Origin of the sequence: Synechococcus sp. A18-25c, assembly GCF_014280035.1 — a bacterium.
Taxonomy (GTDB): Bacteria; Cyanobacteriota; Cyanobacteriia; order PCC-6307; family Cyanobiaceae; genus Synechococcus_C.
In genome coordinates, this window is sequence record NZ_CP047957.1 from 169,241 (window position 1) to 280,945 (window position 111,705).

At 61.1% G+C, this 111,705-nt stretch carries 106 protein-coding genes, 1 tRNA gene, 1 other RNA gene and 1 riboswitch (2 of these 109 only partly in view); of the genes, 58 read left to right on the top strand and 50 right to left on the bottom strand.

Translation table 11 applies throughout. The annotated features are described in order from the left end of the window. The 5 genes from SynA1825c_RS00770 to SynA1825c_RS00790 all read left to right on the top strand — a co-directional run. Positions 1-85 carry the 3' end of a rod shape-determining protein MreD gene (locus tag SynA1825c_RS00770; protein WP_186469874.1) on the top strand. The gene continues 419 nt to the left of window position 1, outside the view, so 85 of the gene's 504 nt are visible here — the last part of the coding sequence; its start codon lies off the left edge, out of view; the stop codon is at positions 83-85. Next, positions 82-1,389: a sugar ABC transporter substrate-binding protein gene (locus SynA1825c_RS00775; protein WP_186469875.1), complete on the top strand. Its 1,308-nt coding sequence runs from the start codon at positions 82-84 to the stop codon at positions 1,387-1,389. The genes SynA1825c_RS00770 and SynA1825c_RS00775 overlap by 4 nt, the downstream gene beginning before the upstream one ends. A gap of 123 nt (positions 1,390-1,512) precedes the next feature. Continuing rightward, the gene (gene rpaB / locus SynA1825c_RS00780) at positions 1,513-2,319 is read left to right on the top strand and encodes a response regulator transcription factor RpaB (RefSeq protein ID WP_255477007.1); all 807 of its coding nucleotides are present in this window, start codon (positions 1,513-1,515) and stop codon (positions 2,317-2,319) included. 87 nt (positions 2,320-2,406) lie between these two features. Next, entirely contained in the window at positions 2,407-3,876 is a 1,470-nt protein-coding gene (lysS, locus tag SynA1825c_RS00785; RefSeq protein WP_186470924.1) for a lysine--tRNA ligase, read from the top strand. A 78-nt stretch (positions 3,877-3,954) separates the two neighbouring features. Next, a complete protein-coding gene (locus tag SynA1825c_RS00790; RefSeq protein WP_006042532.1) occupies positions 3,955-4,218 on the top strand; it encodes a hypothetical protein in 264 nt (87 codons plus the stop codon). A 9-nt stretch (positions 4,219-4,227) separates the two neighbouring features. On the opposite strand, the gene SynA1825c_RS00795 is transcribed toward SynA1825c_RS00790, so the two are convergent. From SynA1825c_RS00795 to egtB, 4 genes are read right to left on the bottom strand one after another with little or no spacing between them, the layout of a single operon-like run. After that, complete coding sequence (locus SynA1825c_RS00795; protein WP_186469876.1) at positions 4,228-4,713, bottom strand: hercynine metabolism protein; 486 nt, start codon at positions 4,711-4,713, stop codon at positions 4,228-4,230. After that, the gene (locus tag SynA1825c_RS00800; RefSeq protein ID WP_186469877.1) at positions 4,713-4,955 is read right to left on the bottom strand and encodes a hercynine metabolism small protein; all 243 of its coding nucleotides are present in this window, start codon (positions 4,953-4,955) and stop codon (positions 4,713-4,715) included. Before SynA1825c_RS00800 ends, SynA1825c_RS00795 begins: the two co-directional genes overlap by 1 nt. A gap of 25 nt (positions 4,956-4,980) precedes the next feature. Next, positions 4,981-5,952, bottom strand: a complete 972-nt coding sequence (gene egtD, locus SynA1825c_RS00805; RefSeq protein ID WP_255478419.1) for an L-histidine N(alpha)-methyltransferase — start codon at positions 5,950-5,952, stop codon at positions 4,981-4,983. Between the two features lie 9 nt (positions 5,953-5,961). Next, positions 5,962-7,179, bottom strand: coding sequence for an ergothioneine biosynthesis protein EgtB (egtB, locus tag SynA1825c_RS00810; RefSeq protein WP_186469878.1), 1,218 nt, complete (start codon positions 7,177-7,179; stop codon positions 5,962-5,964). Positions 7,180-7,272: 93 nt separating this feature from the next. Between egtB and SynA1825c_RS00815 the strand changes: the two genes are divergently transcribed. Beyond that, positions 7,273-9,342, top strand: a complete 2,070-nt coding sequence (locus SynA1825c_RS00815; RefSeq protein ID WP_255478477.1) for a protein kinase — start codon at positions 7,273-7,275, stop codon at positions 9,340-9,342. A gap of 9 nt (positions 9,343-9,351) precedes the next feature. On the opposite strand, the gene smpB is transcribed toward SynA1825c_RS00815, so the two are convergent. Then, on the bottom strand, positions 9,352-9,846 hold the full coding sequence (gene smpB / locus SynA1825c_RS00820; protein ID WP_186469880.1) for an SsrA-binding protein SmpB: 495 nt from the start codon (positions 9,844-9,846) through the stop codon (positions 9,352-9,354). Between the two features lie 65 nt (positions 9,847-9,911). On the opposite strand from smpB, the gene ruvB reads away from it, so the two are divergent. From ruvB to thiC, 6 genes are all read left to right on the top strand, one after another. Next, the gene (ruvB, locus tag SynA1825c_RS00825) at positions 9,912-10,994 is read left to right on the top strand and encodes a Holliday junction branch migration DNA helicase RuvB (RefSeq protein WP_186469881.1); all 1,083 of its coding nucleotides are present in this window, start codon (positions 9,912-9,914) and stop codon (positions 10,992-10,994) included. After that, entirely contained in the window at positions 10,991-11,785 is a 795-nt protein-coding gene (locus SynA1825c_RS00830; RefSeq protein WP_255478420.1) for a tetratricopeptide repeat protein, read from the top strand. The genes ruvB and SynA1825c_RS00830 overlap by 4 nt, the downstream gene beginning before the upstream one ends. Then, complete coding sequence (locus tag SynA1825c_RS00835) at positions 11,782-12,957, top strand: amidohydrolase (RefSeq protein WP_186469882.1); 1,176 nt, start codon at positions 11,782-11,784, stop codon at positions 12,955-12,957. The genes SynA1825c_RS00830 and SynA1825c_RS00835 overlap by 4 nt, the downstream gene beginning before the upstream one ends. After that, a complete protein-coding gene (locus SynA1825c_RS00840) occupies positions 12,954-13,184 on the top strand; it encodes a DUF3188 domain-containing protein (protein ID WP_186469883.1) in 231 nt (76 codons plus the stop codon). The genes SynA1825c_RS00835 and SynA1825c_RS00840 overlap by 4 nt, the downstream gene beginning before the upstream one ends. Positions 13,185-13,188: 4 nt before the next feature. After that, positions 13,189-13,815: a HEAT repeat domain-containing protein gene (locus SynA1825c_RS00845; protein ID WP_186469884.1), complete on the top strand. Its 627-nt coding sequence runs from the start codon at positions 13,189-13,191 to the stop codon at positions 13,813-13,815. Between the two features lie 32 nt (positions 13,816-13,847). After that, positions 13,848-13,956: riboswitch (TPP riboswitch) on the top strand. 46 nt (positions 13,957-14,002) lie between these two features. Continuing rightward, complete coding sequence (thiC, locus tag SynA1825c_RS00850; RefSeq protein WP_186469885.1) at positions 14,003-15,406, top strand: phosphomethylpyrimidine synthase ThiC; 1,404 nt, start codon at positions 14,003-14,005, stop codon at positions 15,404-15,406. A 10-nt stretch (positions 15,407-15,416) separates the two neighbouring features. On the opposite strand, the gene SynA1825c_RS00855 is transcribed toward thiC, so the two are convergent. From SynA1825c_RS00855 to acpP, 7 genes are all read right to left on the bottom strand, one after another. Continuing rightward, complete coding sequence (locus tag SynA1825c_RS00855) at positions 15,417-17,399, bottom strand: hypothetical protein (protein ID WP_186469886.1); 1,983 nt, start codon at positions 17,397-17,399, stop codon at positions 15,417-15,419. Between the two features lie 4 nt (positions 17,400-17,403). After that, entirely contained in the window at positions 17,404-18,345 is a 942-nt protein-coding gene (locus SynA1825c_RS00860) for a UDP-glucuronic acid decarboxylase family protein (RefSeq protein WP_186469887.1), read from the bottom strand. An 8-nt stretch (positions 18,346-18,353) separates the two neighbouring features. After that, positions 18,354-19,046: a glycosyltransferase family 2 protein gene (locus SynA1825c_RS00865; RefSeq protein WP_186469888.1), complete on the bottom strand. Its 693-nt coding sequence runs from the start codon at positions 19,044-19,046 to the stop codon at positions 18,354-18,356. Further along, positions 19,046-19,468 carry a GtrA family protein gene (locus SynA1825c_RS00870; protein ID WP_186469889.1) on the bottom strand — a complete coding sequence of 141 codons (423 nt, stop codon included), beginning with the start codon at positions 19,466-19,468 and terminating at the stop codon, positions 19,046-19,048. The genes SynA1825c_RS00865 and SynA1825c_RS00870 overlap by 1 nt, the downstream gene beginning before the upstream one ends. A 70-nt stretch (positions 19,469-19,538) precedes the next feature. Next, positions 19,539-21,548 (bottom strand): transketolase, encoded by a 2,010-nt coding sequence (gene tkt, locus SynA1825c_RS00875; protein WP_186469890.1) that lies wholly within the window; start codon positions 21,546-21,548, stop codon positions 19,539-19,541. 86 nt (positions 21,549-21,634) lie between these two features. Continuing rightward, a complete protein-coding gene (gene fabF / locus SynA1825c_RS00880; RefSeq protein ID WP_186469891.1) occupies positions 21,635-22,882 on the bottom strand; it encodes a beta-ketoacyl-ACP synthase II in 1,248 nt (415 codons plus the stop codon). 11 nt (positions 22,883-22,893) lie between these two features. Continuing rightward, a complete protein-coding gene (gene acpP, locus SynA1825c_RS00885; RefSeq protein WP_066910276.1) occupies positions 22,894-23,136 on the bottom strand; it encodes an acyl carrier protein in 243 nt (80 codons plus the stop codon). Between the two features lie 151 nt (positions 23,137-23,287). Here acpP and psaC point away from each other — a divergent pair, with 151 nt between their 5' ends. Both psaC and glmS read left to right on the top strand, forming a co-directional pair. Next, positions 23,288-23,533, top strand: coding sequence for a photosystem I iron-sulfur center protein PsaC (psaC, locus tag SynA1825c_RS00890; protein WP_006850103.1), 246 nt, complete (start codon positions 23,288-23,290; stop codon positions 23,531-23,533). Positions 23,534-23,598: 65 nt separating this feature from the next. After that, positions 23,599-25,503, top strand: a complete 1,905-nt coding sequence (gene glmS / locus SynA1825c_RS00895) for a glutamine--fructose-6-phosphate transaminase (isomerizing) (RefSeq protein ID WP_186469892.1) — start codon at positions 23,599-23,601, stop codon at positions 25,501-25,503. Here the strand turns inward: glmS and SynA1825c_RS00900 are convergent. Further along, positions 25,490-26,962: a mannose-1-phosphate guanylyltransferase/mannose-6-phosphate isomerase gene (locus SynA1825c_RS00900; protein ID WP_186469893.1), complete on the bottom strand. Its 1,473-nt coding sequence runs from the start codon at positions 26,960-26,962 to the stop codon at positions 25,490-25,492. The two genes, glmS and SynA1825c_RS00900, sit on opposite strands and share 14 nt — an antisense overlap. 66 nt (positions 26,963-27,028) lie before the next feature. Further along, the gene (gene rimM / locus SynA1825c_RS00905) at positions 27,029-27,556 is read right to left on the bottom strand and encodes a ribosome maturation factor RimM (RefSeq protein ID WP_186469894.1); all 528 of its coding nucleotides are present in this window, start codon (positions 27,554-27,556) and stop codon (positions 27,029-27,031) included. Between the two features lie 68 nt (positions 27,557-27,624). Here rimM and SynA1825c_RS00910 point away from each other — a divergent pair, with 68 nt between their 5' ends. Next, positions 27,625-27,807, top strand: coding sequence for an NAD(P)H dehydrogenase subunit NdhS (locus tag SynA1825c_RS00910; protein ID WP_186469895.1), 183 nt, complete (start codon positions 27,625-27,627; stop codon positions 27,805-27,807). 5 nt (positions 27,808-27,812) lie between these two features. Beyond that, a complete protein-coding gene (locus SynA1825c_RS00915; RefSeq protein WP_186469896.1) occupies positions 27,813-28,643 on the top strand; it encodes an ion transporter in 831 nt (276 codons plus the stop codon). On the opposite strand, the gene SynA1825c_RS00920 is transcribed toward SynA1825c_RS00915, so the two are convergent. Continuing rightward, complete coding sequence (locus tag SynA1825c_RS00920) at positions 28,625-29,326, bottom strand: ribonuclease III domain-containing protein (protein WP_186469897.1); 702 nt, start codon at positions 29,324-29,326, stop codon at positions 28,625-28,627. The genes SynA1825c_RS00915 and SynA1825c_RS00920 overlap by 19 nt on opposite strands. Before the next feature lie 98 nt (positions 29,327-29,424). Here SynA1825c_RS00920 and SynA1825c_RS00925 point away from each other — a divergent pair, with 98 nt between their 5' ends. Continuing rightward, the gene (locus SynA1825c_RS00925; RefSeq protein ID WP_186469898.1) at positions 29,425-32,109 is read left to right on the top strand and encodes a M10 family metallopeptidase C-terminal domain-containing protein; all 2,685 of its coding nucleotides are present in this window, start codon (positions 29,425-29,427) and stop codon (positions 32,107-32,109) included. Positions 32,110-32,195: 86 nt separating this feature from the next. Here the strand turns inward: SynA1825c_RS00925 and SynA1825c_RS00930 are convergent, their stop codons facing one another. Continuing rightward, positions 32,196-32,933, bottom strand: a complete 738-nt coding sequence (locus SynA1825c_RS00930) for a calcium-binding protein (protein ID WP_186469899.1) — start codon at positions 32,931-32,933, stop codon at positions 32,196-32,198. A gap of 272 nt (positions 32,934-33,205) precedes the next feature. Then, positions 33,206-33,591: RNase P RNA component class A (gene rnpB, locus SynA1825c_RS00935), an RNA gene on the bottom strand. Between the two features lie 23 nt (positions 33,592-33,614). On the opposite strand from rnpB, the gene SynA1825c_RS00940 reads away from it, so the two are divergent. The 3 genes from SynA1825c_RS00940 (at position 33,615) to SynA1825c_RS00950 (ending at position 34,633) form a co-directional block, all read left to right on the top strand. Then, a tRNA-Arg gene (locus tag SynA1825c_RS00940) sits at positions 33,615-33,688 on the top strand. A 95-nt stretch (positions 33,689-33,783) separates the two neighbouring features. Then, positions 33,784-34,140, top strand: a complete 357-nt coding sequence (locus SynA1825c_RS00945; RefSeq protein WP_186469900.1) for a hypothetical protein — start codon at positions 33,784-33,786, stop codon at positions 34,138-34,140. Between the two features lie 37 nt (positions 34,141-34,177). Beyond that, positions 34,178-34,633: a hypothetical protein gene (locus tag SynA1825c_RS00950; RefSeq protein WP_186469901.1), complete on the top strand. Its 456-nt coding sequence runs from the start codon at positions 34,178-34,180 to the stop codon at positions 34,631-34,633. Between the two features lie 78 nt (positions 34,634-34,711). On the opposite strand, the gene SynA1825c_RS00955 is transcribed toward SynA1825c_RS00950, so the two are convergent. Continuing rightward, on the bottom strand, positions 34,712-37,234 hold the full coding sequence (locus tag SynA1825c_RS00955) for a glycogen/starch/alpha-glucan phosphorylase (protein WP_186469902.1): 2,523 nt from the start codon (positions 37,232-37,234) through the stop codon (positions 34,712-34,714). Between the two features lie 260 nt (positions 37,235-37,494). Between SynA1825c_RS00955 and SynA1825c_RS00960 the strand changes: the two genes are divergently transcribed. Further along, positions 37,495-38,889 (top strand): cation:proton antiporter, encoded by a 1,395-nt coding sequence (locus tag SynA1825c_RS00960; protein ID WP_186469903.1) that lies wholly within the window; start codon positions 37,495-37,497, stop codon positions 38,887-38,889. Positions 38,890-38,892: 3 nt separating this feature from the next. Here the strand turns inward: SynA1825c_RS00960 and SynA1825c_RS00965 are convergent, their stop codons facing one another. Continuing rightward, on the bottom strand, positions 38,893-39,201 hold the full coding sequence (locus tag SynA1825c_RS00965; protein WP_186469904.1) for a hypothetical protein: 309 nt from the start codon (positions 39,199-39,201) through the stop codon (positions 38,893-38,895). Positions 39,202-39,274: 73 nt separating this feature from the next. Here SynA1825c_RS00965 and SynA1825c_RS00970 point away from each other — a divergent pair, with 73 nt between their 5' ends. Further along, complete coding sequence (locus SynA1825c_RS00970) at positions 39,275-40,204, top strand: alpha/beta fold hydrolase (protein ID WP_370523171.1); 930 nt, start codon at positions 39,275-39,277, stop codon at positions 40,202-40,204. A 36-nt stretch (positions 40,205-40,240) separates the two neighbouring features. Beyond that, a complete protein-coding gene (locus SynA1825c_RS00975; protein ID WP_186469906.1) occupies positions 40,241-41,098 on the top strand; it encodes a galactose mutarotase in 858 nt (285 codons plus the stop codon). Positions 41,099-41,105: 7 nt separating this feature from the next. Here SynA1825c_RS00975 and SynA1825c_RS00980 read toward each other — a convergent pair whose 3' ends face one another. Further along, a complete protein-coding gene (locus tag SynA1825c_RS00980; RefSeq protein ID WP_255478421.1) occupies positions 41,106-42,335 on the bottom strand; it encodes an FAD-binding oxidoreductase in 1,230 nt (409 codons plus the stop codon). Positions 42,336-42,349: 14 nt separating this feature from the next. Between SynA1825c_RS00980 and SynA1825c_RS00985 the strand changes: the two genes are divergently transcribed. Continuing rightward, positions 42,350-43,801 carry a four-carbon acid sugar kinase family protein gene (locus tag SynA1825c_RS00985; protein WP_186469907.1) on the top strand — a complete coding sequence of 484 codons (1,452 nt, stop codon included), beginning with the start codon at positions 42,350-42,352 and terminating at the stop codon, positions 43,799-43,801. 27 nt (positions 43,802-43,828) lie between these two features. Here SynA1825c_RS00985 and SynA1825c_RS00990 read toward each other — a convergent pair whose 3' ends face one another. Together SynA1825c_RS00990 and SynA1825c_RS00995 are read right to left on the bottom strand one after the other, a co-directional pair. Beyond that, positions 43,829-45,184, bottom strand: a complete 1,356-nt coding sequence (locus SynA1825c_RS00990; RefSeq protein ID WP_186469908.1) for a (Fe-S)-binding protein — start codon at positions 45,182-45,184, stop codon at positions 43,829-43,831. A 45-nt stretch (positions 45,185-45,229) separates the two neighbouring features. Next, positions 45,230-46,654 (bottom strand): NADP-dependent isocitrate dehydrogenase, encoded by a 1,425-nt coding sequence (locus tag SynA1825c_RS00995; protein WP_186469909.1) that lies wholly within the window; start codon positions 46,652-46,654, stop codon positions 45,230-45,232. Between the two features lie 88 nt (positions 46,655-46,742). On the opposite strand from SynA1825c_RS00995, the gene SynA1825c_RS01000 reads away from it, so the two are divergent. Then, the gene (locus SynA1825c_RS01000) at positions 46,743-47,681 is read left to right on the top strand and encodes a glycosyltransferase family 2 protein (protein WP_186469910.1); all 939 of its coding nucleotides are present in this window, start codon (positions 46,743-46,745) and stop codon (positions 47,679-47,681) included. Here SynA1825c_RS01000 and SynA1825c_RS01005 read toward each other — a convergent pair. Next, positions 47,669-48,922, bottom strand: a complete 1,254-nt coding sequence (locus SynA1825c_RS01005; protein ID WP_186469911.1) for a ChbG/HpnK family deacetylase — start codon at positions 48,920-48,922, stop codon at positions 47,669-47,671. The two genes, SynA1825c_RS01000 and SynA1825c_RS01005, sit on opposite strands and share 13 nt — an antisense overlap. Next, positions 48,913-49,668, bottom strand: a complete 756-nt coding sequence (locus SynA1825c_RS01010; RefSeq protein ID WP_186469912.1) for a 5'-methylthioadenosine/adenosylhomocysteine nucleosidase — start codon at positions 49,666-49,668, stop codon at positions 48,913-48,915. Before SynA1825c_RS01010 ends, SynA1825c_RS01005 begins: the two co-directional genes overlap by 10 nt. A gap of 77 nt (positions 49,669-49,745) precedes the next feature. On the opposite strand from SynA1825c_RS01010, the gene SynA1825c_RS01015 reads away from it, so the two are divergent. The 9 genes from SynA1825c_RS01015 to SynA1825c_RS01055 all read left to right on the top strand — a co-directional run bounded on the left by SynA1825c_RS01015 (position 49,746) and on the right by SynA1825c_RS01055 (position 60,644). Then, positions 49,746-50,195, top strand: a complete 450-nt coding sequence (locus SynA1825c_RS01015; RefSeq protein WP_186469913.1) for a hypothetical protein — start codon at positions 49,746-49,748, stop codon at positions 50,193-50,195. A 73-nt stretch (positions 50,196-50,268) separates the two neighbouring features. Beyond that, the gene (locus SynA1825c_RS01020) at positions 50,269-50,982 is read left to right on the top strand and encodes a heme oxygenase (biliverdin-producing) (RefSeq protein WP_186469914.1); all 714 of its coding nucleotides are present in this window, start codon (positions 50,269-50,271) and stop codon (positions 50,980-50,982) included. Beyond that, entirely contained in the window at positions 50,982-52,085 is a 1,104-nt protein-coding gene (locus tag SynA1825c_RS01025; RefSeq protein ID WP_186469915.1) for a glycosyltransferase, read from the top strand. The genes SynA1825c_RS01020 and SynA1825c_RS01025 overlap by 1 nt, the downstream gene beginning before the upstream one ends. An 80-nt stretch (positions 52,086-52,165) precedes the next feature. Beyond that, complete coding sequence (locus SynA1825c_RS01030; protein WP_186470928.1) at positions 52,166-53,983, top strand: ABC transporter ATP-binding protein; 1,818 nt, start codon at positions 52,166-52,168, stop codon at positions 53,981-53,983. Between the two features lie 6 nt (positions 53,984-53,989). Then, positions 53,990-56,200 carry a glycosyltransferase gene (locus tag SynA1825c_RS01035; RefSeq protein WP_186469916.1) on the top strand — a complete coding sequence of 737 codons (2,211 nt, stop codon included), beginning with the start codon at positions 53,990-53,992 and terminating at the stop codon, positions 56,198-56,200. Beyond that, positions 56,200-57,348: a glycosyltransferase gene (locus tag SynA1825c_RS01040; RefSeq protein WP_186469917.1), complete on the top strand. Its 1,149-nt coding sequence runs from the start codon at positions 56,200-56,202 to the stop codon at positions 57,346-57,348. Before SynA1825c_RS01035 ends, SynA1825c_RS01040 begins: the two co-directional genes overlap by 1 nt. Positions 57,349-57,751: 403 nt before the next feature. Then, positions 57,752-58,609 (top strand): glycosyltransferase, encoded by an 858-nt coding sequence (locus tag SynA1825c_RS01045; RefSeq protein ID WP_370593764.1) that lies wholly within the window; start codon positions 57,752-57,754, stop codon positions 58,607-58,609. Beyond that, the gene (locus SynA1825c_RS01050; protein WP_186469919.1) at positions 58,606-59,787 is read left to right on the top strand and encodes a glycosyltransferase; all 1,182 of its coding nucleotides are present in this window, start codon (positions 58,606-58,608) and stop codon (positions 59,785-59,787) included. Before SynA1825c_RS01045 ends, SynA1825c_RS01050 begins: the two co-directional genes overlap by 4 nt. Before the next feature lie 11 nt (positions 59,788-59,798). Then, positions 59,799-60,644, top strand: a complete 846-nt coding sequence (locus SynA1825c_RS01055; protein ID WP_186469920.1) for a sulfotransferase — start codon at positions 59,799-59,801, stop codon at positions 60,642-60,644. A gap of 14 nt (positions 60,645-60,658) precedes the next feature. Here the strand turns inward: SynA1825c_RS01055 and kdsA are convergent, their stop codons facing one another. After that, positions 60,659-61,510, bottom strand: coding sequence for a 3-deoxy-8-phosphooctulonate synthase (kdsA, locus tag SynA1825c_RS01060; protein WP_186469921.1), 852 nt, complete (start codon positions 61,508-61,510; stop codon positions 60,659-60,661). 76 nt (positions 61,511-61,586) lie between these two features. On the opposite strand from kdsA, the gene SynA1825c_RS01065 reads away from it, so the two are divergent. The 3 genes from SynA1825c_RS01065 to SynA1825c_RS01075 are packed head-to-tail and all read left to right on the top strand — an operon-like array spanning position 61,587 to position 64,619. Beyond that, positions 61,587-62,303 (top strand): hypothetical protein, encoded by a 717-nt coding sequence (locus SynA1825c_RS01065; protein WP_186469922.1) that lies wholly within the window; start codon positions 61,587-61,589, stop codon positions 62,301-62,303. Between the two features lie 5 nt (positions 62,304-62,308). Then, positions 62,309-63,151 carry a 3-deoxy-manno-octulosonate cytidylyltransferase gene (gene kdsB / locus SynA1825c_RS01070; protein WP_186469923.1) on the top strand — a complete coding sequence of 281 codons (843 nt, stop codon included), beginning with the start codon at positions 62,309-62,311 and terminating at the stop codon, positions 63,149-63,151. A gap of 7 nt (positions 63,152-63,158) precedes the next feature. Further along, positions 63,159-64,619 carry a hypothetical protein gene (locus SynA1825c_RS01075; protein WP_186469924.1) on the top strand — a complete coding sequence of 487 codons (1,461 nt, stop codon included), beginning with the start codon at positions 63,159-63,161 and terminating at the stop codon, positions 64,617-64,619. 24 nt (positions 64,620-64,643) lie between these two features. Here the strand turns inward: SynA1825c_RS01075 and SynA1825c_RS01080 are convergent, their stop codons facing one another. Further along, entirely contained in the window at positions 64,644-65,657 is a 1,014-nt protein-coding gene (locus SynA1825c_RS01080) for a glycosyltransferase family 2 protein (protein WP_255478423.1), read from the bottom strand. 79 nt (positions 65,658-65,736) lie between these two features. Between SynA1825c_RS01080 and SynA1825c_RS01085 the strand changes: the two genes are divergently transcribed. Then, a complete protein-coding gene (locus tag SynA1825c_RS01085; protein WP_186469925.1) occupies positions 65,737-66,984 on the top strand; it encodes a CCA tRNA nucleotidyltransferase in 1,248 nt (415 codons plus the stop codon). Positions 66,985-66,993: 9 nt separating this feature from the next. On the opposite strand, the gene SynA1825c_RS01090 is transcribed toward SynA1825c_RS01085, so the two are convergent. Both SynA1825c_RS01090 and SynA1825c_RS01095 read right to left on the bottom strand, forming a co-directional pair. Continuing rightward, entirely contained in the window at positions 66,994-67,557 is a 564-nt protein-coding gene (locus SynA1825c_RS01090) for an HAD family hydrolase (RefSeq protein ID WP_186469926.1), read from the bottom strand. A 17-nt stretch (positions 67,558-67,574) separates the two neighbouring features. Then, entirely contained in the window at positions 67,575-68,615 is a 1,041-nt protein-coding gene (locus SynA1825c_RS01095; protein ID WP_186469927.1) for an SIS domain-containing protein, read from the bottom strand. A 39-nt stretch (positions 68,616-68,654) separates the two neighbouring features. Between SynA1825c_RS01095 and SynA1825c_RS01100 the strand changes: the two genes are divergently transcribed. Both SynA1825c_RS01100 and SynA1825c_RS01105 read left to right on the top strand, forming a co-directional pair. Continuing rightward, entirely contained in the window at positions 68,655-69,869 is a 1,215-nt protein-coding gene (locus SynA1825c_RS01100) for an O-antigen ligase (RefSeq protein WP_255477013.1), read from the top strand. Then, entirely contained in the window at positions 69,866-72,262 is a 2,397-nt protein-coding gene (locus SynA1825c_RS01105; RefSeq protein WP_186469928.1) for a UvrD-helicase domain-containing protein, read from the top strand. The genes SynA1825c_RS01100 and SynA1825c_RS01105 overlap by 4 nt, the downstream gene beginning before the upstream one ends. A 24-nt stretch (positions 72,263-72,286) precedes the next feature. Here SynA1825c_RS01105 and selD read toward each other — a convergent pair whose 3' ends face one another. Beyond that, positions 72,287-74,416, bottom strand: coding sequence for a selenide, water dikinase SelD (gene selD, locus SynA1825c_RS01110; RefSeq protein ID WP_186469929.1), 2,130 nt, complete (start codon positions 74,414-74,416; stop codon positions 72,287-72,289). Next, positions 74,413-75,480 carry a UDP-glucose 4-epimerase GalE gene (galE, locus tag SynA1825c_RS01115; RefSeq protein WP_186469930.1) on the bottom strand — a complete coding sequence of 356 codons (1,068 nt, stop codon included), beginning with the start codon at positions 75,478-75,480 and terminating at the stop codon, positions 74,413-74,415. The genes selD and galE overlap by 4 nt, the downstream gene beginning before the upstream one ends. 75 nt (positions 75,481-75,555) lie before the next feature. Here galE and hisS point away from each other — a divergent pair, with 75 nt between their 5' ends. Genes hisS through SynA1825c_RS01130 form a run of 3 tightly spaced genes read left to right on the top strand, consistent with a single transcriptional unit; the run spans position 75,556 to position 79,400 of the window. After that, positions 75,556-76,881, top strand: a complete 1,326-nt coding sequence (hisS, locus tag SynA1825c_RS01120) for a histidine--tRNA ligase (protein WP_186469931.1) — start codon at positions 75,556-75,558, stop codon at positions 76,879-76,881. 36 nt (positions 76,882-76,917) lie between these two features. Then, positions 76,918-78,360 (top strand): nucleotide sugar dehydrogenase, encoded by a 1,443-nt coding sequence (locus tag SynA1825c_RS01125; protein WP_186469932.1) that lies wholly within the window; start codon positions 76,918-76,920, stop codon positions 78,358-78,360. Further along, complete coding sequence (locus SynA1825c_RS01130) at positions 78,357-79,400, top strand: NAD-dependent epimerase (RefSeq protein ID WP_186469933.1); 1,044 nt, start codon at positions 78,357-78,359, stop codon at positions 79,398-79,400. Before SynA1825c_RS01125 ends, SynA1825c_RS01130 begins: the two co-directional genes overlap by 4 nt. 110 nt (positions 79,401-79,510) lie before the next feature. Here SynA1825c_RS01130 and SynA1825c_RS01135 read toward each other — a convergent pair whose 3' ends face one another. The 6 genes from SynA1825c_RS01135 to SynA1825c_RS01160 form a co-directional block, all read right to left on the bottom strand. Then, positions 79,511-79,711 (bottom strand): photosystem II reaction center protein J, encoded by a 201-nt coding sequence (locus SynA1825c_RS01135; protein ID WP_010312227.1) that lies wholly within the window; start codon positions 79,709-79,711, stop codon positions 79,511-79,513. Positions 79,712-79,722: 11 nt separating this feature from the next. Then, positions 79,723-79,842: a photosystem II reaction center protein L gene (locus SynA1825c_RS01140; RefSeq protein WP_066904825.1), complete on the bottom strand. Its 120-nt coding sequence runs from the start codon at positions 79,840-79,842 to the stop codon at positions 79,723-79,725. A gap of 17 nt (positions 79,843-79,859) precedes the next feature. After that, entirely contained in the window at positions 79,860-79,997 is a 138-nt protein-coding gene (psbF, locus tag SynA1825c_RS01145; RefSeq protein WP_011932177.1) for a cytochrome b559 subunit beta, read from the bottom strand. An 8-nt stretch (positions 79,998-80,005) separates the two neighbouring features. After that, the gene (psbE, locus tag SynA1825c_RS01150) at positions 80,006-80,254 is read right to left on the bottom strand and encodes a cytochrome b559 subunit alpha (RefSeq protein ID WP_186469934.1); all 249 of its coding nucleotides are present in this window, start codon (positions 80,252-80,254) and stop codon (positions 80,006-80,008) included. 106 nt (positions 80,255-80,360) lie between these two features. Further along, positions 80,361-81,371: a photosynthesis system II assembly factor Ycf48 gene (locus tag SynA1825c_RS01155; protein ID WP_186469935.1), complete on the bottom strand. Its 1,011-nt coding sequence runs from the start codon at positions 81,369-81,371 to the stop codon at positions 80,361-80,363. Positions 81,372-81,412: 41 nt separating this feature from the next. After that, the gene (locus SynA1825c_RS01160) at positions 81,413-81,796 is read right to left on the bottom strand and encodes a rubredoxin (protein WP_186470931.1); all 384 of its coding nucleotides are present in this window, start codon (positions 81,794-81,796) and stop codon (positions 81,413-81,415) included. Positions 81,797-82,011: 215 nt separating this feature from the next. Here SynA1825c_RS01160 and SynA1825c_RS01165 point away from each other — a divergent pair, with 215 nt between their 5' ends. The 3 genes from SynA1825c_RS01165 to SynA1825c_RS01175 are packed head-to-tail and all read left to right on the top strand — an operon-like array spanning position 82,012 to position 83,696. After that, complete coding sequence (locus tag SynA1825c_RS01165) at positions 82,012-82,374, top strand: NAD(P)H-quinone oxidoreductase subunit 3 (protein WP_186469936.1); 363 nt, start codon at positions 82,012-82,014, stop codon at positions 82,372-82,374. A gap of 30 nt (positions 82,375-82,404) precedes the next feature. Further along, positions 82,405-83,151, top strand: coding sequence for an NADH-quinone oxidoreductase subunit NuoB (gene nuoB, locus SynA1825c_RS01170; protein ID WP_186470932.1), 747 nt, complete (start codon positions 82,405-82,407; stop codon positions 83,149-83,151). Next, entirely contained in the window at positions 83,148-83,696 is a 549-nt protein-coding gene (locus SynA1825c_RS01175) for an NAD(P)H-quinone oxidoreductase subunit J (RefSeq protein ID WP_186469937.1), read from the top strand. The genes nuoB and SynA1825c_RS01175 overlap by 4 nt, the downstream gene beginning before the upstream one ends. Before the next feature lie 44 nt (positions 83,697-83,740). Here the strand turns inward: SynA1825c_RS01175 and yvcK are convergent, their stop codons facing one another. Continuing rightward, the gene (gene yvcK, locus SynA1825c_RS01180) at positions 83,741-85,117 is read right to left on the bottom strand and encodes a gluconeogenesis factor YvcK family protein (protein ID WP_186470933.1); all 1,377 of its coding nucleotides are present in this window, start codon (positions 85,115-85,117) and stop codon (positions 83,741-83,743) included. A gap of 235 nt (positions 85,118-85,352) precedes the next feature. Between yvcK and SynA1825c_RS01185 the strand changes: the two genes are divergently transcribed. Both SynA1825c_RS01185 and SynA1825c_RS01190 read left to right on the top strand, forming a co-directional pair. Beyond that, the gene (locus SynA1825c_RS01185) at positions 85,353-86,096 is read left to right on the top strand and encodes an ABC transporter ATP-binding protein (RefSeq protein WP_186470934.1); all 744 of its coding nucleotides are present in this window, start codon (positions 85,353-85,355) and stop codon (positions 86,094-86,096) included. Between the two features lie 3 nt (positions 86,097-86,099). After that, positions 86,100-87,029: an MlaD family protein gene (locus tag SynA1825c_RS01190; RefSeq protein WP_186469938.1), complete on the top strand. Its 930-nt coding sequence runs from the start codon at positions 86,100-86,102 to the stop codon at positions 87,027-87,029. 10 nt (positions 87,030-87,039) lie between these two features. Here the strand turns inward: SynA1825c_RS01190 and SynA1825c_RS01195 are convergent, their stop codons facing one another. Beyond that, on the bottom strand, positions 87,040-89,217 hold the full coding sequence (locus SynA1825c_RS01195) for a magnesium chelatase subunit D family protein (protein WP_186469939.1): 2,178 nt from the start codon (positions 89,215-89,217) through the stop codon (positions 87,040-87,042). Positions 89,218-89,220: 3 nt separating this feature from the next. Between SynA1825c_RS01195 and folK the strand changes: the two genes are divergently transcribed. Next, on the top strand, positions 89,221-89,730 hold the full coding sequence (gene folK, locus SynA1825c_RS01200) for a 2-amino-4-hydroxy-6-hydroxymethyldihydropteridine diphosphokinase (protein ID WP_186469940.1): 510 nt from the start codon (positions 89,221-89,223) through the stop codon (positions 89,728-89,730). Between the two features lies 1 nt (position 89,731). Here the strand turns inward: folK and SynA1825c_RS01205 are convergent, their stop codons facing one another. Further along, positions 89,732-91,465: an ABC transporter ATP-binding protein gene (locus SynA1825c_RS01205; RefSeq protein ID WP_186469941.1), complete on the bottom strand. Its 1,734-nt coding sequence runs from the start codon at positions 91,463-91,465 to the stop codon at positions 89,732-89,734. A gap of 78 nt (positions 91,466-91,543) precedes the next feature. On the opposite strand from SynA1825c_RS01205, the gene SynA1825c_RS01210 reads away from it, so the two are divergent. Further along, complete coding sequence (locus SynA1825c_RS01210) at positions 91,544-92,104, top strand: NUDIX hydrolase (RefSeq protein ID WP_186470935.1); 561 nt, start codon at positions 91,544-91,546, stop codon at positions 92,102-92,104. A 14-nt stretch (positions 92,105-92,118) separates the two neighbouring features. Continuing rightward, positions 92,119-93,597, top strand: a complete 1,479-nt coding sequence (locus SynA1825c_RS01215; protein ID WP_186469942.1) for an FAD-binding domain-containing protein — start codon at positions 92,119-92,121, stop codon at positions 93,595-93,597. Positions 93,598-93,600: 3 nt separating this feature from the next. On the opposite strand, the gene SynA1825c_RS01220 is transcribed toward SynA1825c_RS01215, so the two are convergent. Together SynA1825c_RS01220 and SynA1825c_RS01225 are read right to left on the bottom strand one after the other, a co-directional pair. After that, entirely contained in the window at positions 93,601-94,824 is a 1,224-nt protein-coding gene (locus SynA1825c_RS01220) for a DegT/DnrJ/EryC1/StrS aminotransferase family protein (RefSeq protein WP_186469943.1), read from the bottom strand. A gap of 9 nt (positions 94,825-94,833) precedes the next feature. Then, positions 94,834-95,451 (bottom strand): thioredoxin family protein, encoded by a 618-nt coding sequence (locus SynA1825c_RS01225; protein ID WP_186469944.1) that lies wholly within the window; start codon positions 95,449-95,451, stop codon positions 94,834-94,836. 93 nt (positions 95,452-95,544) lie between these two features. Between SynA1825c_RS01225 and SynA1825c_RS01230 the strand changes: the two genes are divergently transcribed. Further along, positions 95,545-96,042: a hypothetical protein gene (locus SynA1825c_RS01230; protein WP_186470936.1), complete on the top strand. Its 498-nt coding sequence runs from the start codon at positions 95,545-95,547 to the stop codon at positions 96,040-96,042. Here SynA1825c_RS01230 and SynA1825c_RS01235 read toward each other — a convergent pair. Further along, positions 96,039-96,467 (bottom strand): hypothetical protein, encoded by a 429-nt coding sequence (locus tag SynA1825c_RS01235; RefSeq protein ID WP_186469945.1) that lies wholly within the window; start codon positions 96,465-96,467, stop codon positions 96,039-96,041. The two genes, SynA1825c_RS01230 and SynA1825c_RS01235, sit on opposite strands and share 4 nt — an antisense overlap. A gap of 6 nt (positions 96,468-96,473) precedes the next feature. After that, a complete protein-coding gene (locus SynA1825c_RS01240; protein ID WP_186469946.1) occupies positions 96,474-97,406 on the bottom strand; it encodes an FAD-binding domain-containing protein in 933 nt (310 codons plus the stop codon). Positions 97,407-97,526: 120 nt separating this feature from the next. On the opposite strand from SynA1825c_RS01240, the gene fabI reads away from it, so the two are divergent. From fabI to SynA1825c_RS01265, 5 genes are all read left to right on the top strand, one after another. Continuing rightward, complete coding sequence (fabI, locus tag SynA1825c_RS01245; protein WP_186470937.1) at positions 97,527-98,309, top strand: enoyl-ACP reductase FabI; 783 nt, start codon at positions 97,527-97,529, stop codon at positions 98,307-98,309. 776 nt (positions 98,310-99,085) lie between these two features. After that, positions 99,086-99,433 (top strand): hypothetical protein, encoded by a 348-nt coding sequence (locus SynA1825c_RS13570; RefSeq protein WP_255478424.1) that lies wholly within the window; start codon positions 99,086-99,088, stop codon positions 99,431-99,433. A 173-nt stretch (positions 99,434-99,606) separates the two neighbouring features. Beyond that, entirely contained in the window at positions 99,607-100,215 is a 609-nt protein-coding gene (hisB, locus tag SynA1825c_RS01255; protein ID WP_186469948.1) for an imidazoleglycerol-phosphate dehydratase HisB, read from the top strand. Between the two features lie 57 nt (positions 100,216-100,272). After that, positions 100,273-101,760 carry a carotenoid oxygenase family protein gene (locus SynA1825c_RS01260; protein WP_186469949.1) on the top strand — a complete coding sequence of 496 codons (1,488 nt, stop codon included), beginning with the start codon at positions 100,273-100,275 and terminating at the stop codon, positions 101,758-101,760. A 107-nt stretch (positions 101,761-101,867) separates the two neighbouring features. Then, entirely contained in the window at positions 101,868-102,572 is a 705-nt protein-coding gene (locus tag SynA1825c_RS01265; protein WP_186469950.1) for an SIMPL domain-containing protein, read from the top strand. A 36-nt stretch (positions 102,573-102,608) separates the two neighbouring features. Here SynA1825c_RS01265 and SynA1825c_RS01270 read toward each other — a convergent pair whose 3' ends face one another. From SynA1825c_RS01270 to SynA1825c_RS01295, 6 genes are all read right to left on the bottom strand, one after another. Beyond that, positions 102,609-104,147, bottom strand: coding sequence for a BCCT family transporter (locus SynA1825c_RS01270; RefSeq protein WP_186469951.1), 1,539 nt, complete (start codon positions 104,145-104,147; stop codon positions 102,609-102,611). 18 nt (positions 104,148-104,165) lie between these two features. Next, complete coding sequence (locus SynA1825c_RS01275; protein ID WP_186469952.1) at positions 104,166-105,356, bottom strand: FAD-dependent oxidoreductase; 1,191 nt, start codon at positions 105,354-105,356, stop codon at positions 104,166-104,168. Then, a complete protein-coding gene (locus tag SynA1825c_RS01280) occupies positions 105,353-106,408 on the bottom strand; it encodes a Glu/Leu/Phe/Val dehydrogenase dimerization domain-containing protein (protein ID WP_186469953.1) in 1,056 nt (351 codons plus the stop codon). The genes SynA1825c_RS01275 and SynA1825c_RS01280 overlap by 4 nt, the downstream gene beginning before the upstream one ends. After that, positions 106,408-107,445, bottom strand: a complete 1,038-nt coding sequence (locus SynA1825c_RS01285; protein WP_186470938.1) for an SAM-dependent methyltransferase — start codon at positions 107,443-107,445, stop codon at positions 106,408-106,410. Before SynA1825c_RS01285 ends, SynA1825c_RS01280 begins: the two co-directional genes overlap by 1 nt. Positions 107,446-107,518: 73 nt before the next feature. Continuing rightward, positions 107,519-108,106 carry an RdgB/HAM1 family non-canonical purine NTP pyrophosphatase gene (gene rdgB / locus SynA1825c_RS01290; protein ID WP_186469954.1) on the bottom strand — a complete coding sequence of 196 codons (588 nt, stop codon included), beginning with the start codon at positions 108,104-108,106 and terminating at the stop codon, positions 107,519-107,521. Positions 108,107-108,108: 2 nt separating this feature from the next. After that, the gene (locus SynA1825c_RS01295; RefSeq protein WP_186469955.1) at positions 108,109-109,572 is read right to left on the bottom strand and encodes a phosphoglucomutase/phosphomannomutase family protein; all 1,464 of its coding nucleotides are present in this window, start codon (positions 109,570-109,572) and stop codon (positions 108,109-108,111) included. Positions 109,573-109,625: 53 nt separating this feature from the next. Here SynA1825c_RS01295 and SynA1825c_RS01300 point away from each other — a divergent pair, with 53 nt between their 5' ends. Next, entirely contained in the window at positions 109,626-111,137 is a 1,512-nt protein-coding gene (locus SynA1825c_RS01300; RefSeq protein WP_186469956.1) for a TM0106 family RecB-like putative nuclease, read from the top strand. Here the strand turns inward: SynA1825c_RS01300 and SynA1825c_RS01305 are convergent. Next, positions 111,095-111,705, bottom strand: partial view of a folate-binding protein YgfZ gene (locus SynA1825c_RS01305; RefSeq protein ID WP_186469957.1) — the 3' portion only. The gene runs 247 nt beyond the window's last position; only the last 611 of its 858 coding nucleotides appear in the window; its start codon lies beyond the right edge, outside the window; the stop codon is at positions 111,095-111,097. The genes SynA1825c_RS01300 and SynA1825c_RS01305 overlap by 43 nt on opposite strands.

Below are 111,705 nucleotides of genomic sequence, written 5' to 3' on the forward strand. Positions count from 1 at the left end.
GGCGCAGTCGCTGATCACTGGACTGCTGGCCCCGATGGTCGGATCCTGGCAACTGCTCCTCTGGCGACGCCGGTCCCCTGCATGACTGAATTCAAACAACGGCGGTTGGTCCTGGTCGGTCTGGCGGTTGCAGGCCTGGCGACCATTGGCTGGGGCTGTCGTAGACCCGCAGCTCCGGAGAGCACGCTGCAGCTCTGGACTCTGGAGCTAGCGCCCAAATTCAACCCCTATATGACATCGGTGATTGAGGCCTGGGAGACCCGTTATCCAGATGTCCCGGTGCGTTGGACCGATCTCCTCTGGGGGACTGTGGAACGCAAGCTGCTGGCCGCGGTGTTTGCCCGCACGGCACCGGATCTGGTGAATCTGAATCCTCCTTTTGCTGCCAACTTGGCCAGCAAGGGAGGACTGACGGATCTCACCCCGCTGTTGCCCGATGGTGCCTCCGAGCGCTACTTGCCTTCGGTCTGGGATGCAGCTCGGGACCCAAAGGGCGGGCAGATTGCGATTCCCTGGTACCTCACGGTGCGTCTGAGCCTGGTGAACCGCGATCTGCTGCGCGGTGCTGGGCTCGAGCAGGCTCCTCAGCGCTGGGAGGACGTGCCCGCTTTTGCCAGACAAATCCGCGAACGCACCGGGCACTACGGAGTGTTTGTGACTGTGGTGCCGGATGACTCCGCCGAACTGCTGGAGTCGATGGTGCAGATGGGTGTGACCTTGCTCGATGACCGCCAGAGGGCTGCCTTCAATACCCCGGCCGGTCGCAAGGCTTTCGCCTTCTGGACCAATCTTTACCGGGAGGGTCTCTTGCCGCGGGAAGTGGTCAGCCAGGGACAGCGGCGGGCAGTCGAGCTGTTTCAGAGCGGTGAGCTGGCCTTGCTAGCCAGTGGTGCGAAGTTCCTGGGCAACATCCAGACCAATGCACCCGGGGTGGCAGCGGTCACCGAGCCACGACCGCCGCTCACCGGGACTGATGGAGTGGCCAATGTGGCTTTGATGACCCTAGTGGTCCCGCGGCAAAGCGACAACGCTGCGGATGCGGTGCTGTTTGCTCTCTTCCTCACCAATGGCGAGAACCAGGCCCGCTTCGCGCGCGAGGCGCTGGTACTGCCCTCGTCGACGCAGGCCCTGGCGGCGGTGAGGGCGGAGTTGGAGGCAGAGCGTCCCTCGGATCCAGGCGCTGCTCAGATTCGTGAGGCACGGTTGCTGTCTGCTGAAACCCTGGAGCGGGCACGGGTGCTTGTGCCGGCTACACCAGGTGTGAAGCGGCTTCAAAGCATCATTTACACCCAGCTGCAGCGGGCGATGCTGGGCCAGATCAGCAGTGATCAGGCCGTGCGTGAGGCTGAAGAGCAGTGGAATCGCTACGCACGCTCACGCTGGCCTTGAAAGACTCGGATTTGGCGAGATCTAATCCTTAAGAGAAGGCAAAGTCTGCGCTCCTTAGCCAATCAAAAGTCTCGATCTGCTCACCCCGAACGGTAGGGTTGCGACTCTTCAAGTAGGGAGCGCATGCCAGAAGGGCCATCACAAACCAGAGGTGATGGGCCGCTTCAGCTGGCTCCTGAGCCCCACAAAGCCACCGTGCTGGTGGTCGACGATGAGCCTGCAGTTCGTCGCGTTTTGGTGATGCGGCTCCAGTTAGCTGGTTACCGAGTGGTCTGTGCCGAAGATGGCGAGCAGGCCTTGGAAATGTTCCACAGCGAGTCACCGGACCTGGTGGTGCTCGATGTGATGCTGCCCAAGCTCGATGGCTTCGCTGTTTGCCGTCGCTTGCGCGCCGAGTCTTGTGTACCAATCATTTTCCTCTCCGCGCTGGAAGCCATTTCCGAGCGGGTGGCGGGACTTGATCTTGGGGCTGACGATTACCTTCCGAAACCCTTCAGCCCGAAGGAGCTGGAAGCGCGCATCGCCACCATTCTGCGCCGGGTGGGCCGCGGCTCTGCCACCGCCGAACCCAGGGAGCTGCCAACCGGTCAGGGCGTGGTGCGCGTCGGTGATCTGGTGGTGGACACCAACCGTCGACAGGTGACGCGTGGTAACGAACGCATCTCGCTCACCTACACAGAGTTCAGCCTTCTTGAGCTGTTGTTCCGCGAGCCCGGCCGTGTGGTGCCTCGTGCCGAAATCCTGGAACAACTCTGGGGTTACCCACCCCGCCGTGCCGCTGATCTGCGTGTGGTGGACGTGTATGTGGCCCGCTTGCGTGGCAAGTTAGAGCCCGACCCTCGCAACCCGGAGCTGATTCTCACCGTCCGTGGCATTGGTTATTCCTCTCAGCGCATGGGCGATGGTGCTCCTGCTGCTGCAGCTGGCTAGGCCTTTGCAGGGTGTGTTTGATTGTTGAGGGTCGCCTTCGGGTCCCATCGACCGGCAGAGTGGCGCCCGACTGCATCCCGCTCCCCTGTGTCTGAACTGCGTGAGACCCGCCTCGAGAAGGCGAATGCACTCAGAGATCAGGGCCGTGAGCCCTACGCCTTGCTGTTTGAGCCGACCCATCGGATGGCTGCGCTGCAGGCGAACCATGCTGATTTGCCCAAGGGTGAGGAGCGGGACTGCACTGTGGCGGTGGCCGGCCGGGTGATGACCCGTCGGGTTATGGGCAAGCTCGCCTTCTTCACTCTGGCGGATGAAACTGGCACGATTCAGCTGTTTCTCGAGAAAGCTGCCCTGGGGGAGGCTTTTGCCCAGATCACGTCCCTAGTGGATTCAGGGGATCTAATCGGGGTCCAGGGCATCCTGCGCCGCACCGACCGCGGTGAATTGTCGGTGAAGGTGAGTGAGTGGACGATGCTCACCAAGGCTTTGCAGCCTTTGCCAGACAAGTGGCATGGCCTGGCGGATGTGGAGAAGCGCTACCGCCAGCGTTACCTCGACCTGATCGTGACGCCCCAGTCCAGAGAGACCTTCAGGCGCCGGGCGAACACGGTGAGTGCCATTCGCCGCTGGTTGGATGACCGTGCGTTTCTGGAGATCGAGACTCCGGTGCTCCAGAGCCAGCCCGGTGGTGCCGATGCCCGTCCCTTCGAGACCCATCACAACGCTCTGGACCTGCCGCTGACGTTGCGGATTGCCACGGAGCTGCACCTCAAGCGTCTCGTGGTCGGTGGATTTGAACGGGTTTACGAGCTGGGGCGCATCTTCCGCAACGAGGGCGTCAGCACCCGCCATAACCCTGAATTCACCTCGGTGGAGATTTACCAGGCCTACAGCGATTACATCGGGATGATGGAGCTCACCGAGCAGATGGTGAGCTCGGTCTGTCAGGAGGTCTGCGGCACCACCACCCTCACCTATCAGGGAACCGAGATTGATCTGGCCCCGCCTTGGCGTCGCGCCACCATGCATGAGCTGGTGGAGGACGCCACCGGACTGGATTTCAACAGCTTTACTCGCCGTGATGACGCAGCGACCGCGATGCAGGCGAAAGGCCTGCATGCACCTGAGCTGGCTGATTCGGTGGGTCGATTGCTGAACGAAGCCTTTGAGCAGTCGGTGGAGTCGACGCTGATCCAGCCCACATTCGTGATCGATTACCCGGTGGAGATTTCACCCCTGGCGCGCCCGCATCGCAGCAAGCCTGGACTGGTCGAACGCTTTGAGCTGTTCATTGTGGGTCGTGAACATGCCAATGCGTTCAGTGAGCTCACCGATCCTGTGGATCAGCGCCAGCGCCTGGAAGCGCAGCAGGAGCGCAAGGCTGCCGGCGATCTCGAGGCCCAGGGTCTGGATGAAGATTTCGTCACGGCCTTAGAAGTGGGCATGCCGCCGACGGGCGGGCTTGGCATCGGCATTGATCGGCTGGTGATGCTGCTTACCGACAGTCCTTCGATCCGCGATGTGATCGCCTTCCCGCTGCTGCGGCCCGACGCTTAAAGCAGTCCTTCAAGCCGGAATTGGCCACCCTGAACCCTCAGGGTGGATAATGGTTCACAGTGGCATGGTCCCTTTCCCATGAGTGGTGAGCGCGTAGGTTTCCGCTTCAAGCACGCCGATGCGGTGGTCAAGCGCAATCCCCAGGGGCGCTCCCGCCGTGGCTGGGTGATGGAGCCGGTGGAGCAGACCACCAGCCGAGGCACCAAAATGCCCGCCTATCGCATCCGCTGGCGAGACAGTGAGCGTCCTGAGATCGTGTTGCAGCACATGCTGATTGCCGATCCTGACCCCACGCCTCCACCCGAAAATGTGAGTCTCGAGCCCCCTGCCCCCAAGGCTTGAGGGTCGCTTTCAGCTGAGGCCCTGACGGCGCCTCAGCTCCTCCAGCTCCTGGTGGGCCTCGAACAAGGCCCAGTCTTCATCCAGGCTGCGTTGTCCCGATTGTTGACTGGCCTGCTGGTTGAGGTCAGAGATCTGACGGTCGAGGTCCTTGAAGCTCTGTCCGAGCCGATCCAGCTCTGTCCAGAGAACTCTGCCTTGATTCATCAAGGTGCTGACGTGGTCTTTGGCCCGCTGCGCCAGGTCATCGGCACCGGCATCGCGGGCTTTGTCGCTGCGTGCACCCCAGGCCTGCACCTGTTCGGCAAGCGACAGCAACTGGCGACGTAGGTCCCGGGCTTGCAGCTGCATCTGATCGCGTCTTCGGCAGAGATCGCGTTGCCGGTCCTGCAGGTGCTGCTCCTGGAGCAGACGATCTTGATCGGGATTGGAACGCAGAAACGCGTCCAGGCGCTCTTCCAGATTGCGCTCCAGTTGATCCAGCCAGGTGGGGGCCATCAGTTGGTCTGGCCGGCCTGGTCCGGTGCTCGGGTGATTAATGGTGCTTCGATCTCCTCCTGGAGCGGCGTGATCGCTGCTTCGCGGGAACGCAGCATCAGCTGCGTCAGCCGCGCCACCGCCCCTTCCCCCATTTCGAGTTGGCCGATCCGCTCGAACGCTCCCATGTAAATCGCCTCCAGTTCGCTGATCAGCTGCTCACGCTGGGCCTTGATCGTCTGACGTCGTTCTTCAAGTCCCATGGCTGTGCTTCAGCGGCTCTAATGTTCAGTCTGCCGGTTCCAGCCAGTGCAGGGAGAGGTCGTCGGCCGGGTCGTGCCAGCGGCGACACCAGCGCCAACCTGCGGCTTCAGCCAGATCACAGGCCATCTCGGGTGAATACTTGACGCTGTATTCCGTCACCAGCGGTTCACCAGCGGCAAAGCGCCAGGAGCTGGAACCGATGGAGACGGTCTGTTCGCAGTCGCTCACCAGAACCATCTGCACGCGGCTGTGCGCCGCTTGCCATTGCGCCTGATAAGAGAATCGTTGGGGCTGAAAATCGGCGCTCAGGTCCCGGTTCAGGCGCTGCAGCAAATTGCGGGCGAAGGCGGCGGAGATGCCTGCCGCATCGTCGTAGGCGGCTTCCAGCCTTGTCTGCGATTTGGGCTGATCCAAACCGAGCAGCAGGGGGCCGCCATCCAGCAGCAGGCGGAAGCGCCGCAACAGCCGAACTGCTTCCTCCTGCGTGAAGTTGCCGAGGGAGCTGCCAGGGAAAAAGCCCAGACGTCGCTGCCCTTGCAGCAGCGGGTGGTCAGGCAGGACCTCCAGCCGGCTGTGATCGCAGCAGATGCCCAGCATCGGCACCCCGGGGTGCGCAGCTTGCAGTGCGGCTGTGGCCTGCTGGAGATGGGCTGCACTGATGTCGAGTGCCACATAGGCCGCGGGTTGCATCGCGTTCAGCAATGGCCCCACCTTGCGGGCGCTGCCGGCACCGAATTCAACGATCACGCCAGAGCCCATGGCGGTGGCGATCTCCTCGGCTGACTGCTCCAGGAGGGCAATTTCCGTGCGCGTGAGGCTGTATTCCGGTTGTTGGCAGATTTGATCGAACAGCTGCGAGCCCTCAGCGTCGTAGAGGAACCAGGCGGGGAGCTGTCGGGGTTCCCGTTCCAGGCCTTCTTTCACCAATCGCTGCATGTCCGCCGCGGGCGGATGCAGGTCGATCAAGGTTGGCCGTGTGGCGGTGGTAATTGTCATGGGGGGTGGTCATCGCGCCAGACGTAGACCTGCGGCCATCCACCGGCTCACTGGGGGGAAGAAGTTTCGGTAGGTGTCGCGGGCATGTCCAGGGGGGGTGAGCCGGCTGCTGCCACGCAGCACGAACTGGGAGGTCATGAATTTGCCGTTGTATTCGCCAACAGCCCCGGCCGCGGGATGAAACCCGGGATAGGGCCGATAGGGGCTGGCGGTCCATTGCCACAGCTGGCCATGGCTCTGGAGCAGGTTTTCTCCATGCTGAACCCTGGCGAATTCCCATTCTGCTTCGTTGGGTAACCGTGCCCCGGCCCAACGGGCAAAGGCATCAGCTTCGAACCAGCTGAGGTGACGCACTGGCCGGTGATCCTCTAGTGGGCGTCGGCTTCCCAGAGTGAATTCCCAGCGCCAGGGCCCCTCTCCATCGCGATCCCGCCGCCAGTAGCGGGGTGCTTGCCAGCCCCGGCGTTGGCACTCCGCCCACCCCTCGCTCATCCACAGGTCTGGGCGGCGGTAACCACCGTCGTCGATGAAGCGGCGATAGGCCCCGTTGCTCACCAGCCGATCGGCGATGGCAAAGGGGTCGAGCCAGGTGCGGTGGCGTGGTCCTTCGTTATCGAAATGGAAGCTATCCCCTTGGTGGCCCACCTCCACCAGCCCTCCCCGGCAGTGCAGCCAGGGACCATGGAGGTCGTCGGCGCAGGTCGGGCCGCTGTCAGGCAGATCCTCATCTTGCTCACACCAGTCGTCGCGATAGGCGGGCTCCAGGGGTTGCCGGCTGAAGCCATCGAGTAGATCCATCAGGAGCAACTCCTGATGCTGCTGCTCGTGCTGCAGTCCCAGCTCCACCAGCTCCCGCCAGGGGCCATCGGCGTGATGCACTAGCAGCGTCTCCAGGGCCTGGGTAACCCGTTGTCTCCAGGCCGCAACGTCGGCCATGGGTGGTCGGCTGAGGAGGCCTCGCTGCGGCCGCGGCTGGCGAGGACCGACCGTGTCGTAATAGGAATTGAACAGGTAGCTCCAGCGGGGATCTGCCGGTGTGTAATCCGGCTGATGGGGCTTCAACACGAAGGTTTCAAAAAACCAGGTGGTGTGGGCTAGGTGCCATTTAGGCGGGCTGGCATCGGCCATGCCCTGCAGATTGAGGTCCTCTGCGTCGAGCGGAGCGATCAAGGCTTCGCTGGCCTGACGCACCTCCAACAGTCGATCCAGGAGGGAGCCAGCGGCCATGGGATGGAGTCGTACCCGAGTGACCCTAGGGAGATCCTCAGCAAGTTCAGCGAGACACTGCACTTAGCATCAGCCAACTCTGCAGCCCCATTCGTGATCGGCACGTTGTTGGCTGAGCGGTATCGCCTGGATCGGTGTTGCTCCAACGATCCTGATCGATCGGATGCTGTGCTCTGGCGTGCTGCCGACCAGATGGCCGGGGATACGGCTGTGGCACTCAGGCAGTTGAAAACTGATGCGGCTCAGCAGCGATTTCGCCAGTTGTGGCCAGCGATCCAGTCGGTGCTGCATCCTCAGATTCCTCGCTTTGGAGGGCTGATTGAGTCCCACGACAGCTTCTGGCTGGTGCGCGAGTGGCAGGAGGGGTCGACCCTCCACCAGATCCAGGAGCAGCGGCTTCAGCGCCAGCTGGTGTTTGGTGCTGGTGAGGTGCTGCTCTTGATGCGTCAACTGCTCTCACCTCTGGCGGTGCTTCACGGCCATGCGCTGGTGCACGGCGACATCAATCCCCGCAATCTCCTGCGCCGCGATCATGACGGGTTGCCGGTGCTGCTCGATTTCGGACTGTTGCAGCGCTCTGGAGCCCAGCCCCTCGAGGGTGCCTCAGCGAGCTATGCCCCGCGAGCGCAAGGCCGGCGGGAACCGGCTGCGGCCTGGATGGATCTTCATGGGCTCGGGGTGACGGCGCTCACCTTGCTCACCGGGCGGCCGCCGGAGCAGTTATTGGATGCCGAAGGTCTCCACTGGAGCGCGCCCGCTGATCTTGAACTGGCCCCCCCCTACCGCCAAGTGCTGGAGCGTTTGCTGTCGGAGCAGCCGGACCAGCGCTTTGATGAAGCCTCTGAAGCCCTCCGCGCTCTCCAGGCGGTAACGATGCCTGAATCGACGGGGCCGCAGCCCCGCGCCGATCGCACCGTGGTGTTGGCCCCTGTGGTGGCGGCTGATCCCGACCCTGAATCCATCGCAGCCCACTCACCGGATCTGCCGACGTTCACGCCGCCAGCCAGGCAGGCCTCGCGCCGCCGCCCGCGGGCGGAGGAACGTCAACAGGCAGCGGAAGGACGCCTCTGGCCTGTGGTGGCTGCCTTGCTGATCTCGGCTGTGTTGGGGACGGCCATTGGTTGGTTTCTGCTCAGCAGGGGTAAATCACCGGCTGAGGCGCCTTCCACCGATCGTGATCTGATCGGTCGTGGGGCCACCAGCCTGCCCCCCGCTGAGGTGGATCAACGACAGCAGTTGCTCAGTCGTCTGCGGGCGTTGCAGGTGGATCGCAGTTGGTTCCTGCAACTGGTGGATGCCAGCCTGATGGCCCGTTTCCCCGAGCGTGGTGGTCGCCTGCCCAGTGATTCCCTCGACGATGCCCCACTTCGGCGGGTCTGGAATGACCTGGCCGATGAGTGGCTGGCTCGGGTGGAACGACTGCCGCCCGCCCTGCGCAGTCGCCTGGGTCAGCTCAAACCTGCCGACTGGCAAAGTCAGCGACAGGCCTTGGTCGATCAAGGGGTGAACGCCAGGGTGGTAGAGCAACTTGTGAGTGCTTCAGCCCAAGCGCTGTTGCCGGGTGCACCGGCAGGGGTCAAACCGCCGGAGCCTTACCGGCAGCTCTGGATTGCTGCGGCGTTGCGCAGCCTGGAGGACGTGCAGATTGAAACCGTGAAGGCCCGGCAGCTCACGCCCACGGTGCTCACCAGCCGGGTGCCTGCAGGTGGGGCACGATTGATTTCAATTGCGGTGCCGGCCGGGCGCCGTCTGGTGCTTGGCATCAATGGCACCCCACTGATGCAGATGACGGTCTTTGCAGCCGACGGTGCAGTGATGGCGGACCGTGGACCGCTTCGGGTGGTCACCCTTCCGGTCGAGGCGGGATCACCGGTGCAGGTGCTCGTCACCAACGACGGTGTGTCCTCGGGACTGCTGACGCTGTCTTGTCGTGCCGATCTGCCGGGATCTCAACCGTTACCGGAGGTGGACCTGGATCCGATTCCAGACCCGGCCACCGGCGTGCAGGGCCCTGTCGAGGCGCTTCCGGAACCGCCCGGTCCGAAGCCGGCGGGTGTGGAGGAGCCTCCGACTCAGTCCGATGCATCTGGCGAAGCTGTAGAGCCCAGTGCACCTCAGGCTCTGCCGGCACCGGCTGGCATCGCTTCACCGCCGCCGCCCTAAGCGCATCGCTTAATAACGGGCGATGGCGGCCCGGGTTTCTTTCTTAATCTGCTTGTCTTTTTCGGCGGCACGCTTGTCGTGCAGCTTGCGGCCTTTACCAAGGCCAATTGTCAGCTTGATCCAGGAGCCCTGCAGGTGCATGTTCAGCGGGATCAGCGTTAACCCCTTCTGATCCAGCTGACCGCGCAATTTGTCGATCTCCCGGCGATGCGCCAGCAGCCGCCGCACTCGGAGGGGGTCGTGGTTGTAGTAGCCGCTGGCGTGGGTGTGAGGGGAGATATGCACGTTGTGCAGTTGCAGCTGGCCGTTGCGGATCAGACAAAAGCCATCGCGCAGGTTGGCCTGACCGGCCCGGATCGACTTCACCTCGGTCCCCACCAGCTCAATGCCGGTTTCCAGGGTTTCGAGGATGTCGTATTGGTGCCTGGCCAGCCGGTTGTCCGCCAGTAGGCGATTGGCGGCAGCCCGCGCTGCTGCGTTCTTTTTGCCTCCACCCTTGGCCATGGACCGTTCGGCTCCTCAGCCGCTTGATTCCCCGACCCTATCCAGGGCTCGGTACCCTTCCAACCATGGCGATCGTTTCTTCCAACGCCGCAGCCCCACGCCCCCGGCCGGAACGGCCGACTAGCCGGGTCGTGGATGGTGCCCGGCAAGCCGGAGACGATCTGGATCCAACGGCGGCCCCTGGTCGCGATGACGGCCTCAGACCTCGCCGTTTGGACGACTACATCGGTCAGCGCGAGCTCAAGCAGGTGCTCGGTATCGCCGTGCAGGCGGCCCTCGGTCGTGGTGATGCGCTTGATCACGTGCTGCTCTACGGACCGCCGGGTCTCGGCAAAACCACCATGGCCATGGTGTTGGCCGAAGAATTGGGGGTGAACTGCCGCATCACCAGTGCTCCTGCTCTGGAGCGCCCCCGTGACATCGTTGGCTTGCTGGTGAATTTGCAGCCTCAGGAGCTGTTGTTCATCGATGAGATTCACCGGCTCAGTCGGGTGGCAGAAGAACTGCTCTATCCCGCGATGGAAGATCGGCGCTTGGATCTCACCGTGGGTAAGGGCAGCACCGCCCGAACCCGTGCCCTTGAGCTGCCACCTTTCACTCTGGTGGGAGCCACCACCCGGGCCGGTGCGCTCAGCTCGCCGCTGCGCGATCGCTTCGGTTTGATTCAGCGGTTGGAGTTCTACGGATTGGACGACCTGCAGGCAATTGTGGAGCGGGCTGCGGGACTGCTGGAGTTAGACCTCAGCCCTGAGGCCTGTGCTGAGATCGCCCGCCGCTGCCGGGGCACGCCGCGGATTGCCAATCGTTTGCTTCGGCGGGTGCGTGACGTGGCCTGTGTGCGTGAGTGCACCGGCTGCATCGATCGCGACCTGGTGGATGAGGCCCTCACACTGCACCGGGTGGATCAAAAGGGCCTGGATGCCAGTGATCGCAGGCTGCTCGAGCTGCTGATCCAGTCCCATGGCGGTGGCCCTGCAGGGTTAGACACCCTGGCGGCAGCCCTCGGAGAAGATCCCACCACGTTGGAATCCGTGGTGGAGCCCTATCTGCTTCAGCTCGGCTTTCTGCAGCGCACACCGCGCGGACGGGTGGTGACGGACGCGGGGCGATGTCATCTTGGCTGGTCGGATCAGGAGGCAGCGGCATGAACTGGCGGAGACAGCTGATCGCATGGTTTCTGCCGGTGCTGCTGCTGGCGTCCTGGCCTCCAACGGCGGCCTGGGCGGCAGCGGACGATCTGCCAACTCTGTTCGATCGCGCCCTGGCCCTCAGCCGACAAGGCGATCCTGAGCAGGCGCTGCCGATCTGGGATCAGGTGCTCGACCTCGCTCCCAGGGATGCGGCGGCCTGGAGCAATCGCGGCAATGTGCGCTTGATGCTCGGGGATCCGGAGGGGGCGATTGCAGATCAGACCCGCTCCATTGAATTGGCTCCCGATGACGCTGACCCGCATCTGAACCGCGGGACCGCGGAAGAAGCCCTGCAGCGCTGGCCCGAGGCCGCGGCGGATTACGACTGGATTCTCAATCGTGATCCGAGCGATGCGTCGGCGCTTTACAACCTTGGCAATGTGCGTGGTTCGGAAGGCGACTGGCGGGAAGCCCAGCGTCTCTACCGCCTGGCTGCCGATGCCAGGCCGGGTTTTGCCATGGCCCGTTCCAGTGATGCCTTGGCTCTGTATCAGCTGGAGGATCTTCAGGAAGCCGAACGCCAGCTTCGCAATCTGATCCGTCGGTATCCCTTGTTTGCCGATGCCCGCGCTGCCCTTAGTGCTCTGCTCTGGCGCGTGGGTTCCCGCGGTGAAGCCGAAAGTCATTGGGCGGCAGCTGCTGGATTGGATCCCAGCTACCGCGATGCTTCCTGGCTGGCACAGGTGCGCCGCTGGCCGCCAGGCCCGATTGCGGATCTTGAGCGCTTTCTTGCGCTGGAGGTGGCATGACGACCCTCGCTCCGTCTTGGTCCGAGCGCCTGATCCAGCTGCTGCCGGAGTTGATCGAGTTCCGGCGTCATCTGCATGCCCATCCGGAACTCAGCGGTGAGGAACATCAGACAGCAGCGCTGATTGCCGGTGAGCTGCGCGAGGCCGGTTGGCGAGTGCGTGAGGGGGTGGGACGAACCGGTGTTGTGGCGGAGCTGGGGCCTGGGCAAGGGCCAACAATCGGCCTGCGGGTCGACATGGATGCGTTACCGATTGAGGAACGCACCAAACTTCCTTATTCATCTGTTCGCCAGGGCGTGATGCACGCCTGTGGGCACGACCTGCACAGCACCGTTGGCGTGGGTGTGGCGCGACTGCTGGCTGCTGAAGCGTCGTTGCCCTTTGGTATCCGTCTGCTGTTTCAACCGGCGGAGGAGATTGCCCAGGGTGCGCGCTGGATGCGTGAAGCCGGCGCCGCGGATGGTCTGGCCGGCCTGTTCGGGGTGCACGTGTTCCCCTCGTTGCCTGTGGGCAACATCGGCGTGCGCTGCGGCAGCCTCACTGCCGCTGCCGGTGAGCTGGAAATTGAAGTGATCGGTGAGGGCGGCCACGGAGCACGACCGCATCAGTCGGTGGATGCGATCTGGATTGCATCCCGGGTGGTCACTGGTTTGCAGGAGGCGATCAGCCGCCGGCTGGATGCCCTGCACCCGGTGGTGGTGAGTTTCGGCCGGATCGAAGGGGGCAAGGCTTACAACGTGATTGCCGATCGCGTCACCCTGCTGGGCACCGTTCGCTGTCTCTGCAGCGATCTGCACGATCGATTGCCCGGTTGGATTGAGGACACGGTGCAGGCCATTTGCTCGACCTTTGGGGCGACGGCCGTGGTGCGTTACCGCTGCATCGCGCCGCCTGTGCACAACGACCCTCGGCTCACGGCGCTGTTGGAACGATGTGCCATCGAGCAGCTGGGATCGGATCAGGTGCTGCGGTTGGAGCATCCATCGCTCGGAGCGGAAGATTTTGCTGAGCTGATTCGCGATGTGCCGGGAATGATGTTCCGCCTGGGAGTGGCAGGTCCCGACGGATGCGCTCCCCTGCACAACGGTCATTTCCTGCCGGATGAGCGTTGTTTGGAGACAGGTATCCGGGTGTTGACCGCTGCGATCCTGGCTTGGGAGCCGGTGTTATGACCCGCCCATCGCGTTTGCCCGTGTCTGTGTTGCTGTCTTTAGCAGCACCGTTGCTTGTGTTGTTGGGCTTGGTTGGCCTGGTTCAGAGGGAGGGGACCGATCGTTGGCAGGCTCTACCTGCCATCCTTGTGGGCTCTGGCCTGGTGATCCATGCGGTCGTGGGTCGCCGGCGCCGGCGCCACAAACTGCTGGTGGCTTTGCGCAGCAGTCGATTCGAGGAGCACTGAGTCCATGGCATCCACACCGCCATCGCCTGCGGATGACGCTCCCGATCTCGACGCGCTGCGCACAGCGATCGGTTCTGGAGACCCCACCCTGGCGATGCCGGCTCTCACCCAGCTGCGCTTCTGCACCGACGAGGAGGCGGTGCCTTTGTTGGTGCTGGGCAGTGAGCAGGAGGCCTTCCTGGTGCGTTCCCTGAGTTGCAGCGGGCTGGGTTACAAGCGCACGGAGCAGGGTTGGTCGGTGCTGGAGAAGCTGCTGCGAAATGACAATGACAGCAACGTGCGAGCTGAAGCCGCCAATTCCCTAGCCAGTTATGGCGTGGAGCGGGCCTGGCCTCTGCTGAAGGCAGCGTTCCTGGCCGATGACGCTTGGCTGGTGCGCTGCAGCATCCTCTCGGCTCTAGCGGAGCAGCCCCAGATCAACTTGGGTTGGTTGTTGGACCTTGCCTCCGTCGCCATCACCGATGCCGATGGCACCGTGCGGGTCAGTGGCGCCGAGATCCTGGGTCGGATTGTGCGTGAGGGCCGGGATCAACCGGTCGGTGAGCAGGCGCGGACGTTGTTGCGGCCCTTGCAGCAGGACGGCGACCATCGGGTGGTGGCGGCGGCACTGAACGGCTTGCAAGCGACCTGACCCCTCCACTTTCGGAACGCTTGCTACGGTTCAAACACCACTAGGGGTGCCTGAGGTCGTTCGCGGCCGGAAGGGCTGAGATCACACCCTCTGAACCTGATCCGGGTCATGCCGGCGCCAGGGAAGTGACCACATGTGATCCGCGGCTGATCGGCCGGCTCCTGGCAGTCCATTTGCTGAACGGATCATGCGTACTTCCTGGGTTGAGTCCCGTCGCGGACAAGCCAACGTGTCGCAAATGCACTTCGCCCGGCAGGGTGTGGTGACCGAAGAAATGGCCTTTGTGGCCCATCGGGAGAACCTGCCTGAATCGCTGGTGATGGAGGAGGTGGCTCGGGGCCGGATGGTGATCCCCGCCAACATCAACCACGGCAATCTGGAACCGATGGCGATCGGCATCGCCAGCAAGTGCAAGGTGAACGCCAACATCGGTGCCTCCCCTAATGCCTCTGACGCCGAGGAGGAGGTAAAGAAGCTGAAGTTGGCGGTGAAGTACGGCGCCGACACGGTGATGGATCTCTCCACCGGCGGTGTGAATTTGGATGAGGTGCGCACTGCGATCATCAACGCCTCCCCGGTGCCCATCGGCACCGTGCCCGTGTATCAAGCACTCGAGAGCGTGCATGGTTCGATCGAACGTCTGTCGGAAGACGACTTCCTGCACATCATCGAGAAGCACTGCCAACAGGGCGTCGACTACCAGACCATCCATGCGGGTCTGCTGATTGAGCACCTGCCCAAAGTGAAGGGCCGGATCACCGGCATCGTCAGCCGTGGCGGCGGCATCTTGGCCCAATGGATGCTGTATCACCACAAGCAGAATCCGCTCTACACCCGCTTCGACGACATCTGCGAGATCTTCAAGCGCTACGACTGCACCTTCTCGTTGGGTGATTCCCTTCGTCCTGGCTGTCAGCACGATGCCTCCGATGCTGCACAGCTGGCTGAGCTGCACACCTTGGGTGAGCTGACGCGCCGCGCTTGGAAGCACGACGTGCAGGTGATGGTGGAGGGCCCTGGCCATGTGCCCATGGATCAGATCGAGTTCAACGTGAAGAAGCAGATGGAGGAGTGCAGCGAAGCACCCTTCTATGTGCTGGGCCCTCTGGTGACCGACATCGCGCCTGGTTACGACCACATCACCTCCGCCATCGGTGCCGCCATGGCCGGCTGGCATGGCACAGCGATGCTCTGCTACGTGACGCCCAAGGAGCACCTGGGTCTGCCCAATGCCGACGATGTGCGTGAAGGACTGATCGCTTACAAGATTGCCGCTCATGCGGCTGATATCGCCCGTCATCGCCCTGGTGCGCGGGATCGTGACGATGAGCTGAGCCGTGCCCGCTACGCCTTCGACTGGAACAAGCAGTTCGAGCTGTCCTTGGATCCAGAGCGGGCTAAGGAGTATCACGACGAGACCCTGCCGGCCGACATCTATAAGCAGGCGGAGTTCTGCTCGATGTGCGGTCCCAAGCACTGTCCGATGCAGACCAAGATCACCGATGAAGATATCGAGGGACTCGAAAAAGCTTTAGATGCCAAACGTGGAGCCGCTGATATGGCTGGAGTGAAGTTGAAGAAGGCGGACTGAGCGTTAAGAATTAGGGCAGGCTTTCCATTGTCTGCCCGAGGAATTCACCTGTCTGCGCGTTGACAATCCAGATGTATTGAATCCCTTGCTTTATGTTGCGATCGGTGATGAATAGGCTGCCATCATAATCATCATTTAACTCGGCTTTGACAATTTCAAAATCACCTCGATCGGAATTCACTGGCGCATCGTTTCTTGAAATCAAAATCCAAAGTGAATTCGCTTGTCCTTTGGTTTTAAAATAAAGACCGCTGGATTTAGAACCAATTAAAAAATCTCCATTGTTGAGAAGTATGTTTTCGACGCTTTTGGTTGTAATCGTCATATAGTCTTCAGGATCTCTGAGTGATGCACTTCCTTCGCTGTTTAACGTTGCGACGCACCAGCTGTTTGTGTCGTTGACGGCACGTGCTTCGTGATGGTTTTTATAACTTGCGAGCTCAATCCATTGAAAGGCGTTTCGTCCGGATGGATTGGTGAACGGCCATTGGTCCCGTGGAAAATGTCCGCTGTAGCCGTTAGCCGTGGGGATACCTGTGCGCTGTTGGGCATGCATCGCCAGAACATGTGCGCGCCATGGAACTTGTTCACTCCATTGATACCAAAATGCAGAGCATTGGCTGCTGCTAAGCGATGCGGTGAGAGTGTTCAGTTCTTTTTTCCATTGCTTCAGCGAAAACGATGGCCAATTAATGGGCCAGATCCCCGCAAAGCTCCCAAGCATTGCGAGGAACCCAACCAATGTTGCCCTGGTGAGATTGAGCTCAAGTTTCCAGCGCTGCGCCGCTATTGCCAGTGCAGGAGCAGCGAAGAGGATGATCATCATTCCAATCCTGCTGGATGCTCGCAGTGAGCTTGCCCCTGGCAAAAGCTTGCTAATCAGGGGCCAGGCGCTAATCCCGCTCCATGAAAGGCTGAAAAGTACCATGATCGCGATCACGCAAAGCCACTGAATCAACCCATTAGGTGTTTTTCTGTTTCTGCGGACTGCTGTGATTATTGCTGCGGTCAAGAGGATGAGAAAAATCCAGCCTGGAAAGAGCTCTTGCTCGGCTCCATAAATGAGTTCCGTGGGGCGATTATCGGGAGTCCAGGGTGCATGCAACAACCAGATTTTACTGCTATAGAAGTAGCTCAAAGGTTTTGGCAGATTATTGAGAATTTCACCTCCCGGACGCTTTCCAAATATTTTTAATGTTTGAAGGTACGGCCAATAAATAATTAAATTTGCACTTATAATTGAGATAAAGATGACTACGTTTCTTTTAAAGTGTTGACCAACTCTTATGATTCGATTCTTGACCCTTAATCGCTCCCAAAGGTGAATAATGCTACAAATCAATGTGCCATAACATGCATAGACACAGATATAAATATTGAAAAAACCGATGGAGAGTATCCAAGATGCTAGGCCGAGCCAGCATGTCGCCGAAAAATCTTCGCTTGGCTCTTGAATCAAGCGGTGACAGAGAACCAAGATCGGTCCAATCAAGAAGAGGCTCAGGAGTTGAGGGTGTCCTAACTGTTGGGTGATCGTGGGGCTGAATGCTGTTGCCAGAGCGATGATGCTCATCCAGATGGCGGCAGTTGTTGGGGCGATCCGTTGAACGGCGACTCGGATGGAAATGTAATTAAGCGAAAGCGTTAAAATTAGCCAAGATACGTAGCTTTGAAAGGGATCCAGAAAAAATCTGAAAACCCCGTAGAGTACACTTGGTCCTAAAAGGTGATCACTCCACGACAAAGTATTTCTGATCGGCCAGAAGAAATTAGGTGACCAGTATTGATCTGGATTGAGACTATTGGGTCCTGAGAAATGTTGAAAGGCGTGTTCTAGGAAGTAAAGATTTAAGAGCGTATCCCCAGGATCCGTTTGTAATTGTTCTAATCCGCTTGACAGTGTTGGCCACAACGTCATTGTCACTGCGATGGCAGGGACGATTAGATAGTGCAGCACAAGATGAGCCGCCTTGATGATTTGAATGTTGATCATGTGTTCAGCTTTTGTTCAAGCTTGTTCTGAACCAGTCAATGGTGGGTTGGAGCCCATCGTTCAGGGCCACTTTGGGTTCCCATCCCAATTCTTTTCGAGCGCGCTCGATGATCGGTTGCCGTTGCAAGGGGTCATCCTGCGGAAGTGGCTGTGTAATCAGCTCCAGGTTCGGATTGATCTGATCTCGCACCAGTTCAGCCAGTTGGCGGATGGTGAATTCGCCGGGGTTGCCAATGTTGATGGGACCTGTGTGGTCACCGTTCATCAGGCGAATCATGCCTTCGATTAGATCATCGACGTAACAGAAGGATCGGGTCTGGCTGCCATCGCCGTACAGCGTCAGGGGTTGGCCTTGAAGGGCCTGCACGATGAAGTTGCTGACCACACGGCCATCGTCGGGGAGCATCCGAGGCCCGTAGGTGTTGAAAATTCGCATCACACGGATTTCCGTCTCATGCATGCGGTGGTAATCGAAGCAAAGGGTTTCAGCGATGCGTTTTCCCTCGTCGTAACAGCTGCGAATGCCGATGGTGTTGACGCAGCCGCGATAGCTCTCAGGTTGAGGGTGCACCTCTGGATCGCCATAGACCTCGCTGGTGCTAGCCAGCAGCAGACGCGCGCCGACGCGGCGTGCCAGCCCCAGCATGTTGTAGGTGCCAAGAAAGCTGGTTTTGGCGGTTTTGATTGGATTGAACTGGTAATGCACCGGCGAAGCGGGACAAGCAAGATGCCAGATCCGATCCACCTCAAGGCGGATTGGATCGGTGACATCGTGCCGAATCAGTTCAAATTTCGGGTGACCAATCCATTGGGCGATATTGCTTTTGCGTCCTGTGAAGTAATTATCGAGGCAGATCACTTCTTCGCCTGCTTCCATCAGGCGATCGGTGAGGTGAGAGCCAAGGAAGCCAGCGCCACCAGTGATCAGATTGCGGGTGAGACGCATGGAGGAATTCAACGTTTAGACCAAAGATTGTATTTGAGAATGCAGTAAATCGCCCTGAAGCCGTCTCTCCATCCAATCTTTTTACCTTCGTCGTAAGTGCGGCCGTAGTAGGAGATGCCTACTTCGTAGATTCGAAGATTCATCTTCGCAACTTTGGCGGTCACCTCAGGCTCGAAACCAAAGCGATTTTCGCGAATATTGATCGATTGGATGACTTCGCGACGGAATGCCTTGTAGCAAGTCTCCATGTCGGAGAGGTTCAGGTCCGTGAAAAAATTGCTCATTAGCGTCAGCACCCCGTTGCCGATGCGGTGCCAAAAATACACGACGCGATGTGGTCTTCCGCTTTGGAAACGGCTTCCGAACACGACGTCAGCCTTGCCTTCCAGAATTGGCTGGATGACCACCGGAAATTCCTGGGGATCGTATTCAAGGTCGGCATCCTGCACGATGCAAATGTCTCCCGTTGCTTCCTGAAACCCGGTCCTGAGAGCAGCGCCTTTGCCTTGATTTGCTTTGTGAAAAATAACGCGGACTTCAGGATCGCTTAGTTCACCAAGAATGTCGCGGGTTCCATCTTTGGAGCCGTCGTCGACAATGATGATTTCTCTCTCTTTAACCGGTGATTGTTTGACAGCTGCAATCAACGATAGAATGGTGCTCGACTCGTTGTAGCAAGGGATAATGATGCTTAGCTTCATTATCTGAACACCCAGTATTTTTGTGCGATGAACGATAACATGGCCAGACAGGGGATCAGCCCTGCTGCCACAAGGTTTTTATTGAGTCCAACTGTGGCTCCGAATTCAATGCCGACGGTGTTCAGCAGCCACATGGCTGTCATTAGCAAGATGTAGCGGAGCAGCGGTCGATGGTGGCGGAGCCCTTGGGCTTTGAAAACGATCTTTCCGTATATGGCGTACCCCAGGCAGGTGTTAATCAGCTGGCTGATCAAGGTGGCGGCAGTCACGCTCACGATGCTGCTGGCCAGCAGCACTTGCAATACCAGGTTGGTCAGCAAGACATTGATAATTCCGGCAGCCCCAAAGCGTCGTTTCTGACCACGTTGACGCTTCGGAGTGGATGCAAAAGTCCCCCCCTGCTCGATCACAGAAGAGGACATTGATGATGCGTCATCCAAGGACTGTGAACGAGACGGCAGGGGCTGCTGACTGTTCACAGGCATGTCGTCTTCATCCAAGAAGCGCCTTGGATTTTGCCACAACATTTTCAACGGTGAACCCGAACTCTTTGAGGCAAGTGCCCCCCGGGGCGGAGGCGCCGAAGCGATTCATGGTGACGCTGTCACCATCGAGGCCGATGAAACGGTGCCAGCCGAAGGATTCAGCGGCTTCCACCACGAGGCGCTTGCGCACGGCATTGGGAAGCACGTCTTCCTTGTAGGTGTCGCTCTGCTCGTCGAATAGTTCCACACAGGGCATTGAGACCACGCGGACCTTTTTGCCTTCGGCAGTTAATTGCTTGGCGGCTTGCACGCAAAGGTCGAGCTCGGTGCCGGTGCCGATCAGGATCAGCTCAGGCGTGCCTTCGCAGTCTTCGAGCACGTAGCCGCCCAGGGCCACCTTGTCGATAGAGGAATTGGCCTGGTTGACCATGCCTTGACGGCTGAGGCAAAGGGAGCTGGGGCGCTTGCGGTTCTGGATCGCGAGCTTGTAAGCACCACTGGTCTCGTTGCCGTCGCCAGGACGGAACACCAGCATGTTGGGCATCGCCCGCAGGGAGGGAATGGTCTCGATTGGCTGGTGTGTGGGGCCGTCTTCACCGACGCCGATGGAGTCGTGGGTGAGCACATAGATCACGCCGAGCTCGCTTAGAGCCGAAAGGCGCATGGAGCCACGCATGTAATCGGCGAAGACCAGGAAGGTGCCGCCGTAGGGGATCAAGCCGCTGTTGTGATAAGCGATGCCGTTGAGGATGGCCGCCATGGCGTGTTCGCGCACACCGAAGTGCAGGTAGCGCTTCTCGGGGCTGCTGGCTTGGTAGGAGCCGGTTTCACCCTTGATGTCGGTGTAGTTGGAGTGGGTAAGGTCGGCGGAGCCACCGATCAGCTCAGGCAGGTTGGGGCCCAGTGCGCCTAGGCAGATTTGGGAGTGCTTGCGAGTGGCCAGCCCACCGTCTTCGGGAGTGTAGGTGGGCAGATCCTTGTCCCAGCCCTCCGGCAGCTCACCACGCAGCATGCGCTCAAATTCGGCGGCTTCGGAGGGGTATTTGGTGCGGTAAGCAGCGAGAGTTTGGTTCCACTCCGCTTCGAGGCTGGCGCCACGCTCGATGGCCTGACGGAACTGGTCGTAGGCCTCCTGGGGCACCTCGAAGGGGCCGTAGTTCCAGTTGAGCTGCTGACGGGTGAGCGCTGCTTCCTCTTCGCCCAGGGCGGCACCGTGCACGCCAGCGGTGTCAGCTTTGTTGGGGGAGCCGTAGCCGATGGTGGTCGTCACTTTGATGATCGACGGCTTGTCGGTCACAGCCTTGGCCGCTTCGATCGCCTTAGCGATGGCATCCACGTCGGTGTTGCCTTCGGCCACGTATTGGACGTGCCAGCCGTAGGCCTCGTAGCGCTTCAACACATCCTCGGTGAAGGACACATCGGTGCGACCGTCAATGGTGATGCTGTTGTCGTCGTAAAGGGCAATCAGCTTGCCCAGTTTCAGGTGGCCAGCCAGGGAGGCAGCCTCAGAGGACACGCCTTCCTGATTGCAGCCATCACCCATAACCACATAGGTGTAGTGATCCACCACGGTGGCGTCGGCCTTGTTGAACTTGGCGGCCAGGTGGGATTCGGCGATAGCCAATCCCACAGCGTTGGAGATACCGGCACCGAGGGGGCCTGTGGTCACCTCAACACCAGGGGTTTCGAAGGTTTCGGGGTGACCGGGAGTCTTGGAGCCCCACTGACGGAACTGCTTGATGTCGTCGATGGTCACGGAGTCGTAACCGGTGAGGTGCAGCAACGCATAGAGCAGCATGCAGCCGTGACCGGCCGACAGCACGAAGCGGTCGCGGTTGAACCACTTGGGATTCTTGGGGTTGTGCTTCAGGAACTTGTCCCAAAGGGCGTAACCCATCGGAGCGCAGCCCATCGGCAGGCCGGGGTGGCCACTGTTGGATTTGTTGATGGCATCAACCGCCAGCATGCGGATGCTGTTGATGCAAAGGGTGTCGACAGAAGCGGGCGCAGCGACCATGACGTGGAGGGTGTAATTCGGTAAGGAGTACGAGCAGTCTGAAACAACGGGTCAAGGGCCCTGAGAAACGGGCCAGACCGAAAGATTCAGCTCATGCGTCGGAAGGCGAGGCAGACGTTGTGGCCGCCGAAGCCGAAGGAGTTGGACAACACCGTGACTAGCTTGAGCTCACGGGCGGTGTTGGGCACGACATCCAGATCACATTCGGGATCGGGATTGGTGTGATTGATCGTGGGGGGCACCACGTGATGCTGGAGAGCCAGCACACAGGCCACCGCCTCGATGCCGCCGGATCCACCCAGCAAGTGACCGGTCATTGATTTGGTCGAGCTCACCGGGATCTGCTGGGCGCGACTGCCGAGAGCGCTTTTGATGGCTGCTGTTTCGTTGCTGTCGTTGGCCGGGGTGCTGGTGCCGTGCGCATTGACGTAGTCGATGCTGTCGGCGCTCAAGCCACCGTCCTCCAAGGCAAGTCGCATGGCTGTTGCTCCGCCCACGCCACCGGGGGTTGGTGATGTGATGTGGTGGGCATCGCAGGTGGTGCCGTAGCCCACCATTTCAGCCAGGATCGTGGCGCCGCGTGCTTTGGCGTGCTCCAGGGTTTCCAGCACCAGCACGCCGGACCCCTCACCAATCACGAAGCCATCTCGCTCCCTGTCGAAGGGGCGACTGGCCGTAGCGGGATCGTCGTTTCGGAACGACAGGGCTTTGGCACTTGCGAAACCGGCCACGCCCAGCGGGGTGATGGCGGATTCCGCGCCGCCGCAGATCATCACGTCGGCCTTGCCCATCTGCAGCAGACGGAAGGCATCGCCAATGGCATTGGATCCTGCGGCGCAGGCTGTGGCCACCGCGGAACTGGGACCTTTGGCTCCGAGAGCGATTGCTGCCAGGCCGGTGGCCATGTTGGGAATCATCATCGGCACGGTGAAAGGGCTCACTCGGCCAGGACCCTTGCCGTCCAGTACGTGGGCCTGGGTCTCCATGGTGAGCAGTCCGCCCACCCCGGAGCCGATGCTGACGCCAATCCGATCGGCGTTGGCATCGGTGATCGCGAGGCCAGCATCGGCTAGGGCCTGTTTGGCGGCGACGACACCGAACTTGCAGAACCGATCCCAGCGTTTGGCCTCCTTGGGTTCAAGGACGCCACTGGGATCGAAATCCTTGACCTCGGCGGCAAAACGGCAGGCGTGTTGTTCCGCGTCGAACAGGGTGATCGGCGCGACGCCATTGCGGCCTGAGGTGAGGCCAGACCAGTACTCGGCAACGCTGTTGCCGATCGGTGTCACCGCGCCGAGGCCAGTGACCACGACGCGTTGGAGACCCTCCACCATGCTGCCGATCCTCAGGCCTGCTTGTCTTCGATGTACTTGACGGCGTCGCCAACAGTGGCAATGCCTTCAGCGGCTTCGTCGGGGATTTCGATGTCGAAGGCTTCTTCCAGGGCCATCACCAGCTCGACTGTGTCAAGCGAGTCAGCGCCCAGATCGTTCTGAAAATTCGACTCCGGCTTCACTTCGCCGGCGTCAACACTGAGTTGCTCCGCCACGATCGAACGGACTTTTTCGAGGATCGCTTCCTGGGACATGGCCGTGAAGACGGGACGCCGCATCTTACGGGCTGGCCTTATCCCCACCACCTCTCGTCGTTAACAACAGTGACGGCAAAGCGCGAGCTTGGCCTCAGAAGCATTCACCCCGGGTACGTTGACCCCAAGTCCTCTGCACCGAGACGGGTACATGTCCCACGCCGTCAAGATCTACGACACCTGCATCGGCTGCACCCAGTGTGTGCGCGCATGCCCTCTCGACGTTCTCGAGATGGTTCCCTGGGACGGTTGCAAAGCCGGCCAGATTGCGTCTTCGCCCCGCACCGAAGATTGCGTGGGATGCAAGCGCTGTGAAACCGCTTGCCCTACGGACTTTCTCAGCATCCGCGTTTACCTGGGCGACGAAACCACCCGCAGCATGGGTCTGGCGTATTGATTACGCCAATCGGTTTTCTATCCAACAACTCATAAGCTCAGCCCGGCATTGCCGGGCTTTTTTGTATGTGCGGAATCGTTGCGGTGATCGGTTCGCGGGAAGCGGCACCGCTGCTGTTGGAGGGCCTGCGCCAGCTGGAATATCGCGGTTACGACTCCGCAGGCATTGCCACGGTTGATGTTTTAGGGGCCGATGGCGCTAGCGCGCTCCACTGCGTGCGTGCCAAGGGCAAGCTGGTAAATCTCACCGCTAAGGTGGATAAGGAGGGGGCTCCTGGCTTCTGCGGCATAGGCCACACCCGTTGGGCCACCCATGGCAAGCCGGAAGAGCACAACGCCCACCCCCATCGGGATGGATCGGGTCGTGTGGCGGTGGTGCAGAACGGCATCATCGAAAATCACCGGCTGCTCCGCGATGAGCTCACCGCGACGGGGGTCACGTTTCGCTCCGACACCGACACCGAGGTCATTCCGCATCTGGTGTCGGCTGAACTGGAGCGTCGGAGTACCGCCGGAGAGCCTGCGGATGGCAGCACCCTGTTGGCGGCTGTGCAGGCGGTGCTGCCGCGCTTGCAGGGGGCGTACGCCTTGGCGGTGCTCTGGGCAGAGGTTCCTGGAGCGTTAGTGGTGGCGCGCAAGGCAGCCCCGCTGCTGATTGGCCTCGGCGAAGGCGAGTTTCTTTGCGCCAGCGACACGCCTGCCCTGGCGGGCTTTACCCGCACCATCCTGCCGATGGAGGACGGCGAAGTGGCGTTGCTGGGGCCGTTGGGCATCGAGCTCTACAACGCTGATGGTGCGCGTCAGCAACGCAGCCCCACACTGCTGAGCGGTCAGGAGCATGTGGCGGACAAGCGGGAGTTCCGTCACTTCATGCTCAAGGAGATTCATGAGCAGCCCGAGACGGCACGGCTGTGGGTGGAACGCCATCTGCCGGAAAGCCTGCCGGCATCCAAACCCGTGGCGCTGCCCTTCGACGAAGGCTTCTACGCCAATGTTGATCGCATCCAGATTCTCGCTTGCGGCACCAGCCGCCATGCGGCCCAGGTGGGCGCCTACTTACTGGAGCAATTCGCTGGTGTGCCCACCAGCGTGGATTACGCCAGTGAATTCCGCTATGCCCCACCGCCGCTGGCTCCGAACACACTCACCATCGGCGTCACGCAGTCGGGAGAAACCGCCGACACGCTGGCGGCCCTGGCCATGGACGCCGAACGACGCCAGGCCCATGGGGATCCGGCCTATGCCCCTCGTCAGCTGGGGGTCACCAATCGTCCGGAAAGCTCCCTGGCACGGCAGGTGACGCACCTGCTCGACATCGGTGCCGGCATTGAAGTGGGAGTGGCTGCCACCAAGACTTTTTTAGGCCAACTGCTGGCCTTCTATGCGTTGGCCCTGGCCTTCGCCGCAAGACGAGGGTCTCGCAGCGGTGCCGAGATCGCTGCTTTAGTGGCGGAGCTGCGGGGCTTGCCTGAGGAGCTCAGCGCCCTGGTACAGCAGCACGATCAGCGCTCGGAGGCCATGGCCCATCGCTTCGCGGAAACCCAGGATGTGATCTTCTTGGGGCGGGGCATCAACTACCCCATCGCTTTGGAAGGGGCGCTGAAGCTTAAGGAGATCAGTTACATCCATGCCGAGGGCTATCCCGCCGGCGAGATGAAGCACGGGCCGATCGCGCTGCTCGACACCCATGTGCCGGTGATTTCGATCGCGGTGCCTGGCGTGGTGTTCGAGAAGGTGCTGAGCAATGCTCAGGAAGCGAAAGCTCGCGATGCCCAGTTAATCGGTGTGGCGCCGATCTGCGCTGACACCGAACTGTTCGACGAACTGCTGCCGGTACCGGAGGTGAGCGAGTGGATTAGCCCGCTGCTCACCGTGGTGCCGATGCAATTGCTGAGCTACCACATCGCCGCCCATCGGGGACTGGATGTGGATCAGCCTCGCAATCTCGCCAAGAGCGTCACTGTGGAGTAATCACTGCTTTGGCTGCAGCGGCCAGATCGCTGCGTCCGTACACATCGTCAAAGCGCACGATGTCGTCTTCGCCGAGGTAGGCACCGCTCTGCACCTCGATCAGTTCCACGGGAATGCGCCCGGGATTGGTGAGCCGGTGCTTGCAGCCCAGGGGGATGTAGGTGCTCTGGTTCTCGCCGATCAGCTGTGATTCGCCGTCGCGTTCCACCATCGCGGTGCCCTTGACCACAATCCAATGCTCGGCGCGGTGGTGGTGCATCTGCAGCGACAAGCTGGCGCCAGGATTGACGGAGATGCGCTTCACCTGCCAGCGGCTGTCTTCCACCACGCCGGTGTAGTGGCCCCAGGGGCGGTAGATCTTGCGGTGGGCCTTGCCTTCGGGGCTGCCGTCGGTTTCCAGCTGCTTCACCACGGTTTTCACGTTCTGCGCCTGGCTGCGGTCGGCGATCAGCACGGCGTCGTCGGTTTCCACCACCACCAGGTTTTCCACGCCCAGTCCCACCACCAGACGGTGCTCACTGCGCAGGTAGCAGTTGCGGCTGCCCTCGCTAATCACACGGCCGCGCAAGACGTTCCCGTTATGGTCGCGATCAGCTGTGTCCCAGAGTGCGCTCCAGCTGCCTACGTCGCTCCAGCCGGCCGAAAGCGGCAAGACCGAGCCCAATTGGGTCTGCTCCATTACAGCCACGTCGATGGCCACGTTGGGGCATTTGGCGAAGGCTTCTCGCTCCAGGCGCAGGAAATCAAGATCGGCCATGTCCTGTTCCAGCGCGGCGCGGCAGCAGCTCACCACTTCTGGTGCCAGACGCTCTAATTCCGCAAGCATGGCGCTGGCCTTGAACAGGAACATGCCGCTGTTCCAGGTGAAGCGGCCGCTCTCCAGAAACTGCTCGGCGGTGGCGCGGTCGGGCTTCTCCACAAAACGAGCGATCGGCACCGTGGTGAGGTCTCCGGCCTCCATGGGGTTGGCGGCTTCGATGTAGCCGTAGCCAGTTTCCGGTGCGGTGGGCACGATGCCGAAGGTCACCAGTCGTCCAGCTTCGGCGGCGCTGCGTCCGGCATCGATGGCGGCGCGGAAGTGCTCACCATCACGGATGACGTGGTCGGCGGCCAGCACGAGCAGCAGCGGGTCTTCGCCACGGGCTGTGGCTTGCAGAGCGGCGACAGCAACTGCGGGAGCGGTGTTGCGCCCCATGGGTTCCAGCAAGATGGCACCAGGCTCGACGCCGATCTGGCGCATCTGTTCGGCCACGATGAAGCGATGGTCGTCGTTGCAGATCAGTAGTGGTGCTCCAAGGGCCTCGATGCCTTCCAGGCGCTGCTGGGTCTGCTGCAGGAGGGTTTCCTCACCATTGCCGCCCAAGGGCCAATACTGTTTGGGATAGCTGGCGCGGGAGAGGGGCCAAAGGCGTGTGCCGGTGCCGCCGCAAAGAATCACCGGAATCAGAGGGCTCGTCACAGCACGCGCCGGATACAGTGCGTGCCATTCTCCCTCAACTGATCTCCGGCGGCTACTTAGGGGGAATCAGAGCTCCAGCAACCCCGGCGGTGGGGTGACAAGCAGCCAGCCGTCGTCGAGGTGCACCTCCGGCACAATTTCCTCGACGAACGGCACCATCAGCGTGCGGCCGTCAGGAGTTTTGATCTCCAGCAGTTCGTTGCCGCCACTGATCAGGTCGCTCACGCTGCCGATCGCTTCCCCATCGGCGCTGAGGCGGGCCTCCAAGCCCACTAAGTCGAGCAGGTGGAACTCGCCCTCCTCCAGTTCGGGCCGATCGTCCGCCGGCACCATCAAACTCTGGCCCACTAAGGCTTCGGCCGCGTCGCGACTGTCGATTCCGGCGAAGCGCACCACAAACACGCTCTTGCCCGGCAGCTGACGGCCGCTTGTCAGCTCGATTTCCCTCGGCGCCTTGCCCCGGGCTTTCAGCCAGCGGGTGCCGGGCTCCGTGAACCGCTCCGGGAATTCACTGGCGGGGTTAATGCGCAGCTCGCCTTTGAGCCCCTGCACGGCCACCACCTTGCCCACTGGCAGCCAGTCGTCAGCGGTCATGGAAGCAGGAGCAGTCGCCACGTCATCATCCTTCCGCGCGATACTGAGTTCTTGACCGATCCTTTGCCATGGCTTCCGACGTTCCGATCCTGCCTGGTGCCACGGTGACGGTGGTGGATCCCCGCTCCATTTACAACGGCTACACCGGCTTTGTGCAACGCATCAGCGATGACCGAGCCGCCGTACTTTTTGAAGGTGGTAACTGGGACAAGCTCGTGACCCTGCGCCTGCGCGATCTCAGCGCCGACTGACGCCCATGGCGGAATCCCTGCGTCTGCAGCTCCGGCGCGTGGTGCTCGAGTCCGGCACCCTTGCCGGGCGGATCTACAACCTGGTGATCTTTGGGACGATCCTGCTCAGCGTGATCGGTTTGCTGGTGCAACCCCATCCGATGCGGGTGGCGGCTCCCGGTGAGATTCCCCTCTGGGTGGAGGAGCTGGAGCGGGCCTGCCTTCTGGTGTTCATGGCCGACTATCTGCTGCATCTGTGGGTGTCGCCGAAGCCGCTGGCCTATGCGCGCAGTTTCTTTGGTCTGATCGACCTTTCAGCGGTGCTGTTCTTCTTTGTGCCCCAGATCAACAGCGGCTTGATCCTCTGGATCTTCAAGTTCGGCAGGGTGCTGCGGGTGTTCAAGCTGCTGCGCTTCATGGATGAAGCTCAACAGCTCGGCCGTGCCCTGAAGGCCAGCGCCCGCCGCATCGGCGTGTTCCTGTTCTTTGTGGTGATGGCCCAGGTGGTGCTGGGTTACCTGATGGTGGCCTTTGAAAGCAATCATCCCGACACTCAGTTCCAGACCGCGGGGCAGGGGGTGTACTGGGCGATCGTCACCATGACCACGGTGGGTTACGGCGACTTTGTGCCTCAGACGGTGCAGGGGCAGTTGCTGGCGGCGGTGGTGATGCTGCTGGGTTTTGGGATCATCGCCATCCCCACCGGCATCGTCACCGTGGAGTCGATTCAGCAGGCCCGTCAAGACCGGCTGCGCGTCTGCAGCCAGTGCGGCCACCAGGAGCACCGCCGCGGGGCGGTGCACTGTGATCAGTGCGGTGCGCCGTTGCCGGCGTTGCCTCAGTCGCCCTCCAGCTGATCAAGGACCGTTCGGGCCGCCTGTTGTTCAGCGTCGCGTCGGGAGCTGCCCCAGCCTTCAGCTTTGAGGTTGGGCGGCAGGGTCACCGTGCAGTGGAAGCGGCGCGGATCGCCGTGCCGTTGGCTGATCTCGTTGCTGCTGTAAGTCGGCAGGCCAAGACCCTGCCCCTGGCTCCATTCCTGCAAGGCGGATTTGCTGTTGCCGCGGTGGGGGTCTGTCAGCACCGCTTCAGCGCTGCGGGTCCAGTGGGGCGTCAACCAGTGCTGCACTGCAGCGGTGCCAGCAATCCGGTACACTGCGCCAATTAGCGCTTCGCTGAGTTCGGCGCGGATGGTGGCGGCCGCCGTGCTGTCGCTGCTGGCCTTAGGGCCGATGCGCCACCAGCGTTCGATCTCCAGGATGGCGCCTAGCTCCGCCAGCCAGCGATCGCTCACCAGTTGAGCCCTAAGGCTGGAGCGCTCACCCACGGGCATCTTGGGGTAGGCGGCGGCGATGAATTCGCTGGCCGTAAGCCGCAGTACCGCATCTCCCAGGAACTCCAGCTGCTCGTGGTGGGGATTCAGTCCGCTGGAGGTGTGGGTGACGGCCTCTTGCAGCCATGCCTCCTGTTCGGAACTCAAAGCGTTGGGTTCGAGAGCCATGCCTTGCCAAAGCGTCGCAACCGGTTCGGGGGATGGAGGCATGCCAGCTGGATTTGTGCTTTTTTGTTGGATTGATGCTTATTCATAACTGAGTCACATCTGATTGTTATCAATGAATTGACTGAGAGTATTTCTCTTGCATGACCCTCGAGCCTGCGACTGGCAGCGATCAGACCCAGGGTGATGCGACCCCAGTGGCGGTTGCCGAGGCTCCTGCCGGGGCTGTCAGCGTTAGCCAAGTTGCTCTTAATACGGCTTGGTCTGAGTCGGAGCAGGTTGAGTCTTCCGAGCCGGTTGAGCTGTCAGGCCCAGCGGAGGTGGACCCTGTTGGCACCGCACCCGAGCCGGCCCCGCCTGAGGAGGCAGAGGCGAGTGCACTGTCAGACGACGGTGCTGCTGAGAAGGTTTCATCTGAGGTCGTTCCATCTGATCCGCACCAGCCTGAAGCCGTTCTTGCGGATCCGGTCCAGCCTGACCTTGTTGAGCGCGTGTTGCATGCGGCGGGTTGTGCTTGCGCCGCGTGTGGTGGTGTTCCGTCGTCACAATCGCAACAGGGATCGGGCGGGGAGGTGTTGGCGGCCGCTTCGTTGGGGACTCTCGACCAACTGGCGGATTATCTGGAAACGCAATTCTGGACTGACTCGGACACGACCAATCGCAATTTCAACCTGTCGGAGTCAGGAACCCATGCCAAGTCTGGGGTACTGACTTACAACAGCAGTGGAAATACGTTCGATGCCAACGGTCTGGCGACTGGCCGCGCCAGCATGGTGGATGAGGCCTTCAAGATTTTTGAGGCCACGCTCGGAATTGACTTTCAAGAAACAAGTGCCTTTGACGCAGATTTCGACTTTAGTGATAACGATTCTGGGGCCTTTGCTGTCGCCGATTTTTCAGGCAGCGCGATCAATTATTCTTGGATCAATGTTGCATCAAGCTGGTTTTACGGCAGCGAAGTTTTAGGCGATTACGCCTTTCAAACGATCCTGCACGAGATTGGCCACGGCCTCGGTTTAGGGCATCAAGGTCTCTACAACGGCTCAGGCAGTTATGCCACGGATGCCGATTTCACGAACGACTCGTGGCAAGCCTCGATGATGTCGTACTTCGATCAAACGTCGAACACATCGATCGATGCCAGTTTTGCTTATCTGAGCACCCCGATGGTGGTGGATTGGATCGCATTGGACGATCTGTATGGACCGCAGGGCTACGGCATTAGCAATGCCTTCCGGGGGGACACCACCTATGGCTTCAACACCACGATTACTGCCAGCGCCAGTGCGGTGTTCAATCAGCTCAAAGATTGGATTCCCACCACTGCCTTCACCGTGGTGGATGGAGGCGGTGATGACACGCTGGATTTCAGTGGCTTTTCCTCCACGCAGCTGATTGATCTCAGACCGTCCGATGCGTCGGCCACCAATGTGTATGCCTCCAATATCGGCGGCAAAACCGGCAACCTCACTTTCGCTCCCGGAACGCTGATTGAAACGGCCATCGGTGGTTCTGGTGCCGACAGCTTCCGCGGCAACAGCCAAGACAACACTTTCGATGGCGGACTGGGTACCGACACCCTGCTGGTGAGCGGCTCTCTGAGCGATTATCTGCTAATCCTCTCTGGCAGCAGCCTCGTGCTGCGGGATTTGCGCAGCGGCAGCCCTGATGGCACCGACACGCTCACCAACATTGAGTTTGTGGACTTTAACGGCGACACCCGAGGCTGGTCGTCGTTGCTGGGGTTGGTGGACACCACCGCCCCCGCTATCAGCGGTCCTTCGGGGAGCGCCGGTGCTGCCACCGCCGTGGCATCGATCAATGAAAACAGCGCTGCAGTGGCGACTTTCACGGCTGATGAAAGTGTGAGCTGGAGCTTGTCTGGTGGTGTGGATCAAGCCTTGTTCGCCATCAACAGCTCCAGCGGTGCATTGCGCTTTGCTAGCGCTCCGGATTACGAGTCGCCGCAAGATTCGGATGCCAATAACAGTTACGTGGTCACGGTGCGTGCCACGGATCCGTCAGCCAATACCGCTGATCAGACGGTGACGGTGACGGTTCAGGATGTCGCCGAATCCTTGAGCAGCAGTGGTAGTGGCGGCGGCGGTGGCGGTGGCGGCGGTGGCGGCGGTGGCGGCGGTGGCGGCGGTGGCGGCGGTGGCGGCGGCGGTGGCGGTGGATCTATTGCTTCATCAAGCCAGGTGAATCAGGAAATCATTGGAGCTTCAGATGAATCACCAAAAATTCTTGGCACTGGCGGTCGCGATGTACTTCAGGGTGACTCCAGTCAGTCCTTGCCAGAAGTCTTTGAAGGCTACGCAGGCGATGACAGGATTTTGGGCTATGGAGGTGCTGACGAATTAAGTGGTGGTGCTGGCAATGATGATCTACATGGCATGAAAGGAAAGGATGTTGTGAAGGGTGGTAGCGGTAACGACACCCTTCGAGGTGGTCATGGTCATGACCTAATTCGTGGTGGTGGTGGTTCGGATTGGATTTGGGGAGGCGTCGGTAAAAATGAAATTTATGCTGGGGCTGGTGATCAAGCGGTTGATCAAATTTATGTGCCTGCTGATGCAACTCAAAACCAAGACTATGGAAATCCTGGTGGAGCTAATGCAGACATTTTGAACTCACTGGGTCTTGAGGATCAGATTTTGATTCACTCAGATAGTGAGACTCGAGGCGAGTTAGCATTTGCTGCTGTTGAGCTTGATCAGTTTTCAGGGACTGGTATTTATCTGGGAGGTGTGCTGGAGGCTCTGGTGGTTGGTGATTTTTCGGCCGATCAAGTGAGAGGGATGACCTCGAGTGGCGATTACACCTAGCGCTTGTATTGACTTTTTGGGAGGTTCCAATGTGAAAAGCCCCGCGTTGGCGGGGCTTTTGGGATCTTGTTTGGTTTGTTGGAATGTCAGGCGAAGAAGCCTCCGGTGGTCATGTTCTCGACTTGCGTGATGTTGACATTGGGGTTGACCACAATGGCTTCCAGCGTGTCGTTGGCGAAAATTCCGATGCCGACTGCATTGGTGCCGCCTGGGTCCAGAATTCCTGCTTGGAAGGAGAGGTCGGCATTGTCAACGCCATGGATGAAAATTTCGTCTTCGGGCCAGACTTCGTAGAGAAGGTCGCTGTTCACGCCGTCGGGATTGATGTTGATGGCGGAGTCAGCAGGTACGAAGATTCGATCTCGATCAAAGTCATTACCGGCGTAAACCTTGTTCTTTCCGACGCCTCCCCAGAGGTAGTCTGCGCCGGCAGATCCATCGAGAATGTCATGACCATGGCCGCCGCGGATCTCGTCATCTCCGAGTCTGCCGTATAGGCGGTCAGGGCCATGGTTGCCATGGATGAAGTCATTGTCAAAGCCGCCTTCAATGAAGTCGCCCTTGTCAAATCCCATCAGAAAGTTGTCGCCTTGATCCATGCCATAGATGTTGTCTGCACCGGTTAAATAGTCAGCAACGCTTCCGTAGTCCAGTGCTTCCTGCTCGCTGATGTCGATGTTGTTGATGCGAAAGGCAAGGTTGTTGTTTTTTTCGAACTCGACTTCGGTCCAGCGTGCTTCACCACTGGGTGTGAAGTATCCGTTTGGGGTGAAGGTGTCAAAGTCGTTGATGGTGGTTTCTTGGAAGAAGGTGAGGTCAGCCATGGGAATGATTGGAGTGTGAGTTGAGGGTGGAGTTGTTTGCCCCTCGATGAACACACCATCGCCGGATGAATTGGCTTGTTATGTGACCTGCTCCTGGTCTGCCTGTGAGATCGATCACAGGCTCATGAGTGGGTTGAAATTGTGCTTCGTCTGATGGATTGCGCTCAATGTTGATGAGCGTTTTGAGAGTTGTCTTGTTCTCTTGGCAGTTGCTTTTTGTTTGGGGAGACGAAAAGCCAGCGTGAGCGCTGCCGCTTGTTCAAGCGCAAAGGGGTTGAAAGCAGGACATAAGCCGGGTTCTGTTCTCCCTTCCGAGGAAGGGGGGCGATCATCTATCTGGGACCACCGTTGCCGGTGGCCTCGAGCGGCTCACAAAGGCGAAACGAGGCAGATGGCCAACCGTCGTTCCTAGGCCTTGCTCCCGGCCGGGGTTTACCGAGCCAGCACCTCTCGATGCTGCTGGTGCGCTCTTACCGCACCCTTGCACCCTTGCCTGTGCCGGCGAACCGGCCATCGGCGGTGTGTTTCTGTGGCACTCTCCTCACGGTCACCCGCACTGGGCGTTACCCAGCAAGCCTGGCCATCGGGGAGCCCGGACTTTCCTCAACCGACGCCGACACGAAGAGGGCGTGCGATCGCGATCACCTCACCTGCTTTCAGCCCCCATAATGACGCTTGATGGGGGCTGTAGCTCAGCTGGATAGAGCGACGGTTTCCTAAACCGTAGGTCGTGGGTTCGAGTCCCGCCTGCCCCGTGCCAACCAAGACGTCAGCCGGTATCCGCTACTACATTTGGTGGGGTGGTCAGGCGCAACGCTCTCGCTAGCGTTGTCGTAGTGGAACCGGCGCCATGACCCAGCTTCACGATCTCCGGTTGCGGCTTCTTGTTCAGCAGGAAAGCGAGCGCATCGCTGACTCGCAGCCTGCCGAGCTCGACCTCTCGGTTGTTCAGGCGCGCTGCCTCTGCTGGTTGGCCTTGCTTGCTGAAGCACATGAGGACCAAGCTAGTGACGCAGAGCGCCGTGGTGATACGGAGCAGGCCATGGGCTGGTTCGCCGACTCCATGCGCTTGCGCGATGTGATCCAGGTGGTCACCTCGATTGAAATTCCGCTGCCTGCTGTCACCGACAGCGATGACGACGATCGCCCTGGTGAGGGTGGGAACGGCGATGGGGGGATTTCCCCCGAACCGCCGCTCGCAGCCTGATCGGATGTCATGATGGTGCCTGAGCTACGGGTTGCCGGTGCCAGAAGAGCCTTGTCAGTGTCCTGACTGTCAACGCTTCTATCGGGAGCACGATCGGCTCATTCGTGAGAATCCAACTCTGCGTCAGCAACAAGAGTTGAGTTGGGCTGCGCTTCAGTCTTTCCGCACCCTCTCCGGTCGGGTGTTGGAAGACTTGCAAAAGCAGCATGGCCCTCGCGCCGCTGAGGGTCAGGTGCATGCCACCCCCAGTGGAGGTGTTGATGAACCTGCCGATGCCCTTCAGCAGGCAATGGCTGATCTGGAAAACATCAACGCGCACCTGTTTTCCATCGAAGCGCTGATGGAGCGCATTTTTGATGTGCGTGTGCCGGACGACATCGAGCAGAAATTCCGCGAGCTCGCCGGTGAGCTCGCGCCTGACCCTCTCAATGCCGACCGATTGCGCTTGAACCGTCTTCTGCATCAGACACCCGATCTTCCTGATCGCAGCTGAGGTCTGAAGATCACTCAATAAGGCCACTAAAAAGCCCCAGTGAATTTCACCGGGGCTTCGCTGTCGATGCTGAGGTTCTCAGCGCACGTCGCAGGTGATCTCCACGGGCATTGGCTCCACGTCCCAAATGTCGCGGCAGTAGTCGCGGATCGAGCGATCAGAGGAGAAGAAGCCGGTGCGGGCCACGTTCAGGAGGCTCATGCGGTTCCAGTGCATGCGATCGGTCCAGGCGCGGCTCACCGCATCCTGCGCACGCACGTAGTCGGCGAAGTCAGCCATGACGAAAAAGGGATCGTTGCCAGTGAGGTTGTCGAGCAGCGGCCGGAACAGTTCACCATCGCCGTTGCTGAAATGCCCCATCTCGATCAATCGGATCGCTTCCGCCAGCTCGGGCATCGCTGCAATGAGCTCCCAAGGCCGGTAGCCGCCCTGCTTGAGGGCCGCAATCTCTTCCACGGTTTTGCCAAACAGGAAGAAGTTCTCGTCGCCCACCCGCTCGCGGATTTCCACGTTGGCACCATCGAGGGTTCCGATCGTGAGTGCACCATTCATGGCGAATTTCATGTTGCCGGTGCCGGAGGCTTCCTTGCCGGCGGTGGAGATCTGCTCGGAGAGATCCGAAGCTGGATACACCTGCTCGCCCAACTTCACGTTGTAGTCCGGCAGGAACACCACCCGTAGTCGCCCATCCATGTCTGGATCGGCGTTCACTGTTTCGGCGATGCCATTGAGGAAGCGAATGATCAGCTTGGCCATGTAGTAGCCAGGCGCGGCCTTGCCTCCGAAGATCACGGTGCGTGGCGCTAGGCCATCGGCCTTACCGTTCTTGATCCGAAGGTATTGGGTGATTACCTGCAAGGCGTTCAGATGCTGGCGCTTGTATTCATGAATCCGCTTCACCTGCACGTCGAACAGGCTGGAGGGATCCACCAGTACCCCTGTGTTGCGGTGGATATAGCTGGAAAGCTTGCGCTTCACCGACAGCTTGGTGCTGCCCCAGTGCTCCAGGAAGCCATGGTCGTGCTGACGCTCTTCCAGGCCGCGTAGCTGTTCCATGTTGGTGATCCAGCCCGGACCAACGTGCTCATCAAGCAAGGTGGCCAGTTCGGGATTGGAGAGGGCCATCCAGCGGCGTGGGGTGACGCCGTTGGTGACGTTGGTGAATTTCTCCGGCCACAGTGCCGCGAATTCCGGCATCAATTGCTGTTTCACCAGGTCTGAGTGCAGCGCCGCTACGCCGTTCACATGGTGGGCGCCGATGGTGGCCAGATGGGCCATGCGCACCGCCTTTCCGCCTTCTTCATCAATGATCGACAGCTTGCGCTGAATGGCGTCATTGCCGGGATAGCGCAGACGCACCTGTTGCAGGAAGCGACGGTTGATTTCGTAGATCAGTTCCAGGTGGCGTGGCAGCAGGCTGCTGAACAACTTGAGGTCCCATTTCTCCAGCGCTTCCGGCAGCAGGGTGTGGTTGGTGTACGCCACCGAGCGGGTGGTGATGTCCCAGGCCTTCTCCCACTCCAGATGGCGGTCGTCGATCAGCAGACGCATCAGTTCTGCCACGGCGATGGCGGGGTGGGTGTCATTCAGCTGCACCGTCCAGTGCAGGGGGAAATCTTCCACCGAGAGGCCGCGCTCATCCAGGCTGCGCAGCATGTCTTGCAAGGAGCAGCTCACGAAGAAGTGCTGTTGCTTGAGGCGTAGGCGTCGCCCTTCATCGGTGCCGTCATTCGGATAGAGCACCTTGGAGAGGGTCTCGCTGCCCACCTTCTCTTCCACGGCGCCGTAGTAATCGCCGATGTTGAAGGCGTAGAAGTCGAAGCTCTCGGTGGCATCCGCGCGCCACAGGCGCAGCCGGTCGCAGGTGTTCACGCGGTAGCCAAGCACCGGCACATCATGCGGCACACCGATTGCGTGTTCGGAGGGAATCCAGCGCGAGCGGTAGTTGCCCTTGTCGTCGATGTAGCTCTCGGTGCGGCCGCCAAAGCCTACGAAGCAGGCCTGGTCGGGTTGAGGCAGTTCCCAGGGCCAGCCTCCCTTAAGCCATTTGTCGGTGACCTCCACCTGCCAGCCGTCGCGGATCAGCTGATCGAAGATTCCGAACTCGTAGCGGATGCCGTAGCCGGTGGCCGGGACTTCCAGGCTCGCCAGTGATTCCATGTAACAGGCCGCCAGCCGACCGAGGCCGCCGTTGCCCAGACCCGGTTCCTCCTCCACTTCCAGGATCTGCTGCAGGGATTCGATGCCAAACCGCTTCAGCGCTTCTTCGGCTTCCTCTTGAATTCCCAGGTTCAGCAGGTTGTTGGCCAGTTGAGGGCCAATCAGAAATTCAGCTGAGAGGTAGGCCACGGTTTTCTGCGGTCTTGCCCTGATGGCCTCCCGGCTGGCCAGGAATCGGGCCATCAACCGGTCGCGTACCGCATAACTCAGGGCCATGTAGAGGTCATGGCGACTAGCGGAGGGCGCCAATTTGCCCAGCGTGAAGAACAGGTGCTCCGTCATGCCGTCAAACACGGCATCAGCATCGAGGCCTGCGCGTTTCGGGTCGATGCTGCACCCGGGGGTAGGCAAACGCAGGTCGAGGGGCTCGGAGATGCTCATCGTGTTCCTGGAGATGGTTTGAGCTTGGCCAGGATTCGGTGGTCCGGGGCACTCCTTGTGGGTTTCCGGTCAGACCGATTCGTCCTGGACTGAAGGGGATACGCCGAACGTAGCCATCACATCGAGGTCTGAACCGTCTGTCGCCATCGATTCAAAACAAAGGCTCAAGCGGCGGAGCGAGGCGCTGTCGGAAGCGTCCTGATGAGCAGTGCGGAAACCCGTTTGCCGATAAGGTCCCGCGAGAGGACTCGAAGTTTGTAATGCTCGCTGCTGCGATGCCGCCGCTGCTCACGCCGTTGCTGGCTGAGATCTCAGCCCACGATTTTGAGATGGCAGAAACCCTTATCGGTGTGGCCCGTTTCGTGTTGATCTTCGTGGCGGCCCGAGTGCTGGCTGAGGTGCTGGTGCGGCTTCAGTTGCCAACGATCCTGGGTGAGCTGCTAGCGGGTGTGATCATTGGTGCCTCCGGCTTGCACCTGCTGGTGCCCCCGGACACCCATGCCCAGCTCAGTGAAGGGTTGTTGACCCTGGTGAGTGGGTTGGTGAGCATCCCGCCCGACTCCGTGGCCGAGATCTATAACGAGAGCTTCCCTTCCCTAGAAGCCGTCGCTGAAATCGGTCTCTATGCCTTGTTGTTCCTCACCGGTTTGGAGAGTGAGCTAGAGGAATTGGTCGCCGTGGGTGGTCAGGCCTTCACGGTCGCTGTGGCGGGCGTGGTGCTGCCCTTCGCGCTGGGCACCTGGGGGCTGATGGCCCTGTTCCATGTGGATGCGATCCCGGCGATTTTCGCGGGTGCGTCGATGACCGCCACCAGCATCGGCATCACGGCGAGTGTGTTTGGGGAGCTGGGCTACCTCAAGACCCGCGAAGGCCAGATCGTCATCGGGGCAGCCGTGCTCGACGACATCCTCGGCATTGTGATCCTGGCGGTGGTCGTGTCCCTCGCCTCCGGCGGATCTCTGGAAATTGCTCCGATTGTGAAGCTGGTGGCTGCTGCTGCTGTGTTCGTCGTGGCGGCCATCGGCCTCAGTCGCACCGCCGCTCCGGCCTTCGATTGGCTGATCGACAAGCTCAAGGCTCCTGGCGAAGTGCTGGTGGCCTCCTTTGTCATCCTGGCGCTGAGCTGCTTCGCTGCCACAGCCATTGGGCTGGAGGCGGCTCTGGGTGCCTTTGCTGCTGGTTTGATCCTCAGCAGCTCTAAGCACAACCACGCCATTCAGCAGGCAGTGCTGCCGATCGTGACCCTGTTCGCCACGATCTTCTTCGTGCTGGTGGGTGCCGGCATGGATCTGTCTGTGATCAACCCCTCCGATCCCTCCAGTCGCTCGGCGCTGATCGTGGCCGGCTTCCTGCTGGTGGTGGCGATCGTCGGCAAGATCGCTGCAGGTTGGGCCTTCGTCAGCAAGGAAAGCACCCGTCGCCTGGTGGTGGGTCTGGGCATGATGCCCCGCGGGGAGGTGGGCCTGATCTTTCTCGGTCTGGGCACCAGCGCCAAGCTTCTGTCGCCTTCGCTTGAAGCGGCGATTTTGTTGATGGTAATTGGCACCACTTTCCTGGCACCGGTGCTGCTGCGGCTGGTGATCGGCGGCGACAAGCCCGACGACGACGACAAGGTGAATGACGACGTTGCCGCCAACCCGGTGGGTCTGCTCTGAGGATTACTGCTTCTGAGCCAGGGTAAGGAACAGGCTCCAGCCGATGGTGATCAGGGCCAGGCTCGACGCCCAACCGGGGCCGAGGGCCCAGCCCAGCAGCAGCTGGATCACCAACCCCACCGCCAGGGCCAGCAGCAGGCTGCTGATCACCAGGGCGATCTGTCGCCAGGTTTCGTTCAGGGGCCCACTCTCGAGGCTGGCTTCAAAGCGGCCGAGCGGTGCGCTCAATGGCAAATAGAGGGCAATGGCCCAGAACAACCCACCGCTGAGTGTCGCTCCCTGCAGCAGCAGGCCTGGGGTCTCATCGAACATCGAAGCACTGTCGGCCCGGCAGGGCGAAAGGAGGTTGAACTGCCTAGCATCGCGCCCCCAAGATGCAGTTGTGGTGCGCGACGCTCAGCAGTCCTGGTGGACGTTCCAAGGGCATGCGGTGCATGGCCTCCGCGAGACGCCAGAAACCGGCCACCTGCAGCGTCCCGCGTTGCTGTTGGTGCATGGTTTTGGGGCTTCCACGGATCACTGGCGCCACAACATTCCGGTGCTGGCACGCACCCATGAGGTGCATGCGATTGATCTGCTCGGATTCGGACGCAGTGCCAAACCCGCTGGCCTGGCCTACGGCGGAGCCCTCTGGCGTGACCAGCTAGTGGCCTACGTGCGCGAATGCATTGGCCGCCCCACAGTGATCGCTGGCAACTCCCTGGGGGGCTTTGCGGCCTTGGCGGCGGGGGCGGCCCTGGGGGATCACGCCGCTGGCGTGGTGTTGCTCAATGCCGCAGGTCCCTTTAGTGATGAGCAGTCGGCAACGCCGGAGGGATGGGGGGCGATCGCCCGCCGCACCATCGGCAGCGCGCTGCTGAAAAGCCCGGTGCTGCAGCGGCTGCTGTTTGAGAACCTGCGCCGTCCGTCCACAATCCGGCGCACACTTAATCAGGTGTATGTCGACAAGACCAACATCGACGATTGGTTGGTGGAGTCGATCCGGCGGCCGTCGCTCGATCCCGGTGCCTTTGGCGTGTTCCGCACCGTGTTCGACATTCCCCGGGGCCAGCCCCTCGACGAACTCTTCGCCAGCCTTTCCACGCCGCTTCTGTTGCTCTGGGGCATTCGCGATCCCTGGATCAACGCCGCCGGGCGCCGTGCCAGCTTCCAGCGCCATGCACCAGAGGCCACCACGGAGGTGGTGCTTGAGGCGGGCCACTGTCCCCACGACGAGGTGCCTGAGCAGGTGAATGCCGCGCTGCTGTCCTGGTTGGAGTCTTTGGCGGCAACGCCCGTCAGCCCGAACACATCCAATTTCGAGCCGTCCCTGTAAGTTCCGGCCAGTCTCGGGATAGCCGGTCCTGTGGCCATGACCTTCCGCCAGCAGTCAGCTCCTTACGCCCACTGGGAGTTTGTGCATCCCACCAGTGGTGATCGTTTGCGGGTGGTGCCTGAGCGGGGTGGCCTGGTGACGGAGTGGCGCTGCAACGAGCGCGAGATTCTGTATCTCGACCAGGAGCGCTTCGCGGATCCCAGCAAGAGCGTTCGCGGTGGCATCCCTGTGCTGTTCCCGATCTGCGGAAACCTTCCCGGTGACCGTTTGCCGCTGGCCAGCGGTGATGTCACCCTCAAGCAGCACGGGTTTGCCCGCGACTTGCCCTGGACCATCGCTTTGCTCGACGACCAGAGCGGTGTTCAGCTCACCCTGAAGGCCACCTCTGAGACGCTGGCGGCCTTCCCCTTCCACTTTCAGGTGGGGATGGCCATCCGCCCCCTGAGCGGTGCTCTGGAGATCGTCACCACCATCCACAACCAGTCCGAGGCTGGTGGTGAGCCAATGCCCTTCAGCTTCGGTTTGCATCCTTACTTCGAGGTGTCGGATTTGGGCCGGACCCGCTTCGAGGGGCTGCCCTCCCGGTGCCTGAACCATCTGAAGATGGCCGAGGCGGACACCAGCGTTCAGCTGAGTCGCTTGCCGGAGGGCGTTGATTTTCTGACCCGTCCAGCGGGTCCGGTGACCCTGGTGGATGAACTCGCCGGCACGAGCCTGCAGCTGGACCATCAAGCGCCCATGGATCTCACCGTGGTCTGGACCGAGCCGCCGCGCGCCATGGTCTGTCTCGAGCCGTGGACCGGCCCGCGTCAGGCGTTGATCAGTGGTGATCGCAAGTTGGAGCTGGCCGCCGGTCAGAGCACCACGCTCCGTTGCCGCTACGTGGTCAGCTGAGGGTCTCTCAGCACAAGGGGGCTGCGACGCCGGGCAGACGACCACGGGCTAGTTGATGCTGGGGATCAAACTGGTGTTTGACCGCTTCGATCACGGGTTTCGATGGTGCGTCGAGCCACGCCGGTAGCCGTTGGTGATCAGGGATGTTCGCTGGTTGCTTCAGCACGACCATTTCACCGCCCAGGTTGAGCACCTGTTGGCGCAGGGCCTTCACCTGATCCGCGGAACTAACCACATCGCCGCTCTGCCAGGCCTCACCACTGCCCCGGCCTGCCGCCAGTCGCCAGTGCCAGCCGTGCAGTTGCTGGCAGGCTTCACTGGTCAGCAATGCAACGCAGCGTGCCGGGGGCAGGCAGAGGCGCAACAACCACGGCGTTGGCTGATCAATGCTGATCGGGTCGGGGACCGCTTCAATCCAGTTCTGCGGGCTGGTTTCAAGGCAGGCTTCGGCGGCCAGACGAGCGATTGGATCGAGCTGATCCTGCACGGCCTTATCGCTGATGCTGGCGACTCCCAGTTGCAGGCAGCAGTCGCCGGTGTCAGTGCGTTCCCAGTCGATCCAGTCGGGCGTAAAGCCGCTTCCCACCACCGTGGCGCGCACAGGTTCCAGCTGACGGGCTTCCCCGCGAATCAACAGAGCACGGCGGTGGTAGCGCAACGGCTGCACCCGCAGGGTCACCTCAGTGATCAGCGCCAGACTGCCCCAGCTTCCGCACAGCAGGCGCATCAGGTCATAGCCCGCCACGTTCTTCACCACTCGGCCGCCGGCATGGGCCGCGACTCCGTCGCTGCGCAGCAGGCCAATGCCGATCAGCTGATCGCGCACGCCCATGTGGCGCTGCCTCAGGCTTCCGGAGAGTCCACGGGCTATCAGCCCGCCCACCGTCCCGGCACTGGTGGGAGCTTGGAGGCTGCTTCCCCAGGGCCAGTCCACCGGCAGCCACTGCTGCTGCTCCGCCAGGAGGCCCTGCAGCTCCATCAGCGGCAGACCGGCTTGCACTGTGATCGTTAGGTCATCCACGGCATGGTCGATGACTCCTTTCAGACGTTGAACGCTGAGGTTCGGGCCCGTGTTCTGGAGTGGGGCGCTCCAGTCCAGGCGTGTGGTCAGTCCTGCCGGGGTCCAGGCTTGGCCATCGCTGTGCAGTTGTCGCGCCAATGCTCTGAGCTCGGCGACACTGTCGGGCAGCAACAGCGTTTCGGCGTGGGCGTCAGCGATGGTGGGCAGGGGATGCACGGGATGATCGTGCCATGACCATTGTTGTGATCGACGACGATCCCACCGGATCGCAGACGGTGCACAGCTGCCCACTGCTGCTGCGTTGGGATGTGAACGCCCTGCAGCGGGGACTGCGCCACCCCTCACCGCTGCTGTTTGTGCTCGCTAACACCCGGGCCCTGCCGCCGGAGGCTGCCGCGGCCCGCAACCGCGAAATCGTGGCGGCACTGGAGCAGGCGCTTCAGCGCGAAGATCTTGACCCCAGCGAATTGGTGCTGGTGAGTCGGGGTGATTCGACCTTGCGTGGTCATGGTGTGCTGGAGCCGCAGGTGCTGGCGCAGGAATTGGCCGATCGCTTCGGCTCTGTGCAAGCCACGCTGCATGTCCCGGCGTTTCTCCCCGGCGGCCGCACCACCGTGGATGGCGAGCATCGGCTCCATGGCCAACCGGTGCACACCACACCCTTCGCCCGCGATGGCAATTTCGGCTATAGCACCAGTCACCTGGATGCCTGGCTTGAGGAGAAAAGCGCTGGAGCGATTCCGGCCGGTTCGGTGCTGCGGCTGACCGGCGAGCAGCTCTCGCGAGCTGCCGCGTCACGTCGCCAGGATTCGGGAGCAGGTCAAGGACCCTTTCGGGCCTTGGTGTCCTGGTTGCAAGCACTGGATGGCAATCAGCCGGTGGTGGTGGATGCGGAGCACCAGGAGCAGCTGAATGCCTTGGGGGCGGCCGTGTCGGTGTTGCAGGGCCAGCGACGTTTCCTGTTTCGTTCCGCTGCGAGCCTGATCAATGGTTTGGTGGATGGCGGGGGGGAGCCCCTCGGCCCCCAGCCGTTGGATGCTGAAGGGCTGTCGGCTCTGCGGCGTTGTGATCCCTCGGGTCAGCCTCTCCCGGGGCTGGTGCTGGTGGGATCCCATGTGGCCCTCGCCGATCAACAGCTGGAGTTGCTGTTGGAGGATCCTCGTTGCGAGGGGCTGGAGCTGCCCGTGCCCCGCATCGCCCGGGTGCTGGAGGGCGGTACCCCGGATTTGCTACTGGCTGACCTGGAGCGTGAATGGCAGGCGCGCCTGCAGCGGCTGCTGGCCGATGGCCGGACGCCGGTGCTCTACACCAGCCGGGGTGAGCTGCGCTTCGGGGAGGGCGCCCATGCGGATCGCCGCCGTCTGGCCTTCGGCATGGACTTGGCTCGACTCACGGCTCGGCTCGCTGCCGCTTGCGTGCCACAGCTTGGTTATCTGATCAGCAAAGGGGGCATCACCACCGGAACAGTTCTCGCGGAGGGGCTTGGCCTAGAAGCGGTGCAGCTGGAGGGCCAATTGCTGCCGGGGTTGTCGTTGGTGCGGCCGCTGATCTGCGGAGAGTTGTTGGCGGACCCCTCGGCGGCAGCGGATGTCGCGGGTCTGCCGATCATCACCTTCCCGGGGAATCTCGGTGATGCCTCGACCTTGACGCAAGCCTGGCGCTGGATGGAGCGAGGCGTCTGATGGTGTTGTGCCTTGACTGGACTCGGCTTAGGCCGAAATCAGCTGGGCGCTTTGGGCCAGCAGTTCCATGGGGTGTCGTACCAATGCCGCATTGGGGCTGCCATCCAGATGCCGGCGCAGCTGCAGGGTGCAACCGATGTTGGCGCTGGCGATCAGCTCGGCACCGGTGCCGGTGAGGTCGTCGATCTTGATGCGCCCCAGCTCCGCTGCTTCGTCTGGCTGCACCAGGTTGTAGATGCCGGCGCTGCCGCAGCAGACCCCGGCCTCTGTAGCTTCCCGAAGCCGCAGATGAGGGATGGCCTGGAGCAACTGCCGAGGCTGGCCAGTGATGCCCTGGCCGTGAATCATGTGACAGGCATCGTGATAAGCCACGGCAAGGGGGCGAGCGGCTGATGCTGGGCTTCCATCGTCATGTTGGAGCGGCTGTAGAGAGGCCTGGAAGCCTGGATTGAGGCCTTGTTCTGCGAGGAATTCGTGCACGTCCTGCACGGGGCAGGCGAACGAATGGCTGCGGTCGCCCAGGATCTCGCCATAGGCCTTAAGCGTGTGGCCGCAGCCGGAGGCCGCCACCAGCACGGCATCGAGTGGTTCTGCACCGCCAGCGTGTTGGAAACGGTGCACCAGGTCTGCTGCCAGCTCCCGGGTCTGTTCCATCTGCCCCTGGTGATGGCTTGCGGCTCCGCAGCAACCCTGATCGTTTGGAATCACCACTTCAAAGCCATTGGCCTGCAGCACCGCCACTGTGGCTGCATTCACCGCCGGGTCAAAACAGCGCTGCACGCAGCCGAGCACCAGCCCCACCCGGCCGCGGTGCGCACCGATGGCCGGGTTGACGGGGGCGTAGCGATCGGAGAATCCTTCCGGCGCCAGTGGTGGCAGCAGCGCCTCCATCGCTTCTAGCTGGGGGCCAAGCAGCCTCAGAGCACCGCTGCTGCGGGCCAGCTTCTGCAGCGGAGTTCCGGCGTAGGCGCGCAGGGGGGTGAGTAGAGCGCGCAGTCGCTTGGGATAGGGCAACACCGCCAGTAGCAGCTTGCGGAAGCTGTTCTGCCAGGGCGTGCGCAGTTCGGGCTGATTCAGACGGGGCCGGGTGGCTTCGATCAGCTGGTCGTAACGCACGCCGGAGGGGCAGGCGCTGACGCAGGCGAAGCAGCCAAGGCAGCTGTCGAAATGACCCGCCACCGTGGCGTTCATCTCCAGCTCGCCGGCTGCGATGGCCTTGAGAGTGTGGATGCGGCCGCGGGGTGAATCCATCTCTGTGCCCAACACGCGGTAGCTCGCACAGGTGGGGAGGCAGAAGCCGCAGTGCACGCAGGGATCGGTGACCCCCTCCGGCAAGCCGGGGAGGCAGCTATCGCTTGACGTTGGGCTGACCGGCGGATGCATTCACCGATTCTGACGTCTGCGAACGCGACGCGTCCGCGTCCTGTTTCAAAAGCGCTGAACGATCGCTTCGGCGAAACCACTGCAGCTCACCGGTTCCACCTTTGGCTCCATGAGGCGAGCCAGGTCGTAGGTGACCTGTTTGTCGGCGATGGCGGCGCTCAGACCCTTGGTCACCAGGTCGGCGGCCTCCTGCCAGCCCAGGAACTCCAGCATCATGACGCCACTGAGGATCACCGAACCGGGGTTAATGCGATCAAGGCCGGCGTGTTTCGGGGCGGTGCCGTGGGTGGCTTCGAAGATGGCGGCGTTCTCGCCGATGTTGGCGCCGGGGGCCATGCCCAGACCGCCCACCATCGCGGCGGCGGCATCGGAGATGTAATCGCCGTTGAGGTTGAGGGTGGCCAGGATCGAATACTCCTGTGGCCGGGTCTGGATCTGCTGGAAGATGCTGTCGGCGATGCGGTCGTCGACCAGCACCATTTCCTTCCACTTGCCGCCACCGTGGCTGTTGCCGATGGTGTCGATCACCGCTTGCACCTCGGCATCGATGTCGGCCTTTTTCTCAGGAGTGAGGCTGTCGTAGCCAGGCTCGATCATGCGGGCGTTGGCTTGCACGCTGAGATTGGCGTCTGTCTCGAGGTTGCCGAGGATCCAACTCTCCCGCTCGGTGATGCACACGTCGCGGAATTCTGTGGTGGCCAGTTCATAGCCCCAGTCACGGAAGGCTCCTTCCGTGAATTTCATGATGTTGCCCTTGTGCACCAGGGTCACGTGACGCTTGTCGCCCTCTAGGCGTAGGGCGTGCTGGATCGCCTTGCGGATGTGGCGCTGGCTGCCGTGCTTGCTCACGGGTTTGATGCCGATGCCAGATCCTTCGGGGATCTGGCGCTTGCCCAGCTTGCCGTTGGAGGGAATCACCACCTCGTTCAGATGCTTGCGCAACTCCTGGCCGACGGCGTCATCGGCTTCCCACTCCACACCCATATAAATGTCTTCGGTGTTCTCCCGGTAGACGATCACGTCGAGATCCTGGGGTCGCTTGTGGGGGCTGGGGGTGCCCTCGTAGTAGCGGCAGGGACGCACGCAGGAATACAGATCAAAGATCTGGCGCAAGGCCACGTTCAGCGAACGGATGCCGCCGCCCACAGGAGTGGTGAGAGGGCCTTTGATGGCGACGCCATAGGCGCGAATCGCTTCGAGGGTGTCCTCCGGCAGGTATTGATACGTGCCGTAGAGGTCGCAAGCTTCATCACCGGCATAGACCTTGAACCACTCGATGGTTTTGCTGCCGCCGTAGGCCTTGGCGACGGCAGCATCGAGCACCTTCTGGGTGGCGGGCCAGATGTCCACGCCCGTGCCGTCCCCGCGGATGAAGGGAATGATCGGATGGTCGGTCACGACGGGCTGTCCGTTCTCGAAGCGGATCGGTGTTCCCTGGCTGGGGGCGGTGAGCTTCTCGAACTGAGCCATTGCAGGGTTGCCGCGGAACGGGATCACACTTGGCGAGCCTATGACTCAATGGGGGATCCTTAAAGCCAAGCTGCCCGTTGCCTGACCCATGCCCAGTCCTGTAGGTGTGTGGGTTGTGGCTGCCTGCTTCAACGAGCAGGACGTGATTGCCCGTTTCATAGACCGCACCTTGGTGGTGCCGGGTGTGGAACATTTGGTGTTGATCGATGACGGATCTGCCGATGCCACGGCTCAACGGATCAAGGCCTGGATGGAGGATCATCCAGGCGCGCCGCTGATACTCCTCGAACTAACGCGCAACTTCGGCAAGGAGGCGGCCATGCTGGCCGGGCTGGACTATGTCAATGGCCGCTGTGCGGCGGCGGTGCTGATTGATTCCGATCTTCAGCATCCGCCTGAGCTGATTGAAGCAATGGTGCGGGAGTGGCACGCTGGCGCCGAAGTGGTCACCGCCGTGCGCAACGACCAAGACCAGGAATCCCGTCTAAAGGTGGCCAGTGCCCACTGGTTCTATCGGGTGTTCAACAAGGTGGTGGACTCCATCGAGCTTCGGGAGGGGGCCGGAGATTTCCGCTTGCTGGATGCCTCCGTGCTTAACGCTGTGACGCAGCTGCGTGAATCGAGTCGCTTTTCCAAAGGTCTGCTGCCCTGGACGGGCTATCGCAGCGTGGATTTGCCTTATCAGCGCATCAGCAGGGTAGGGGGGCGGACCTCTTGGAGCCCTCTGCAGCTGTTCGGCTACGCCTTCGATGGAATTTTTTCGTTCTCTTTGCTGCCGTTGAAAGTTTGGACCGGCATTGGGGTCATGGTGTCGTCCCTCAGCCTTCTCTATGCCCTGGTGGTGGTGCTGCGCACGATCCTGTACGGCGTGGATGTGGAGGGCTACGCCTCTTTGATGGTGGCGGTGCTGTTCTTGGGTGGGATCCAGCTCATCGGCATCGGCGTGCTTGGCGAATACGTGGGCCGGATTTATGTGGAGTCGAAGTCACGTCCTCACTACTTCATCCGTCGCATTCACAACGCCTGAAGCGCTTGCCATTCCCGCTGTCTCCAGGGTGAGGCGGCAAAAGGCGCCGACACGGCGAAACCGGCTTGGGCCAGATCGGTGTCGAGGGGCGCAGCCGGATGGGCCAGCAGCAGTGGTGGTGTGCCAGACCCATCGTTGCTGGTGCTGCGCAGGGTGGACCATGCCGCGCGCAGTGGGGCGCCGGCCATGTGACCGGTGAACAGCACGCCGGCGAAGCTCTGGTTGCTAACGATGCCATGGCGGCGCATGGCGGGATGGGCGCGTCGGCTGAGCCATTGGAGCACAACCCACTTGAGCAGGCCTGCGTCCCGAATCGCTCGCCACCAGTCGGAGATCGGTAGCCCTGTCGGCAGAGGCTCATCGGTGCGACGCAGCCAGGTGATTTGTTGCGTGGTGGCCCGCTTCAGCAACGCATCGAGCACCACCGGCACTAGATGGATGTGTTGATGCCCGTCCAGATGGATCGGTCCATTCCCGCAGAGCCTCCGGAATTGCCGGATCTGCGCCTCCACCTCCAGTCCCAGCTGTCGTTCCAGTCGGCGCCGCGACGGATGCCTCGGCGGCCAGAGCGAGAGCAGCAGCCATTGACCGAAGGAACGGCGGAGGTGCCCCCTTGCATTCACCAGATCCGGCACCAGCTCAGGCGGGGCACAGCAGGGCCCTTCGGTGAGGCAGAGGTGGAGCACCAATTGCAGGTGCGGTTGGGCAGCGACCAGTGCGGTCCAGGCCGTGACGCCTTCAGCCGCCACGGGGCCATTCACCAACACGCTTGTGCCATCGAGCTGGCCACTGGCGGCCAGCCTGAGGATGGCCTCGTTGGTGGCCGGGCTGAGGCCCAGATCATCGGCGTGGCGCAGGGGAATGACGGTGTCGACCCTGCGACGCAGGCTGAATCGCGCAGCCTGCGACCAGATCAGGGCATTCAGCACCGTGGGGGTGAACACCAGCACCAAGGTCGGTGCCTTGAGCAGTGGCAGCAGGGCGCAGACACTGATGTTGACCACGTACTGCAGCAGCAGCCAGCGCCTGGCGAACTGTTCACCACCAGTCTCTTCCCGGAAGGTGAGCAAGGCGTGGCCGAGATAGCCCGCGATCGAGGCGGCCAGGAAGGCGATCGGGTTGGCCAGGCTGAGGCTGATCCATTGGCCCAGCAGCAGCAGCACGCCAAGGTGCACGGCCGCTGCAGTGCCCCCCACCACGCCATACCGCAGCACGCGGTTGAGCAGAAGCTTCAGGCGCATCGTCGGGGAGCCACGTTGCAGCGCTGCAGAAGGGCCTCAATCAGACGCCAGGCCTGTTGTTCATAGCGTTGAAGGAAGTCTTCGAAGCTCTGAGCCGCCGCCTCATCAGCACCATCAGAAATCACCCGCAAAACCAACCAGGGGATGCCCTCCTGCTCAGCTACCTGCGCCACCGCCGCCCCTTCCATCTCAACGGCCCGCAGGCCTGGGAGATCGTCCCGCAGCGTCTGCAGCACTGCGGCATCGCCGATGAATCGGTCCCCCGTGGCAATCAGGCCGCTGCTGGGCCGTGCGAACCCCTCGAGCCCTCCCGCGTCATAGGCCTCCAGCAGAGCGGTCTTGGCCCAGTTGAACCAGTCCTGCTGCGGTTGCAATCGGTCCTGGTTCAGGGCTGGCAGCGTGAACTTTGGGAACAGGGGCCGGGCATCCATATCGTGCTGCATCACTGCATCGGCTAACACCACGTCCCATTGACGCAGAGTCGGATCCGCTGCGCCGGCGACGCCGGTGAACACCAATAGATCGATGTTGGGATCGCTGGCGAGCAGGCGTGTGGCCGCTCGTGCAGCGCTTACCTTGCCCCAGCCGCTCCAGGCCAGGCTGAGCTGGACCGTGTCGCCCAGGGATCCCTTGTGAATGGTGAGGTCTCCGTGGTTGCTGCAGCTCAGATCCTTGAGGTGGCTGAGATCGGAGCCGATCTCTTCCGGCATGGCGCCCAGCAGGCCGAAGTGCAGCGGTCGCGTCATGGTTTTGTGAAACTGGGGCAACCGTAACGGCGGCGTCCCATGTCCCCCATCACACTGGGTGGAATGAGGAGGTTGTAGTGAACGCGGGCGAATCAGTCCACAGCGTGGACCGGATGCAAGCACTGGCGTCGACCATCACGCTGGTGCGCCGCCAGTTTCCTGCTGCGCAGGCCAGCCTGAGTCCCTGGCGTGACGATGCGCAGACCAGACGCTGGCAGGAGACTGAAAGCCTTGATCTTGCCTTCCATTTCCCCGGCTGGAGTCCGCGGCTTGAGTGCCGCAGTCTGTTGCTGCAGTTGCGTCTGAAACCCCAGGTGGCTGGTGATGCTGCTGTTCCAGAGCTGCTGGGCGTTTTGATGCGCGGCATGACCTTCGATGGTGAGCGCTGGCGCTTGGCCACGATGGGCGACTGGCAGCCGGAAGGCACCCATCTCCCCCAGCCCGCGCAGACTGAGCAACTGCGTGGCATCTGCAGAGACCTGTTCGATCTGTTCGCGGACCCCGCAGCAACGGATACAGCGGCGTAACCCTTCGCAACCCTTTGGGCGCGGAGCATGAGATCAATTTTATGGTTGCTTTTACCGATTACGTCTCCATTCCATGTCCGTCGCATTGGCCGCTCAGCTCCGCGAAGGCACCAAAAAGGCTCACACCATGGCCGAGAACACTGGTTTCGTCAGCTGCTTCCTGAAAGGCGTCGTCGACAAGTCCAGTTACCGCAAGCTGGTGGCTGATCTCTATTTCGTCTATTCCGCGATGGAAGACGAAATGGGCCAGCTGACCGATCACCCTGTCGTGGGTCCGGTGAGTATGGAGCAGCTCAACCGCCGTCAGTCCTTGGAGCAGGATCTGGCCTACTACTTCGGTGACAACTGGAAGGACCAGATCCAGCCTTCCCCGTCCGCTGCTGCTTACGTGGAGCGCATTCATGCCTTGGCCAAGGAATCTCCTGAGCTGTTGGTGGGCCATCACTACACCCGTTACATGGGTGATCTCTCTGGTGGACAGATCCTCAAGAACATCGCCCAGAAAGCGATGAACATGGACGGTGACGACGGCTTGCGCTTCTACGTCTTCGATGACATTGCTGACGAAAAGGCCTTCAAAACCACCTACCGCTCCACCATGGACACGTTGCCAATCGATCAAGCCACGGCTGATCGCATCGTTGAAGAGGCCAACAACGCGTTCCACTTGAACATGAACATGTTTAAGGAGCTCGAGGGCAACCTCGTGGCTGCCATCGGCAAGGTGCTCTTTGGATTCCTCACCCGCCGTCAGCGAGCGGGCAGCACGGAAGCGGCAGCCGCTTGATGACACCAACGGAACCCTCCTCCGTGAGGTTCAATTCCATTCGGGTTCTGGTGCCTGGCACCGGAACCCGTTTTCGTTGTGGTGGTCTCCGTGTGGCGCTGCAGACCGCTCGCTTGCTGTCCACGCTGCGGCCTACGCAGGTGGTCACCTATCGGGAACGCAGTGACGAGCACCCCTTCCTCGACGATCTGCTGCGCGCTGAGTCGGCGCCAAGTGATGCCCTTTGGATCGTGAGCTGGGGGTTTGATGTTCCCCGCTCCCTGGAGCGTTTGCGCGGGCGCCCTGTGGTCTATCAGGCCCACAGCAGCGGCTATCGATTTGATCTGCCGCCTGGGGTCCCGGTGGTTGCGGTCAGTCGCAACACCCTGGGCTACTGGGCCGATCGTGCGCCACGGAATCCCTTGTTTCTGGTGCCCAATGCCCTCGAACCCCACTGGGTCGAGAGGGGGTTGCGCCCCAGTTCTGTCGCGGGAAGCACTCGGTCTGAGCGGTCGATTGATGTGCTGGTCCAGCGTCGCAAAAGCAGCCCCTATGTGCTGAATCAACTGGTGCCGGCCTTGCAAGCGCAAGGTTTGCGAGTAGAGGTCCAGAGCGGTTGGGTTGACGATCTGGTGGCGTTGTTCAACCACTCCAAGGTTTACCTCTATGACTCGGCCGAGTATTGGCGTGGTCGTGGGGTGAGTGAGGGTTTCGGTTTGCCGCCGCTGGAGGCGCTGGCCTGCGGCTGCGTGGTGTTCAGCAGCTTTAATCACGCTCTGGCGGACATGCTGACCCCCGGGGCCACAGCCCATCAGATCGGTCAGGGCACGCTGGCGAACGACGAAGCGCGCATTGTCGCTGCGGTCGCCAACCCTGATGCATGGTTGCCGGATGCGGTCACGCTCGACGGTCTTCTTTCCGAAGTGGCGGAGCGGCGCTGGTGTGAGCGATGGAGCCATGTTCTGACGCAGTTGGAGGATCTCCAGGTCTATGGCGCCTCAGGAGTGTCAACCGCGGCGGCTTTGCGTTCGCCTTCGACACGCCGCTTGCGTTGGAGGCAGCGTTGGGATCGACTCCAGAGCAGGGTGGCCAATCGGTTGCCCGGCTGGCTGCCATCGCCCTGACCCAGCGGGCTTGCAGTCTTTAATACGCATTGTCAGGACTGGTGTTGGCCACCGAAGCACTGGCGCCAGAACCTTTGTCCATGCAACTGAAAAGCCAGACCTGGAATGAACTGAAGCTGCTGCTGCAGGAACTGTCTCCCAAGCGTCTGCGCTTCCTCGGCTTGGTGCTGATGGCCTCGTTTGTTCAGGGTCTGATTGATATTTTCTTGGTGGGCTTGCTGGCCCGTCTGGTGGGTCTACTGGCAGGCGCCAAGCTCGGAGATCAAATCCCCGGGATCCGTTTTTTCGGTGGCGGACTGCTGGATCAAGCGGGATGGATTGTTGTTCTGCTGATCTCTGCGTACTGGCTGGCTTCAGGGATTCGCTTCGGCGTGGCGCTTCTCGAATCACTCTTGACGGCTGAAATATGGGCGGATCTTGTGAATAAGGTTTATCGAAACCTGATGTTGCAGCGGTATGAGTTTTTCATGCATAAGCGAACGTCTGTCCTGTCTGAGCGTTTCAATCGAATTTTAAACAGAGTGACGGGCGCTGTGATCACACCAATGATTGCAATTGCAGGAAGTTTATTATCAGTCATTTCTTTAATCGTTGGAGTTGTATTTGTTCTGGGTGGATCAACTCTACTTGTTTTTTTATTAATGCTAGCGGCCTATGCGCTTTCTTCGAAAATTATCACCCCTTACTTGCGGCTTGCATTAAGGCAAAAGAATAGATATTCGCGGCGTTTGAAAATCATATTTTCTGAATCTATCCAGTCAATGAGAGACATTCAGCTTTACTCTTCTCACAATTATTTTGTATCTCGATTTTCTCGTGAAGGAGTCGCTGCTAAGCGAAATGAAAGAATCTCAACATTGCTCCCTAATGTTCCTCGGTTTGTGATTGAACCAGCTGGGATTACTATTTTATTTGCTGTTGGCCTTGCTCCTGTTATTGCTTCAGGCAACAACGAAAGTTTGAGGGATGTTCTCCCTGAATTAGCTACTACCATGGTTGTTCTTTTGAGAATTGCTGGTCCTTTGCAAGCTGTGTTTCGCAACATTAATAAGTTGCGTGGGGGTCTGCCAGAGGTTAAAGATGCGCTCGAGCTATTGAGAATGTCACCCCAGAGATTGTCGCTTGGTGATCCAGGAGTTCCTTCTCCGCAGGGGGTGATGCCAAGGCGCCTTATTCAATTAAATAATGTTAATTTTAGCTATCTTGGTAGCGATGTAAAAGTTCTTCGGTCAATCTCTCTAACAATACCTGTGGGGTCTCGCGTCGCCCTTGTTGGTCGGACGGGAAGCGGGAAGACAACGTTGGCCCAAATTTTGCTTGGTCTCTACACACCGACAAGCGGCAGGCTGTTGCTCGACGGAGTGCCAGTTTCTGACGAAGAGATGCCTGCTTGGCAGGCCAATTGCGCTTTCGTTCCTCAAAACATTCGGCTGCTCGATGCAAGCGTTCGCGAGAATGTGGCTTTCTGCGAAGATCCCGACACTATCGATGACGATCAGGTTTGGGCCGCTCTTGAAGCAGCCCAATTTTCAGAATATGTCGCGCAGATGCCCTATGGGTTATTCACGATGTGTGGAGAAAATGGCATCAAGCTTTCAGGTGGCCAGCGTCAGCGATTGTCGCTGGCAAGAGCTTTCTATCGGCGTGCTCGCTTGATGGTGCTTGATGAGGCGACTAGTGCTCTCGATAACAAAACAGAGCACGATGTGATGCAGGCCTTGGATCTCGTGGGGCGGCGCTGCACCATGGTGGTCATCGCACATCGACTCTCCACTGTGAAAAAGTGCGATTGCATCTATGAGGTGGATCAGGGGCGAATTATTGCCTCTGGAGACTTCCAGACTCTGACGAAGACCTCAGCAAGCTTCCGTGAAATGACCATGTTGGATGCGGTTTAGTTAGTCGTGGCCGATATCGTTCTTCTGGCCACCTCAGACTGGGATCATCCGCTCTGGACCAATAAGCAGCACGTGGCTTGTGCGCTGGCTGAGCTGGGTCATCGCGTGCTGTATGTGGATTCTCTGGGGGTCCGCGGCCCCAGGGTTGATCGCTCTGATTCGGGCCGCATCCTGAAACGATTGTTGCGGGGATTGTGTGGGCCGCGCAAGGTGAGGCCGGGAGTTTGGGTTCTGTCTCCTTTGGTGCTGCCGGGCCGGACCCGCGGATGGGCTGGATTCCTCAACCACTGGAGTTTCAATCTCAGCTTGTTGGTGGCCGATTGTCTTCTTGACCTGCGCCGTCCGTTGCTCTGGACCTTTAATCCTCTCACCCGCGCCTATTTGCGCTTAAGCCGGTTTCATGCCGTGGTGTATCTCTGCGTGGATCGCATTCAGGCGCAGCCCGGGATGCCGGTGCAGGCACTGGAGGCGGCCGAGCGTGATCTCTGTACTGTCGCCAATGCGCTCTTCACCACCTCACCGCAACTTCAGGCGTCGCTTGGACCGCTGAATGCCGGCAGCCATGGTTTCGGCAATGTGGCGGACGCTGCCCATTTCGGTCAAGCTCTGCTGGAGGATCTTCCCCGACCGGTGGATTGGCCAGCCACCAAGGGGCCAGTGCTCATTTTTATCGGTGCGATCGATGCCTACAAGCTCGATCTCCACATGCTCGAGGCCTTGATGGAGCGAACCCCTCATTGGACCTATTTGTTTATTGGTCCAGTGGGTGAGACCGATCCCAGTACTAACGTCAGCAGCTGGCAGCGGTTCCCGCATGTGCATCAAGTGGGCCCGAGGGCTTATGCAAGCCTCCCCGCCTATCTCGCCCATGCCGATGTGGCCTTGTTGCCGCTGCAGCTCAACGACTACACCCGTCATATGTACCCGATGAAATTCTTCGAGTACTTGTCGGCCGGTCGTCCGGTGGTGGCGACGGCGATCCCCTCCTTACGTGATCAGGGGGATGTGGCGTTGCTTTGTCAGCCTGAAGTGTCTGCGTTTGAAGCCGCGATTGAGCAGGCGCTGGCTGGAGAGGGGCCGGCCCTGGAGCGCCGGCTTGAGCGTGCGCAGCGACATACCTACCAAACGCGGACCAAGGCGATGCTCGATCGCCTCAGTCAGCACGGACTGATGCCTGATGAGCCGTTCGCTCCACAGGCTCCTCCCTACCATCGTTTCCGTCATCAGTGGAGTCGGGCCCAGGTTTTTGCTCAGCTACGCCTCGCTCTGCTGGGTGTGCTGGAGCGGCTGGATCAAACGGCACGGGCTGAATGTTGGCTGCGTCGCTGGCTCGTGCGGGAACCCTCCAACATCGTCCTGCTGAGTGATCTGGCCCGGCGTCGGTTCGCCCAGGGCGACAACCGCGAAGGCTGTCGTCTCATTGAACGGATCTGGGAGGAAGACGGTAAAGCCGAAGTACTGCATCAGCTGCTGTTCCGCCGCGGGTCTCGACCGGGCAGTCGCATCGATCAGCTGGCCATGTTCGATGTACTGGCGTCCAGCACAGCTTTGCCGATGCATTACGCCGGATATTGCCGGGTGGTGCGCACCTATCGGGCCATCGACGCCAAGGATGTGGCGGCGTTGCGTCGGGGGGTCCAAGGGCTGGAGATGATTTTGTCTGAGCTGGAGGCTGATCCCGACACCTACCGCTGCCTCAAGCCCAATCGGGAGAACCGGGCCAAGCTGCTGATCTCAGCTCAACTCACGCGTCTTCGGGCCTTGATGGCGTTGAAAGATACGGTGGCTTTGCAACAGGCCTCGCTTGAACTGTTGGCCAGCGCGCGACGGTATGACCCGTTCGCCATTGATCGCACCACGGCCACGCGCATGACCCGCAACATCATGCGCAGCCTCACCATTGCAGCGGTGATGGCATGGCATGCCGACGATCCGCAGTGTTTTGATGTCGTGGTCAATGAGATGGAGCGTCTGCGCCAGGCTTGCCATGCCGATCGCTTTGATGTGATCTCTGCGAAAACCCACGAAGATCACAGGGGCTTTGCCGATGAAGTAGTGACGATGCTCAACGCTTGCCGCTGGTCTTCAGCTCAGCGATTGAGTCGTCCATCGCTGGAACAACTGGTGGATCCTGTTCTCCTTGTTTATTTCCCCAACCTGCGTCGTGCACGCGCTGAGAAGGCCGAGAGCTTTCTTCAGTCGCTTGGGTCGGTTTGATGACCCCGTTGCGGGTGGTGTTCATGATTGATTCGCTCAAGCTTGGCGGCGCAGAACGAGTATTGCTGCGCTGGGCCTGCTGGGGCCGCAATGAAGGTTGGCAGGTGTTGGTGATTACGCGGCATGGATCCGGCCGTGATGCCTACCCCGTGCCGGAAGGGGTGGAACGGTGGGTGGAGCCCAGGCTGTCACCCCTACTGGAGCGGCTGGGTTGGTTCGCTTTCCCCTGGCGGCTGCTTGCCTTGCGTCAGATGTTGTGTGATTACCGCACCGATGTGGTGGTGGGTGTGACCACGCTGCCTGCGGTGAAAGTGCTCTTGGCCAGTATGGGTTTGCGGGTGCGAACCGTTGTCTCAGAGCGCAACTACCCCCCGGCCAAGCCTCCTTCACTGCCTTGGCGTTGGTTGCGGCGCTTCACCTACCCAAAAGCTGATTTGCATTTCGTGCAAACCAAGCCTGTCGGTTCATGGCTCAGACAGCATTGTGGTGTGACACGGCAAAGGTTGTTGCCCAATCCGGTGTCTTGGCCGCTCCCCGACCGAGAACCTGTGCTGTCTCCAGACGACTGTCTGCCTCCCGAAGTGCCCCTGATCCTTGCGGCGGGCACGAAGTCACATCAGAAGGGATTTGATCGCTTGATGCCGGTGTTTGCTGAGCTGGGGCAGCGGACACCCAACCTGCATTTGGCTTTGCTTGGACTCGCTCCAGGCAGTTACCACGGCCGAGACCAACAAGCAGAGTTACGTCAACTCCTGGGCGACAGCGTTGATTTGCAACGCAGGTTGCTGTTGCCCGGTGTCAGCGGCAGCATGGCAGGTTGGTATGAGCGGGCAACGGTCTTCGTGTTGCCATCGCGCTTCGAGGGATTCCCCAATGTGTTGCTCGAGGCGATGGCCGCTGGGTGTGCCTGCATTGCCAGTGATTGTCTGACAGGACCATCGGATCTCATCCGGCATGGAGAGAACGGTTTGTTGCTGTCCGCTCAGGCCGCGACTGGTGATTGGGTGGACGCGATTGATGGTTTGCTCCAGGATCCTGAGCGTTGCCATCAGCTCGGTGCAAGAGCTGCAGCAGTGCGCGAGCGTTATGCCTCAGAGCGCCTGCGGCGTGATTTTCTGGAAGCCATGAGTTCCTTCCGCCATGGATGATTTATGGGTTGTTTTGCCCCATATCGGAGCTGGTGGAGCTCAAAAAGTTGGTCTTCTAGCGGCTGAGCATTTCGCGACACAAGGTTTCACAGTGAGGATCCTTTCGCTCCGCCATGAGCATCCGATTAAGCATCAACTTCCTGCTGGAGTGGAGGTTTTTGATCTGGGACCGTTGCGAGACAACTGGAATCGTTCCTTGTTGGCCCGAGGACGTCGCTTTACTTTTGCTCAGGTTTTACGTCTTAGGAGGTATGTAAGCCGAGTCGGTTTATGGCTCATTGAATTGACTTGGCCTTGGTGCGAACACAAGGTCCACCCAGGCTCTGATTCTTTTGTGACGCAGCTGCTGTGTTGGTGTATGGAGGGCATTGGAGGCCTTCGTTACGTCCGGCTTCGGAAGCTGATGCAGAAAGAGAGGCCAAGGCGGGTTTTGGCTTTGCTAACCAAAACCAACATCCTTTGTGCTGCTGCGGTTTGGGATCTGCCAGTGCATTTGGTGGTTTCTGAGCGGAATGACCCTCGACGCCAGCGACTCGATCATCTGTGGAGCCACTTGCGCCGTATTTTTTACCGCCGTGCCGATGTGGTGACTGCCAACACCGAGGGGGTGTTGAAGGCTTTGCAGGCCATGGGGCCATGGAAACGTCTGGACCTGTTGCCGAATCCACTTCCTGGTGGACTGAGCGTTGTCGAGCGAGAAGAACAGTCCAACGATCGGCAGCGAGAGGTGCTGGCGGTGGCTCGGCTAGTGCCCCAGAAGGGTCTGGATGTGCTGATCCGTGCCTTCGCATCACTTCCGCCGTCGGTCCGGGACGATTGGAGCGTCACTCTGGTCGGGGATGGACCGGAGCGCCAGGCCTTGGAGGCACTGGCCAGTGATACAGGGCTCAGGGAGTCGATTCGCTTCGAGGGATTCCGCTCGGATCCGTTGGTGTTCATGCGCCGCGCATCGATCTTTGCGCTTCCTTCACGCTTTGAAGGCATGCCCAATGCACTGCTTGAGGCCATGGCGGCAGGGCTGCCATCGGTGGTGAGCGATGCCTCCCCCGGTCCGCTGGAGATGGTGAGTGATGGCAGGCAGGGCCTGGTGGTGCCCTGTGACGATGTGAGCGCGTTTGCAACGGCGCTGCAGCGGCTGATGCTCGATGGCGATCTGCGCGATCAATGCGGCGATGCGGCTCGCACCACGTTGCGGGCGCTCGACTGGGATGTGGTGGAGCCGCATTGGCGTTCGGTGCTGGCCCTGCCAGCGCAATCATGAGTCGGCGCGTCTTCGGTGTCAGCGACGGCCGCGAGCGGGTGCTGGTGCTGGCCCCCACAGCCCGCGCCGCCAGTGAAACCTTCATTCGCGCCAATCTCAGTGGGTTGTCATTGGACTTGACGGCCTACTTCGGCGACGAACGACCGCTGAAGGCCCCCTGGCGACTGGCTTACGGCAGTTCGATCCTGCTCAGCAAGCTGTTCACGCGTTTGCATTGGCTGCGTCTGGCAGGGCTGCCGGCAGCCTGTGTGGCCTTGGCCCTGATCCGTCGCCATCAACCGGATGTGGTGATGGTGGAGTTCGGTTTTGAAGCGGTGCGGGTGATGGAGGCCTGCGCCTGGTCCGGTGTGCCCCTGGTGGTGCATTTCCGCGGTTCCGATGCCTCGGCGGAGCGTCGCTTGGGTTTGCTGAAGGGGCGTTACCGGCGTCTGCTGGCCATGGCCGCCGGCGTGATCGTTAAATCCAGACCGATGGCCGACACCCTGTTGGCGCTGGGTGCACCAGCGGATCGCTTGCTGATCAGTCCCTCCGGCGCCAATGCCGCTTTGTTTCAGGGCAGCGACCCGGCCGCGGCGCCACCAGTGCTGTTGGCGGTGGGGCGTTTTGTGGCCAAGAAAGGTCCGCTGCAGACGCTTCGAGCCTTTGCTTTGCTCTGCCGTGATCCCGCTGTGGCCAGGCTGCAGCCCGAGCTGTGGATGGTGGGAGAGGGCCCGCTGCTGGCCTCGGCACGGTCGTTGGTGGTGGAGCTTGGCCTCCAGGAGCAGGTGCGATTTCTGGGCGTGCGTTCCCAGGACCGGGTGGCGCAGCTGATGCGTGAGGTGCGGGGGTTCGTGCAGCACTCGATGGTGGCCCCGGATGGTGACAGCGAGGGCAATCCTGTGGCGGTGATGGAAGCCCAACTCAGTGGTCTGCCGGTGGTGGCAACCCGTCATGCCGGTATCCCTGAGGTGGTGCTGGAGGGACAGACAGGGCTGCTGGTGGAGGAAGGTGACGAAGCCGGCATGGCGCGGGCGATGGCACGTCTGCTGATGGAGCCGGATCTGGCGGCACGTCTGGGAGACTGCGGGCGCCGGCGCATTCAGGAGCAGTTCACCATCGAGCATCACCTGCGGCAGGTTGAGCAGCTGCTGCGTCAAATCATCGACGACTGCGAGGTACATCGCGGGGCACGGCTGTAGTGAAGGGTGCTTTGCCAGCCAGGCCCAGGCTTCTGTTGATCCGAGGTCTCGGCCAAAGCGGTACCACGATTCTGGATCTGGCCCTAGGAGCGCATCCTCAGCTTGTTGGTTTAGGTGAAGCCGCCCGGATTCTGGAACGGCCTGCAGCGGGAGACGAGCACCGAGGACCTGCTCAGCTGCGCCGTGATCTGCGCTTTGAGCGTCGTTGTACCTGCGGTGCTGTGGCGGCCGAGTGCCCCGTGTGGGGTCCGCTGCTGGAGTGGCTCCCAGCCCATGACGACCGTCCTTTGGCCGAGAAAACCCTGCGGCTGCTGGACGCCGTGCAGCGCATCCACCCCGAGGCGCAGTGGGCAGTGGATTCTTATCAGGACGACATGGTGTTGCCGTTCCTCGATGACTCTGAACTGGACATTCGCATCGTGCATCTTACCCGTGATGTGCGCAGTTGGGTGCATTCCCGCTCCCGTGATGGCCAGCGCCGTGGCCAATGGTTGCCAGGTCTGAAGCCGCTGTTGCGTTGGTGCCGGGTGAATGCACGCCAGGCTTCCAGGCTGCAAGCCAGTGGCCGGCCGATCTATCGCCTGGGTTATGAGCAGTTGGCCCTCGATCCGGAGGAAAGTCTGCAGCGAATCTGCGATTGGTTGGAGGTCCCGTTTGATCGCAAGATGCTGGAGCCTGCGCAGCACTCAAGCGGCCACATCCTCTCGGGAAATCGCATGCGTTTTGATGCCAAGCGAGGGGCCTCGATTCGCTACGACGGTGCCTGGTTGCATCACTCCGCTGGGCTGGCACAGATGGCTCTGCTGCTGCCGTGGGTGGCGCGTTTGAACCGCAGGTTGGTGTATTCGGACGATTGAGGTTTGAAGCCCAATCATTGAATGTTCAGCGCCGGCAGTGACTTCACCAAGGTGTCCACGGCTTTCAACTGCGTCAGGAAGGGCTCCAAAGCGTCCAGCGGCAGTGCGCTCGGACCATCGCAGCGCGCCTGATCCGGATCGGGATGTGATTCCAGGAACAGACCCGCCAGGCCGACGGCCATGCCTGCCCGCGCCAGATCCACCACTTGGCTGCGACGGCCCCCCGATGCAGCGCCTCCGGGGTCACGACACTGAAGCGCGTGGGTGACATCGAAGATCAGCGGCAGCTGATCACAGCAGCGCTTCATGACGCCGAAGCCCAGCATGTCCACTACCAGGTTGTCGTAGCCGAAATTGCTGCCTCGCTCACAGATCAGCAGCTGGTCGTTGCCGCATTCCCGGAATTTCTCCACCACATTGCGCATCTGAGATGGACTCAGAAACTGCGGTTTTTTGATATTTATCACCGAGCCTGTGCGTGCCATCGCCTCCACCAGATCGGTCTGACGGGCAAGAAAGGCAGGCAATTGAATGATGTCGCAGACGGCCGCGGCTGGTGCGGCTTGCTCCGGTGTGTGCACATCGGTGATCACCGGAATGTTGTAGGTGTCTTTCACCGCCTGCAGGATCGTCAGGCCCTCGTCCAGTCCTGGCCCTCGGTAGGAATGAATCGATGAGCGATTGGCCTTGTCGAAGGAGGCCTTGAACACCAGCGGGATGTTGAGTCGTTTGCAGACGTCGCTGTACTGCCCAGCGGCATCCAACGCAAACTGGCGCGACTCCAGCACATTGACGCCACCGATCAACACGAAGGGAGCGTCATTGGCGAAGGTGATCGATCCGAGCCTGATCTGCCTCGCGGCCATGCTGTCTGAGCTGCGGGCGAAAGCTTAAGGCTCGCTCTTGAATTAGCCGTAGTCTGCGCCAAAGAGATGTGAACCAGTGGTAACGGTGAGACCGATCCCGATCTTCATCGGTTACGACCCGCGCGAGAGGGCAGCAACCAATGTGCTGATTGACAGCCTCTATCAGCACAGCAGTGCGCCTTTGGCGATCACCCCGCTGGTGACGCCTCAGTTGGAAGCCCAGGGGCTGTATCGCCGTGAACGTGATCCGAAACAGAGCACGGCCTTCTCGTTCACACGTTTCCTCGTGCCCCATCTGATGGGTTACGAGGGCTGGGCGCTGTTCATGGACTGCGACATGCTCTGCAGAGGGGATATCAACCTGCTGTGGCAGCAGCGGGATGACCGCTATGGGGCGATGTGCGTACAGCACGAGCATGTGCCCGGTGAAACGGTGAAATTTCTGGGGGAAGTGCAGAGCGCCTATCCCAAGAAAAACTGGAGCTCCTTGATGCTGCTCAACTGCAAGCGCTGCAGCAAGCTCACGGTCGACTACGTGAACACGGCCACCGGGCTGGAGTTGCATCGCTTTCACTGGCTGGAAGGCGACCATGAGATCGGTGCCTTGGATGCCGGGTGGAATCATCTGGTCGATGTTCAGATTGCTCCAACGGCATCAGCCGAGGAGGGCGGTCCGTCCTTGCTGCACTGGACCCTGGGGGGACCTTGGTTTCGCGAGCAGCGCACCATGGGGGGGGTGCTCGCTGCCGAATGGTTCGGCGCCCGCGATGACGCCATGAAGCTTTGGGATTGATGGTCATGACCGCTTCGATCCCGCAGCGACCGACGATTCAGCGTTCTGTGGTGGCTGTGCCGGCGCGCCTGGCCTCATCACGGCTACCCGAAAAGGTGCTGGCCGACATCGGCGGTCAGCCCATGATTCAACGTGTGCTGAATCGTTGTGCTGAGGCTGAGGGACCGGAGTCGGTGGTGCTCTGCACCGACAGTGAGCGTTTGCAGGAGCTGGCATCGGCTTGGGGCTTTCCCGTGTTGATGACGTCTGAGGCCTGCAGCTCCGGCAGCGAGCGCATTGCCTCTGTGGCGGATCAATTGGTGGCGTTGGCCTGGGGAGAGGCCGCTGATGCCTGGGATGACGCGCAACGGCAGCAACGGTTGCTAAAAACCGCCGTGATCAATGTGCAGGGAGATCAGCCTTTTTTGGATTCCACTGTGGTGACGCAGATGGTGACGGAGTTCGGCAAGCGTGATCCGGTTCCTGCCGTGGTGACGCCCGTGTACCGCCTGTCTGCTGCCACCATCCACAACCCAGCGGTGGTCAAGACATTGCTGGCCCACGACGGTAGGGCGCTTTATTTTTCCCGCTCCGCGGTACCCCATGTGCGTGATGTGGACCCTGCGGAATGGCATCAGCACGCCTCTTACTGGGGCCATGTGGGGATGTACGGCTTCCGTGGCGATGTGCTTGCGGGTTGGGATCAGTTGCCCGCCTCACCGCTCGAAGATCTGGAGCGTTTAGAGCAATTGCGTTTGATTGAAGCGGGGCACACGATTGCCACCTTCAGCGTTGAAGGAATATCTCTCTCCGTCGATACGCCTGAGCAGTTGAACGAAGCCCGTCGTTTGGCGAATCGTTCCGTTTGAGATTGGCATGGCATCTACGCACCTCCGACGTCTGACGACTTTTGCAGCAGCAGCGGTTGTTCTTTTAATCCTTTGGATGTTGATCCAGGATTTTCATGCGATCAGCGCAAGCTCATTGGGTGGTGATGCCTCTCAGAATGTTCGATCCAGTGTCAATCTGGCGAAGTATGGGGTTTACAGCAATCAGATGATTTCGCCAGATGTGACTCCCGGTTTTCGACGGGAGCCTCTGCCGAACTTCTTGTTGGCTTTTTACTTGAGGATGGCTGATCTTTGGTCTCCTGGTTTGCTCGATCAAACAGGACAACCCTTTACAGAAGCCTTTCTAGTCTTCATCAAACAGATCAATCTGGTTTGGGCTGCCGCTCTCTTTACGGGTCTCTGGTTGACGTCACAACTGGTCTTCGCTCCCTTGCTCGCTGCCCATGGGCTGGCTGTGTTCCAGATCGTCGTGGTCAACCGTTTCTTCGTGCTCAAGGCGGTCGACAGAATGAATACAGAGTTAATTGCTGGCACGGTTCTGGTGTGGCTGGGTGTTGTGTTGTTAATGGCATCGCGGTCGAGAACGTGGCAATGGCTTTTGGGTTCTGGTGTGATTTTTGGATTGATGGCTTTAACGAAGGCAACTGGGGCTTATGTGGCGTTGATTCTGTTGCCGCTGATGGCATTAGTGATCGGGGGACTCGGTAAGCGTTTCTGGCTTTCCTTTGTTGCGATTTCGTTTGGGTTTTTGATCACTGTGTCACCTTGGTTAGTGAGGAATCAAGTTGAATTTTCCAAGCTCGTCATTGCTCAGGGAGGGGGTGATGTGCTGTTGATTCGGTCGGTTTTCAATCAGATGAGCTGGCAGCAGTTTGGTGATGCTTTCTACGCCTATGCTCCTAGAGATCTACGTCATGACCTTCTGGGCCCATGGTTGGGCCTTTCCGATGATGATTTTTCTTGTGGGGGCAGACTGTCGGTTTTCACGCGAGATCTTGACTGCGACCAAGAAGCTTTGGAGGAAAAGCGCTATGGCGATGTTCAATCGTTTTATCAGCGGGGAAAGAGGGGCATTCCTCGTGAGCTAGGACTCAAGAGTGATGAGCAGAAAGATTTTGCTCTTCAGCAATTCCGGCGCGAACCGCTGCAAGCCCTGATGACGGGTCTCCCCATTGGTTGGAGAGGCTTCTGGGGATTTCGTGCGAGGGAGTGGAAATACATTGCCTTGAATGCTGCGGCTTATTTGGCTTTGCTTGCGGCTCCGTTGTTGTCGTTAATTGAGCGGAAGTCGTCTTGGCTGATGGTATCAATTGCACCAGTTTCATTTTTTATTTTTTATAGCTTCTTGAGCCATTTTTTGCCTCGCTATTCTACTCCTTTCATTCCAGCTTCTCTCGTTTGCCTGAGTATGCTATTCGTTGATTTTGCAGCAAAGCTATCTAGGCACATTGCTCCAGGTAGGTTGCCCTCTGTCAGGCTTACATGAGTCTTGAGTTTGGCCGCTGGATGGTTAGCGTGACCGCTTGTCGATCATGTCAGCCAGCAGCGCAAACATGAACACATTTAGGCTCGCAAAGCCCAGCAAGACTGTTTTGTCGGTGAGGTTATTGAGTGCGATCAAGTCATAAAGCGCGCTCGCGCAGAATAGGGCTGCGAGACCAACGATTAGCGGAGAAAGAAGTCGAAGTGGGGCGAAATACATGCCCGTGCGCAGAATTAATTGGGTGAAGCGCAGCGTGTCGCGAATGGGTTTGATGTGACTCTTGCCGATTCGCTTTGCATAGCTAATGGGCGTGAATTCAACGGCATAACGATTACGTAGCAAGCAGATGGTAATGGTGGTTGTAAAGCTGAAGCCGTCCGGTAGAAGTTTGAGGAAATCCAGTGACCGATCGCGTCTGAAAATTCTCAGTCCTGAGTTCATGTCAGGGACATCGGTGCCACATAGAAATGACACCCATGGCACCAAGATCATCTTGGGGATGGAGCGGATCTTGGAGTAGTCAACGTTGGGGCCAATTCGAGCTCCAACCACCATGTCGAGGTCCTTGCTGGTGATCTGCTCGATCAGCTCTGGAATGCGTTCGTTCGGATAGGTTCCGTCAGCATCGGTAATACAGATGTAGTCACTCTGACTTCGTCGGATCCCTGTTTTAAGAGCGGCTCCGTAGCCCTGATTGCGCTTGTGATGCACCACAAGCAGATTGCCGCTCAGGCTTTCAGCGGCCAGGGCATTCAGAACATGCTCGGATCCATCGGTGGACCCATCATTGACAGCAATAATTTCAACGTCGTTGAGTTTCGCTTCCTGAATGACCGAGCCAATGCCTTCGATTGTCTCGCGAATGGCATTTTTTTCGTTGTAGCAGGGAATGATGATCGATGTCTTCATTGCCTGCACCATCTTGATTGACTCTAATTCACGGTCATGGCTTGATTGTCTCCATGCATTGGTTGAGTGATCGCTGGCTTTGGCGTCGCTTTTTTGGTGCCATTGGCCTGTTGGGTGTCGTTGCGTGATCATCCGGGGGGCATGCCGTGGTTCTGGTGCGTTTGCTGCTCTTGCCCTTGAAGGGTCCTTCTGACCGCCGGATCAGGCCGATATGACAGACCAGATATCTATTAATGGCTCTGGCCTCCCCAAGGCTCTGCTCGCTGCACTGATGGATCAGGCGCAACGTTCGGGTGTGAGACGGATGGCTCTGGTAGGCGGTGTTGTTCGCGACGTCATGCTTCATCACGTGCACCGTGATCCCTGGCGTGACCCGCAGGATCTGGATGTTGTGCTGGAAGGGTCATGCGTGGATTTCGTCCAGCATCTGCGCGAACAGTTCGGTGATGAGCGCGTGCCCGAGCTGCATCTGCATCCTCAGTTCGGTACAGCCGAATTGGTGGTTGATGGAGTGCTGCTTGATGTGGCCTGCGCTCGTATGGAGATCTACCCCGCACCCGGAGAGAACCCGGTGGTGCAGCTGGGAAGCATCGAGCAGGATCTAGCGCGTCGTGACTTCACGGTGAATGCCATGGCTCTGTTGCTCCAGGCTGATGGATCCCATCTGCTCTGTGACCCCCACAGCGGCCGGGAGCATCTGGCCAGGCGTCAACTGGCTTTTCTTCATGCCAACAGCGTCGCGGACGACCCGACGCGCATTCTTCGCGGTGCTCGTTATGGCGCCCGCCTGGGGTTTCATCTGACCCCCGATGCCTTGGTGCAGATTCAATCCACACTGGCTCAATGGCCCTGGGCCTGGCGTCCTGGGGATTCGTTGGAGGCTGTGCCGCCAGCGTTAGGCACACGGTTACGGATGGAATTGGAGTTGCTGCTCGATCGCGAGCCATGGGATCAAGCGCTTCAGCTCTTGCATCAGTGGTCAGCTTTGTCAGTCCTTGATGCTGGGTTGCAGCATGACTCACGTTTGCATCGGCGGCTGGTTCAGGGCAGGCGTCTCTGCCTCCCCGCGCTGGTGGTTCTGGTAGCGGCGGCCACTGATCCGGAATCGCTGGGTTCGCGTTTGCAAATTCCTCGCCAGCAGCAGGTCTGGCTCGGTGAGTTGGTCAAGTGCCGTCGATGGCTCGACCTTGAAGTGAACCGGGACGCCTGGAGCAGCTGGGATGCGTTGGAGTGGACGCAGCGCTTGGAGCAGCAGCGCTGGTCGCCGGAAGCGGTGGCTCTTGCGGTGCTCGACAACACGTCATTCCGGCGACCGTTGCTGCGTTGGTGGGGGCGCTGGCGCCATGTGACCTCACCGGTCAGTGCACGGGAGCTCATCGCTCAGGGCATGCGTCCTGGGCCGGAGCTCGGTGAAGCTCTGCGACGACGTCGTGATCGGGTGCTGCGTCAGATGGGCTGATGTTGCGTTTCAGTCGTTGCGGTCGCGCCAGCCCTGTTGCGCCAGCTCGCCCCAGTCACCTCGTGCCTTGAGGATCCGCTCGGCCAGTTCGCGCACGGCGCCATGGCCTCCCCGGTGATGCAGCACGGCATTGGCCTGACGGCGCAGCGGCCTGGCGCCATCGCGAGGCGAGAGAAGCAGTCCCACACAGCTGCGCACGGCCAGATCGTTGAGGTCATCGCCGAGGTAAGCGGTGCGTTGTGCTGTGATTCCCACGTGTTCTTGCAAGGCTCTTAGGGCCGGTGGTTTGTCTTTGATCCCCACTAGGCAGTGCTCGATTCCCAGCTGGCGTGCCCGAACGTCTGTGGCGCCGCCATGGCCACCACTAAGAAAGGCCAGATGGAGCCCCGACTTCTGCAGCAGTTTCAGCCCCAGCCCATCACGAACATCGAAGCGTTTCTGCAGGCGTCCCTCTTGATCCAGCCAGAGGCCTCCATCCGTCAGCACGCCATCCACATCCAGCACAAGGAGCTCCACCTGGGTCAGTGAGGTGGTCAGCCGTTGCCAGCGCCATTCCCGCAGCAGTCGTCGCATTCGCTTGAGCCTCCGGTTCAGGCCAATCCGGCCTGGACGAGATCATGCAGGCGCAGTAGGCCATGGAGCTGGCCGTTGTGATCCACCACTGGCAAAACGGAGATCGGTTTGCGTCGGTTGTGTTCCATGCGCTGAATTGCTTCAACCGCCAACAGGTCTGCGTTGATGGTGATTGGGTCAGGGGTCATCAGGTCTTCCGCAGTCAGCATTGGCCAGCGCTCAGGGCCGTGAGCACGCAGCGCGCGCCGCAGGTCGCCATCGGTGATCAGACCCAGCAAGCCTCCGGGATGTTTGGGATTTTCCACCCAGCTGCTGCCGATCGCGCCCTGCGTGAGCGTGCTGATCACATCTGGAAGGGATGTTTGTGGGTGAATCGGGTGGAGATTGGCTGCTGGGACCATCAGATCGGCCACGGTCATCGTGAGCTGCTTGCCCAAGGCGCCAGCTGGGTGATTAAGAGCGAAATCGGCAGGAGAGATGCCCCGCCGTTCCATCCAGACGGCGGCCAGCGCATCGCCAATGGCCATGGCCACGGATGTGCTGGCTGTGGGCGCGAGATTCAGGGGGCACACCTCCCGGTCAACGGAGGCCTCCAACACCACGTCACTGCCATGGGCGAGTGAGGAGTCGGCTCTTCCCACCAGAGCGATCCGTGCGGTTCCTCGGCGTGTCAAGTGGGGAAGAATGGCCAGCAGTTCGCTGGTTTCGCCACTGTTGGAGAGCAGCAGGCACACATCTTCGGGGGCCACTACGCCCAGGTCGCCATGCAACGCATCGAGCGGGTTGAGAAACAGGGCCATCAAACCGATGGAGGAGAAGGTCGCAGCGATCTTGCGAGCCACGATGCCGCTTTTGCCCACCCCTGTGATCACCAGCTTGGCTTTGCAGTCGGCACAGCGCTCCAACAGGCTCAGGGCCCCCTCGACCTCCTCGCTGCTGAGCCGTTCCGCCGCCGCGGCAATGGCGGCCGCTTCCTCCTGCAGGCAGCGGGTAAGTGCGGACACGCTGGATCGATCACAACTCACCTCATTCTCGTTCACGCCAAACGTTCCGCTCATTCGCTTCTGGCAGGCTGAGTGGCCTTCCTCTGAGCTCCCTTGGCAGGTTTGATCCACAAGCTGCAATCACCCTGGCTGGATCTGCTGCTTCCCCTTTCGCTGATGGGCTTGCTGTGGGAGCGCAGCGGCAATCCCGCGGGCATGGTCTGGATCCTTGCTCTCTGGTGTTGTCTCAAGTTGGTGCGCTGGCTGCCTTCGCAGCCGGTGTATGGCGTGCTGATCGGCGTTCTCGCCGTCATCCTCAGCGCTGTGATTCATCCCGTCAGCGGGTCGGCACCCACAGACCTGTTGCTGGTGCTGCTGGCTTTCGCCGCGGGTCTTCAGCAAACCAAAGATCAGTGGCGGATCGCGCTTTGGCTGGTGTTGGCGACGGTGGTGATCTCGCTGCCATTTGTGGAGTTCTCTCGTTTCAACGGCAACTTGGATGCCATCCCCTGGTCGACCCTTCGCGATGCGTTGCCCCAGGGAGCGGTCCGCATTCAGAAGATCACCATTAATCGTTCTGCCTATCTCTACGGCTTGTTCGCTCTGATTGGTTACGGGCTTTGGCGTTCTGAGCGGCATTTCTGGCGATCGGTGCTTGCAGCAGTGCTCGGGTCTGTGAGCTTTGTGCTCGCTTTCGGATCGGGCTCCAGAGCGGCGCTCTTTTTCCCTTTGGCAACAGTCGTTGTGACTGAGTTGTGCTGGCGTCATCGCTACTGGGTGGCCAAGCGAGCCCGGCTTCTGGCAGCTTCGGTGCTGCTGCTCTCGTTGCTGTTCAACCTGACGTTGTATTGGCCGTCTGGGCCTGTTGCTGCCCAAGACCCGAGTGATGTGGGACGAGCCCAGATTGTCCAGTGTTTTTTGCACCAGGCGTTTCAATCGCTGCCTGATTTGGCATCGGGTCAGGGATACGACAGGGTGTCGGATTATTGCGCCGCCAGAGTTTTTCTGCCGGGTTACACCAAGGGAATTCCCCATGCCCACAACGCCTTTGTGCAGGCTTTGGCCGATCAGGGCCTGGTGACGCTGGCGCTGATGGTGATCGCGCTGGCGTTGATTTTTCAACGCCTGTTGGTGGGTCTTGGTAGTGATGCCGCACCGCTCTGCCGGACAGGTCTGGCTTGTGCTCTCTACATCCTGGCCTCCTCCCTGGTGGAGTCGACGCTGCTCCAAACATCTCTGCAGCAGGTGGTCAGTGGCTATTTGCTGGCCATCGCCTGCGTAGCTCCACCGGCGCCGATGCAGGAGAACCCCCGTACCATCAGCCCATGAGCTTTCTCGCCGGCCTCAACGACGCCCAGCGCCTGGCGGTCGATCACCATGAAGGCCCGTTGCTGGTGGTGGCAGGGGCCGGCAGCGGAAAGACCCGGGCTCTCACCCATCGCATCGCGCACCTGATCGGTGAGCACGGTGTGGATCCCGCACAGATTCTCGCGGTGACCTTCACCAACAAGGCCGCGCGCGAGATGAAGGAGCGGTTGGAATTGCTTCTGGCTCAGCGACTGGCGCAAAGTCAGTACGGCCAGCCCTGGAGCACCCTGCCGCCAGTGGAGCAGCGGCAACTGCGATCGCGCATCTATCGAGACGTCACCAAAGAGCTGTGGATCGGCACGTTTCACGCGTTGTTTGCGCGGCTGCTGCGTTACGACATCGACAAATTCAAGGACGCCGAAGGCCTGAGCTGGACCAAGCAGTTTTCCATCTATGACGAGGCCGATGCTCAGAGCCTCGTCAAGGAGATTGTCACCCAGGAACTTCAGCTCGACTCCAAGCGCTTCGAGCCCAAGAAGGTGCGCTGGGCCATCAGCAATGCCAAAAACCAGGGTTGGTTGCCGGAGGAGCTGGAAGCGAATGCAGAGGGGCAACGCGGCAAGCTCACTGCCGACGTCTATCGCCGTTATCGCAGGGCCCTGGCCGCCAACAACGCCCTTGATTTTGATGATCTGCTGCTCCTACCGGTGCAGCTGCTTCAGCAGAACGAACAAGTGCGTGGCTACTGGCACCGCCGCTTCGCGCACGTGTTGGTGGATGAATACCAAGACACCAACCGCACCCAGTACGAGTTGATCAAGCTGCTTGTGACGGGTGGCAAGGATCCCCAGCATTACGACAACTGGTCGGGTCGTTCCGTGTTTGTGGTGGGCGATGCTGACCAAAGCATCTACAGCTTCAGGGCCGCCGACTTCACGATCCTGATGGGTTTTCAGGACGATTTTGGCGATCAGGCCCCCGATGGGGCCACCCGCACCATGGTGAAGCTGGAGGAGAACTACCGCTCCACCGCCACGATCCTGGAGGCGGCCAACGCCTTGATTTCCAACAACACTGAACGGATCGATAAGGTGCTGCGCCCCACCCGCGGTGAGGGTGAATTGATCTCTCTGACGCGCTGCGACGATGAAATCGCGGAAGCCGAAGCCGTTGTGCACAGGCTGCGGATGATGGAAGCCGCCAACCCTGAGCTGAGCTGGGGTGACATGGCATGCCTTTATCGCACCAATGCCCAGTCGCGTGCGATTGAGGAATCCCTGGTGCGCTGGCGCATTCCCTACGTCGTTGTGGGTGGTCTGCGCTTTTACGACCGGCGTGAGATCAAGGATGTGCTCGGCTACCTGCGTCTGCTGATCAACCCCGCCGACACCGTCAGCCTATTGCGGGTGATCAATGTGCCCAAGCGGGGCATTGGCAAGACCACCATTCAGCGGCTCACTGATGCCGCCAACCAGCTGGGGATTCCGCTCTGGGATGTGGTGTGTGACCCAGAAGCGGTGCGTTCCCTCGGAGGACGTTCAGCCAAAGGTTTGCTGCAGTTCTGTGAACTGATTCACGGTCTGCGGGAGCGGCTGCACGACACGCCGCCGTCTGAGCTGATCCAACAGGTGATGGAGAAGAGCGGTTATGTCAGTGAGCTGATCACCGAAGGCACGGACGAGGCCGAGGAGCGCCGGCGCAACCTCCAGGAGCTGGTCAACGCCGGCTTGCAGTATCAGGAGGAGAACGACGAAGGCGACCTGGAAGGGTTTCTGGCATCGGCTGCGCTCGCCAGTGATGCCGACAGCAAGGACACCGCTGCGGATCGGGTCACCTTGATGACCCTGCACAGCAGCAAGGGTCTGGAGTTTCCGGTCGTCTGTCTGGTGGGGATGGAACAGGGACTGTTCCCCAGTTATCGCTCCCTCGATGACCCAGCATCGCTGGAGGAAGAGCGCCGCCTTTGCTACGTCGGCATCACCAGGGCTAAGGAGCGTTTGTTCCTTTCCCATGCCAGTGAACGGCGTCTCTGGGGCGGGATGCGTGAACCGGCTGTGCCCAGCGTGTTCCTGTCAGAACTGCCGGAAGCCTTGGTGCAAGGCGACATTCCCCGTTCCGGGGGAGCCGCGATCCGCCGTGAGCAGCGCCTTGAGCGACTCACGCGCATCGATCGCGACCAACCCAGCGCATCTGCGGGGGCACCGGCCAACGCCGTGCGGCGCCGTCAGGCCGGGCCGGCTCCTGGCAAGAGCTGGTCGGTGGGTGATCGGGTGATGCACAGCAATTTTGGGGAGGGTCAAATCACCCACACCTTTGGTAGTGGCGAAAAGGTTTCGATCGCTGTGAAATTCGCCGGCATGGGGCCCAAGATCCTGGATCCGCGTCTGGCTCCGATTGAGCCCGTCGACAGCTAGGAACCCTGATGAACCAGATCCGGTTCAGCGCGTTGTCACCCAGCCGATCTCACCCCAGGCCGTGCCGTCTTCGTTCAGCAAAACCGCGGCACTGTTTTCGGGCACGCTGATCAGCAGGGGCCCGCAGGTTTGAGGATCCACCAACAGCTCCAGCAGGGCCTGGTGGCGCGGACTTCCACTGCGGATCCCGCTCAAGTTCAGATTGACGCTTCCGTCATCCAGTTGAGCCCAGGCGCGCCGGTTGGCAGGGGCCATGGTGCTGGCCTGACCACTTTCCAGCAAGTCGAGGGCTTGGGGTAAAGCGGGAATCGCAAGGCCGTCGAGCACCACGCGCAGCGATCGGTTGCGCAGCATTTCTCCCAGGTGGCCCAGCAGTCCGAAGCCGGTGATATCGGTGGCAGCGTGAACTGAGCCAGGCTGCTGGCTGTCGAGGGTCTGAAGCGCCTCCACCAATGGGTGCTGACTAGTGGTCATCTGATCGAGGGCTGCATCCAAGGCAGCTGGCTTTGCTGCGCTGCGCATGGCCGCGGCGAACAGCACGCCGGTTCCTAGTGGGCGGCTGAGCAGCAACCGGTCTCCGGCTTGCAATCCGGCTTTGGGCCAGGGCGCATTCCTGGGCTGACCGCTCACGTTCAGGATCACCTGCACCGCTCGGCTGAGTGGTGGGGGAGCCGCGCCGTCTCGGGCTTCCAGGGTGTGCCCTCCGATCAGCTGGGCGCCTTGAGGTTCAAGGGCTGAGCGGATGCCGGCAAGGGTCTGCGCCAGCAGCATTTCCTGGGTGTGTGCCGCGGTTTCTGGAAGGGTGATCACGGTCTGTGCCGCCGTGACCAGAGCGCCGCAGGCCCACAGATCGGAGCAGGCATGCAGGGCGCTGAGGCGTCCATTCAGCCAGGGATCACTGATCAGGGCTGGGAAGCCATCCACGCTCTGCAGCACTGGCGCCATCACACCGGCAGCGCGCATGGGCAGCACAGCCGCATCCTCCGGTTCAGAGCCCAGGCTGCCGATCCCGGCTTGTTTCAGGGCTCGTTCCAACGGCGCTCCAGGCAATTTGGCCGCACAACCTCGGCAGGTCATCTCCGCGGTGTCATCCATCGCTTCGCTGCTTTCGAACATGGCCATGAAGTGGGCGTCAATCGAGCGTTTCCAGCGCCACAGCAGCGGATGGGGACCAAAGAGATGGGATCCCCGCAGGCCCCAGGCCGTTGGCTGCCCGTTCTGGAAGCCCCCTAGCAGTTGCAAGGCCTGGCGCTGTGGCGTCCAGGGCTTCAACGGCTCTCCTTTGACCGCCGCTTCCAGATTGCGTGCCAGGGGCACAGCGGCCCGGACGGCCCAGACGCCCGATGGAGCGCGGGGATGGGCATCCAAAACGGCGCAGTCTCCCGCGGCGAGCACCTGGGTTTGTCCGAGCACTTGAAGGGTCGCCCTCGTGCGCAGGCGGCCAGTGTTGGTGCAGCAGGCCAGTCCGCTCTTCGTTAGCCAGGTCGGCGCCTGGCTGCCGGTGCAAAGCAGACCCGCTTCCGGTTGGGTCTGCGTCGGGGTCTGGTGTTCCACCAGTTCAATCTCGGCTTGGCGGAGCGCTCTCTGGAACGCTGCTGGCAAGCGATCGCTGATGGCCTGGAGTTTTAACGGGCGCTGCGGCCAGCGCTGCCGCAGGGCGAGGACCGTTTCCATGGCCGCCAGGCCGCTGCCCACCACCCAGAAGGGAGCGCTCGCCACTGCTGGAGAGGTCATGGCGAGGTCCTGTTGCTGCAGGTATGCCAGTGCGGGTTCCAGGGGTTTGATCGGTACGAGGCCATCCACCGCAGCCGGACTGGTACGCGTCACGGCACCCAGGTTGAGACTGAGCCAGTCGTAGGGCAGGTCGAGACGTCCGAGCAGCTGCAGGTGCCTGGCGGCGATGTCGAGTCCGGTGATCTCTGCAATCACCAGTGCGACTCCGGCCTGGTCAGCGAGATTCCTGAGGTCGACCTCTACCTGATTGCGTTGATAGAGACCTGCGATCAGCCCTGGCACCATGCCCGAATACAGCACTGTGCTGGACCGGCTCACCAGGGTGATCAGGCCCTGGGGGCGTTTCTGAGGACGCATGGACCACCGGCGCAACAGCAGGGCGTGGCTGTGGCCTCCTCCCGCCAGCAGTAGACCACTCATTCGCGTTGGCCATAACCCGCTGGATTCGCGGATTGCCAGGCCCAGCCGTCACGGCAGATGTCATCGAGGGAACGCTCGGTTCTCCACCCGAGTCGCCGCAGTGCCAACGATGGATCGGCGACGGTGATGGCGGCATCGCCAGGTCGGCGATCAACAATGGTGTGGGGGATCGGTTGCCCGCAGGCATGGCCGAAGGCGTTCACCACCTCCAGCACTGAGATGCCCCGACCGCTGCCGAGGTTGACTGTGAGCACCTGGGGCGCTTCCGACAGCAGGCAGTCGAGGGCTGCCTTGTGCCCCTCCGCCAGGTCCATGACATGGATGTAATCCCGCACGCAGGTGCCATCCGGGGTGGACCAGTCGCCTCCAAAGATTTGCAGACGCTCGCGGCGTCCCACGGCTACCTGGCTCACAAAGGGAAAGAGATTGTTCGGAATTCCCAACGGGTCTTCCCCGATCAGGCCGCTGGAATGAGCACCGACAGGGTTGAAGTAGCGCAGACAGGCGATGCGCCAGCGGTCCGGTGCGCTGGCGGCGAGGTCACGGAGCAGACGTTCCACGGCGGCTTTGGTGTGGCCGTAGGGGTTGATGGGCTGCACCGAAGCTGTTTCCTGGATTGGCACCCGCTCCGGATAGCCGTAGAGGGTTGCACTGCTGCTGAACACCAGCGTGCGGCACGCGAAGGTGTCCATCACCCGCATCAGCGTCATGGATCCACCCACATTCACGCTCCAATAACGCAGCGGGTCTTGGACCGATTCTCCGACGGCCTTGAGTCCTGCAAAGTGCACCACGGCTTCGATGGGATGGCCGCTGTTGAGCGCCTGCTGAAAGATTCTGTCGAGACACTGACGGTCGTTCACATCGCCCGTCACTGTGCGCAGCCGTCGTGACGCGGCATTACCAGGAGGCAGGTGGCTCAGCGTCGCGACACGTTCGAGGGCATGAGCGGAGCTGTTGCTGAAGTCATCGAGCACGATCAGGTCATGACCCGCTTCGAGCAGCACCACACAGGTGTGGCTGCCGATGAAGCCGGCCCCTCCAGTGATCAGTAGCTGCGTCATCATTTGACCCTATGGCAAGGATCCTGGGTTGAGCGTCGGCTGAGGGGCAGACTGGTCAGCGGTCTCGAGGATTGCGTGAGTCAGCTGCAGAGCCTGCGCGGCATGGTGGATCTGCTGCCCGCCCAGACACATCGTTGGCAGGCGGTAGAGGCCGTGGCCCGTGCACACTTCGGCCGCTCCGGGTTCGAAGAAATCCGCACACCGCTGCTCGAGGTCACCGAACTGTTCGCTCGCGGCATTGGTGAGGCCACCGATGTTGTCGGGAAGGAAATGTATAGCTTTCAGGATCGTGGTGATCGATCTTGCACGCTGCGTCCTGAAGGCACGGCGTCGGTGGTTCGATCCGCCGTTCAGCATGGCCTTCTCAGCCAAGGCGCTCAAAAGCTTTGGTATGGCGGGCCGATGTTCCGGTACGAACGTCCTCAGGCCGGTCGTCAGCGTCAGTTTCACCAGATTGGCGTGGAGTGGCTGGGCGTCAGTTCCGCCCGCAGTGATGCGGAAGTGATTGCTCTGGCCTGGGACCTGCTCGATGCCCTCGGTGTACGCGGCCTGGAACTGCAGATCAACAGTCTCGGCACGCCGGACGATCGCCAGCGTTACCGCGATCAGTTGGTGTCTTGGCTCGAAGCCCGTTTTGATCAGCTGGATCCTGAATCCCAGCAACGCCTCACCACCAATCCCCTGCGCATCCTCGACAGCAAGAGCACGATGACTCAGGAGCTGTTGAGTAACGCTCCCACCCTGTTGGATGCCCTTTGCGACGAGAGCGCTGCGCGGTTTGAGGCCGTGCAGCGTTTTCTGAGCGCTCTGGGAATTCCCTATCGAGTGAACACGCGCCTGGTCCGAGGACTTGACTACTACGGTCACACCGCCTTCGAAATCACCAGCGATCAGCTGGGTGCGCAGGCCACCGTCTGTGGTGGTGGCCGCTACGACGGACTTGTTCAGCAACTGGGTGGTGCCGCCACCCCCGCCGTCGGCTGGGCCCTGGGAATGGAGCGGTTGCTTTTGGTGTTGGAGGCCGCTGCTGCTGCCGATCCGCAAGGGCCCGCGGCACGTCTGACGGCGGCAAGGCCTCCAGACCTCTATCTCGTGAATCGAGGGGACCAGGCGGAAGCCTGTGCGCTGGTGCTGGCCCGGCAACTGCGTAGTGAAGGCATTGCCGTGGAACTGGACGGGTCTGGGGCCGCTTTCGGCAAGCAGTTCAAACGCGCTGACCGCAGTGGAGCGGCCTGGGCGGTCGTGATCGGCGATCAGGAGGCGGAAGCCGGATCGCTGCGCTTAAAGCCTCTGCTCGGTCAGGGTGCAGAGCAGACCTTGCCGTTGGCCTCTCCGGATGCTCTGGTTGCCATCCTTCAGGCCGGCAACGCGATCCTTAGCAGCGACCAGGATCAGCGATAACCTTCCCCGATCCGTCGGCTCTGCCACAGCTACTCGATGTCTGCTGCCCCTATCCGCTCCATCTGCTGCATCGGTGCTGGTTACGTGGGTGGCCCAACCATGGCGGTGATCGCTGACCGCTGTCCGGATGTGCAGGTGACGGTGGTTGACATCAACCAGACCCGCATCGACGCCTGGAATGACAGCGATCTCAGCAAGCTTCCGGTTTATGAACCTGGCTTGGATGCCGTGGTGGGACGCGCCAGGGGCCGCAATCTTCACTTCTCCACGTCGGTGGACGACGCTATCGCCGCGGCGGACATGGTGTTCATTTCCGTAAACACCCCTACCAAAACCAAGGGCCTGGGAGCTGGGCAGGCCAGTGATCTGCGCTGGGTGGAAGCCTGTGCGCGGCAAGTGGCCAAGTCGGCCACTGGTCACACCATTGTGGTGGAAAAGAGCACCCTGCCGGTGCGTACGGCCGAGGCGGTCAAAGCGATCCTGTCTGCCGCAGAACAGTCCACTAGCGGCGCTCAGCGCAGTTTTGCGGTCCTTTCCAACCCCGAATTCCTCGCGGAAGGCACCGCGATTCCTGATCTCGAATCACCGGATCGTGTGTTGATCGGGGGTGAGCACCCCGACGCCATCGATGCACTGGCTTCGGTGTATGGGCAATGGGTGCCCCAGGAGCGCATCCTGCGCACCAATCTCTGGAGCAGTGAGCTTTCCAAGCTCACGGCCAATGCCTTCCTGGCGCAACGAATCAGCTCGATCAACAGTGTGGGGGCCCTCTGTGAGGCCACCGGTGCCGACGTGCGCGAGGTGGCCAAAGCGATTGGCACCGACAGCCGCATCGGCCCCAAATTTCTGCAGGCTGGCCCTGGCTTTGGCGGCAGCTGCTTCCAGAAAGACATCCTCAATCTGGTTTATCTCTGCCGACATTTCGGTTTGCCAGATGTGGCCGACTACTGGGAATCGGTGGTGACGGTCAACACTTGGCAGCAGCACCGCATTGCGCGCACGGTGGTGCAGAAGCTGTTCGGAACGGTGACCGGCAAGCGATTGGCGATTCTCGGTTTCGCCTTCAAGGCCGACACCAACGACACGCGCGAAGCCCCGGCCATCCGGATTGCCCAGGATCTTCTCGAGGAAGGGGCACAGCTAGCAATCCATGATCCGAAGGTGGATTCCGAGCAGATCGCCCGTGATCTCAAGCTTCCGGCTAGTTCCGCTCCCGATGCTGAATCCGGTCCCACGCGAGCAGCTCTGAGTGGAGAAGGTACCTGGTGGCCTAGTGACGAGATCGCTGCGGCAGTGAGTGGTGCTGACGCGGTGCTGATCCTCACTGAATGGCAGCAGTATCGAGATCTCGACTGGTGTCAGTTGGCGCCTCTGATGCGTCAGCCCGCCTGGGTGTTTGATGCCCGTTCGGTGGTGAAGCCCGCTGACGTGCTGGCGGCTGGGTTGCAGCTCTGGCGCGTGGGTGAAGGCCAGCCATGAGTGCTGATCGCACCTCTATAACCCGCCCCGTTTTGATCACAGGAGCCGCCGGTTTTATCGGTGCTGCTCTGGCGTTACGTCTGCTTGAACGCGGGGAGCGTGTTGTGGGGATCGACAACCTCAACACCTATTACGACCCTGCGCTCAAGCGAGCCCGGCTGGCCCGAGTGGAAGCGGCGGCTTCTCCTGGCGCCTGGCGTTTCGACCCATTGGCGTTGGAGGATGGTCCGGCACTGATGGCTCTGTTCGCTGAAGAGCAGCCCCGGGTGGTGGTGAATCTGGCCGCTCAGGCCGGGGTTCGCTACTCCCTCGAGAATCCGTCTGCCTACATCCAGAGCAACCTTGTTGGCTTCGGCCACATTCTCGAGGGCTGTCGCCACCACGGCGTGGAGAATCTGGTGTACGCCTCAAGCAGTTCGGTCTACGGGGGCAATCGGAATCTCCCCTTTCATGAGCGACAGCCGGTGAATCATCCGGTGAGCTTGTATGCCGCCAGCAAGAAGGCCAATGAGCTGATGGCCCACACCTACAGCCATCTCTATGGATTGCCGGCGACCGGTCTTCGTTTCTTCACGGTGTATGGCCCCTGGGGACGTCCGGATATGGCTCCCATGCTGTTTGCCAAAGCGATCCTGGCCGGTGAACCCATCAAGGTGTTTAACCACGGAAAGATGCAGCGTGATTTCACCTATATCGATGACATCGTCGAAGGGGTGCTGCGCTGTTGCGACAAGCCAGCAACGGCTAATCCAGCGTTCGATCCTCTGGCCCCCGATCCTGCAACGGCGGAGGCGTCCCACAGGGTGTTCAACATCGGCAACAGTCAGCCCACAGAGTTGCTGCGCTTCATTGAGGTGATGGAACAAGCGCTGGGACGCGATGCAGTGAAGGATTTTCAGCCCATGCAACCCGGCGATGTGGTGGCGACGGCTGCGGACACCCAGGCATTGGAGGATTGGGTCGGATTTAGGCCCAGAACCCCGATTGAAACCGGAGTGGATCGTTTCGCCCATTGGTACCGCGAGTTCTACGCGGTCTGAAGGGATTGGCTTGTTGCGTTCCTTTTGGCTCGATCCGTCTTAACCCCAGGCATTAAAAAACCGACCCAAGGCCGGTTTTCTTGGCGGATGCTGATGAAGAAGACCTTGTTTTAGGCGGAACCCACACCGGTGTAAGAGCCGTAGAAGAACAGGCCCACCACAAAGATCACTGCCATTCCACCGGCTGTAGCCACCAGCCATAGAGGCAGAGTTCCCTCGGTCCAGCGGGAACGCCAGGCAACGGCCGGTCGACCATCGGGAAGACGATCGGGGATGCGACCGTCAGGAAGACCTGATTTCTTACCACTCATGATTTAAGTCCTCAGTTGAAGAAGTAGCTGGAGAACAAAATGCCGGTCACGAATACGAACAGCAGACCCAAATAGAGACTGGTTCTGTTGAGTTCAACGGGCAGGGTATTGGGGTTTTTGTTGCGCTCCATGGTGTTCGGTGGGGTGATCAGCGGCGGATGAACTGCATGGCGGCCAGGGCGCCAAGGAAGAACACCGTGGGAACCCCCAGGGTGTGAACTGCAAGCCAACGCACCGTGAAGATCGGGTAGTTGCGCGGCGTGGACGTGGCGGGAGACTGTGTCATGGATCGAGTTATTTCAGGCGCAGGTCAAGGTCGGACTTGCCTTCGTAGCGCTGGCTGACGACAGGCGCTTTGCTTTCGCTGGCCTGGAAGTAAGCGTCAGGACGAGGAGTTCCAAATGCGTCGTAGGCAAGGCCCGTCGACACAAACAGGAACCCGGCCAAGAAGATGGAGGGAAGTGTGATGGCGTGGATCACCCAATAGCGAATGCTGGTGATGATCTCGAAAAACGGGCGTTCCCCGGTGGAGCCGGCAGCCATGGCTTCGGGTGTATCAGCTCGGTGATCCTAGGGGTAGGGCTTCGACCACTGCGCCAGCCCCCCGGTCTTGGTTACAGAGCGTTGTTTGCCGGGGGCTTGATTGGCCTCAGCTGATGGCAGACCAGCGCAACATCAGGCCGCGTTCGCCCAGTAGAAAGGCGTGGCGTTGGTTGGCGCTGTCGTCGAAGACAAAGCGGGTGAAATTGGTCGGGGCTTGAGCGCTTTCGGGGTCGCGTTCCCAGCTGTCACCGCCATCGCGGCTGACGAGCAGGGTTCCATTGCCGCCGCCGGCCCAGATGACGCCATCGTCTGACCAGGCCATGTCGAGGTAGCCGTAACCATTGGTGATCGGGATGATTGGCTTGCTCCAGCTTTCGTTGTCGCTGGCGTTGTCGTTCAGGCGGATCTGTGCACCGCGGGCCACCATCCAGAGGCGTCCATCCGGTTGATAGCCAATGCTCTGCAGCCGTTGGCTGCTGACCCGTTGGTGCACCTGCCACACGTCCTGACCTTTGTCCCAGGTGGCGTAAAAGTTGCCAAGGCTGCTCACACTCACGTAGGAGCCATCAGCGCTGCGACGCAGGTCGCGCACGGCCCCTGCCGCATCACTCACCTCGGCGTCCCAGCTGCCGCCTCCGTCGCTGGTGCGATAAACGGCGCCCACGTTGGTGGCGAGCTCGGCGCTGTTGGGGCCGAGGGCGGTGATCAGATAAGGCTCCCCGGGCAGCTTCGTGTCCAGGAACAAGCGGGTCCAGTTCTGTCCACCGTCGGTGGTGTGCATCAGCAGTCCCGGTTGGCCGGCAATCCAGCCATCGTCACCGTCGAACGCAATGCTGATCAGGCGGAAGTTCTCCTCATCAGGCAGATCGAGGCTGCGCTCACTCCAGTTGGCGCCGCCATCGTTGGTTTCCAGAATCAAACGGTTGCTGCCGACCAGGAAGCCGTGGTTGGCGTCAGTAAAGGCCACATCCAGGGGATTGGCCTCGGTGTTCAGGTCCACCACTTGCCACGGGCTGGTGGTGGCCGTCGGGACGCGCGTCGTGACGCAGCCGCTCAAGCCGAAGCCGATGAAGGCCACCAAGACCAATTGAGCAAGAGTTTTGAAAAGGGATTTCATTCCGGGATGGGGGATGGCAGGCGTGGGGCCAGTGTCCGTGCTTAGCGCAGGGAGTAAAGGGAGAGAAAGAAGGCGAAGCCCAGGGCAAGGCTCCCGAAGATCAACACATTCTTCTGCCCCGGCGTTAAACGGTTCACGCCCAATCCGAAATTGAGATTCTCTTCGAAGCCGCTCGCCTTAGAGCGGGGGCCAATGTCCCGGAAGGCGCCCACCTTGCTGCGGCACACAGGGCATCGGAAGGTGATCGTGTCCAGATCCTCGAAGGCCGTGCCGACAGGGATGTTCTGTTTTTTTACCCCCTCCTCGGGGTCATACACATAGCCGCAGCTCCGGCACTCAAATCGGTGGGTCCGCGGGTCGCTCGCCTCGTCCGGGACATCCTCGGTGACTGCTTCCCCCTCGGATGAGCTGGTATCGACGGCAATGTCCTCAGCCGACTCGCTTGCCACTGCGCTGTCGTTGTGGCTGCCTTCGAGAGCTTGGCCCTTCGCAGTCGATTCTTCAATTGCTGTGTCCTGAGAGGCTTGTATCTCTTCGCTCACCACAATTGGGCAGGGGAGGTCACTCTATCGACGCTGCCATGGCAAACGTCAGCCCGTGGCTGCAAATGCCAGACTGCCCGCAAATCGGATCGGCCCAGATGTTTGTGCTACCGGGGTATGACGCTTTCCTCGGCTTTTTGCTGATTGCTGGAGCCGTGCCGGTGCTGGCATTGGTCACGAACAAGCTGCTGTCGCCCAGCAGCCAACTCGGAGAGAGGGAGCTCACATACGAATCCGGGATGGAACCAATTGGTGGCGCCTGGATTCAATTCAATATTCGCTATTACATGTTTGCTCTGGTCTTCGTCATCTTCGATGTGGAGACCGTCTTTCTCTATCCCTGGGCAGTGGCGTTTCACCGTCTCGGGTTGTTGGCCTTCATCGAGGCACTGGTGTTCATCACCATCCTTGTTGTCGCCTTGGCCTATGCCTGGCGCAAGGGCGCGCTGGAGTGGAGCTGATTCATGACCTCATCCATTGACCGTTCCGACATGGCAGGTGATTCCCCTTCCATTCAGGCGTTGCGCGATCTGCGCGAAGCCAGTTGTGGACCAGTTGCTGGCGCTGCAGAAGGCGCCCCCACCGTCACGCAGGACCTTAGTGAGAATGTGATTCTCACCAGTCTTGACGACTTGCACAACTGGGCCAGGCTGAGCAGTCTTTGGCCTCTGCTGTATGGAACGGCGTGCTGCTTCATCGAGTTTGCTGCTCTGATCGGCTCCCGTTTCGATTTCGACCGTTTCGGCCTGGTTCCTCGAAGCTCGCCGCGTCAGGCAGACCTGCTCATCGTGGCCGGCACGGTGACAATGAAAATGGCCCCAGCGCTGGTGCGCCTTTACGAGCAGATGCCTGCTCCAAAATATGTGATTGCCATGGGCGCTTGCACCATCACCGGCGGCATGTTCAGCGCGGATTCAACCACCGCTGTTCGGGGGGTAGACAAATTGATCCCTGTAGACCTCTACCTTCCCGGGTGTCCTCCACGCCCGGAAGCCATCTTTGATGCTGTGATCAAGCTGCGCAAGAAGGTTGGCAATGAATCCGTTGCAGATCGTCGTCAGCTCCTCCAGACCCATCGTTATTGCACTGTCGAGCATGCGATGACGGCAGTCGAGCCGATTGTCACTGGTGCTTACCTCAATGCTGAAACGCAGATCGCTGCTCTGAAACCTGGAGCGGGTCTGCCCATGCCTGCGCTCGAAACCGCCGAAGCTGTCACCACCCCTGACCCGTCATGAGTGCCACTCCCGATAAGCCGTCAAAAGCTGACTCACCTGTTGTCACGGCCCCTCAACCTGGTCCCGTGAGTCAGTGGTTGACCCAGCAGGGCTTCGAGCATGAGGTGCTCGAGCCTGATCATCTCAACATCGAGCAGATCGGCGTTGAATCCCTTTTCTTGCCTGTGATTGCGGCCGCGCTAAAGAGTCACGGCTTTGATTATTTGCAGTGTCAAGGGGGCTACGACGAAGGGCCAGGTGCACGTCTCGTCAGCTTTTATCATTTGGTCGCCATGGCTGAAGTGGCCGACGGTCATTCCGATGCCGTTCGCGAAGTTCGCTTGAAAGTGTTTCTTTCCCGTGAAGGCCAGCCCAGCGTGCCAACGCTGTATGGGTTGTTCCGTGGTGCGGACTGGCAGGAGCGTGAAACCTTCGACATGTACGGGGTCAATTTTGAGGGTCACCCCCACCCCAAGCGTCTGCTCATGCCTGAGGATTGGACCGGCTGGCCGCTTCGCAAGGATTATGTGCAGCCTGATTTCTACGAAATGCAAGACGCCTATTGATGCATCCTGGTCATGGGTCAGATCTTGATCTGAGTGATCTGTGTCTAGTGCATCACATGTGAGCCGACTGATGAAGCCGGCTCTTTTTTGTGTCTGCGATAGAAGCGCATGACGGCCAGGGCCAGGCTGCGAGGATCGTGTCGCAATGTGGCTGTGGGCCTGCTGCCCTGCAAGGGGGCTTCCATCACGTCGTATCCCTCGCCTTGCAGTGAACGTCGGTCACAACGGACTGGTTCAGCCCCACGGGAGCGGTAGTGGCTGATCAATGGAGAGTCGCCGATCGGTTCCTGGGCCAGCACGGAATCAAACAGGCGCTGGCTGATGCCAAGCGATGCGAGCTGGGCTTCGATCGCTCGCAGATGCCCGCTCACATCGAGCCCATCGGTTTCACCGGGCTGGGTCATCAGGTTGCAGATGTAAAGGCGTGGTGCGCGGCTGCGTTGAATGGCCGTCACCAGTTCAGGCACGAGAAGGTTGGGCAGCAGCGAGGTGTAAAGACTGCCCGGGCCGAGGAGAATCAAATCAGCATTGGCAATCGCTTCCAGTGCTCTTGGCAGTGCCGGCGGGCGTTCTGGAATGCAGCCCAGGCGCACGATCGGGCTCGGCGCCTTGCCGATGGAGGATTCCCCTTCAATGCGACGGCCGTCCTCCAGCTCCGCCCAGAGCTTCACGTCCACATTGGTGGCTGGCACCACCTGTCCCTGAACGGCAAGCACTCGGCTGGAGGCCGTGATTGCCGTTTCCATGCTCCCCGTAATGGCCGTGAGCGCCGAGAGAAACAGATTGCCGAAACTGTGTCCCTCTAGGCCTCCGCCTGATGAAAAGCGGTACTGAAACAGGCGGGTGAGCAGCGGTTCTTCGGTTGACAGTGCAGCAATGCAATTGCGGATGTCGCCCGGTGGCTGCACGCCCAGTTCCCGCCGCAGCACGCCACTGCTGCCGCCGTCATCCGCCACCGTGACGATGGCTGTGATGTGGCTGCTGTAACGCTTCAGGCCGCTCAGCAGGGTCGAGAGTCCGGTGCCGCCGCCGATGGCAACGATGTTCGGCCCTCGGTTCAGACGGCTTTTGGCTCGCAGGGCATCCACCAGAACGGTGTCTTTCTCCGGAGCCAGGGCCTGCTGGATCGAGCCAAAGCTCCGGCCCTGGCCCCATAGCAAGAGCCCGATGCCGATCACCAGCACCAGAGGGCCGGTGATCCCACGCGGCAGCACCCGGGTGATCCAGCTCAAGGCTTCTTGGATCGCCCACAAAGTCCAGTAGATCGGCTGCAGGTCGGCCCAAACGGCTGCGCCGAGAAGGGCGAGCACAAGGCCGATGCCGGATGTGAGCAGCCAGCGTTTCACCACCAGACCGGGCTGCAGCCAACGCATGGCTCGCCGCGAGCGCATCATCAGATCGCGCTGCCGCTGTGCCTGCATGGCTCGGATGCGTTGACGTTGTCCGCGGCGGATGGGGGTGGTCAAGTGCGATCCAGGCTGAGGGCGTCAGTTCGCTTGCGATGAGCGAACTGTACGGAAGTTGTCCTTAAAGGCCATCCCATCGTTTCAGACACGGCAGGATGGACGCAACATGCATTGCGGCCCTGTGCAGACCCGGCCGGACTTCACACCAACATCCTCCGCGTCTCCTGTCGTAGAGATGCGAAACCTCACCATGCAGTGGGGTCCGAAGCCTGTACTCGACAAAGTGTCCCTGACGATGCAACCGGGAGAGCGCATCGCGGTTGTTGGGCCCTCCGGTGCCGGCAAGTCCACGGTTTTGCGCCTGCTGGCGGGGTTGCAGCTCCCCAATGCGGGGGAACTGCGGTTGTTTGGGGAGCCGCAGACTTATCTGCGCCTGGACCAGCGTCGCCCGCCGGATGTGCGCCTCGTGTTTCAGAACCCCGCCCTACTCGCCTCACTCACGGTGGAGGAGAACGTTGGCTTCTTGCTGATGCGCTTGGGCAGGTTCAAGCCGCAGCAGATCCGCGAGCGTGTTCTGCAATGTCTGGAAGCTGTTGGTTTGAACGATGTGGCGGATAAGTACCCCGGTCAGCTCAGCGGCGGCATGCAAAAGCGCGTCAGTTTTGCAAGAGCTTTGATTGATGACCCCGACCGGGAGGAAGGGGCGATGCCATTGCTGCTCTATGACGAGCCCACCGCTGGCCTTGATCCCGTGGCATCCACCAGGATTGAAGATCTGATCGTGAAGACCACCACGGTGGCGCGGGGCTGCTCTGTGGTGGTGAGTCATGTGCGAAGCACCATCGAGCGTTCAGCGGAGCGGATTGTGATGCTGTACGGCGGCCGTTTCCAGTGGGACGGAACGGTTGAGGAATACCGCGTCACCGATAACCCCTATGTCGTTCAGTTCAGGACGGGTAACCTGCGCGGACCGATGCAACCCTCCGACCACTGAGCCATGCGCCGTAGTGTCCGCGAAGCCATCGTTGGGTTCTCGATCGTTGGAGCGATCGCTGGGTTTGCCGGCACGATGCTGTGGTTAAGAGGCGTTCGGCTCGGCTCTGAAACCTGGACTGTGACGGCTGACTTTCAGAACGCCGGCGGGTTAGCGGCACGATCTCCAGTGACGTTCCGGGGAATCATGGTGGGAACAGTGCGCTCGATTCAGGTCACGCCAATGGCGGTGCGCGCCATTTTGGAAATCAATGATGAATCCCTGCAGCTTCCCCTTCCCGTCAAGGCTGCGGTGTCGTCCGCTTCCTTGCTGGGCGGCGACTCTCAGGTGGAACTCGTGACGACGGGTGTCCCTTTACCCAAAGGGGCACCAGGGCCGAAGTCACGTCGTTGCAAGGGCAGTGAAATCCTCTGCGATGGAGCGACCATTCGCGGTGAATCCGCTGCGAGTCTCGCCACGATCACCGCCACCCTGGAACAGCTGTTGAGTGAGGCGCAAAACGCCAACCTGATTCCTGCGTTGGTGGAATCCACCAAGCAGTTCGGCATTACCAGCCAAGATGCCTCCACGTTCTTGAACACCGCCGATGAGGCGGCTGGGAATGTTGATGCGCTGGTACAGGAGCTGCGCGAAGAATTGGCTCGGGCCCAACCCACGGTTGACAATCTCAACCGCGCTACGGCTGAGGCTGCCGCCGCCGCTGCCAATATCAACGCGCTGGCTGAAGCGTTCAACAATCCTCAGACCGTCGGCGACCTCAAGCAAACGGTGACCAATGCCCGTGATCTCACCGCTCGGCTGGATTCCGTCAGCGGTGACATCGAGCAACTCACCGACGATCAGCGCTTCATGACGGGTCTGCGCAACGTGATGATTGGTTTGGGGGCCTTCTTTGAGGAGGTCTATCCCGCGAAGACCGGACCAGCGAATTAGCCCTCGCCTCTCACGTCACAGAGTTGATGGCATCCATGGCCACCGCGGCAATGGCCTGATCGCTCGCCTTCGGCAGCTGCACGTATTTGCCGCCCGCTGCTTCGGCAAGGTCTTTGCCCATACCACTGCCAATGAATTTGCGCTCGGTGTCGATCACCAGCAGCTTGATTCCGAGCATGCGGTAGCGGCTGGCGACATCCAGCACCTCCTGCTTGAGGTCGGGCTTGTCCTCGCCCTCCAGTTCGGGTTGTCCTAAGGAGGTGCTGAGGGGCACATTGCCGCGTCCGTCGGTGATGGCGACCACAACCACCTGACCCAGATCACCGGTGGCGAGCGCATTGGCGCCGACCCGGGCCGCCTGGGTGAGACCGTGGGCCAGCGGTGAACCGCCCCCACAGGGCATCGACTCCAGCCGTCGGCGGGCTGCGGTGATTGAGCGTGTTGGCGGCAGCAGCACCTCAGCCTGATCGCCGCGGAAGGGGATCAGAGCCACTTCATCGCGATTTTCGTAGGCCTCCGTTAACAGACGGATGACCGCCCCCTTGGCGCTTTGCATTCGGTTCAGTGCCATCGAGCCACTGGCATCTACCAGAAAGATCACCAGCGCTCCAGCCTGACGCTGCAGAAGCTTGGCCCGCAGATCGGCTTCCTCGACAATCACGGTGCGGTCCGGTTGCCGTTCGCGTCTCGCCTTCTGATAAGGCGCTGCAGCACGAAGGGTGGCGTCGACAGCGATCCGACGCACCGGGCCGCGGGGCAGCATCGGCTTCACATAGCGGCCGCGGCTGTCGCTGAGCACAACGGAACGGCTGCCGCTGTTGCCGCTTTTGCTCTTGGCGGCGTTGAACAGCAGCAGGTCGGAGTCGATAGCAACGGCTTCGGGATCGAGCATGAATTCCTCAGGCACTGCCGGTGGTGCCTGGTCTTCATCCGAGTCGTCGTCGTTGTCGTCGTCGTCAGGGTTGTCGTCGCTGTTGTCTTCAGGTTGATCGTCCTGGTCCTGGTCAGACCCTTCCGGCGGGGGTGGCTGGTCCTCCGTGTTCTGTTCGCCGGCGTCCGGTGGCGGTGGTGGCGTCTCGTCTTGGGGCGGCTCCGGCGGCGGCGGCGGCTCCATCTGCTGATCCGGGGGCGGCAGCTGTGACGCCCTTGGTGCGATCACCAGGGCCACCGCCACCTGCAGATCCTCGGCGTCAACTTGATCCCGACCGCTTAGCGCGGCGTGGGCCTTGGCCACGCGCACGGCGTAGAGCTCGGAGCGATGCCCTTCAACACCGCCGCGGATCGCTTCGGTGACCAGATATTCAATTTGCTCACGGCTGATCGAGACATCCGGCAGCCATTGGCGGGCCAGCAGCAGCTGGGTGGCGAGTGCGTCGGTGTCCTCCTTCCAGCGTTCCGCAAAACTGCGGCTGCACTGGCCATGACTCAGTACAGCGTTGGTGATCTCCACACGCTGTTCGGTGCTCACCAGCTGATCGGCCGACAGGGCGATGGCAAAGCGGTCCAGCAGGTGATCGCGGACGTTGCCTTCCTCGGGGTTGTAGGTCGCGATCAGCAGTGGTCTGCAGGGATGGCTGAGGCTCAAACCTTCCCGTTCCACCTGGTTCTCGCCTGCTCCAACGGCTGCGAGCAGCAGGTTCACGATTCCGTCGTCCAGCAAGTTCAGCTCGTCGACGTAGAGCACCCCTCGGTGAGCTTCCGCCAGTAGGCCTGGCTGGAACACGGGGCTGCCGCTCGCCAACGATGCCGTCACATCGACGGCTCCGACGAGACGATCTTCCGTGATGCCAAGGGGGACCTGGACAAAAGGAGCGGGAATCACCGCGGATGGTGGTTCAGCACTGAGCTTGTCCCTGAGGCCGCTTCCCCATTCTTCCGGCCGTTTCGGATCCAAATTGCGTCCCGGTCCAATTGGCACCGGGGCATGGGCTGGGTCAAGAATTTCAATGGGTGGGAGTAAGGCATGCAGCCCCCTTGCGAGCACCGATTTGCCGGTGCCTCGGCCTCCGGCGATGATCACTCCTCCAAGCCCTGGATCCACAGCAGCCAGCATCAGGGCGAGCTTCAGCGTTCCATGGCCGGTGATCGCCGCCAACGGAAAGGCGCGGTTGGCTTGATCCATCGCTGCTGTGCTTGCCACGCCGCTGGCGACCCCTCCACCTGAAACCATGAACGTTTGCCGGCCCATCGCGTGAGCGCCAGTCTCGCTGATCAAGCTTGTTCTTTGGCAGTGGCGTTGGGGGCCAATCGTCCGAGTGTTGCGGGTAGCCCTCGACAGACGCTGATCCACGTGCGTCCGGAGCTCGAAGCGTTGATGTGCGACTGGACTCAGACCAGCCCGATTCGCCTCAGCTGCTCCTGGTCGCCCCTGCTGGAAACACTTCCGGAAGGAGGGCCGCCTGGTCAGCCGATGTTTTGCAACGCTGTGCTCTTGATCCGCGGTGTGCCAGGCACTCCAGGTTTGGAGGCGGCACTGGCGTTGCTGGATCGTCTCCAAGTGTTGGAGGCGAAGTACGGCCGTGATCGCGACCGGGAAGAGCGTTGGGGGCCCCGGTCGCTTGATCTGGATCTGCTCTTCTGGGGCGATTGGCGGTTGGAGCATCCTCGACTGGTGTTGCCGCATCCACGCCTGCATCTCCGCTCGTTTGTGATGGAACCCCTGCTCGCGGCCATGCAGCGATCCACGCCCTGGCGCTCCTGAATCAGCTCTCAGATGCAACGGTTCCGAGGTCGATCACGACATCGGCCAGGCGCAACAACTCAGGGTCGTGGCTGCTCAGCAGCACCAGCCGCTGCCTGGACCGTTCCTGAATCACCTCGCGCACCTGGACTGCGGCGAGGGCATCTAGAAACGCTGTCGGTTCATCCAGCACGTCCACCGGCCGGTCCCGTAGCCAGGCGCGCAACAGTCCGAGTCGGTGAATCTCGCCCCCAGAAAAGGGGCTCTGGGCCAAAGCCATGGGGGCATCCAGGCCGTCCGGACGATCCAGTAAGTGCTGCAATCCCAGGCGGTGCAGCCAGCTTGCGATCGTGGCGTCCGGCAGGTCGTGGCCCAGGAGAAGGTTGTCGCGCAAGCTGGCTTCAAACAACGCTGCATGCTGGGGCGCGCAGGCCATCAATGCATGCAGTTGCCTGGCGCCCGCTGATCCTGAGAGCTGCCAGCGCTCGCCGCTGCAGGTGATTGTCCAGGCACTGTGTTCTTCCTCCTGCAACCCGCTGATCTGATCCAGAAGGGTGGTCTTGCCGCAACCTGAGGGCCCTGTTACTGCGACCAGCTGGTTGGGGAGCAGGCGCAGGCTGAGGGTTCGGCTGCCGCACGTTGATGTGCTGCACCAGTCCAGCTGCGTCCAACGGTTGCGGTCCAGTGTTGTCAGTGCAGGACCGTCCAAAATCATGCCTTTGCTCTGCTCAGGGCCTGGGCGCAGTTGCTCTCGGCGCAAGCAGAGGGCTTCATAGCCGGGGAGGTTGCCCAGGCACAGGCGCCGGGCCTGGACAACACCACTGAGTGAGGATCCGGCTCGGTATGCGAGCACCAGGGTGGTGGTGAGTACCTCAGGGGTCAGGGCGTCACCTTGCAGGAGCAGCCAGAGGCTGGCGATCGCCACTACGAGCGTGTCGCGCCAGGCGTTGTAGCCCGCGCGGCGGCGCACCCGTTCGCGCAGCAGCCAGCGCCCTTTGGATGTTTCCTGGGCAAACCGATCCAGGAGCCAGTGTTCGGCTGCCGCTGCTCGAACAGCCTTGAGACCATGCAGGCCATCGCCCACGGTGCGCTGCAGTGCCGCATTCAGGCGGCTCTGGATGCGACCCAGACTCCAGCTTCCGGACCGCTGCAAGAGTGCGGCAATGGCGGTGGCCATCAGGGCCAGCAGCAGCGGCCAGGCGGCGGTTCGTCCCACCAGCAGCACGCTGGCCAGATAGATCACCATCGCCAGTAGAGCCTGAAGCATGCGCACCGCCTGGTCCATCCCGAGCGCGGTGCGGTTGATGTCGGCCATGAGCAACGCCAGCAAATCACCGCGGCCGAGTTGATCCAGCTGGTTCGACGATGCTGAGAACACCTGTTGCAGCAGTTGCTGACGCAGGCGATCCGTGAAACCGGAGCGCAGGCGTTCCCGGCTCACAGCCACGCGTCCCTGGATCAGTCCACGCAGGAGGATCAAAGCCACCAGCAGGGCAAGGCTTGCGGTCAGCGGCAAGCTGACGTTCAGCTCCCGGATCGCGTTGGCGTTGGATCCATTGCCAAGCAGCAACGTGATGGCCAGACCCAGCCCTGCGATGTCCAGCACACTGCTGACCGCACTCAATCCGGCCAGGCGGCTCAGATGCCCCCATCCGGCTTCTTGGGCCAGCGCCTTAAGCAGCTGAAGCTGTCGCCGCCGGGGCAGCACGGTGGGGGCAGCTGTTGGGGTAGCGGTGGTTCGCGCGTGATCGTGCAAGGACAGACAGCCCGGCCGGTGATGTGCTGACGATCCTGCCGCGCAACCGCCATGCTGGTGCCCGCTTTGCTCTCTCTCATGGCACCACTGCCGGCCCCGGAGCCCTATGAGCTTCTGGAGACCATCGAAGCTCTGGATGCCCGCAAGGTGCGCTTTGAGCGCAATCGCATCAAGTTGCCGATGGGCGTAGAGGGCATCTTCGGGATCATCCGCCATCCCGGTGCATCACTCGCTGTGCCGATCACCAATGACGGACAGGTGGTGGTGCTGCGTCAGTATCGCTTCGCCGTTCAGGCGCGTTTGCTGGAATTCCCAGCAGGCACCCTGGAGGAGGGGGAAGACCCGCTGGAGTCCATGCAGCGGGAACTCGGGGAAGAGGCCGGCTACAGCGCGGCCCGTTGGGATGCCCTCGGACCGATGCTTCCCTGTCCTGGGTATTCCGATGAGGTGATCCATTGCTTCCTCGCCAGGGATCTCACGGCCTTAGAGAACCCTCCTGCAGGCGATGACGATGAAGACCTGGAGGTCGTGCTTATGCATCCAGCGGAGCTGGATGCCCGACTGGCCTCCGGAGAAGAGTGGCTGGATGGCAAGAGCGTCACCGCCTGGTATCGCGCCAAACAACTGCTCAATCTCTGATCAAGACCACGTCGATGACCGCTTCTCGCACGCTCTTCTGGCACCGCCGCGATCTTCGCCTGGCGGACAACACAGGACTTCAAGCAGCTGCAGCCCTTGGGCCTGCGGTCACCGGGGTGTATGTGCTGGACCCCGCCATCCTCAGTCCTCCCCCTCAGCTGCCGCCGATGGCACCGGCGCGTCTGTGGTTTCTGGTGGAGAGCTTGATGGAACTGCAGCAACGTTGGCAGGAGGCTGGCAGTCGTCTGCTGGTGGTGGCTGGGGATCCGGTACAGCGCTTGCCGCAGCTGGCATCGCTTCTGGAGGCCGCGGCGGTGGTTTGGAGCCGAGATGTGGAGCCCTATGCGCGTGAGCGCGACCGTCAGGTGGCGCGGGCCCTGCAGGCCTCCGGCCACAAGGTGCTGGTCGATTGGGATCAGCTGCTGGTGGCTCCGGAGCTGCTCAAGACCGGAGGCGGTGATCCCTACCGCGTGTATGGCCCCTTCTTGCGCAACTGGCGGGGACAGGTGGAGCGCAGCAATCCCTGCACCGTCGATGCTCCGACGGGGCTGATCGATTTAGATGCTGGCTGTCTTGACGCGTTGCAGACGCCTGAGGGTGAGCTTGGTCGCCTTTGTGCTGAAGGGCAGCGAGAACTGGAGCAGCTCCGCTCCTGCCATGGCTTCCAGGGTGCAGATCTCTGCCCTTGCCGTCCCGGTGAAGCCGCAGCATCGGAGCAGTTGGCTGTTTTTGTCGCTGGTCCGCTCCTGGGTTACGAGCCGGATCGCAATTTCCCCGGGATGCCCGGCACGTCGTTTCTGAGTGCTGCCTTGAGTGTGGGCACCGTTAGTCCTCGTCAGGCTTGGTGCGCTGCGCAGGAGATGAAGGGCGTTGCGCGCAGTGATGAGCAGCGTCAGGCCATCACGGTGTGGGAACAAGAGTTGGGTTGGCGCGAGTTCTACCAGCAGGCGCTGTTTCACTTTCCCGAATTGGCGGATGGGCCCTATCGGGAGCAATGGCGTCGCTTCCCCTGGGACAACAACGAGGACTGGTTTGATTTCTGGAAGGACGGTCAGACCGGCATGCCGATCATTGATGCGGCAATGCGTCAGCTCAACCAGACCGGCTGGATGCACAATCGCTGCCGCATGATCGTGGCCTCCTTTCTGGTCAAAGACCTGATCTGCGACTGGCGCTGGGGAGAGCGCGCCTTCATGGAACTGGAGGTGGATGGTGACCTGGCAGCGAACAATGGTGGCTGGCAGTGGAGCGCCAGCAGCGGCATGGATCCCAAACCTCTGCGCATTTTCAACCCCGCGACGCAGTCATCGAAGTTTGATGCGGATGGTGAGTACATCCGGCGTTGGTTGCCGGAGCTTCGCCATGTGAACACCAAGGATCTGCTCAGCGGTGACATCGGCGCTCTGGAACGTCGCGGTTACCCCGAACCGCTGATCGATCACAAGAAACAGCAGGCCCGCTTTAAAGCCCTCTACGCCACGATCCGATCGTGATGCTCAGGCAGCGATCCGGCAGGCCTGATTGCTGGTGGTGGGACTCTGCTTCAGCAGGCTGCGCAGAACGGAGATCACGCGGTTCTGCTGGTCTTCAGACAGTTCGGGAAAGATTGGCAGGCTCAGCACTTCACTGCAGAGCTGTTCGGTCACTGGGAAACTTCCGGCCGTGAGATTCAAACCTGCATAAGCCGGTTGCCGGTGAATCGGAATCGGGTAATAGATGATCGTGTTCACCCCCTGCTCCTGGAGGCTCTGTTTCAGCCAGTCCCGGCAACGGCTGCTGGGAAGACCGAACTCACTGGGTGTGTCGCTGCATTGACCAGCGCAAAGGGTTTGCCCGTCCGGACAAAGGCTCACGCGCACCACGAATTGGTTCCAGCCATGGCCGCAGCCTTCCGCTGGGTCCGGCAGCTGCAGTCCATCGAGATCAGCAAGTGCTTCGTGGTAACGCGCTGCGATGGCTGAGCGTTTGGAGACCCATGCATTCAAGCGCGGCAACTTCACGTTCAGCACGGCGGCCTGCAGCGCATCGAGGCGGCTGTTGTAGCCGAGCTCGGTATGCAGATAGCGGCGTGGCATGCCGTGCACCGCCAGCTCTCGCATGCTCTGGGCGATGGCAGCGTCGTGACAGGTCACAGCGCCGCCATCACCGGCAGCGCCGAGGTTTTTGGTGGGAAAGAAGCTGAAGCAACCCACATCTCCCCAGCTGCCGACGGGGCGCTGATCCCACGATGCACCGGTGGCCTGGGCGCAATCCTCCACGACTTTCAGATGGTGTTTCTGCGCAATGGCCGTCAGACGCGTCATGTCCACCGGACGTCCGAACAGATGCACGGGGATCAGCACTTTCGTTGCTGATGTGATGGCTGATTCAATCAGCTCCAGATCAATCAAATAGGTACTCGGGTCTACATCCACAAACACCGGAGTAGCCCCCACCGCACTGATCGCCTCGGCGGTGGCAAAGAAGCTGAAGGAGGCGGTAATCACCTCATCGCCAGGTCCAATACCCAGACCTCTGAGGGCCAGAATCAGCGCGTCGGTGCCGCTGTTGCAGCCCACGGCATGGGGCGTGCCCACAGCCGCGGCGAAAGCGGTTTCAAACGATTGGATGTCGGGGCCACCGATGTACTGGCCGCTGTGCAGCACCCGCAGCACGGCTTCATCGAGTTCCGGTCCCAGATCGGCAAGTTGCTGGCTGAGACTGAAGGGAGGCACCTGCATGTGGGCACCTTAAGCCGGTGTCCCGAACCACGGGGGTTCCTGTCCTGGATGCCACTTGATGTTGCAGCCGATGGAGGGCTGCTGAACTTCACTGACGGCCTCTCCTTTCAGGACGGCATCGAGGGCGGCTCGCAGATCGCGACCATCCAGGGGAACCTCGTTGCCAGGACGACTGCCATCGAGTTGGCCGCGATAGCGAAGGGTCTGACGGTTGCTGAGGTCGGGGGCGAACAGAAAAAACTCAGGTGTGCAAGCGCCCCGGAGTTCCTTGGCCAGGGTCTGCTGCTCATCCAGTAGGTAAGGGAACGTCCAATGGTGTCGCATGGCTTGCTGACGTAGACCCTCAGGGCCGTCCTGGGGGTGTGTGTTGATGCTGTTGCTGGCGATGCCGAGCAGTGTCACCGCGCTGCCGAAGTCGCGTTCGAGCCGGCTCAGTTCTGGTTCCACGTGCTTCACAAAGGGGCAGTGGGCGCAGAGGAGCATGAACAGCACGGGCCTTGATGGCAGTGCCACGTGGCTCAATGTTTCTGGCGACGATCCACCTGAAAGGCAGCCGCTCACCCGGGTCAACTGGAACGCCGGCAGAGCCGTGCCAAGCGGAAGCATCGTGGAGGGAGTGAGAGCCATGACACCCAGCTGAGAATTGCTGCATTGGTGGTCATCCTCCGCCAGACTCCGCCTCAGCGGGTCAGTGTTCGCGTGCGCAGGCGTGCTCTGGTGATGGGACTCCCAGGCCTGACCATGGTTCTGGTGCTGGTGGGCTGTTCAGCCAGGACTGGTCCCAGTTGGAAGGTGTTCCCGCTCTCCAGACGAAGTCCCCATGACGGCCTGGCAGTGGTCAGTCAGCCCGACGGCTTTGGACTTCATCTTTTTCTGGAGACAGATACCAGCGATCCGGAGCGATGCGAACCCCGCTGGTTCCCAGACGCCGCCCGGCTGTTCAACGGCAATGGCACAGCTCCATTCAGTGCTGGCTTGGCCCCTCGAGACGAATTCTTCGCAGTGGTGCGCCGCGAGGACGTGCTCGCGGCGCTGCGGACTGAATTAAAAGCGCTTTGTGAGCAACGGGCCCCGCAAGCCCTTTGGCAGTGGACTGATCCTCCGACCCAGGCCTCCGAAGTGATTCCGGTGCTGTTGCCGGCCTACGAGGGCGAAGATTTGCTTACCGATCCGGCCGAGGAACAGCAACGTGAAGAGGCGTTGCTGAGGGAGGGTTAGAACCCTTCCCAGACCACCGGCTCCGCTTCACGCCAGTAGCGACTGAACCTGCCGAGGCGCGGAGGCCTTGGAAGTTGCACGAAGGGTTCTGGTTCCAGGAGGTCCAGGTCGATCTGCCCATCAATCGCAGCGGCAATGCGTTCCAGGCGCGGATCCACCGGCAGGCTGCTGATCACACCGTCGGCGTTGTGGCGTTTGGCGAATGCGATCACCTCTTCGGCGACGTCGCCTTTGCGCAACGTGAGTGGAAGGTCAAGGGCGCTCTCGTAGAGAAAACCAAGGCGCTTGCGACTGATGCTGGCTGTACGGATCCAGTGGGAGTCGAACACGAACAGCGCCGGAGCGACCGGGTGGGCCATCAGAGCGGGATTGCTGGGGCCCAGAGCTTCCTCATGCACCCAGAGAATCGGTTGTTGAAAGGTCATCACGGGTTATCGCTGGGGGCGGGCCATGGCGGCACGGGCACTGTTGCCGCGTCCCTGCGGGCTGCGGCGGTTGTTGCTGCGACGGGTGTTGGGCACATCACGGATTGCGGTCTGTGCCGCGAAGAGTTGTGATTCCAGCTGGTCGTAGCTGCCCTCAAAGGGGCACTGATTGGCCTTAGAGCAGCGTTCGCAGAAGCGCCCGTCACTGAAACGCTCAAGGTTGCCCCTGTTGAAGAAGTAGGGCTTATGGCTAAAGCTGCTGGCCACCCATTGCCAGCTGAGGTGGTTGCTGGCGGGATCGCCGTCGATCAAATGCTGAAGAAACCAGTCCGCTCCGGCTTTCCAATGCACTCGACGCCAGTGCACCATGTAAGCGGCCATCCACATGCGGGCATGGTTGTGCAGCCAGCCTGTGCTGACCAGCTCGTTCTGGAAAGCGTCCATGCAGGCCAGGTTGGTGCGGCCATCGCGGATGTCTTCTGGGAGTTCCTGCTGGTAGGACGCCGGGTCGTGTCCGGTTTTGAGATCCTCCTGGCTGTCATGAATGCCGTCACCAAGGTCGGCCCACATCCGCTGCCAGAAGTCACGCCAACCCAGCTCATTGATCAGTTTCGTGCCTTCATCGCGGTTGCGGATGCGCTGAAACACGGCGTCTCGCACTTCGCTGAGAGTGAGCACTCCGTGGCGGATGTAAGGGGAGAGGCCGGTCACCGCACCCCTGAGATGGTTGCGGCTCTTGGCGTAGCGACGCGGATCGACCTTGTTGAGACGCTCTTCAGCGGCCCGGCGCCCTCCTTCCATGGGGCTGAGTGAGCCTTCAGCTTCAGGGAAGTGCTCGGCCAACAGCTGGTCGAGGGATGTTCGGCCGTGGAGTGCCCTGGGCAGATCGTCAGGTCGATCCGGCCATGGCAATGGGGCTGGGGCAGGCTGCGGCGTCACCGGTTTGGACGAGATCGTGCGGCCATCCTGTCGATCCGATCGTTCAACCGCGACTGTCTCTGGCGAGGCAGGGGCCGGGATGGGTGAGAATCCCTGGATACTTCAGTGGATTCCGGTCCGATGCTTCTCGATCTCACGGGCAAGAAGATTCTCGTCACCGGTATCGCCAACAACCGATCCATTGCCTGGGGCATTGCTCAGCAGCTCAGGGCCGCGGGGGCTGAGCTTGGGATCACCTACCTCCCCGATGACAAGGGTCGCTTCGAGGCCAAGGTGCGTGAACTCACGGCACCTCTCGAGCCTTCGCTCTTCCTGCCTCTGAATGTTCAGGATGCGGCCCAGATGGAGTCGGTATTCAGTGAAATTGAGGAGAAATGGGGGGTTCTCGATGGCCTGGTGCATTGCCTGGCTTTCGCGGGGAAGGAAGAGCTGATCGGGGATTACAGCGCTACCACCGCTCAAGGGTTTGCCCGGGCACTTGAGATCAGTGCCTATTCCCTGGCTCCCCTGTGTCGTCATGCCAAGCCCTTGTTCAGTGAGAAAGCCGGGGTGGTCACGCTCACTTACCTGGGCGCTGAACGCGCGATTCCCAACTACAACGTGATGGGTGTGGCCAAGGCCGCTCTGGAAGCGTCCGTTCGCTATCTCTCCGCCGAGCTCGGTCCCGACAAGCAGGTTCGGGTGAATGCCATCAGTGCCGGTCCGATCCGCACTCTGGCCAGTTCGGCGATCGGTGGCATCCTCGACATGATCCACAACGTGGAAGAGAAGGCACCGTTGCGCCGCACCGTCACTCAGACCGAAGTGGGCAACACAGCCGCTTTCCTATTGAGCGATCTTTCAAGCGGTATTTCCGGACAGACCATCTATGTGGACGCTGGCTACTGCATCAACGGCATGTGATTTCGTTGTGTTGTGAGATTAGGTCCGACGCATTCAGGCCTGGGTTGTTCAACGCAACATCACCGATCTGAGCAGACTTCTGACGAACCGCTCGGCGCTGCGATCGATTCCTCCGATCATGTTGTCCATTGTCTTGAAGCTTCTTCGCCATTCAACGCAGCGACATTCGAGGTTGTTCTCGTAGGTGCGTGTGATGTGTCAATAGTGCAGTCGATTTGAAATCCTTTGCTCAGGATCTGGCCGGCCAGCCCTCCGCTGTGAATGGCGCGGTCGATCCCATGCCCGATCATGGGATCCACCCTTGAGGCTGCATCACCCGTGAGCAGAATCCCAGATGGGGATTGGAGCCGCGGATCGTCTGTCAACACCGCTATTCCCCAGGTTCTGATGGCGTCACCTCTTGGAGCATGCTGACGGGTGAGCGCCAGGAGATCGCAACCGCTGAGGGGTGAAATGTCGCGGTGATGAGACCAGTAGATGCCAGCGTTTGTTCCGCCAGTCACTGAAAAACGCCAGGCGTAGGAGGGGTTGCTAGGCCACTGATAATCCATCAGTGAAACGTCCGGATTTTCAACTTCGTCACGCCTGGAATATCTGCGGCTCGCCAATGCAATCGGACGTGGAGCGTGTTGTTCACGCGTCAGGTTTTGCACAACTGAGGACACACCGTCACACCCAACCACCACCTTGTCAGTGACTTCGAATCGTTCCTGCACCTGCCCTTTGCGGCTGCGAATTGTGCCTGCAACACACCAGGGATCAGAGGCTGAGAGACGGTGGAGCGATTGCATCTGCCAACCGAATTCGATTGGCAATCCAGCCCTCGAACAGCACTCAACCAGCCAGTTGTCGAGGTCGATGCGGCGAATGCTGTGAAAGGACGCTGTCTTCTGCCGCTGGGCAGTGCCCTGCAGAAATTAGCCACTGGCTTCGGCGAGGGCGGGCGTCAGCTCTGCTTAGCTGGGTTTGCGGGTCACGCTGACCGATCTCTGAATGATCTTGGAGGGGAGGTTGTTCTCTCTCAGGAAACGAAGCGCATCGCCTGTCAGGGCATCACCGCAGATGTTGTCTCTTGGGAAGTGGGCACGGTCAATCGCCAGCACGTCAAGTCCACTTTTCGCTGATTCCGTTCCGCAGGCTGTGCCTGCAGGGCCGAGACCCACGATCAGAACCTGAACCTTGTTGTTGGACTTGTGCCCTGCTCGCCTTCCGGTCGGTGTCAAGGGCGGGGAATGCAACCGCTGTGGTGTCTGAATGCTTGCTAATGCGGCACGATGAACTCATTGGAAGCAATGGGATGACGCGACTAGGTGAGATCCATCGAGTGACCGGTGAAACCGATGTGAAGGTGCGGCTAGGGCTGGATGGCACCGGCCAATGCCAAGCCAGCACTGGTGTGCCGTTCCTGGATCACATGCTGCATCAGATCAGCAGTCATGGTTTGATCGATCTGGAGATCAATGCGGTAGGCGACACCCACATCGACGATCACCACACCAATGAAGATGTGGGGATCGCCGTGGGACAGGCCCTGGCGCAAGCCCTTGGTGACCGACGCGGTATTCATCGCTTCGGTCACTTCGTGGCACCCCTCGATGAGGCTCTGGTTCAGGTGGCGCTCGATTGTTCTGGTCGTCCACATCTCAGTTACAGCCTGAGCATTCCCGGTCAGAAGATCGGCACCTACGACACCGAACTGGTGAAGGAGTTCTTCGTTGCTGTGGTCAACAACAGCGGCCTGACGCTGCACATCCGTCAGCTGGATGGTGTCAACTCGCACCACATCGTGGAGGCCTGTTTCAAGGCCTTCGCTCGGGCCTTGCGACTGGCGACAGAACTGGATCCGCGTCGTGCCGGTGCTGTTCCCAGCAGCAAGGGGGTGTTGGAGCAGGCGGGTGCCAACTGAACGGCGTCCGCGCTTCACAGTCCGTTACGAGAGGATGGTGGTCGCTGCCACTGCTCCGTGACTGTTGCTCCTGCTGCTGAACGCTTCAAACGAGCGGAGTGGGCCAGCTCCTTTCGCAATGTGGAGCAGGAGCTCAGCGCGGTACCGGTCAAGCCCGTTCGGGGCACAGTTCCCGCGGAGTTGTTAGGCACGCTGTATCGCAACGGACCTGGTCGCCTCGAGCGTGCCGGCCAGCGCGTGCATCACCCCTTCGATGGGGACGGCATGATCACTGCCCTGCGGTTCGACGCAGGTGGTTTGTCTCTCACCAACCGCTTTGTGCGCACTGCTGGCTGGCAGGCGGAAGAAGCGGCTGGCAAGGTGCTTTATCGCGGTGTGTTCGGCAGCCAGAAGCCGGGTGGTCGTCTGGCCAATGCTTTTGACCTGCGCCTGAAGAACATCGCCAACACAGGCGTGGTCAGGCTCGGTGATCAGCTGCTCGCTCTTTGGGAGGCGGCTGAACCCCATGCGCTTGACCCTCACAGCCTGGATACCCATGGCATTTGCCTGCTGGGTGGCGTGCTGAAAAAGGGTGAGGCGTTCAGTGCCCATCCCCGCTTCGATCCAGGTCATCACGACCGTCCACGCATGGTCACCTTTGGTGTGAATACGGGGCCGCGCAGCACCATCCGGCTGATGGAATTCGCCACGGAGGATGACGCTGCAGCCGGCATCAAGGCCGGTGATCTGCTCAATGACCGCCGCGATACCTTCGGCGGTTTTGCCTTTCTGCATGATTTTGCGATCACGCCCAACTGGGCGGTGTTCCTTCAGAACGCGGTCGACTTCAACCCCCTGCCGTTTGTGCTCGGAGAAAAAGGAGCCGCGCAATGTCTCCGCTCGAATCCCAACGGTCAGGCCAAGTTTTGGTTGATTCCCCGTGATAGCGGCGCATTTGCTGGGCAAGCGCCACGCATTATCGATGCTCCTGATGGGTTCGTGTTTCATCACCTCAATGCCTGGGAAGAGGGAAGTGATGTGGTGGTGGACAGCATCTACTACAGCGATTTCCCCTCGATTGGCCCGGACGTGGACTTTGCGGCTGTGGATTTCGACCTGATCCCCGAAGGTCTGCTGGAGCAGTGCCGAATCCATCTCGACCGCGGCGCGGTGGAGAGCACGCGCCTCAGCGAGCGCTGCTGCGAGTTCGCCATGGTGAACCCTGAGCGGGAAGGTCTGCCCTGTCGCTTTGCCTGGATGGCCGCAGCGGCGCGCAAGCAGGGCAATGATCCCTTGCAGGTGATCAAGAAGCTGAACCTCAGTACGGGTGAGCATCAGATCTGGAGTGCAGCACCGCATGGGTTTGTCAGTGAGCCCCTGATGGTTCCCAGGCCCGGTGCGTCCAGCGAAGACGACGGATGGATTCTGGAACTGGTGTGGAACGGTGCCAGGGATGGCTCCGATCTCGTGATCCTTGATGCGTCTGACCTGCGGGAACTGGCTGTGCTGGAGCTGCCGTTGGCCATCCCCCATGGCTTGCATGGCAGCTGGGTAGCCGCTGGCTGACCAGATGGATCCGTTGATCACTTTGCGGTGATCAGTCACGCGTCAGTTACCTCTTGGCTCGCCAGTGGACCTAGACATCGGGACTTGCTCTAATTCCCCTTTTGTTGATGTGCTCCAGGCTTGTCTCTGCTCCCTGTCTGGTCCTGGCAGCGCCACTGCTGGCTGGCGTCGTTGTTCCCTCTCCTTTGCGAGCGATGAGCCATGAGCCTCAGTGTCGTGGCACGTTGCTGCAGCTGCTGGTTCAGGAGCAAGGTCAAGCCCGCTCCGAACGCTTTCGCTTCAACCTGCGCTTGGAAGCTGAGGCCGCCAGCGCTGCGGCTGCGCTGGATCAGCTCAACAGTCGACTCGATGCCCTGCGCCAAGCTTTCAATCCCTTGGTGCAAGACAGCCTGGTGGTTTCGGCTCCCAGCACCTTTCCGATCGGATCGGCCGTTCCTGACAGCCGTACGCGTGCTGCGACGACAATCAGCGGCCAGGTCCGCCGTAGCGACTACGACACCTTGATTCAGCGGGCCGGTCGCTTGCCAGGGGTGCGGCTACAGGGCATGACCTCGCTGGCCTCCGCTAGCGGACAGCAGGCACTGGAAGAGCGTTTGCTGAAGCGTGCGTTGGAGCGTGGTCAGCGCCAAGCCGACCGCACTGCCTCCGCGCTGGGGCTTCGCCGCACGTCGCTGTTGCGAATTGACCAGCGCAGCAGGCCGCCGGTACGCGCACTGGCGATGGCTGCGGATGCCTCCTCTCGCTTCAGGCCTGAAGAAGCCCCATTGCCGATTGGAAGCATCAATTTGGCTCTGGATTACTGCCTGAGCTGATGTTCTGACCACACCAGGGCTCTTGCGCTGTTGGGGCTAGTGATGGCGCCATTCCTTCCAGGCCAGGCGCGGAGCCGTCCAGAGTGTGAAGAGCACCAGGGGGGTGACCGGCACCGCGGTGATCACGATGAAGGCCTGCAGGGCATCGATGGAGGTGCTGTCCCCCAGGCCCGAGTCGATGCGCAGCAGCACCAGGGTGAGGCTGCCGATCATCAGGGCCCAGAACAGGCGCAACAGAGCAGGGGGCTGCTTGCGACCGCTCACCACCATGGCCGCGGCGTAACTCATCGAGTCGGCGCTGGTGCACATGAACAGCACCACCAGCACCAGGCCGATGGGGATCAGAACGCTCGCCAGGGGTAACTGACTGAGGATGGTGAGCAGTGCTGCTGCGGCGCCGTTCTGATCCAGCGCTGCACGGATGCCACCTCCAGCCAACTGCAGATACAGCCCCGTACCGCCAAGCAGGGTGAACCAGAGGTTGGTCACGATCGGGCAGAGGATGGCCACCGCCAGCACCAGTTCACGGATGCTGCGGCCGCGGCTGACGCCTGCTGTGAACAGACCCATCAAGGGCGCATAGCCGAGGAACCAGCCCCAGTAGAACACTGTCCAGTCGTTCACCCAGTTCGGCGGCACGGTGTTGGGGGTTAGGGCCATCTGCGGCAGATGGATCAGGTAGGTGATGAAGCCGCTGAAGAAGTGTTGGATCAGCCAGAGGCCCGGGCCCAGGAGAAGCAGACCCGTCGCCAGGACCAGGGTGAGCCACACGTTGAGCTCGGAGAGCCACTTAATGCCCTTCTGAATGCCGCTAACGGTGGAGGCCGCGAAGACGGCGGTCAGCAGCACCACCACCAGGGATTGCAGTCCTGCACTGTCGCTGAGCCAGGGCAGTCGACCTGCGGCGTTGCTGAGTTGCAGGGACAAGAACCCCAGGGGGCCAACCGTGCCGGCGATCGCGGCCACGACCGACAAGCCATCGGCCAGGTCACCGATCGGGCCATCCACCCAGCTGCGCGGCACGATGCTCACCAGGAGCGTGCGGGGACGCAGGGGTTCACCGCGTCGCTCCTGGATTGAAAAGGTGATCGTGGTGGTGGTGGCCACCAGGGCCCAGGCCAGAAAGCCCCAGTGCAAAAAACTCACCGCCAGGGCTGGGTCGACTGCGGCCGGTGTGCTGCCTTCGACCCCTGCAAACACCGGTGATGGGGTTTGGAAGTGATACAGCGGTTCGGCTGCCGACCAGAACACACCACCCCCCGCCAGCAGGGTGCAGATCAGCACCGCGCACCAATCAAAGAATTTGAGACTTGGCTTGGCGTCCGCTCCACCCAGCCGGAGTGTTCCGATCGGGCTGATGGCCAGGGATAGCGCGATCAACAACAGCACCACCACCATCCACTGCCAGACCCCCCCAAGGGCATCACTGACCACGGCTTTGCCGTTGTCGGTGAACTGCTTGGCCAGGGCCAGGTCGATCGCCGACACCAGCAGAAAGATCAGCAGAGGAATGGCGCCGATCCAAAGAGGAGGCTGGCGCCACCAGGAGCGCTGGCTCGCGGGGATGTCAGACATCGGTTGAGGGTTGAGGGGTCAGGCGCGGACGGCGTCGCGTTGGTGGCTCCAGCAGGAGAGATCGACGGCGGGTTGTTCTCCGCTGGCGAGGCGTGCCAGCGAATCACCGATCAGGGGAGCAAACTTGAAGGCCTGGCCCGAGCCACCTGCGAACAGGCTCAACTTCGGGGTGAGCCGATCCAGCACGAAGTTCACATCGCTGGCCATGGAGTAGGGGCTGATGACGGTCTCCACCCGCTCCTGGACACCCTCCAGTCCGTTGAACAGAAAGCTGTCGAGTAACTCCACCAATCGGGCCGGTGGTTCGGTGACCATCGCATTGGGAGCGGCGACGCGCAGGCCGCGCGGGGCCCAGTCGATGCCGGCCTTGATTCGGGGGCGGCCATCCGGCGTATGGCTCAGCACCGGGAAGCCGTAATACAGCCCACCGTCATCGCCCCGCTCCTGCTGGAAGCAGAACCACTGGGGGTAGCGATCGGCCAGCGCCGGGTCGACGGTGTAGTGGGCCCAGAGCATCGGCCACACCTCCAGCTTTGGAGCCAATCCAAGGGGAGCCAGCAACAGCTGGCTCCAGATGCCGCAGGCCACGACCAACTGTCTGGCAGCAAGGTGGTGGCCGCTCTCGAGGGTGACGCCTCCGCCATCGGGATCGAGGCCCGCCACAGGGCAGTGCTCGATCAGCTGATGGCCAGCGTTGCGAGCGGTGTTGATCCAGTGGGCCACCACCTTGTCGCTGCGCACGGCACCAGCGGTGGGCTCGAACAGGCCGGTGAAGTCCGCCTCGGGCTTCAGCGGGAAGCGGGCCGCGATCTGGTCGGCATCGAGGGCTTCGTAGGGGATGCCCTGATCGTCCATCACCCTTCGGGCCCCGGGGATCGACCCCTCGATCGTTTCCTCATCCCAGCTTTCGCCGTAAAACAGCAAGCCATGGGTCTCTCGCAGTTTTGCGTCGGCGTGGAGTTCCTCGTCCCGCCAGAGGCGGTTGGCCTCCTGGGCCAGACGGCAGAGCATCGGGTCGGAGTACATCTCTCGGAACATCCGGGTTTCGCCGTAGCTGCTGGCCTTGGCGTGGGCCAGAGTCTGGGCTTCCAGCAACACCACATCGTGCACGCCGCGGCGGGCCAGGGATGCAGCACAGCTGAGGCCGGCCATGCCGCCGCCAACAATGATGACTGCCGCTTGGGTCGGTAGGGATTGGAGGGGGGTCATTGGCTGTCTCCGAAGCTCAGTCCGATGGGGTTGCGTTCGCGTTTAGCTGCCACTTCCTCGAGGGCTGCACCCACTGATAAGCCCTGATCGCGTTGATTGAGGTATTCACTGGCCCGCTGCCGCACTTTGCTGCGCACAAAGGCGTACACATCCTCAGCACCAGCGTGCTTCCAGGCTTCGGGGGAGAAGCGTTCGATGGAGTCGGTGATCACGGCACCGGCATTCACCAGTGGATCCGGCAGCACGCGAATGCCGCGGCGACGCAGATCACTGGCGAGTTGTGGTGTCTGAAATGGGGCATTCGCTGCCGGAACTACAGACTTCACCCGCAGGGCTGAAGCGATCTTGGCCGTGATCAGCCCTGAAATGGAGCAAGGGAGAAGCAGATCCAGTGTCAGCTCCCACCACGGACAGTTCAGTGGCAAGGGGGTTGCACCGTCGAAGCCGGCGCGTTCGCGGTTGACATCCACGGTGAAGACTGTCCAGCCGTGATCGACGAGATGACGGGCCACCGTCCCGCCGACAGCTCCGCAGCCGTGCACGAGGGCCCGGCCGGGGTTGGCGTCTTTGAGTTCCTTCTCCAGCACGGCCTCCACGGCGCCGAGGGTGCCGTGGGCCGTGGTGGCACTGGCATCCACTGGGCTGCCGACCGCCGCTAGCACGTGGGGGGTGAGCGCCATCAGACGCTCCATATCCTCCAGGCTGGTGTTGAGGTCGCAGCCGGTGATCATGGCGCCATCGAGCGACTCCAGCAGCTCGGCGGTGACGTGGATCAATTCATCTTTCACCGCTTGCGGCTCGGCGGCTCGGGCCACGATCTTGCCCCCGGCAAAACCGGTGCCATAGAGATCGTGCTTGTGGGTCATCAACCCCGCCAGCCGCTGTCCGTCGGCGATGCAGGCTTCGTCGCTGGGGTAGTTGAGCAGGCGCAGGCCCCCGTTGGCGGGACGTCTGGCATCAGTGTCTTCCGCCACCACGAATACCGAAAGGTGGTCGGAGACATGTTCCGCCAGCACCGACACAATCGGCGCTGTTGTCATGCCATTGCCCATCAGGCCACCTTTTCCATCATTTGGTGGTGCTCGACATAATCGAGACTCCAGTCGCTTGGAGCGTCAGCGATGCGCTGTTGCAGCCGCTCGAACAGGGTGTCTGCAGCGGCCTCTCCGGCGGCACCGATGAAGCTGTGGCGGCTCCAGCTGCGGATCGTTGCCATCAATCCTGCGGCGAAGGTCGCCGTATCGCCGTTCTCGTTCCAGCGGCGGCGGTAAGGGCACTTCACATACACCGTGCGTTCATCCACCAGGCGCAGGCCGTTGCGGTATGGCGCCGAGCTGCTGTCGTTCAAGGGCGCCATGAACTCCTGAGGGGACTTGTAGAAGTTCAAAACGGTTCCGTTGCGGTACTGCTCATCGCTGATCAGGCCCTCGTCCGCCATGCCACGCCAGATCTGGTGCAGTTGGTCATGCACGTTGTGGGTTTCTCCGCCGTTGTGGCCGAGATAGAGGCCCGCTTCATCACGGGAGAGATTCACGGTCAGTAGTCGGCCGCCCACCTTCAGCTCACGGCTGCGTAGCTCAAGAATGTGGTTCCAGTCCCTCATCGCCTGGGCAGTGAAGCGCTGGAGGGCCTCGGCATCACTGGAGGCCAGCACATGGGTGTGGCTGTCGAGGGGGCCAGGAGAGGTGCTCAGCCAGTGCATGGCGGTGGCGGAGAAGCCGAAACTCACGGAGTTCGGTGCCACGGTGGGCTTATAGAAGCTGCACGCACTCACCAGCACCGTTGGCTTTGGATCCCGGGGAGCTTGCAACGCCAGGTTCTTCGCCAACGCCACGTTGTCGTTGCTCGGCAGGTCGTTGCCGATCAGCGTCAGGTGCGCTTTTGGCTGGTTGGTGTGCAGGCGATCCAGCACCTGATTCCAAAGCCCGACAGCGGTGCCGCCATCGGCCGCTCCGTAATCGATCAGAACATGGCTGTCAGCAACAGCCAGTTGATTCACACAAGTCAGGGCCCAGTCGGAGGCGGCTTCGATGCAGAGGAGAGCGCCTTCGGTCTGCGCGCTGTAACCCGTGGTCATGGCAATGGCCATGGACCTCGTCAGCGTCAAGGTCCACCGTAAGACCGAGCTTGATCAGGCGCGTGATTCGCCTGGGCGGTTGGGTTCAGTGCACCGTCAGCAGTTGGCGCAGCTGCGGTTCCAGCAAGACGAAAGCTCGCCCTCGATGGCCATGACTTTTCTTCTCGATAAGTGACATCTCAGCAAAGGTGCGACCGGTGCCGTCGACTTCGAAAATCGGGTCGTAGCCAAAACCCTGGTCTCCACGTGCTGCGTGCGTGATGCGTCCTTCACAGCGGCCTTCCACCTCCAACAGCACTGAGCCGTCGGGGGCCGCCACGCAGAGCGCTGCACAGAAGTGGGCTGCACGCGCCTGCTGGTCACCCAGAGCCTTCAGCAATCGCGCAATTCGTTCGGGGTCGCTCGGGGCATAGCGAGCCGAATGCACGCCAGGCGCCCCATCGAGGGCGTCGACACTGAGGCCCGAGTCATCCGCCAGTGCCCACTCACCCGTTGCAGTTGCAACGGCTAACGCTTTGATCCGAGCGTTGGCCGCAAAGGTGCTGCCGGTTTCCTCCACTTCCAAGCCTTGCGGTTGCGGTCGCACCAGCAGGGGCAGATCGCTGAGCAGACCTTCGAATTCCCGGATCTTGCCCTGGTTTCCGCTGGCGATGACCAATGTGCGCTTGCTCATGCTCAGGCTGCCTCCGCAAAACGGCGCGCCCAGGTCAGCACCGTTGCCACCCGCTCAGCATCGGGCGCTTCGCAGTAGAGCCGCAGCAGCGGCTCGGTGCCGGAGAAGCGCAGCATCAACCAGTGACTGGCTCCCAGCCTCAGTTTCACGCCGTCGGTGGTGATCACCTCCTGCACCGGCAAGCCTGCGATTTCCTGAGGCGGTGTGGTGGCCAGCAGCGATTCCAGACGGCGACGGGACTCCATGTCGGCCAGCCGCAGATCGAGACGGTCGTAATGGCTTGCGCCGCCGCATCGCTGCCGCAGCGCTTCCATTCGAGCGCCGAGCGGTTGACCGCCCTGCACTAGGGCTTCCAGCACCAGCATCGCTGCAAACAGGGCATCTCGTTCTGGGAGGTGCATGCCAAAGCCCACCCCTCCGGATTCCTCACCGCCAATCAGCACCTCTCCGGCGAGCATTTCAGAGGCGATGTATTTGAAGCCGACGGGCAGTTCCAGCACCTCACGGCCCAGATCCTCAGCCACAAGGCGCATCAGATCGGAACCGCTAACGGTTTTGACCACCGATCCCGGCAGGTTGCGGGTGCCTGCAAGGTGATCGATCAGTAGGGGCATCAGCTGCTGGGTGCTGCAGAAGCGGCCTTGCTCGTCCACAGCGGCGATACGGTCACCATCGCCGTCAAACACCAGGCCCACAGCGGGCTGGCCCTGTTGGCTGCAGGCCCGAATGGCTGCGATCAGCTCTTTCAGATAAGGGGCAAGCGGTTCCGGAGGGCAGCCACCAAACAATGGATCTCGATTGCCGCGGATCTCCGACACCAGACCGTCCACGTCGGTGCCCAGCAGGTCTTGCACACACCCCGCTGCAGAGCCGTGCATCGGATCCACAATCACCCGCAGCCCCATCGCTTTCAGCCCGGCGCGGATTGCATCCAGATCCAGCTTGCGCCGCAGGCCTTCGAGATGCTCGCTGCGGGCATCGAAGCGCTCCAATTCCCCAGCGACCGGGACGTTGAGCGCTCCAGCGGCCAGGCGCTGTTCCACAGCTGCGGTGAAGTCTCCCTCAACCGACCCTCCGAACGGACCCTTGATCTTCAAGCCAAGCCATTCCGGTGGGTTGTGGCTGGCGGTGATCACCAGGGCCCCGAGGGCTTGGCGTTCCACCGCAGTCCAGCTGCAGGCTGGCGTTGGAACGGCTGAGCTCGTTAGCAGGGGTGTGAGGCCGACACCGCGGACGGCGGATGCAATCGCTTCAGCCAGTTCCGGGGCCAGGAAGCGACGGTCGTAGCCGATCACCACGGTGCGGCTTGTCAGGCCTTCTGGTGCCTGATGGGCGAGTTCTTGCGCGGAGGCTGCCGCAACGGGCAGCAGCCGTTCCACGGTGATGTCCACGCCAAGGATTCCGCGCCATCCGTCAGTCCCGAAGCGGATGGGTGCTGCAGCCAGAGGGAGGGGAGCCGACGCCATGGGATGCCTGTGCTGCATGTGGATCTAGCAGCCGGCCGCCGTAACGTCGGCGGATGGGTGACACCCCTCCCGCTGACAAGCCGCTCAATGACCGACTGCTGCGCAGTTGGACCCGTTGTCGCCGCCGGGCCTGGCTGGACCGCTACGGCGACCCCGCGCTGCGCGTTTATACGGCTCATAGGACGCTTCAGCTTGACGATCAGCAGCGCAGCTTCGTGGCCTTGCTGCCCCGCAAGCCAGGTCATGGCATCGATGCCTGTGCACGCGGGGATGTGGGGGTGGTTGGCCTGCGATTGAAGGGCTTGACCGTGGATGGCCGCCGTCTTGAAGCCCATCCTGTGTTGTTGCAGCGTCAGTCAGGCCAGAGCCGATGGGGCGACCACAGCTATCGGCCGGTGCTGGCCCGCCAGGGGCGACGCCTCACACGCGAACATCGCCTGCAGTTGGCGCTCTCCGCCCGTCTGCTGTCGGATTTTCAGCAAACTCCGGTCACCCATGGTTTGGCCCTCGCTGGAGCGGGTCGGCGGTTGGAGAAGGAAACGGTTGCTCTAGGTGACAGCTTGCAACGCCAGTTGGATGACTCCCTGCGCAAGCTGGCGGCCGACCTGGACCGGCCTACACCTCCTCCGCTCGCGGCTGATCGGCGCAAATGCACCCTCTGCAGTTGGCGGGGTGTCTGCAATGCCGAAGCCCATCGGGAGGGACATCTCAGTGAGGTCAGTGGCATCGGGGCCAAGCGTCGGGAGATGCTTCTTGATCTCGGCATCGACAGCTTGAACGCGCTGGCCGATGCGGACCCCGTTGTACTGGAAGACCAGCTGAAGCACTTCGGCGAACAGCACGGCGCGGTGGCGGCACCGCTGGTGGCTCAGGCTCGGGTGCAACGGGATGGACTGGTGGAGTCTCTGCTTCCGACGTCTCCCTCACTGCCGGAACTGGTGGATGCTCCAGGGGTATTGCTCTATGACATCGAATCCGACCCGGATGCCCGCGACGACTTTCTGCATGGATTCGTGCGTCTGCCTCGGGATGTGAATGGCAGCTGGGCCCTGGACCGCGCCACCTATCACCCCTTGCTGGTGCTGCAGGAGCATGGTGAAGCCCGGTGCTGGAAACGTCTTAGCTGCTTCCTGGCCCGTTATCCCGATTGGCCGGTGCTCCACTACGGGGAGACGGAATCATTGGCGCTGCGCAAGATGGCGCAGCGCCAGAGTGTGCCCGAGGCGGATCAACAGGCGTTGCGGCATCGTTTGGTGGATGTGCACGCCCGGCTGCGTCTTCACTGGCGGATGCCTCTGAACAGCTACGGATTGAAAACCGTGGCGGATTGGCTGGGGTTTCGCTGGAGCCAAATCGGTGTGGACGGCGCTCGGGCTCTGCTCTGGTGGAGGCAGTGGCGGGGGACCGGTTGTCGCGATCGAGGACCGGGTCAAGCCCTGCGCTGGATTTTCTCCTACAACCGCGATGACTGCATGGCCACATGGGCGGTGGCCGCCTGGATGCTGGCTAAAGATCGCTCCCTTCAGTCCCCCATCGGTGGATCGCAGAACCCCCCGGGCCGTTGAAGATTGAGAGGGATCGCCTCGGTGCCTGCATCCAGTTTTTCAACATCAAGAGCCTGGCGTCGCACTAGGGCCAGACCAAACCATTGGCCTGACTGCGGGTCGCGCGCTGCGCTGGTGATCACACCGGCTCGCTCGGCCTTCAGGCTCAACCGGTCACCGCTCTCTAGTCGAGGCTCCTCAAAGGCTGTGGTGCTGCGCCAGCTGCGCAGTTGCTGTTTCACGCCACCTCTGGACGCCAGCTTGGCCACGGTCTCCTGCCCGAGATAACAGCCCTTGTCGAGTTTCACCCAGTGGGCCAGGCCCAGTTCAAAGGGGTTGGTGTCTCCGTTCAGCTCGGCATCGCTTAGCGGCCAGCCTTCCCGCATTCGCCAGGCTTCCAGCAACTGCGCTGAAGAAGACGTCGGTGCCTCCCAGGTCGTCGGGGGTTCGGCGCCATCATCCAGCCAAAGCACCGCATCCGTTGCTGGCAACTGTCCTTCTTGGAGGCGCTGTAGCCGGCGCTGTTCTCGTTTCGGGCCCAGTCGCACCCGATCGGCCGGAAAGATCACCCGATCGAAGCCACGTATCA

Coding starts and splice junctions, on each gene's coding strand:
- SynA1825c_RS00775 (WP_186469875.1), top strand. CDS start 82: ATGACTGAATTCAAACAACGGCGGTTGGTCCTGGTCGGTCTGGCGGTT.
- rpaB (WP_255477007.1), top strand. CDS start 1,513: ATGCCAGAAGGGCCATCACAAACCAGAGGTGATGGGCCGCTTCAGCTG.
- SynA1825c_RS00790 (WP_006042532.1), top strand. CDS start 3,955: ATGAGTGGTGAGCGCGTAGGTTTCCGCTTCAAGCACGCCGATGCGGTG.
- SynA1825c_RS00795 (WP_186469876.1), bottom strand. CDS start 4,713: ATGGCCCCCACCTGGCTGGATCAACTGGAGCGCAATCTGGAAGAGCGC.
- SynA1825c_RS00800 (WP_186469877.1), bottom strand. CDS start 4,955: ATGGGACTTGAAGAACGACGTCAGACGATCAAGGCCCAGCGTGAGCAG.
- egtD (WP_255478419.1), bottom strand. CDS start 5,952: ATGACAATTACCACCGCCACACGGCCAACCTTGATCGACCTGCATCCG.
- egtB (WP_186469878.1), bottom strand. CDS start 7,179: ATGGCCGCTGGCTCCCTCCTGGATCGACTGTTGGAGGTGCGTCAGGCC.
- smpB (WP_186469880.1), bottom strand. CDS start 9,846: ATGGCCAAGGGTGGAGGCAAAAAGAACGCAGCAGCGCGGGCTGCCGCC.
- ruvB (WP_186469881.1), top strand. CDS start 9,912: ATGGCGATCGTTTCTTCCAACGCCGCAGCCCCACGCCCCCGGCCGGAA.
- SynA1825c_RS00830 (WP_255478420.1), top strand. CDS start 10,991: ATGAACTGGCGGAGACAGCTGATCGCATGGTTTCTGCCGGTGCTGCTG.
- SynA1825c_RS00835 (WP_186469882.1), top strand. CDS start 11,782: ATGACGACCCTCGCTCCGTCTTGGTCCGAGCGCCTGATCCAGCTGCTG.
- SynA1825c_RS00840 (WP_186469883.1), top strand. CDS start 12,954: ATGACCCGCCCATCGCGTTTGCCCGTGTCTGTGTTGCTGTCTTTAGCA.
- SynA1825c_RS00845 (WP_186469884.1), top strand. CDS start 13,189: ATGGCATCCACACCGCCATCGCCTGCGGATGACGCTCCCGATCTCGAC.
- thiC (WP_186469885.1), top strand. CDS start 14,003: ATGCGTACTTCCTGGGTTGAGTCCCGTCGCGGACAAGCCAACGTGTCG.
- SynA1825c_RS00855 (WP_186469886.1), bottom strand. CDS start 17,399: ATGATCAACATTCAAATCATCAAGGCGGCTCATCTTGTGCTGCACTAT.
- SynA1825c_RS00860 (WP_186469887.1), bottom strand. CDS start 18,345: ATGCGTCTCACCCGCAATCTGATCACTGGTGGCGCTGGCTTCCTTGGC.
- SynA1825c_RS00865 (WP_186469888.1), bottom strand. CDS start 19,046: ATGAAGCTAAGCATCATTATCCCTTGCTACAACGAGTCGAGCACCATT.
- SynA1825c_RS00870 (WP_186469889.1), bottom strand. CDS start 19,468: ATGTCCTCTTCTGTGATCGAGCAGGGGGGGACTTTTGCATCCACTCCG.
- tkt (WP_186469890.1), bottom strand. CDS start 21,548: ATGGTCGCTGCGCCCGCTTCTGTCGACACCCTTTGCATCAACAGCATC.
- fabF (WP_186469891.1), bottom strand. CDS start 22,882: ATGGTGGAGGGTCTCCAACGCGTCGTGGTCACTGGCCTCGGCGCGGTG.
- acpP (WP_066910276.1), bottom strand. CDS start 23,136: ATGTCCCAGGAAGCGATCCTCGAAAAAGTCCGTTCGATCGTGGCGGAG.
- psaC (WP_006850103.1), top strand. CDS start 23,288: ATGTCCCACGCCGTCAAGATCTACGACACCTGCATCGGCTGCACCCAG.
- glmS (WP_186469892.1), top strand. CDS start 23,599: ATGTGCGGAATCGTTGCGGTGATCGGTTCGCGGGAAGCGGCACCGCTG.
- rimM (WP_186469894.1), bottom strand. CDS start 27,556: ATGACCGCTGACGACTGGCTGCCAGTGGGCAAGGTGGTGGCCGTGCAG.
- SynA1825c_RS00910 (WP_186469895.1), top strand. CDS start 27,625: ATGGCTTCCGACGTTCCGATCCTGCCTGGTGCCACGGTGACGGTGGTG.
- SynA1825c_RS00915 (WP_186469896.1), top strand. CDS start 27,813: ATGGCGGAATCCCTGCGTCTGCAGCTCCGGCGCGTGGTGCTCGAGTCC.
- SynA1825c_RS00920 (WP_186469897.1), bottom strand. CDS start 29,326: ATGCCTCCATCCCCCGAACCGGTTGCGACGCTTTGGCAAGGCATGGCT.
- SynA1825c_RS00925 (WP_186469898.1), top strand. CDS start 29,425: ATGACCCTCGAGCCTGCGACTGGCAGCGATCAGACCCAGGGTGATGCG.
- SynA1825c_RS00930 (WP_186469899.1), bottom strand. CDS start 32,933: ATGGCTGACCTCACCTTCTTCCAAGAAACCACCATCAACGACTTTGAC.
- SynA1825c_RS00945 (WP_186469900.1), top strand. CDS start 33,784: ATGACCCAGCTTCACGATCTCCGGTTGCGGCTTCTTGTTCAGCAGGAA.
- SynA1825c_RS00955 (WP_186469902.1), bottom strand. CDS start 37,234: ATGAGCATCTCCGAGCCCCTCGACCTGCGTTTGCCTACCCCCGGGTGC.
- SynA1825c_RS00960 (WP_186469903.1), top strand. CDS start 37,495: ATGCTCGCTGCTGCGATGCCGCCGCTGCTCACGCCGTTGCTGGCTGAG.
- SynA1825c_RS00965 (WP_186469904.1), bottom strand. CDS start 39,201: ATGTTCGATGAGACCCCAGGCCTGCTGCTGCAGGGAGCGACACTCAGC.
- SynA1825c_RS00975 (WP_186469906.1), top strand. CDS start 40,241: ATGACCTTCCGCCAGCAGTCAGCTCCTTACGCCCACTGGGAGTTTGTG.
- SynA1825c_RS00985 (WP_186469907.1), top strand. CDS start 42,350: ATGACCATTGTTGTGATCGACGACGATCCCACCGGATCGCAGACGGTG.
- SynA1825c_RS00990 (WP_186469908.1), bottom strand. CDS start 45,184: ATGCATCCGCCGGTCAGCCCAACGTCAAGCGATAGCTGCCTCCCCGGC.
- SynA1825c_RS00995 (WP_186469909.1), bottom strand. CDS start 46,654: ATGGCTCAGTTCGAGAAGCTCACCGCCCCCAGCCAGGGAACACCGATC.
- SynA1825c_RS01000 (WP_186469910.1), top strand. CDS start 46,743: ATGCCCAGTCCTGTAGGTGTGTGGGTTGTGGCTGCCTGCTTCAACGAG.
- SynA1825c_RS01005 (WP_186469911.1), bottom strand. CDS start 48,922: ATGCGCCTGAAGCTTCTGCTCAACCGCGTGCTGCGGTATGGCGTGGTG.
- SynA1825c_RS01010 (WP_186469912.1), bottom strand. CDS start 49,668: ATGACGCGACCGCTGCACTTCGGCCTGCTGGGCGCCATGCCGGAAGAG.
- SynA1825c_RS01020 (WP_186469914.1), top strand. CDS start 50,269: ATGTCCGTCGCATTGGCCGCTCAGCTCCGCGAAGGCACCAAAAAGGCT.
- SynA1825c_RS01025 (WP_186469915.1), top strand. CDS start 50,982: ATGACACCAACGGAACCCTCCTCCGTGAGGTTCAATTCCATTCGGGTT.
- SynA1825c_RS01030 (WP_186470928.1), top strand. CDS start 52,166: ATGCAACTGAAAAGCCAGACCTGGAATGAACTGAAGCTGCTGCTGCAG.
- SynA1825c_RS01040 (WP_186469917.1), top strand. CDS start 56,200: ATGACCCCGTTGCGGGTGGTGTTCATGATTGATTCGCTCAAGCTTGGC.
- SynA1825c_RS01045 (WP_370593764.1), top strand. CDS start 57,752: ATGCAGAAAGAGAGGCCAAGGCGGGTTTTGGCTTTGCTAACCAAAACC.
- SynA1825c_RS01050 (WP_186469919.1), top strand. CDS start 58,606: ATGAGTCGGCGCGTCTTCGGTGTCAGCGACGGCCGCGAGCGGGTGCTG.
- kdsA (WP_186469921.1), bottom strand. CDS start 61,510: ATGGCCGCGAGGCAGATCAGGCTCGGATCGATCACCTTCGCCAATGAC.
- kdsB (WP_186469923.1), top strand. CDS start 62,309: ATGACCGCTTCGATCCCGCAGCGACCGACGATTCAGCGTTCTGTGGTG.
- SynA1825c_RS01075 (WP_186469924.1), top strand. CDS start 63,159: ATGGCATCTACGCACCTCCGACGTCTGACGACTTTTGCAGCAGCAGCG.
- SynA1825c_RS01080 (WP_255478423.1), bottom strand. CDS start 65,657: ATGATCACGCAACGACACCCAACAGGCCAATGGCACCAAAAAAGCGAC.
- SynA1825c_RS01085 (WP_186469925.1), top strand. CDS start 65,737: ATGACAGACCAGATATCTATTAATGGCTCTGGCCTCCCCAAGGCTCTG.
- SynA1825c_RS01090 (WP_186469926.1), bottom strand. CDS start 67,557: ATGCGACGACTGCTGCGGGAATGGCGCTGGCAACGGCTGACCACCTCA.
- SynA1825c_RS01095 (WP_186469927.1), bottom strand. CDS start 68,615: ATGAGCGGAACGTTTGGCGTGAACGAGAATGAGGTGAGTTGTGATCGA.
- SynA1825c_RS01105 (WP_186469928.1), top strand. CDS start 69,866: ATGAGCTTTCTCGCCGGCCTCAACGACGCCCAGCGCCTGGCGGTCGAT.
- selD (WP_186469929.1), bottom strand. CDS start 74,416: ATGAGTGGTCTACTGCTGGCGGGAGGAGGCCACAGCCACGCCCTGCTG.
- galE (WP_186469930.1), bottom strand. CDS start 75,480: ATGACGCAGCTACTGATCACTGGAGGGGCCGGCTTCATCGGCAGCCAC.
- SynA1825c_RS01125 (WP_186469932.1), top strand. CDS start 76,918: ATGTCTGCTGCCCCTATCCGCTCCATCTGCTGCATCGGTGCTGGTTAC.
- SynA1825c_RS01130 (WP_186469933.1), top strand. CDS start 78,357: ATGAGTGCTGATCGCACCTCTATAACCCGCCCCGTTTTGATCACAGGA.
- SynA1825c_RS01135 (WP_010312227.1), bottom strand. CDS start 79,711: ATGAGTGGTAAGAAATCAGGTCTTCCTGACGGTCGCATCCCCGATCGT.
- SynA1825c_RS01140 (WP_066904825.1), bottom strand. CDS start 79,842: ATGGAGCGCAACAAAAACCCCAATACCCTGCCCGTTGAACTCAACAGA.
- psbF (WP_011932177.1), bottom strand. CDS start 79,997: ATGACACAGTCTCCCGCCACGTCCACGCCGCGCAACTACCCGATCTTC.
- psbE (WP_186469934.1), bottom strand. CDS start 80,254: ATGGCTGCCGGCTCCACCGGGGAACGCCCGTTTTTCGAGATCATCACC.
- SynA1825c_RS01155 (WP_186469935.1), bottom strand. CDS start 81,371: ATGAAATCCCTTTTCAAAACTCTTGCTCAATTGGTCTTGGTGGCCTTC.
- SynA1825c_RS01165 (WP_186469936.1), top strand. CDS start 82,012: ATGTTTGTGCTACCGGGGTATGACGCTTTCCTCGGCTTTTTGCTGATT.
- nuoB (WP_186470932.1), top strand. CDS start 82,405: ATGGCAGGTGATTCCCCTTCCATTCAGGCGTTGCGCGATCTGCGCGAA.
- SynA1825c_RS01175 (WP_186469937.1), top strand. CDS start 83,148: ATGAGTGCCACTCCCGATAAGCCGTCAAAAGCTGACTCACCTGTTGTC.
- yvcK (WP_186470933.1), bottom strand. CDS start 85,117: ATGCAGGCACAGCGGCAGCGCGATCTGATGATGCGCTCGCGGCGAGCC.
- SynA1825c_RS01185 (WP_186470934.1), top strand. CDS start 85,353: ATGCAGTGGGGTCCGAAGCCTGTACTCGACAAAGTGTCCCTGACGATG.
- SynA1825c_RS01190 (WP_186469938.1), top strand. CDS start 86,100: ATGCGCCGTAGTGTCCGCGAAGCCATCGTTGGGTTCTCGATCGTTGGA.
- SynA1825c_RS01195 (WP_186469939.1), bottom strand. CDS start 89,217: ATGGGCCGGCAAACGTTCATGGTTTCAGGTGGAGGGGTCGCCAGCGGC.
- SynA1825c_RS01210 (WP_186470935.1), top strand. CDS start 91,544: ATGGCACCACTGCCGGCCCCGGAGCCCTATGAGCTTCTGGAGACCATC.
- SynA1825c_RS01215 (WP_186469942.1), top strand. CDS start 92,119: ATGACCGCTTCTCGCACGCTCTTCTGGCACCGCCGCGATCTTCGCCTG.
- SynA1825c_RS01220 (WP_186469943.1), bottom strand. CDS start 94,824: ATGCAGGTGCCTCCCTTCAGTCTCAGCCAGCAACTTGCCGATCTGGGA.
- SynA1825c_RS01225 (WP_186469944.1), bottom strand. CDS start 95,451: ATGGCTCTCACTCCCTCCACGATGCTTCCGCTTGGCACGGCTCTGCCG.
- SynA1825c_RS01230 (WP_186470936.1), top strand. CDS start 95,545: ATGGGACTCCCAGGCCTGACCATGGTTCTGGTGCTGGTGGGCTGTTCA.
- SynA1825c_RS01235 (WP_186469945.1), bottom strand. CDS start 96,467: ATGACCTTTCAACAACCGATTCTCTGGGTGCATGAGGAAGCTCTGGGC.
- fabI (WP_186470937.1), top strand. CDS start 97,527: ATGCTTCTCGATCTCACGGGCAAGAAGATTCTCGTCACCGGTATCGCC.
- hisB (WP_186469948.1), top strand. CDS start 99,607: ATGACGCGACTAGGTGAGATCCATCGAGTGACCGGTGAAACCGATGTG.
- SynA1825c_RS01265 (WP_186469950.1), top strand. CDS start 101,868: ATGTGCTCCAGGCTTGTCTCTGCTCCCTGTCTGGTCCTGGCAGCGCCA.
- SynA1825c_RS01270 (WP_186469951.1), bottom strand. CDS start 104,147: ATGTCTGACATCCCCGCGAGCCAGCGCTCCTGGTGGCGCCAGCCTCCT.
- SynA1825c_RS01275 (WP_186469952.1), bottom strand. CDS start 105,356: ATGACCCCCCTCCAATCCCTACCGACCCAAGCGGCAGTCATCATTGTT.
- SynA1825c_RS01280 (WP_186469953.1), bottom strand. CDS start 106,408: ATGGGCAATGGCATGACAACAGCGCCGATTGTGTCGGTGCTGGCGGAA.
- SynA1825c_RS01285 (WP_186470938.1), bottom strand. CDS start 107,445: ATGGCCATTGCCATGACCACGGGTTACAGCGCGCAGACCGAAGGCGCT.
- rdgB (WP_186469954.1), bottom strand. CDS start 108,106: ATGAGCAAGCGCACATTGGTCATCGCCAGCGGAAACCAGGGCAAGATC.
- SynA1825c_RS01295 (WP_186469955.1), bottom strand. CDS start 109,572: ATGGCGTCGGCTCCCCTCCCTCTGGCTGCAGCACCCATCCGCTTCGGG.
- SynA1825c_RS01300 (WP_186469956.1), top strand. CDS start 109,626: ATGGGTGACACCCCTCCCGCTGACAAGCCGCTCAATGACCGACTGCTG.